Source organism: Bacillus sp. FSL K6-2841 (assembly GCF_037976435.1).
In the GTDB taxonomy this organism is placed as follows: Bacteria; Bacillota; Bacilli; order Bacillales; family Bacillaceae; genus Bacillus; species Bacillus pumilus.
Window position 1 is genome coordinate 228,512 of record NZ_CP150266.1, and the last position, 115,343, is coordinate 343,854.

Sequence of the window (115,343 nt, forward strand, 5' to 3'; positions counted from 1 at the left end):
CTATTTAGTATTCAATAATAGTGTATTGATATAAAAGTAAGGAGGTTAATAAGATAGTTTCCTTACTTTTAAAATGTTATGGGCGTTCTCATCTTTATTTCTTAATTAAGATGTATTGTTTGTGTTCCAATAGAAGATTTGAACTTTAAATGTTTCCCAAATTGTTGAGTATTGAAATTAATAACTAAATCCAAACTCTCATCCTTATCTTCATCCTCAAAACCGTCTAAACAGGAATATAATTAATATATCAGATAGCTGAGGTCCGTGATCAATTGTCTGTGAGGTATTCCTATCATGAAAAACAAGAGCTATAAACCCTTGTCATTTCATTATTTCACCTTTTTCACTACTTCAATCGTAATGTTTTAACAAGATGGCTGAATTATGTCCTCCAAAACCAAAAGAATTGGATAGCCCGTATTTCAAAGGAAGCTGTCTCGCTTCTAATACAACGTCTAAGTTGCAATCTGGATCTTGCTTCTCTACATTAATAGTGGGTGGAATCATTCCTCGTCTCAAACTTTCCACTAAAGCAATGGCTTCTACTCCACCGGCAGCACCAAACATATGCCCAGTCATTGACTTGTTCGCCGTTGTTGGAATTTCACGGGAACGTTCACCAAATAATGTCTTAATAGCTAGAACTTCTGAACGATCCCCTACTTGAGTACTTGTTGCATGAGCGCTAATAACATCGATTTCATCTGTTGATATATTTGCACTTCTCAATGCTTTTTTCATGGCTAAGTAGGCACCCTTACCTTCTGGGTGTGATGCTACCATATGGTGAGCATCTGAACTAGCTCCGTACCCCACAACTTCACATAGTATCGGCGCATCTCTAAGAATAGCGTTTTCTAATGATTCTAATACTAAGATACCTGCACCTTCACTCATAACAAATCCATCTCTATCTGTATCGAATGGACGGCTGGCTCGACTTGGATCTTGGTTTCTAGTAGATAGTGCATGTGCGTTTCCAAAACTAGCTAAAGATATCTGTGAGACGGCAGCTTCTGCTCCACCGGCAAATATAATATCTGCATCATCATTTCGGATCGCATTGAAAGCTTCACCGATAGAGGTGTTCCCAATAGAACAAGCAGTGACTGGTGACATTGATGGCCCTTGTGCCCCTAATTTTATGCTGATTTGGGCAGCAGCTGCATTTGAAATCATCATGGGTACAAGGCTGGGGCTTACTCTCGAGGGGCCTCGTTTATCTAATACATTCACGTTATCAACAAGCGATTGGATGCCCCCGATTCCTGAACCAACATATACGCCTAAACGTTCAAGATCTACTTGATCTAACTGTAATTGTGAATGTTCTAATGCTTGTTCGGCTGCTGCTAAGGCAAACTGACTAAAACGATCTAATCGTTTTGCTTCTTTTCTCCCCAATATTTCATCTGAATCGAAATCACGAACGATTCCAGCTATTTTTGTTTTATAATCAGTCGTATCAAAAGAATCAATGAGAGATATTCCCGATTGTCCTTTCACTAGTTGATTCCAAAAGCTATCTATATCATTTCCTAGTGGAGAAATAATTCCCATTCCAGTAATGACAACTCTTTTCATGATCATTCCCTCCTTGTTATTATTAACTTTAGCCATTATGTTATCCTATTACAAGTTGTTGTTTATCCTAGTATAATTAATAATATTTTAAAGGGAGATCTGAATGAAACCTGAAACAAGACTTCAAGCATTATCAGAATTTCTAAAAAATCAACGTTCGAAAATTACGCCCCATATGGTTGGTTTACCTGTAGGAACCCGAAGAAGAACACCAGGACTTAGAAGAGAAGAAGTAGCTCAACTAGCCGGTGTGAGTCTTACTTGGTATACATGGTTAGAACAAGGCAGAGATATAAAAGTATCTACTTCGGTATTAGATGCTATTTCTCGAGCATTACAATTAAATAACGATGAAAGAAGATATTTGTACGCTTTAGCGTTAGAGGAAGGAGTGAAACAATCCTTTATCATTGAGGATGAGAAGGAAATCAGTCCGGCTTTAGTGAAAATGTTGCAGGAACTTCGTTATTGCCCAACGATTATTTCTGATAGAAGAAGTCAGATTGTTGGGTGGAATCAAGCAGCAGCTAATGTCTTTTTGGACTTTGAACAGATCGTCCCGGCAGAAAGGAATATCATACGCTTACTATTCGCAAGAAAGGAATTTAAAAGTTTAGCCGTGAATTGGGAGCATTTTGTTAGAGGATATATCGCGATATTTAGAACGTATTATGGACAGTATGTTGCTGATGACTGGTATGAGCAATTTATAGAAGAAATGGAGCAGGCATATCCTGAGTTTCGTAAAATATGGAATGAAAATGAGATCAGCTATGCGCCTGAAGTATTAATTGAATTTCGTCATGCTAAGGTAGGGAAAATGTTGTTTAATCTCACTTCATTACAAGTGTATGGGGATACTGATTTAAGATGCAGTGTCTATACTCCAGTTGAGGATACTGAAACGGAGCTAAAGTTAAAACGTTTAATCGAAGGCTAGCTATTGTTTGGAGTGTATAATTGATTTGAGGGATACTTCATTAATTTTCTATATTTTAAATAAATTAAGTATTTATGGTAGAAATTATTTCGTGCTTTTTAAACTTAATCATGACATTTAGCTTCTTTGTGTATCGCTGATTGAGACATGCATCTATTCGCTTATCAGAAAAAGGAGAAGAAAAACGGTAATTGTGTTATTTCCGTTAGAGATAGATGGGAGAATTCAATAATTGAATTTGAAAAAAAGCAACATCATATCGATATAGTGGTTAATTACCGTAATGATAAGACAACGAAGTATTCAATACCAATAGAGATTTTTGAAAAAGTTTACGATGATCTGCAAAGAGGTAATTGAGGGGATGTTTGGGTTCCTTCAACTACCTCCGCGTTAAATGTATTTCACTTTTTTTGATCTTTGCTTAACCAATGTCCTTCAGCCATAAACTTCATAACGCTTCTAAAAACTTTAATAACACATCATTTTGAAGTTCCATGTCGACTATCCTCTACTTCTTCACCAACACATATTGTAAGTTTTCTAATTCAAACATATCAATCAGTTCATCGATCCCTTTAAAATTGATGTGTTTTCCAAACCGTTTTTTGCTTAGGTCAATTTCTACATCTAATTGATCATCCTTTTCTTTCGTTTCGAGTTCATTTAGACAAGAATAGATTTCGATGGTTTCTCCTGTTGACAGCTCTTTTTCAATGAATTGAAAAAGTGCACGAAGAGAATGAATGATTTCTAATTCATAAACAAAAGGATGCGTGAATTTGTTTCTTACCGCTTCATAGAAAGGATCTAGATAATCAATGTGATGCCTTCGAAATCCTCTTCTGTTTCAAATACTTCTATCAAAGGATCTTCTTTTTGATAGGTTTTGTGCTTTTTTTGTATTTTATCAAACAATTCGATATTGAGTTCAGAGAGTGGTTTATAGGTAGGATTTTGACCAATGGTACCAAGCGGCAGTTCTTTGCCTGATCCAATATAATGATGTAAAGTCATGGGTCGTCCTCTTTTCTTCAATGATTTCTTATTCGTTGATTATTTACTTTTTATCAATAAATGGTGGAATGTGCAATTCTTTTCACATTCGTTTTCTATAAAAGAAAAGGGCAAGTCGTTTGACTAAATACCTCTTAGGGTATACTATCTGTCATAGAAAGGAGTGCTTAAATTGGAATATAATCAGCAGATGAAGAATCGTCTTCGCCGGATTGAAGGGCAGATTAAAGGGGTTCTTGCGATGATGGAGCAAGGCAAGGATTGCCGCGAGGTGGTCACGCAGCTGTCTGCATCACGTAATGCCATTGATCGGGCAATGGGTGTGATTGTGAGTACAAACCTTGAGCAATGTGTTCGTGAAAGTCTTGAACAAGGCAAGGATACGGAAGGTCTTGTGAAAGAGGCAGTTGAGCTATTGGTGAAAAGCCGGTAAGAAATTCCTCAGCCTTTGGAGGTTGACGGATTTTTTTACTTGATGTAATATACCCTTACCGGTATATGTATATATTTCTGTATACCCCCATAGGTAATTGTTGAAGGAGGAGCAAAATGGAAGAACAGAAAAAACGCACGACGATTGTGTTATTCAGTGGAGATTATGATAAAGCGATGGCAGCTTACATTATTGCCAATGGTGCAGCAGCTTATGATCATGAGGTGACCATTTTCCATACGTTTTGGGGACTGAATGCCTTGCGTAAGGATGAGATGGTACCGATGAAAAAAGGATTTTTAGAAAAAATGTTCGGAAAGATGATGCCGCGCGGGGCTGATCGCATGGGGATTTCCAAGATGAATTTTGCGGGAATGGGGCCGAAAATGATCAAGCATGTGATTAAAAAGCACAATGCCATGACCTTGCCGCAGCTCATTGAGATGGCGAAGGAGCAGGATATTAACCTCGTTGCATGTACAATGACGATGGATCTTTTAGGATTACAGGAGAAAGAATTATTAGATGACATTCAATATGCTGGTGTAGCGGCATATTTAGCAGAGGCTGAAATCGGACGTGTGAATTTATTTATCTAGTGAGGTGAAGCAGGATGGTGCAGACGATTTTACTTATCATCGTAATTGGATTACTCGTGAGCCGCTTTCTGCCGGTACGAGGTGTGAAGCAAATAGATGCAGCTCATATGAAAAAGAAGCTGAAAAGCAAAGGTCAACAGCTCATTGATGTGCGATCTCCTAGTGAATTTCAAACAAATCATATCAAAGGCTTTCAAAACATCCCGTTGTCTCATTTGAAGAAACGAGCTTCTCAGCTTGAGAAAAATGAAGAGGTCTATGTGATATGTCAAAGCGGAATGAGAAGTATGCAGGCGGCTAAAATATTGAAGAAGCAGGGATTTACTCAGATTACAAACATCAAGGGTGGCATGAATGCTTGGCATTAAATGCGCAATAAAATATACCCCCATCCCTATTTGAAGGAGGAGAAGACATGCAGCAACCAACTGTCATTTTAGATGCAAAAGGACTGGCATGCCCGATGCCGATTGTAAAAACAAAAAAACAAATGAATGAGCTCTTGCCAGGAGACGTACTGGAAGTGCAAGCCACTGATAAAGGATCAGCAGCGGATCTAGCGGCATGGTCAAAAAGCGCAGGCCACGAATTTTTAGGAACAAAAGTAGAAGGCCAGGTGCTTCATCATTTGATTCGTAAGGGCGGAGAACAAGAGAAAGAAGGGAAGTCCATGATTTCGGAAATGTCTTTGGAGACTTTTCAACAGAAAGTAAAAGAAGATCCATCTTTGTTTATTTTAGATGTACGAGAGCTGGATGAATACGAGGCGGGGCATATTCCAGGAGCTGTTCATATTCCTCTTGGTGAGGTTGAACAACGTGCGGAGGAATTGAGCCGGGAGACGGACATTTACCTGATCTGTCATTCAGGCAGAAGAAGTGAATTAGCTGCGCAAAAGTTAAAAGAAAAAGGATTTCATCAATTGATGAATATCGTACCAGGCATGAATAGCTGGACAGGAGCGATTGAAAAATAGGAGCTGAATGAAACATGACGGTAAAAGCGATGACTGCAGAACAGTTAACAAAAAAGATCGTGAACAAGGAGCCGCTCTTTTTACTAGATGTGCGAAATCAAGCGGATGTGCAGGATTGGAAGATCGAAGGGGAAGCAATCGTTCATATGAATGTGCCTTATTTTGATCTCCTTGAAGGAGTAGAGGGCATTTTGCATGACATTCCTCATGATCGTGAAGTGTTGGTGGTTTGTGCCAAGGAAGGCTCCTCTATCATGGTCGCGGAGATGCTGTCAGAGGCGGGCAGAACGGTCCATTATTTAGAAGGCGGCATGAAGGCGTGGAGTGAGCATCTGGAGCCAGTGAAGATTGGTGATTTAAGCGGCGGTGGAGAGCTCTATCAATTTGTACGGATGGGCAAGGGATGCCTGTCTTATATGATCATGTCGAACGGAGAAGCCGCAATTGTAGATGCAGCTAGAATGACAGATGTTTATATCCGTTTTGCTAAAAAGCATGATGTCTCTATCACCGAAGTGTTGGACACTCATCTTCATGCAGATCATATTTCTGGCGGGAAGAAGCTGGCTGAACAGACTGGTGCTAGCTACTGGCTGCCGCCAAAAGATGCTGAAGAAGTGATCTTTGAATATAACCGTCTTGAAGAAGGACAGCGCATAACGATTGGAGCGGCTCCCATTGATATTCATCCTCTTTACTCACCGGGGCATACAATCGGTTCAACATCTTTTATCGTGGATGATCAATATCTTCTTTCAGGTGATATTTTGTTCGTGGATTCGATTGGAAGACCTGACCTTGCTGGAATGGCGGAGGACTGGGTAAGTGATTTGAGGGAAACACTTTATGAGCGATATGGAGCACTTTCGAAAGAATTGATTGTGTTGCCAGCGCATTTCATGATTATGGATGAAATCAATGAAGACGGAAGTGTTTGGAAGGAGCTAGGCGTTCTATTTGAAGAAAATCATGGACTGAACATAGAAGATGAAGCCGTATTTAGAGAAATGGTCACGAAGAATCTACCCGCACAGCCAAACGCTTATCAAGACATTCGTCAAACCAATATGGGGAAGCTGAGCCCAGACGAAGAAGCGCAGCGTGAAATGGAAATTGGTCCAAACCGTTGTGCGATTCGGTAATGTCCAATAAAATAAGAGGAGAGGAACAATCAAATGACATCAGATCAAATGTTAGACGTAACGGGGCTTGCATGCCCAATGCCGATTATTCGAACGAAGAAAAAAATGAATGACTTGACGGAGGGTCAAGTATTAGAAATACATGCAACAGATAAAGGGGCTAAAGCTGATTTAGCAGCATGGGCGAAGTCAAGCGGACATGAATTGATCACGCAGACGGAAGAAGGACATGTGCTGAAGTTCTGGGTGAGAAAAGGGTCCTAAAGGATGTAGGGGTATCTGCTGAAGATCCCCTTTTCCTTTTGCAAAGGAGGAGACCAGCGTGGATTTTGCGTTTTTGATTACACTTTTTATCATCGGATGTATTGGTTCCTTCTTATCAGGAATGGTGGGGATCGGGGGATCTGTGATTAACTACCCTATGCTGCTTTATATCCCGCCACTTGTCGGTGTGATGGCACTATCGGCACACGAGGTATCAGGAATTGGCGCCATTCAAGTGCTTTTTTCGACGCTCGGTGGGGTATTGGCCTATCGTAAAAGCGGATTTTTACATCGGTCGTTGATTGTATATATGGGGAGCAGTATATTGGCGGGCAGCTTACTAGGCAGTTATGTATCTCACTTTATGCCAGAGAATGGGATGAATCTCGTCTATGGATTGCTCGCGATTGTGGCTGTGATCCTCATGCTGATTCCAAAAAAGGGACAGCGTGCAGACGCAGAGGGAGAAGTCACTTTTCATAAAGGACTTGCGGCAGGTATTGCCTTTGTGATTGGTAGTGTTTCCGGTGTGCTAGGCGCGGGCGGAGCATTTATATTGGTACCGGTGATGCTGTCTATTTTAAAAATTCCTGTCCGGATGACGATTGCGTCCTCACTTGCAATTACGTTTTTATCTGCGATCGGTGCATCGACTGGAAAGGTATTGACGGGTCAAGTTATGCTTGTTCCTGCGGTTGTGCTGATGCTGGCAAGTTTAATCGCCGCTCCGATTGGTGCTAAGGTCGGTCAGAAAATCAACGCCGTCTACTTACAATGGGCACTTGCTGTGATGATTACGGCGACAGCGGTCAAAATTTGGCTTGATTTATTATAAAGAAAAGACCAACAAAGCAAACGTGTTGGTCTTTTTTATTTGATGTCATCGTGCTCGATATATGTTTCAAGGGCTGGGTGATACTCTTTTTGATAATGAAGGTTGGGGCATGTTTTCACGACTTTGCCTTGCAGGGCATTGGACTTAGAGACTTCTAATGCTGTTTTACATTTAGGGCAGCGTTCGGCAAACAGTGAGGGCCAGCGCTTCATATATCACCACTCCATTTAAAGTCTTAAAAACCGATTATATTAATATGAATTATAGGGGATCGTGCTGACGAGGTCAATGGGTGTTTGGGTCTTTTTAACAAAAAAGAAGCATCGTAAAGGATGCTTCTCTTTCGTTTCGATTCTCAATAAGCTTTTGCCCAAAAGACCATATCAGATGCAGGCTTTCCGCAGCAGACACATGTGTCTGAAACAGATTCCTGTTCAAATGGGATACAGCGTGAGGTCGCCCCTGTTCTTTCTTTGATGTCGTTCTCACAGGCTTCGTCACCACACCACATGGCTTTAATCAATCGGTTTTCTTCTGAAAGAATGTGCTCAATGTCTTCGATGGTGTGAGCTTCTGATGTTTTTTCATGTAATCGTTCTTTCGCCTTTTCGTACATTGTCCGCTGGATGTCTTCAAGCGTGGATGTGATGGTTTGTTCAAGTGCATCTAATGCGACAGCTTGCTTTTCACCATTGTCTCGTCTTGCGAGCATCACCTGACCTTTTTCAATGTCCTTTGGTCCTACTTCGACACGTAAAGGGATGCCCTGCATTTCACATTCGTTGAACTTCCACCCTGGCTGTTTATCGCTCGCATCGATGTCAGCACGTGCGATGTGTGTGAGTCGATCTTTCAATTCGTAGGCATGATCGAGCACACCTTCCTTGTGAGAGGCGATTGGCACGATTCGCACTTGGGTTGGTGCAATGTTTGGCGGAAGGACGAGTCCTCTGTCATCACCATGCACCATGATCATGGCACCGATGATTCTTGTGGTAAATCCCCAAGAGGTTTGCTGGACATGCTCTAGCTTTCCTTCACGGTTTAAGAATTCGATGCCAAATGCCTTGGCAAATCCGTTCCCGAAGAAGTGAGAAGTGGCCGTTTGCAGTGCTTTTCCATCATGCATTAAGCTTTCAACCGTATAGGTAAAGCGGGCACCAGCGAATTTTTCCTTCTCTGTTTTTCTGCCTTTAATGACAGGAATGGCAAGGAGCTCTTCGCAAAGAGAAGCGTAGATGTGAAGCATTCTTTCTGTCTCCTCAATCGCTTCTTGCTCTGTCTCATGACATGTGTGTCCTTCCTGCCATAGGAATTCAAGCGTTCTAAGGAATGGACGTGTGGTCTTTTCCCAGCGGACGACATTCGCCCATTGATTATAAAGCTTCGGTAGATCACGGTAGGAATGAATGATGTTTTTGTAATGCTCAGCGAACAGTACTTCAGAGGTTGGTCTGACGCAGAGCCTTTCCTGTAATTTGGATTCACCGCCATGTGTGACCCACGCCACTTCAGGAGCGAAGCCTTCGATATGGTCTTTTTCCTGCTGCAGCAGGCTCTCTGGAATAAAGAGCGGCATATACACATTCTCATGACCTGTTTCTTTGATTTGGCGGTCAAGTTCGTCGCGAATATTCTCCCAAATTTTAAAGCCGTATGGCTGAATGATCATACTGCCTCTGACGCTTGAATAATCGACGAGGCGTGCCTTCGTGACAACATCTGTATACCACTGGGCAAAGTCGTCTTCCATGCTTGTGATTTTTTCAACAAATTGTTTCTTTGACATTGCATATTCCTCCTTTTAAAAAAACAAAAAAGCTGTGCTTTAAGTTAGGGACCATTCCTGGTGGTACCACCCTAATTTAAAGCACAGCTTTACACTCGATCATGATAACGGTATGAACCGCTGTATGAAACAGAACTAAATCGGCAGGTTCACTTGAAGATGTCAGTAGGAACTTCTCAGCACCGTTCCCTCTCTGTTAAAGGTCAATTCAAGCTACTATTCCAGATCTACGTTGATGAATGTTCGTTGATTTTTCATCAGTTTACCTGTAAATGCATGAGAAAGCAAGTTGTACTGGGGTTTCTTTTCATGCTGTTCTAAGTGCTTTGTGTGATCGTGAATTTGCAGTCATTTCCTATTTTTACAGCTTGCCAGTTATGTAAGCATATGCTACTATATTTGAAGAAAAAAATAGACTTGTATAACCTCAATAATATGGTTTGAGGGTTTCTACCAGGATCCGATAAATCCTGATTACAAAAGCGTGCTTTCCTTTTTTGTAATCAGGGTTTTTTTGTTTGTCTTCACCCTGTATCAAAAGTGAAAGCGATGATATAGAGAAGGGATGTTAGACATGAACTGGAGAGTATATTTATTAGCCGTTTCTACTTTTGCAGTAGGATTAGTTGAGCTTGTGGTCGGAGGCATTTTGCCAAGCCTTGCAGAGGATTTGAATGTATCGCTTGCGACAGCTGGGCAGCTTATCACCGTATTTGCCATTGTATATGCCATTTCAGCACCTGTGCTGCTGACTGCCACAGCTAAAATTGAACGAAAGCGTCTTTATTTAATCGCGTTATTGGTGTTTACGATAGGGAATGTCTTCACATATTTTAGTTCGACCTTTGCTCTTGTCATGATCTCTAGGGTATTGATCGCGATGAGCACAGCGCTAGTGGTGGTGTTGTCACTGACGATCACTGCTAAATTGGTGGAACCAGCGCATCGTGCGAAGGCATTAGGGCTGATTTTTATTGGGATTAGTTCTTCACTTGTTCTCGGTGTACCGATCGGTATTTTTATTACAGAGAGCTTTGGCTGGAGAGTGATGTTTTTAGGAATCAGTATTTTATCAGCCATATCGATGGTGCTGATCTATTTCCTATTGGAGAAAATGCCTGTTGAAAAAGTGACGCCTCTTAGAGAGCAAATACGTTCTTTAGGGCATCCGAAAATTTTTAGTGCACACTTGATTAGTTTGTTTATGCTTGCAGGTCATTATATGCTTTATTCTTATTTCACTCCGTTTTTAATGGAAGTACTGCATATGACCCCGTTCTGGATTAGTATTTGTTATTTGGTCTTCGGGCTTGCTTCTATTGGCGGGAATGGATTTGGCGGCTGGCTTAGTGACAAGCTGGGTTCAGGGAAAGCCATTTTGCTCGTGACAATCGCGTTTGCAGTTGTGATGTTTATCATTCCTTATACATCGGGCGTGTTTGTCCTCTTTATGATCATGGTTGTCCTTTGGGGAGCGCTTAGCTGGGCATTAACGCCTGCCTTGCAGAGTTATTTGATTCAAACAGATCCTGTGACGTCTGATATTCAGCAAAGCTTAAATACATCGGCGTTGCAAATTGGTATCTCAATTGGATCAGCAGTTGGCGGTGTCCTGTTTACGATGACCGGTTCATCTGTTGATCTGGCGAAATTCGGTGCAGTGTTTGTGCTGATTGCCTTTAGCTGTGCGGTGATTTCGTTGAAGAGACCACCACTTTATATGGATCGTCAGCATCGTGCTGAATAGCTGCCTAATGATAGGCAGCTTCAGCGTGTAGACAAACCCTCGCATTCGTTGTCAGTCCTGCGTGCTGGTGCTCACGAATGTCAAATTCGCTCCGCGCCATTACTCGTCCTTCCTAGACTTCAAAGGTTTTCTATCACGCTGAAAAGAAGACAAAGGGCTAAAATAAAAATCATTTTAGCCCTTTGTCAACAATCTGTAGCTGCCTCATGATAGGCAGCTTTTTTATGTTCTACTTTATTCTATTCAAAAACAACCATTTCGCCGATTGGTTGGAAGCCTGCACGTTGGTAAATATTTTTGCCGTCAGCTGATGCTTGTAACAGGACGCACTTTTGTTTGTTGTCTGTCTGGGTCAGAAGATAATGAAACATGTCACTGCCAAGTCCCTTTCCGCGGTGCTCTGCCCTTGTGATGACATCATAAATTCCGTAGCTATCAGTTGCTTCGAGTAATAAGCCTGTTGTGACCGGTTTGTGGTCTGCATATCCGACGAACATGCGAACGCGTGATTGTATAGTATCAAGCGAAAAATGCTGGAAATAGTCCTCTAAGGCGATGGCCTCCGGTGACTCCTTGAATAGCTCGATAAAGATATTTTTGTAATCAAGCAGTGTCTGCTCATCAACTGCTTCTTTGATTGTAAGCGGTGAAGATGTAACTGGGTCAATGTCTTCTGTCTGCTCAAGCAACATGATCGTATTGCGTTCAACCTCTCTAAGCTGATATTCCTTTAGTAAATTGGCCCAATCAGGATGAAGCAAACGATGATCCACCCATGTACTGAATGATTGTTTCTGAGACTGCAAGTGTTCGATGGCCGTTTTCACTTTTTGCGGATCTTTGATGTGCGCTGATGTCGGTAATAGCAAATTGAATGTGTCTGTCGATATATGAGTATTGGATAGAACGAAGTCGTCCGTTGCGAGGAAGGTTCCGTTCACAGCTGAAGAAAACAGGTGTATCTTTTCTTCTAATTGTCGAATGGCGATTTGTTGTTCGATTTTCATTAATTAGCTCACCTTTTTCATCAAAAATTGGATGACATTCCCCATGAATTATAGCAAATAAAAGAAAGAGGAGCTGTGAAATCATATGTCATCTAGTAGAAAAGTATATACACCATTTTCAGGTCTGATGGCCTGTTCTTTTTATTACACTGACATTTCTTTTGACTCCTATCTTAATTATTAGTACCATTTTATTAACCAGTTAAGAGTGGAGGTTCAGATGGAGACAAAAGAGCAGATTGTTTTAAAAGCGATTCAAGATCTGATTATTCATAGGGAAAAGAGAAGGAATGACCCAACAGATCCACTGATTACCACGACTGATACACTCAAGCAAGATTGGACACTCACACAGCTGCATATTTTATCAATGATTCAAGCTAATCCAAACGAATCAAATAATACATTTCTTTCTCAACAACTGAAACTATCAAAGCCTGCTATTACAAAGGCTGTAAAAAAACTAATTGATAAAGGCATGGTGGACTATTGCCACCGGCAAGGGGATAAAAAATCTGTCTACTATTCATTGACAGAGAAAGGTACGCAATTGGCGGCGCTGCATGATGAACTGCATGAGAAAGCTGTCGCGTCCTACTTAGAATTTCTACAGCAGTTTCATGAAGATGAATTACAAGTCATTGAGCGCTTTTTGAAGGCATGGAAAGAAAAAATATAGATTTAAAAAACCGAAACCATCGTAGAAAAGGAGATGATTTCGGTTTTTTATATGGTAAAATTAACATATATTGACGCTATTCGTGATCATGTGGAAAGGGAGGGAGCTTCTTTGGGGAAAGAAATGATGGAAAATTTTAAGAAGTCAGCAACCATCATGCCGTTCGTTGGGTTGTTTGTCAGCTTGCTATTATTTGTTTACTTTTTTGGCATCACGGGAGTTGAAGAACCTGTTTGGGCGGCCGCTTTGTATTGTGCCCTGCCCTTTTTAGGGTACACGATCTTCTATCTGCCTGTATGTATTTATTTTAAAGTCAGTAAAAAAAGCTCAATCCATAAAAATGAGGAACAGGCGTGATTGTGGTCAGCGCTTGTCTTGCTGGGTTGAAGGTTCGGTATAATGGCAGCCATCGATTAGATCAGCGAATTGAAGAGCTTGTGCAGGAAGGAAAGGCTGTGACAGTTTGTCCTGAACTGCTTGGCGGCTTCTCTACGCCTAGACCTCCGGCAGAAATCATTGGCGGAGATGGATATGATGTTTTGCGGGGGCAGGCTGCTGTTGTCGATGTTCATGGAACTGACGTCACAGAGATGTATGTAAAAGGTGCAAAAGCCACGCTGGAGCAGATTCAGTCTCTGAAAGCAACAGCGGTTGTGCTAAAAGAGTACAGCCCTTCATGCGGGAGCCGGATGATTTACCAGGGAGAGTTTAATGGTAAGACAAAAGCGGGAGATGGTGTGACGTCCGCTTTGCTGAAACAGCACGGGATTCAAGTGTTCTCTGAGGAGGATGATTGGATTTCGTTGTAGTAGTTTTGATAGGAATTGGTATTTATTTTATGATCAATGCCAAAACGTACTCATTCGATGATGTGGTCTCGATTGATCAACATAAGGTGACTTCGATTCAAATTGAGCATGATCATAAACGTGTTGTTTTGGATAAAAAAGAGATTCAAAAGCTGTTGAAGGAACTTTCAGATATGACATTAAAGAAAGCCAATGAAGACACAAAAGCATCAAAAGAGTCTTATTGGATCAGGGTGTATGAGAATAAGAAGGAAACATGCGGTCTGACTTTCTATGATCAGGCATTTCTAACGACATATAATTTTTCTAAAAAGAAAGATCAAACAAACGAATACCAAATTGTTGACGCCAATCAAGTCGATATAGGACAATATATCAAATAACACCAGCGAACATTCATGCATGATCAATAGAAAATTCGGGTATAGTGCTTGGTAAGCAAAAATGAAGCGGAGGTTTGTTTGATGAGTGGATTAACAGATACAGTCACATTAGCAAACGGAGTAAAAATGCCGAAGCTAGGCTTCGGTGTATGGCAAGTAAAAGATGGGGATGAGGCTGTAAATGCAGTCACAGACGCTCTTGAAGCGGGCTACCGCAGCATTGATACAGCAGCAGCCTATCAAAATGAAGAAGGAGTAGGCAAAGCCATTCAGCAATCAGGTATCTCTCGCGATGATCTGTTTATTACGACAAAGGTGTGGAATCGTGATCAAGGCTATGAATCAACACTTGAAGCCTTTGAAACAAGTATGAACAAGCTTGGGCTAGATGTATTAGACCTTTATTTAATTCATTGGCCAGTTGAAGGCAAATATAAAGAAACTTGGAAAGCACTAGAGAAGCTGTATAAGGATGGACGCGTTCGAGCCATCGGTGCGTGTAACTTCCATCAGCACCATCTAGATGATCTATTAGAAGAAGCAGAAGTTGTGCCAATGGTCAATCAAATCGAGCTGCATCCAAAACTGACGCAGGAGCCTTTACGAGACTACTGCAAGGAGAAAGGGATTCATGTAGAAGCATGGTCACCATTAGGCAGCGGGAAGCTTCTGAACCATCCTGTTCTTCAGGATATTGCGAAAAAACATGACAAATCCGTGGCTCAAGTCATTCTTCGCTGGGACTTACAGCATGGCATTATCACCATTCCAAAATCTGTGACGAAGAGCCGAATCATCGAAAACACACAAGTCTTCGATTTCGAGCTGTCCGCACATGAGATGGGTGTCATTGATCAGCTTAATGAGGATGAGCGCACAGGTCCAGATCCAGATAATTTTGATTTTTAATCGAAAGAAAAGCACAGGTGGCATGCCTGTGCTTTTTTATTTAACGATTTTTTGCGGCTGATACGTTTTCAATGACTTGAATGGCGTCGACAATTTGCTCTATGGAATAGTCTCCAATCAAGCAAAAGGTTTCGTCTGAACGTGCAGCATGGCTTGCCACTGTTTTTGCGGCTTCTTCCAGCTGAGCTGTGATGCCAAGCTCACGCATATTTCTAGGTAATCCGAGTGTTTCATAAAGCTCAAGTAATTCTTCTACTTCGCTCATTCGATTTTCTGCGGCAAGCTGAACAAGAATGCCATAGGCCACTTTTTGACCATGTAACACGTGATGCGTTTCTTCAATAAATGTCAATCCGTTATGGATGGCGTGGGCTCCTGCCATTCTGCCGTAGCGTCCCCCGTACCCGCCGACCGTGCCGGCTAATGTAATAATGGTATCCGTTACATCTGCAAATGCTTGCGAAAGCTGACCCGTTTGCAAGCTGTGGACAGCTTCTTCACTATGGGAAACAAGAATATCTCTCACATATACCGCCTGTTTCAGCGCTGCATGCACCATGAGCGGCAAGGAATTCTTTGCATTTCGAATAATGGCTTCCGCTTCATACCATTTGGCCAGCGTGTCTCCAATCCCACTTTGAAGGTAGGAAAGAGGAGAAGAAAGCAAAAATGTATGATCAATGAGGGTGAGGTAGCTGGACCGTTTATGGTAATCGACTGTCATGAAATTCCCTTTGTCATCATAAATGACGCTAAGCGGTGTAGATGCAGCACATGTCCCAGGGATGGTTGGAACCATGATCACTTCAATTTGAAGAGCCTCTGCTACTGACTTGGCGGTGTCTAAAATCGTGCCGCCTCCGATCCCAATGATCACATCTGCCCCTTGCAGTTCTTCTGCAATTCGAGTAATTGCATTGGGTGAACTGTATCCTTTGTGCTGGACAACAGGCCAATGAGACGGAAGCTTTGTGTACTGTGAAAAAGCATGAAATGAATCATATCCCGTCACGACAGCGGGCGACTGGAAGGATGGAGAAACAAGTGAATCGAGTTCATGATAAATGCCTTTTTGAGAAATAAATTGGTTTGGACCGCTTCTGACGATATCTTCTGGCTGGATCATGGCGTTCTACTCCTTTACAACATCATATTTCATAAATCATCTCATTTTACAGAAAGTTCTGTCAAATATGAGAAGAAAGACCCTTCCGTTTTATGGAATTGAGCCGCTGTCATTGCCTTTAGGTATGTATTTCCTGTATGATAAAGAACGGTATGTTTTGATTAAATTTAAGAGGTGTTTATATATATGGAAAAACAATATCGCGTTTTACTTTACTATCAATATGTCCCCATCGAGGACCCAGAAACGTTTACAGCAGAGCATCTAGCATTCTGTAAGGAGCTTGGTTTGTTAGGTCGTATCCTTATCTCAGCAGAAGGCATAAACGGAACGGTTTCTGGTACCATTGAGCAAACGGACAAGTACATGCAAGCATTAAAAGAAGATCCGCGCTTTGCGTCTATGCCGATCAAAATTGACGAAGCAGACGGTCATGCGTTTAAAAAAATGCACGTCCGCCATCGGAATGAACTAGTGAATCTGAGCCTTGAAGATGATGTGAACCCGTTAGAATTAACAGGTAAGCATCTTAGCCCGGTTGAATTTTACGAGCAAATGCAATCACCTGATACCGTTGTGATTGATGCACGTAATGATTACGAGTTTGATGTTGGCCACTTTAGAGGGGCAGTTCGTCCTGATATTGAGACATTCCGCGAATTACCGGAATGGATTCGTGACAATAAAGAGATTCTTGAAGGAAAAAAAATCCTGACGTATTGCACTGGCGGCGTACGCTGTGAGAAATTTTCAGGCTGGTTAAAGCGTGAAGGCTTTGAAGATGTCTCTCAGCTTGACGGCGGAATAGTCACGTACGGAAAAGATCCAGAAGTTCAAGGAAAGCTTTGGGATGGTCAATGCTACGTGTTTGATACTCGCTTAACAGTGCCTGTGAATCAAACAGAGCATGTGGTTGTCGGAAAAGATTTCTTCACTGGTGAGCCTTGCGAGCGTTATGTGAACTGTGCAAACCCTGCATGTAACCGCAAAATGATTGCAACAGAAGAAAGCGAGCATAAATATATGCGTAGCTGCAGCCATGAATGTCGTACGAGTGAACGTAACCTATATGTGAAACAGCACAACCTGTCTGAAGAAGAAGTGCAAGAAAGACTAGCTGTGATTGAACAAGAACAAGCAATCTCACAAGGATAGAGGACTCCTCTATCCTTTTTTCTATACAGAAGAAAGAGGGATTCATTTCCTCTTTCTTTTTTGTTTTGTTTTTTTCAAAATAAGGGTAAAGGTAGTTATTCGGTCTAATAGATTGAATCATCGAAAAAGCGCTTTCTTGAGAAATAAGCATGTTCGACTATTTCAGAAAATGGAGAATTGAGAGATAATAAAACAGGCGAAAAAATGAACAAGGGTAAAGATTTAGTTGAAGAAATATTTGTCAATTGAATGAAAAGTGAGCTGCAATGTAAGAAAGGTGCTTACTTGGGCACATGCTTTGTAATTTAATCGAAAGGTGTTATGAACATGAATCATTTGCATCGTAGAATGGGAACTTTCGCTTTAATGATGGTAGGTCTTGGCTCAATCATTGGTTCAGGATGGCTATTCGGTGCTTGGCGTGCTGCTCAAATTGCCGGACCTGCTGCTATTTTATCCTGGTTGATTGGGATGGTTGTGATTTTATTTATCGCTTTGTCTTATAGTGAACTCGGATCGATGTTTCCAGAGGCAGGCGGAATGGTGAAATATACGCAATATTCACATGGCTCCTTTATCGGGTTTATTGCCGCTTGGGCAAACTGGATCGCTATTGTCTCCGTCATTCCGGTTGAGGCGGTGGCTTCTGTCCAGTATATGAGTTCATGGCCTTGGGAATGGGCTAAGTGGACAAGCCATTTGGTCACAAAAGGGGTGTTGACAACAGAAGGGCTCATGGTCGCCAGTGTGCTTCTTGTGATTTACTTTCTGCTCAATTATTGGACAGTAGGGTTATTTTCAAAAGCAAATACATTCATTACCGTGTTTAAAATTGTCATTCCAGGATTAACAATTGGCGCGCTCTTATTCGTAGGTTTTCATAGTGAGAATTTTACGTCTGGAACAAGTATTGCTCCTAACGGCTGGGCGAGTGTGCTGACAGCTGTTGCGACATCAGGAATTGTGTTTGCCTTCAATGGCTTCCAAAGCCCGATTAATATGGCGGGGGAGGCGAAAAATCCAGGGCGATCAATTCCGATTGCGATTGTTGGATCCATTTTGATTGCGACTGTGATTTATGTGTTTTTACAAATCGCTTTTATCGGTGCTGTCGATCCGTCCATGATTGTGAATGGATGGGGTCATTTGAATTTTAACTCGCCATTTGCTGATCTTGCCATTGCACTTGGGATTAACTGGCTGGTTCTGATTTTATATGCAGATGCGTTTGTATCACCTTCTGGTACAGGAATTACCTATACGGCGACGACGTCTCGCATGATTTATGGAATGGAAAAAAACAAATACATGCCAAGTGTACTTGGTCGTCTGCACCCTATTTATGGCGTGCCTCGTCCAGCGATGTTTTTTAACTTAGCCGTCTCGTTTATCTTTCTGTTTTTATTTAGAGGCTGGGGTGTACTTGCGGAAATCATTTCTGTTGCGACACTTATTTCTTACCTGACAGGTCCAGTAACTGTCATGACACTGAGAAAGACAGGGACAGATTTATATCGTCCCCTTCGAATAAAAGGACTCAGCATCATTGCTCCTCTCGGTTTTGTCTTTGCGTCATTGACGCTGTATTGGGCGAGATGGCCGTTAACAGGTCAGGTGCTATTCATTATCCTCATTGGTCTTCCGATCTATTTTTACTATCAAGCAAAAGCGAAGTGGAAAGGCTTTGGACGCAACTTCAAGGCGGGTGCTTGGATGGTCGTGTACTTACTTGTGATGATGACGATTTCCTGCCTTGGCAGTGACAAATTCGGCGGTTATAACGTCATTCATTATGGCTGGGATATGGCTCTTATTACAGTGGTTTCTTTGCTGTTTTATATGTGGGCACTCAAAAGTGGATTTGAAACAGAATTTCTAGAGGATGCGAAAAAAATCAATGATGAGCTGCGTACTTCTTCGCAAGAAGCCGCATCTTCTAAAGAATAAAGGAACGGCTGCCTGAATATGACGGGCAGCCATTTTATTTTGATAAATGATGCATCACATGCTGCCTCAGCCAAGTGGTGACACCGCGTAAAACGGCTGCTGTGACAAATGAGATGAGTACATACTTCCCAAGCTGATTCATACCTTGTCCACTAAGCCAAAACACGATTCCTAGAAAAACGAGTGTGAATAGAAGCATGAAAAGAAATGATGCAGACCAAAAAAAAGCCTTCACTGAAGGTCACCTCCTCGGAGTATTGTATGCAGGCAATTGAAGGATCAGACCAGCTATGACGGGGTAGAATGATGGTGAAATCTATTGCAAAAGTCAGATAAAAACACCAAGTGATTTGACAGTTATGTTAAGATGAGAGCATATTTTGAGTGAAGATTGTGGTTTATAGACGGAGGTGTTTGGGGTTGCAGATACAAAAAGTTCTAAACAATAATGTCATTAGTGTGATAGATGAACAAGGAAAAGAAATTGTCGTCATGGGGAGAGGCATTGCGTTCCAGCGGCGGCCCGGGGACCCGGTTGACGAATCGTTAATCGATAAAGTCTTCCGCCTGGAGGATCACTCCGTTCATGAGCGGATGAAAATGCTGCTTCTGGAGGTTCCGTATGATGTGGTCAAGGTGACCGAAGAAATGATTCAATATGCACTTACAAAACTGAACCGAAGATTAAACGAAAGTCTGCATGTATCACTCGCAGACCATATTCATTACGCCATCGAACGATTGAAGAAAAATCATCTCATTGAGAATTCGCTCATTTGGGAGATTAAACGGTTATACAAAGATGAATTTCTTGTGGCAAAGGACTGCCTTGATATGATTGAAGAGCGTCTTCATATTGAATTGCCTGAGGATGAAGCAGGCTTTATTGCCATGCATATCATTAATGCAGAGCTCAATGAGGACATGAATACAACGGTCAATATAACAAAAGAAGTAAACGCCATTCTCACCATTGTGAAATATCATCTCAATATGGAATTTGATGAAGACTCACTCAACTTTTATCGTTTTCTCACGCATTTACGCTTTTTCGTCCAGCGTCTGATTAACGAAACAATGCTTGTCAGTGAAGATCAGGACTTGTATCAGCTGATCAAGGTAAAATATCCGAAGGCATACGAATGTGCAAAGAAAATTGCAGAATACGTCTATCAAACCTATCACCGAGATCTCACATCAGAGGAGATGCTGTACCTATCCATTCATTTGAATCGATTGATCAAACGAGAAAAATAAAGGTAGTTTTTAAAAGAAAGCGTTGACATAAGAAAAGCTGAGTGGTACTATTTGCTCATAAACATAAAAGAATACGGTTTCACAATGATCGTCTTAGAGGATTGTGACTGTTCGGCAGGCAAAACCTAAACGTTCACTGAAAAAGCGCAACAGCAAGTTGTGACTATTTTTGGTGCCCGTTTAGGTTTTTATTTTGCCCAAAAACGTATTTTTTTGAAAAAAAGGGGGTTTTTGTATGAGTTTTCGTCAATTAGCAGAAGACATTATCAAACACATTGGCACAGAGAAAAACGTTCATTCACTGGTCCATTGCGCTACAAGACTTCGCTTCACATTAAATGACCGATCAAAAGCAGACAAAGCAGCCATTGAAAAATTAAATGGCGTTGTGACCGTTATGGAAAGCGGCGGTCAATTTCAAGTAGTCATTGGAAATACTGTACCAGAGGTTTATCGAGAGATTGGGGAGTTTACAAATCTATTAGAGGATTCCACTTCTTCATCTGCAAAATCAGGTGGGGAGAGCACGAGCCTTTTCGGAAAATTTGTCGACATTGTCTCTGGTATTTTTACACCACTTCTCGGTGTCATGGCAGGAGCTGGTATTTTAAAAGGTCTATTAGGTATCTGTATCAATGCAAAATGGTTATCACCTGAAGATACGTCGTATCAAATTTTATTTGCTGCGTCTGACAGCTTGTTCTACTTCCTACCATTACTGCTTGCATTCACTTCGGCGAGGAAGTTTAAAGCCAATCCATTTGTCGCTGTGACGATTGCTGGTGCACTCATTTACCCAACCATTCAAGAATTGTCAAAAGGCGGCGGAGATGTGACCTTCTTCGGTATTCCAGTCGTCTTAATGTCTTATACATCAACGGTTATTCCAATCATTTTGGCAGTGTTTGTCATGGGATATATCGAACGTTTCTTTAACAAAGTCATTCATGAAAGTGTCAAAAACTTTATTACTCCACTGATTTTACTTGTCACGGTTGTTCCGCTGACACTCATTGTATTCGGACCATTTGGTGTGTATGCAGGGGACGGCATTGCCGCTGTCTTGCTGAAAGTATTCTCCTTTAGTCCTACACTTGCAGGTGCTTTAATTGCGATGGCATGGCAGGTTCTTGTGATCTTCGGTATCCACTGGGGTCTAGTGCCAGTCATTTTAAATAATATTGCTGTCCATGGAAAAGATCATATCAAGCCGGCGACTGCGCCAGCTGTATTTTCACAAGCCGGTGCTTCCATCGGTGTTATGCTGAAAACAAAGAATAAAAAGCTGAAATCATTGGCTGGATCGACAGCGGTTTCTGCCGTGTTTGGGATCACAGAGCCAGCTGTATACGGGGTCACACTTCGTTTGAAAAAACCATTTATTGCAGCCGTTATCTCTGCCGGAGTCGGCGGTGCGATCATCGGTTATTCACAAAGTATTGCGATTGCGTCAGGACTTCCAAGTTTACTAACACTTCCGATTTTCTACGGACAAGGGTTTACAGGGTTCATCATCGGAATCTCGGTCTCGTTTGTTCTATCCATCGTCTTGACTTATTTGATTGGATTTAAGGATCCAGTAGATGAAGATGAAACGCCAGCACCGGCTGCGGCGCCAACAATGGAAAACGAACATGGGGTCAAAGCAGCTCATGTGAAAAGTCCTTTAAAGGGTGAGGTAATCAAGCTGGAGGAAGTACAGGATAAGGCATTCTCATCTGGTGCACTAGGAAAGGGCGCAGCCATCATTCCATCAGAAGGTAAGCTGTTTGCACCAGTATCAGGAGTCGTGACAACGGTGTTCCCAACAGGCCATGCGTACGGTCTTACTTCTGAAAGCGGAGCAGAAGTGCTCATTCACATTGGACTCGATACCGTACAATTAGGCGGTCAGCATTTTACCCCGAAGGTCGTACAGGGGCAAGCCATCACTGAGGGCGAATTGCTTGCGGAGTTTGATATTGAAGCCATCCAAGCTTCCGGCCTGTCCGTCACAACACCAGTGATTATTACCAATTCAGGTGAGTTTAGCGATATCATAGAAACAGAAGAAAAACAAACCACACCAGGACAATCATTTTTACATCTCGTTTAATGAAGAGGAGGAAGAAATTATGAGATATTCAACACTAGCACCATTTCCAAAGGACTTTTTCTGGGGCGGATCTACTTCCGCCTATCAAGTAGAAGGTGCGTGGAACGAGGATGGCAAAGGACCATCTGTCATTGATATGAGAGCAAGTTACCCTGAAGGGACAACAGATTTTAAAGTGGCAAGCGATCACTATCACCGCTATAAAGAGGATGTGAAGATGTTTGCAGAAATGGGTTTGAAGGCTTATCGTTTCTCTATTGCATGGACACGGATCATTCCAAATGGAGATGGGGAGATCAATCAAAAGGGAATTGAATTCTATCATTCTCTCATCGATGAATTGCGCCGCTATGATATTGAACCAATCGTGACGATGTATCATTTTGATCTGCCTCATGCACTTCAAGTAAAAGGCGGTTGGTCAAATCGTGCGACAGTAGATGCGTTTGAACGATATGCAGAGGTTCTATTTCAGGAGTATGGCGAGAAGGTGAAATATTGGCTGACCATTAATGAACAAAACATGATGATCTTACATGGATCAGCGCTCGGCACACTTGATCCAAATTTAGAAAATCCGAAAAAAGAATTGTATCAGCAGAACCATCATATGCTCGTCGCTCAGGCAAAAGCTATGACGCTTTGTCATCAAATGCTGCCTGAAGCGAAAATTGGACCAGCGCCAAACATTGCGCTCATTTATCCGGCTTCTCCAAAGCCTGAGGATGTGCTTGCTGCGGCGAATTACAATGCGATCCGCAACTGGCTGTATCTTGATATGGCTGTCTACGGCCGTTATAACAACCTTGCTTGGGCGTACATGAAAGAAAAAGACATTCTTCCTGTCATCGAAGAGGGAGATATGGATATTTTGAAAAGTGCGAAGCCAGACTTCATTGCCTTTAACTACTACACATCTCAAACGGTTGAAGCGAGTAAAGGAGATGGCAACGATGAATTTGCACGCGGTGGAGATCAGCATTTGAAATCTGGTGAAGATGGCGTATATAAAGGCGGCAATAACCCGTTCTTAAGTAAAAATGCGTTTGGCTGGGAGATTGACCCTGTCGGCTTCCGATCAACGATGCGTGAGATTTATGACCGTTATCAGCTGCCCCTTATTATCACGGAAAACGGATTGGGTGCTTTCGACAAATTAGAAGAAGATGGATCGATTCAAGATGATTATCGAATTGACTATTTAGAAAAGCATATCGAACAAATCAAATGGGCAATCACTGACGGTGTTGAGGTATTCGGGTACTGCCCGTGGTCAGCCATCGACTTAATCAGTACACATCAAGGCTGCTCAAAACGTTACGGTTTTATCTACGTCAACCGTGATGAATTTGACCTGAAAGACCTGAAGAGAATTCGGAAAAAGAGCTCTTATTGGTATGAAACATTAATCGAGCAAAATGGGGAGAACATCGGGAAGTAACAGGAAAAAGCCAGTCACCTTATTAGCGGGTGGCTGGCTTTTTTGTTCGTTCACTTTATCGGCTTGTGTCATTTGTCTACCACAGAAATTTTCAGCAAAATGAAGTTCTAAAAAATAAAAAAATGATTGCGGACACCGCAGCCAAAAAAGAAATTATCTTAAATCCATTGATACACTCATTTTGATTTGATAACCTTTATTTTGGAATTTAATACAAAAGGAGGAATATAAACAATATGTTCAAAAAAACACTTTTAACCCTAATTACCCTAGCTCTTGTCATATCAATATGGACTCCATTTTCATCAGAAGCATCAGCAGAAACACACTCTATCAATTCACAAGAATTAGAAGCGTTAGTAACACCAACAGTTCTACAAAATGAACAAGCTACCAAAGAATTAGATGAACTTGAAATGAAAATGGAGGAATACATAGAAAATCTTCCATTTACAGAAAAAGAATTCGAAAGCATGTCAGAGTCAGAACAAAATAAAGTGATCGATCAATATTTCAACAATGAAGAATTTTTAGCTTTAGAAAACCGAATGAAACAACTTGACTCCAAAAGTAGTCAGAGTGAAATCACAACACAAGCACTACCAGTATTCTTCATACCTATCGCAATGACCGTAGGAAGAGTTGCTTTAATTGCTATCAGATCAAAAGGCGCAAGAACTGCACTTAAATATCTAAAAAATCGGATAAAAGGATTTGGTAAAAATTACAAAATTAAATGGGATGTAAGAAATGATAAAGGACAACTTAGAAGTTTAGTTGTCGTCCTACACAAAGGAAAGAAAAGAACAACAAGAGTATTTGCTGTAGACAATGGAAAAATCCCTTTAATACCAAAAACCTCAACTTGGTATTGGCATTTCCATGTAGCTCCAAAAGATAAAATACACCATGCTCTCAGAGCATCAGTACCAAAGAAATACAAAGCAAGTCCAGGAGAAACAATATTACACTAAAAAACCCCTAATTTTTAGGGTTTTTTTTCTCTTCATGACTTGTAACTATATCAACAGGATGTATCAAGTTTTCATCATCATTATCCTCATCAATGTAAGGCATAATAAGTGAATCCAACTCTTCTTTATCATCAACTAAAGCAACGTAAGTTGTATAATCCTCTAAATCTGATGGAAACAATTCAGCTTGACCAATATTACTTTTCAATGCTTGGTCAATAGCACTCTTTAATTCTATTAAACCCTCACGATTACCAATAATATAAGAATCCATGTGCCAACTTTTTTGAGCATATATATGACAAATCTTATCTCTATCTTTCATCATCTCATTACACCCTTCCTGAAAAATTTAATTGATTATGTGCCAACACGCAACCAGCTATAACATCAAACGTCTCATTGGCTACTTTATCCTCATTTTCTTCAATCCTGATAAGATATCCTTCCTAGCATCAATAAACTATTTCCAAAACTGTCACCAACATTTTTTTGCCCTTTTTTCCTTCTGCTCCGTTGTCGCAATTAATTTTTTAGTTTCTTGTTTCTCTTATGGCTTCTAATAGCTTTTTATCTCTTTTAATAAGACTGCTTTGTATGTATTCTTGCTGTTTTTTAACTTTCTGGAGGTTACAAATCCCATCTTACTCTCTACTATCATTATACCCCGAATTCAATCTCATTTATAGACTGTTTTCCGCCCAGATCAGGCCGTATACTGTTATACGCAAGTCAAAAACGATAAGGGGTGTGGCTGTATGAACGAGAAGCAACAAGTTTTAGATCTTGGCCCATTTTTTCATGGGACGAAAGCAGAATTGAAGATTGGAGATCTGCTTGAACCGCAGTACTTATCGAATTATCAGGATCAAAAATCAAACCATATCTATTTCACCGGAACATTAAACGCAGCCAAATGGGGTGCTGAATTAGCAAGGTCTGATGCGAAAGAGAGAATTTATCTTGTAGAACCGTTAGGCGAGTTTGAACATGATCCGAATTTGACTGACAAAAAATTTCCGGGTAACCCAACACGTTCTTATCGGTCGAAATCCCCTTTGAAAATCGTCGCAGAATTAGGTTCATGGGAAAGACATTCCGATGAAGAAATCGATCATATGCTGAGCTCTTTAAAGAAATTAAGTGAAGAAGGAAAAAATGTCATATACGATTGATGATTCTCAATCAACAAAGGCCGCCTCATCAACAGCTGGGCGGCCTTTTGTTTGATCTTATTGAAACAACGCATCCATCAGCTCATCAAATGATTTTGATTGATTCAGGGAGTGAATGCGGTTTGGATTGTCCAGTAAATCGACGGCCTGTTCAAAGAATTGATTCATGCAGGCTGCGTCGTCTTTATGAATGGCTAATAAAAAGACAAGTGATACTTGGTTTCCCTGCCAGTCAATTGGCTGTTTTAATTGTGCGATGGCTACGCAGGATGTGCCTTCATTTGTGATGAGCGGGTGCGGCATGGCAATTCCTTTTCCAAGATAGGTAGACGACATTTGCTCCCGCTCAAGCACCGAGGACCGAAAAGATGACGATATTAGCTGATACGTTTCTAAACGGCTGCATAGGGTGTCTAATACCTCGTCCTTACTGGATAAATCAGCATTCATTAAGGTCAATCGTTCTTGAAAAAACGCCATCAGTTCTTTGGGCGGAGTCCTGTGTCCATTTAATAAATGAATAACCTCATTCACCCGCTGTACATCATGATGTTCAAAAAAGGCGCTGACCTGTATGACTGGTTTTCCCTTTGAAGCGAGCGGGACGGTTGTAATGATGACATCACAGGGCAGGGTGGTGCTCATGAGATAATCTTGGTAGGAATACAGCTCGACGATGTCCAGTTCGTGCTGAAAGGATGCCTTCAATTTAATTTCAAGCAGTCTTGCCGTCCCTAATCCAGACCCGCACACGATAATGGCTTTCTTTTTTTGCGAGGTATTAAGCTGACTTCTTTCAAATGAAGCAGCGATATGCAGGGCAACATATGCCGCCTCATCTTCATTTGGCGTTCGCACCAGCTGTAAGGCATTCAGCCCGCTGACAGCCAAATCAAACGGGTATGGATAGGACGCTTTGATTTCATGCAGCAGCGGATTTTGTAAGGATACGCCATATTGGATTCGATTTAATAATGGCTTCATATGAAGCATCAGGTCTTGCTGCAGGATGTTGTCATCTGCAAATCGATGTCCGCTCATTTTCTCAATGTGCTGTAGAAAGACGGTAACCGCCTGCTGAACTTCTACTGTCGTCTGATGCTGGGCGGTTTCTTTCCACGTTTGATTTGCCAATAGATGCATGACTAAGTAATCTGTTTCATCCTCTGATAAGGTGACGTAAAAGGTGTCACTCACCTGCTGTATAATTTTTTTGGCAATTCGCATTAAGTCGGGTGATCGTTGTGTACGAGTGGTATTCGCCGATATTCGCTGGTTTTTTCGTGTCTGTTGAATCGCAATCGCTAAGTGAATGACTAAGTTTTTTAAGGCAATGTCTTTAATGAGCAATGACTCTTGATGCAGATTCGTCAGGACAATCGATCGAATGGTTTCAAGAGAAATATCGGGAAAATGGAGCTGCTCCCGCTCGGTGATATGAGAAAGTGCAGGCTCTTCTTCAAGGAGTAAGTCTGCATAGCATGTTCTTTTTTGCAACTCGTCTCCTTCAATTTTTAAGCCAAACCCAGGCTTTGACACAAGGGTCATACCGTAACGGGCTAACAGCTCTCGCCCTTTTTTTAAATCACTGCTGACCGTCATGCGGCTGATAAACAGTTCTTCAGCCAGCTGGTCAATTTTTAAGTAATCCGCTTGAAGCAATAGCTTCCTCATGATAAATCGTACACGCTCTTCTGGCATGACGGGGACGAGAGAGTGGGCAGGAAGTTTCTGCTGATGAAGCCAGAGCAGGAAGGCATCTTGGTCACTCGTTAATAGGGTGTATCCCTTTCCGCGGATCGTTTTAATCTTGGCTCCAGCTTCCTTTAATTGCTCATTTGCTTCTTTGATTAAATGACGGATGGAGCGGTCTGATAAGTGAAAAGAGGCAGTGAGCTCCTCCAGCTTCACGAACCCCTTCGTTTCAAATAGCCGCTGAATCAGCTGATAGGTTCGAGGATCTGCCGTCATCATCATTGCGCAGCTCCTTGCGCCTGTAAGGCATCAGTACCAAGAGCGATGGCGCCCATTAAACCTGATAATCCATCAAAGGATGGCTTGGTGATAATTTCATGTAAAGGCTTTGGCAGCTGTAAATACCCATGAAGCCGCTTTTCTGTTTCCTCAAGAATGAGGGGCAGCATAGCGGGCTGTTTCATAACACCTCCACCGAGAATGATGCGTTCTGGCGAAAGGGTGAGTAATAAATTGGCGGTCATCTGCCCGAGATAGTAGGCATGAAGTGACCAGGCAGGATGATCCTCTGGCAGCATGGGTGCCAGTGTATGATAGCGCCCTTCTATGGCAGGTCCGGATGCCAGTCCCTCTAAACAATCATGATGTATAGGGCAGCATCCACCGTAGGAATCATGGGGGTGCCGCTGCACTGTGATATGACCCATTTCTGGATGCAGCAACCCGTGAATGAGGTGGTGTTCAATATAGGCACCGCCGCCTATCCCAGTTCCAACAGTGATATAGACCAAAGAAGCAGGTTTTTCTGCTTCAACCGAAAAGCGGGCTTCCCCGAGTGCTGCACAGTTCACATCGGTATCAAGCTTCATCGGGAGCCCAAGGGCTTGTTTTAAGGTAGAGAGGAAAGGGAATTGGCGCCAAGCTGTTTTGGGTGTTTCTAAAATCGTCCCATAACTTGGGCTGTGCTCTTTTACATCGACAGGCCCGAATGCCCCAATGCCAATGGCATCGACAGGATGCTTTGTAAAGTAATCGATCACTTGCCGGCATGTTTCAATTGGGTTTCCTGTTGCAAAGGAAGTCATGTGTTCAATCGTTCCGTCTGTTGTTCCGTAGCCGCAGACAAATTTTGTTCCGCCTGCTTCAATGCCTCCAATTCGCATGATCAATGCCCTCCGTTAAAGAGGGGCGGAATCCAAATGGACCCCGCCCCTACATGTTCATTTTTTCTTTACAATGTAGGTTTGTACCTGACAAGGTGTGAGCGGTTCAATGTGTAATGATCCATGTTGTGCTTTGAGTACATGTCCTTCAGGTGTTTCGCCTAAATTCGCTGTTTCTCCGTGTTGTAGAGATGAACTATTGATTGAAGCGGCTGTTTGACGCGTTAAATATGGATTGAAGAGACGGATGACAATGCCAGTCCCATGCTCTTCTTTTTTCAGAGCGCTTAGAATGGCTCCGTCTGTCTCAATGTCAAGCAGGCTATAAGTAGATTGTAAGTCTTCTTTTTCATCTCGGAAAGAGAAAATTAAACGACCGTTTAAAAAGTCTGCCCGTTCGTAGCATTGAACTGGGGTGGTATACCGCTTGGCAAGCTGCGCTAAGTGCCCCTCGCTGACAGCATCCTTGCTATAGTGCATGCCAAATGAAAACGACAGTGCCCCTTGCAGCTGAGCGTCAGGTGTCTCAACAATTTTTTCGCCAGATGCGCGTCCTGGACGGTAAAGAAGATTTTCTTTCCCCATTTTTCCGAAACAGCGGAAGAGCGTATACGCGATTGTTGTGTAGTCTTCTCCTGTGATCTGGTATTCTCTCACGCAGTCCGTCAACAGCGCGACACCGTATGCTTCATCACGAAGTGCAGTAAAGGATTGCATCGGTTCAATGGTGATCGGTTTTTCTTCCCAATGTTCATTGCTCCACCATTCAAGCTCTTGCGTGAGCTCAGTTGGGCGTTCGATGGTTCCAAACTGCTGATCGCTCAATGATACTTTTGATGCGATACCTGTATCAAAGAGGACACGCAGACGATGGTCTAACGCATGATTGTCGACATCGACATGAAAACGGATGACAGGCTCATCTTTGTTTAATGCCACCTTCGCTGTAATCGGGAGTGAAGTCGTGACTGCTTGCTGAGAGCGCTCTTCTAAGTCATATGGAACCGTGAGAGTAAGCTGGATGGTGAGCTCTTCTTGCAAGCCGCTTTTAGACACTGTGATGTCTGCTGAAGAAAGATCCTTGGATGACACATACAGATCCTCGCGCGGCGGGGAATAGTTGTAGGAATCCCCATCGTCTCCATTGTCTTCAAAGATCATTTGCTCAGAGAATGTCTGGCCAGTTTGTTTATCTGTGATGTCCAGCGATCCATTGTTGTTTGCCGTAATGCGGTAATACGTATTTTCAACCGCATGTCCTTCGGTTTGTTCCCATGCGGATTCGCTCGATTCACCGAAAACCATGCTGACTTGTGTATAACCAACGGATGGTAAGCTGGCGGCTTCGATCAGTAAAACGGCTTTCCATACCTGCTTTGGCATGTACACTTCTTTACTTGGGTTAAGAGAAATTTGCTGTGCCAGCACATAATCTGTGACAGCGGTTTTGCTTTTCACTGTGTACTGAAGTGTTCTCCCATGTGCATCCTTTAGTGTAAATGGACGTTCGGTGATAAAGGTTTCGACTTCAATGACTTCAGAACGTTTTGAAGGCAATGTATTAAATAACGTGAGTGTGATGTCTTGCTCCGTTTGCAGTCGAATCGCAATGAGACGCATGTGCAGGTCCACAAGGTTCTCGGCGATTTCCTTTGCCTGCTTGTAGCGGAAGAAGACGTCTTGATTCGTCGTATCACTATTACATCCGCCGATGCTGTCATGCGCTGCATTTTCAAACATGAGATACCAAATATCACGAACCGTGTCATGCGGATAGTCGTGCCCGAGTGAATAGCTGATCGTGAGGATAGGCTCCATTACATTGACGAGATAGTTTTCAATTTGATTGTTTAAGATTTTTAAATCAGCCCGTGTTGAAAAAATAGATTTGTGAATCCGCATATGCTTTGCATGGATGAGCTCACCTTCTAATGTTTCAAAAGATGTCCGTTCTTTTTTCACAGCTGCGATGTAATCTTCTAAACTGCTGATTTGATAGTGGTGCTCGTCCAGTTCATTGGCTTTTTCTAATAAGTCAGGCAGGTTTTTGCGGATTGGTGCCTGGTCAAAGCCATTTGGGAAATAGACATTCTTTGTGGTGGCCTTTGCTTGCAGCGCACCGATTTTTTCAGATAAAAAGGCTTGTAAGTCCTCATCCTTTTCAGGAATATTTCCACCGTAGTAGTAGCCAAATGGCAGGTTCACCGCAAAGACTTCACTGCCGTCAGCACCTTGCCAATTGAATTCGGTGTGATTCGTCATATGATCTGAAACGCCGCGCCAAAAAGCCGTATCGACAATGCCAAATCCGCGGTAAATTTGAGGCATTTGCGCGGATTGACCGAAGGAATCAGGAACATAGCCGACTTTCATCACATGACCGAACTGCTGACAGCGTTCAATTCCATATTGCAGGTTCCGTACAATGGATTCACCTGAAATGACGAGCTGATCGGTTTGGGTATACCATGGACCGATGATGAGACGTTTGGCTGTGACGAGCTTTTTGATTCGATTCTCATCCTCAGGGCGCCATTTCAAGTAATCATCCAATAAGGATGCTTGGGCATCGAGCATGAAATAATGGAACCTTTCATCTGTTTCAAGGGTGTCTAAAATGTCCATTACGCTTTTCATTAAGTAGATACGGGAGCGGGAGGTGGTGAAATACCATTCCCGGTCCCAGTGAGTATGTGGAATCACATGTACATTGACAGTCATTGATCAACGACACCTTTCTATGTGCAAATTATCCTTCTAGTACAAGGTCAAAATCGTCTTCTTCTTTCTGCTTCTGATCATGCTCCGGCGTTTTTGGTTCTTTTTTCTCAGAGAAATTGACAAGCAGGTTGGCACCAATACCGATGACGAGTGCGCCAGTGAGGGCTCCGATTAAATAGGCCCACCAGTTTCCGACTGAGAAGAAGCCGTATAGCCCGCCAATTGGCGGCATGATGTCATGAACACCTAATAATGCAGCAACCCCGCTTCCAGCAGCACATGCGACAACATTGAGCGGAATCAATTTTAATGGATTGACAAGGGTAAAAGGAATCGCCCCTTCTGTAATACCGATAATGCCCATGACAAGACCGCCACGTCCAGCTTCTCTAAAGGTTGGAGAGAAGTTGCGTTTTCGAATCAGTGTCGCAAGCCCGTATCCAAGCGGCGGAATGACAATCGCAATATTGACGAGAATGGCAGGAAGGTAGACGCCTGATAGGAAGAGCGCGTTACCGGCCATCCAAGCAGATTTATTCACTGGTCCTCCAAGGTCAAAGCCAATCATCGCACCTAAAATCAGAGCGAGTGCGAGTGTGCTTGTCCCGTCAGCGACCATACCTTTGATCCATTCAATTAAAGCCGTGTTCAAAGCGCCTAATGGCCCGCCCAGCAGAACGGACATGAGAAGTCCAGTTAAGCCAACGGTAATAAGCGGTAAGATGAGCAGAGGAACAAGTCCGGCTGCGGAGCCTTGAATTTGAATTTTTCGTTTTACAAAAAGAGCGACATATCCTGCGAAGAAGCCTGCAATAACGGCACCGATAAATCCAGCATTCGTTGAGCTGGCAAGGGCACCGCCGATGAAGCCGGCTGCAAGCCCTGATTTATCCGCAATCGAATAGGCGATAAATCCAGCGAGCAGAACGTTCATTAAGCCAATCCCTGTCCAGCCAACCTGCTCCATTAAATAGGCGCCGTGCAGTATGCCGCCAGCATCTTTATAGGCGTTTAAATCTGAAACACCAAACCCTAATCCGACTAGTTTTGCTAAACCCACGATAAGGGAGGCGCCGATGATGACAGGAAGAATATAAGAAATACCGGTCATGAGATGGCCTTCAATGACTTTTAATTTTGCTTTCATTTTGCTTTGCTCCTTTCTATATGGCATTGCTCACGTTTATTGAGATTCAGATTTTTTCTTTTCAACAAGTGCTACAGCTTTTGTGATGATTTGCTCGGCATTTTTTAAGGCGCGTCCAATCTCGACACGTACTGTGGGAATGCCTGAGAAACGTTCCGCATCGTTGATATGCTGATTGGAGGCAATGATGCAGAGGTCTGCCTGCTTTGCTTCCTCTGCTGTAATGCCATTTACCTGTCCCATAATCCCTTGCTGCTCGATTTTAATCTCGTGACCGAGCTGTTTACCCGCATTCTCAAGCGCCTTTGCTGCCATTGGTGTATGAGCTAACCCTGCTGGACATGAAGTGACACCGACAATTTTCATTGTGTAATCCCCTCTTTCAATTGTTGTTCAATGACTTCGTAATAATAGTCAGCGGCTTGACCTGGTTGTATCTTTTCGATGAAAGCCGGTTCCATGAGGCTTGTCGCAATCCCTGACAGTAATTTCAGGTGTGTGACATTTGCTTCTTCTAATGGAACGAGCAGTGTAAATAAATAGCTTGTGGGCAAATCGTCAAAGCTGCCCCATTCAATCGGTTGTGCTAGCTCTAAAAAAAGAAGTGAAGCCGATTGTACAGTGGAGCTTTTTGTATGAGGAATAGCGAAGCCTTGCTGAAGTCCTGTTGAGACTTCGTCTTCGCGAGTCAACAAATCTGATAATAACCCCGCCTGATCGTTTGTAATCTGAAGGTCTTCAGCTTTCTCGGCAATGTATTGTAAAATCTCATTCTTTGATCGTCCGTTTACTTGTGTGAAAACATGATCTTTTTGGAACAAGCTGATCCCTTCTCTCTTGTTTGTTAAGCGCTTACAAGTTGATTGTAATGTACTTTTCGGCATGGTTAAATAGCATCATTTTCCGTTTGAAATGGCAAAAAGTTTATGAAGCTATTCGTCTTGCAGTCTGTTATCTCAAATCCTAGCTTAAAACGAGTTTAATTATGTAATAAACAGATTCTATTAAATTCATTTCTGTGATATTCTTCCAAGGTGTTACAAAAGATAAGGGGGTCTTTTCATGTTCAAAAAGCAGGTCAAATCCTGTGTAATCGTACTCATGGCCATCATTCTCTGTATGGCGGCATTACCTGGATACGAGGCAGCAGCTGCCAGTAAAGGAACAAATGTCAATGAAGCCATTGGGTTAAAAAATGGTGAAGTCATCTCAGGGACATTACAGAATGAAATGGAAGAGTCATGGTACCAAATCACGCCATCTGCACAAGAGGTGGCAAAAGATACACATATGAAAGTTTCTGTCAAAAGTAAACAAGTGTTATCTGTATCGGTCTATCCAAGTAAAGACAGAGCGATGAAGGATGACACTTATTCGAGATATCGTGTGGACACTGCAAGTGGAGAGACAGAGATCGACTTCCCGCATGCATGGGCAGGTCCTTATTATGTTAAAGTGCTCTACTTAGGGTCGGAGGAAGACAGCCGTGATGAGGAAGAGGATGCAGCATATACAATCGGGTATAAAGGAGCTAACCTACCGCCTTCTGAACCCGTTTTCCCTGAAGACGATGAGCCTGACATCATTATTATAGAGAAAAAGTACGGGCGCGAAATTCTTCAGTCGATTCGTACAATTGAAGATAAACGTTTTAATGAAACACCAAATGGTCAGAAGCTGAGCCGTGTGCTCCAAAAAACAAAGCCATTTCTCAAATCAAAGCTCATCAAACAAAAAAATGAGCAGCAAAAGGTATACAATCATTTGCTGACATTAAAGTCACTGCTAAATGACGTAGAGAAAAATGGTGCATATAGCGGTCATATTGTGACAGAGAAAGAACAACAGGCGATCCGTTCCCTTTTTGATATGCTCAAAGGAGCAAGTCCTGCCTATTTAAAAAAGGAATTAGAAGCAGTGAGTCAACAGATTGGCATCGATCAGCTTGAAGGAAAGTCGATCGGTTATGTATTAGAAAAGCAAAAGCTTGTAAAAGAAGAGAAAGTGAAGACGAATAAAATCATTTTTAAACTAAAGGATGGGCAAACGCTTCAATCTGCGAAAAAGAAGATGAAAAGCTATGGAATCCAAGGAAACCGTGTGACATCGCAGTCAGTAAGTCCTTTGTTTAAAGGAATGTATGTCTATGATGTGCCAGCAGGGCAAGAATCAGCTGGAAAGACTTTAAAAGCAGGCAAAGCTGTGATTAAAAGCACTGCGAGAAAGCTGTCCAGCATGCCGAATGTTGAATTCGCAGAGCCTGTTCAAACGTATCGTGCACTGAGCAATGATGTGCAATATGGATACCAGTGGCCCCTGAAAAACAGTGCGCAAAACAGCGGGAAAAAAGGCGCTGATGTGAAGTTTGAACAAATGAACACACTGATTGGCACAAGCAAAATGAAGCAAACATTGATTGCTGTTGTGGATACAGGTGTAGACAGTCGTTTAACGGATCTGAGCGGGACTGTTCGTACGGACTTAGGTGCGAATCTCATTGGACGAAACAAAGATGCCATTGATGACAATGGACACGGTACGCATGTGGCGGGCATCATTGCTGCAAAGGCCGATAATCATTACTCGATGGCAGGTCTCAACCAACATACGGGCATCATTCCGGTGAAGGTGCTGGATGCCTATGGTTTTGGAGATACAGAGCATATTGCACTTGGAATCAAGCATGCAGTGGATAAAGGTGCAAAGGTCATCAACATGAGCCTTGGCGGCTACTACAGCCGCGTGATTGAATATGCAATGAACTACGCAGCTCAAAGAAATGTACTAGTGGTCGTGGCGAGTGGAAATGATGGCGTTCCAGAAATGGGCTATCCTGCGACATCAAAGTACGCAATGGCTATTGGTGCAAGCAACCGTATGGATATTGCCGCTGAATTCTCAAGCTATGGTAAAGGACTGAGCATGTCTGCACCAGGATCTGATATTCCAAGCTTAATGCCAGATGGGAATGTCTCATATCTGAGCGGGACATCAATGGCGACACCATATGTGGCAGCAGCAGCAGGATTACTGCTTTCTAAAAATCCAACCTTGAAGCCGAATCAAGTAAGGAATATCTTGCAAAGCACAGCCGATAATATCTCTTTTACATCTGTTGATGGAACAGATGACGTTTTCTATGATGAAAATGAAGAGCCTATTGTCGATCCAAAAATTCCAGGGATCGATTGGATGACAGGACATGGTAGACTGAATGCATTTGCTGCTTTAAGTGCTGTCGAACTAAATGCATCTGTCAGCAAAGTGGAGGATCAGCATCAAAAGGTGACAGGTAAGGCAAAGGCTGGCGCTGCTATTTCTGTGTATAGAGGCAAAACTCTGATTGGAAAAGGCACAGCGGGCAAAAATGGAACCTTTAGCGTGAAGATCAAGCATCAGAACAAAAACAAAGTCCTCCACATTAAGATTTCAAAGGGAAAGGCCGCAACGACGCTCAAAACAGTCGTCAAAAAAGGCAAAGCACCAGCTAAGCCGAAAGTGGGCAAAGTAACGGTCAAAAGTAAAACGATCAAAGGGACTGCGGGCGCAGGATTGACCATTAAAGTAAAAAACAAATCAAAAAAAGTCATCAAAACGGTAAAAACAAATAACAAGGGCGCATTTACTGCCCAAATAAAACCGCAAAAAGCCAAAACAGTCTTGTATGTGACCGCTTCAGATGTGAGAAAAAGAGAAAGCAAAGCGGTGAAGGTTGTTGTTGTGAAAAAGTAAGAGGAGAGCTTCCCTTTCTAAAAAAAGGGAAGTTTTTTTGTTTGTTACTGGAAAAATACCAATTAATGTCGATAGTAATATAGTAGGAAAAAAAAGGAGGATTTATCGATGAAAAAAATCATGTTTGCTTTCTTTCTATCATTGCTTCTCGTATTCCCAACATTTGCACATGCTGAGGAAACAGGAGCAGTACCAGCATCCGTACAAGTAACAAGTGTTACAGCAGCCGATAGTGGATTAGTGAATTACGGCTATGGCAGTAAATATCGCGTGGGTTCTTATTATCCAGCTACGTTTAAAGGAACACTAAAAGATACAAGTGGAAATCTTATGCCTAATCAGCCGATCCAGCTTTATTTTGAAGCAGCAATTAAATCATATGCTCAAACAGCGACAGGCACAACAGACGAGAATGGACAATTTTCACTGACGTTTCAAGTTCCTGCAGGTGCAGGCTACCAAACATACAATAATGCAGGCTGGTCTACACATTACTACGATATCGTTCCAGTGACGTTCACTTCAAAAGACATCAAGCTATCTTCAAATGTCACAAGTGTGTACCATTTGGCATATACAGTACGTAACTAATCTGCTGGGGGAGACGACCTGGCTGAAGCCTTGTCGTTTTTTTCATAGAAAAAAGGATGTCATCATGTGACATCCTTTTCTTTTTGTTAGCAAACCTGCTGGGCGGCAACCGAAAGAGTCGATAAACAAACACTCATGAGCCGTGACTCCCAGATTCGATCGAGCGTTTAACTTTTAATTCTGAGCTTTGATGGATAAGAACTTTCACACTTGAACGTTGATCCTTGAACCTTCAGCTTTGAGCTTTTATCAAGGATCATCCAGAGATGATCAGATGAGGAGGGAATGACCTTTCCCTCGGAGGTGTTTAGTTCTATCGATTTTCGGCTCACTAACAAAATTGATTAATCGATCTGTATTTTCGTTAGTGTATTGCTCTCTGACAAGGAAAAATCAACTTCCATTTGAAAATCCTCAATGTCGGTCGAAAGCTTTTCAATCTTCACTCGAAGATGAAGCGGATCGATGATTGTCGCCTCATTTTCAGCGAGGAACGACTTGACGATCTCTTGGTTGGCAGCCGCTTGTGTTTTTCCGTCTTTCCCAAACAAGGTTTCTAAATGCTGGTCGAGCCTCTTCTTTACCTCTTCATTGGTCTGTTCTGCTTTGTCTACTAGCTCTGTGTATACCTTTTTCAATTTCCGTAAATAACGAATATCATATTCTATCGATGTCTTCCGTTCAATCGCTTCTGCCACTGTCATGCTGACACCCGCTACATCAATCGTTGTCGTCGCATTCGACACAACGATGGCTGATTTAATAGCATTCCGGCGTTTGATTAATGCTTGAATCGATTGGTCATCAGCCTTCGCCTTCTTTTCGATTTCTTCTTGATGTTGAAACCCGTGCTGTATATGTTTCCCGATCATCAATCCACCAAGTACGGCTTCATCAACGGTTCGGTTGATTCTCTTATCTAACATTTTCAGTTCACTTAATGCTCTTGTAATGGTCATTTTCATATTAGTGACAACTCCCTTGGTTCATCCTGAAAATCATAGATTCCTATCATATACCAAAGTGTGCTTCTTTTACTAGTGATATCCTTTTTTGTAAGACTATTATCATAGAAAAAACCTGGCGTTATACACCAGGTTCTTCACGTTTTTTCTGTATCCAAGCTGTCACATAATAGGCAGCATAGCAGAGCGCGATGAAGGGAATGCCGCAGATAAGGGCAATCCGCTGATTTGGATCAAAGGCAATGCCGATCACAGAGGCAAGACACAGGAAGAAGGCAGCAATCGGAACCACTGGGTAGAAAGGGGTTCGAAAGGTAAGATCATGGAGCTGTCCGCCTTCCTGTAAAAAACGTTTCCGAAACATAAATTGTGAGGCAGCAATCCCCATCCACACGATCACAACGGCCAGTCCTGAGATCGAAACAAGGACAAGGTAAACCGTTTCTGGTGCGATGACACTTGATAACAAAGAAAGAATCCCGCCGATCATACTTAAAATCAGTGCATTCAAAGGGATTCCTTTTGATGTCAGCTTCGCCAGTTTCTTAGGCAGTGTCCGTTCCTCAGAAAGTGACCAGAGCATACGGGATGATGCGTATAGTCCAGAGTTTGCGGCAGATAAGATCGCTGTCAAAATGACAAAATTCATGAAATCTGCGGCATATGGAATCCCGATGCGATCAAACACCACAACAAATGGACTTTTGATCACCCCGGCTTCTTCCACTGGGATCAAGCCGGCTAAGACCACGATCGTTCCAACGAAAAACAAGACAAGCCGCAGTACGGTAGTGCGAATCGCTCTTGGAATGGTTTCGTCAGGATTGACACTTTCACCCGCAGCTATCCCAATTAACTCCGTACCTGAAAAAGCGAAATTGACGGCCAGCATCGTCATTAAAATCGGTAAAAAGCCGTTTGGGAAAAGACCGCCTTCCCCGGTGAAGTTAGAAAGGAACGGAGCGGCCTCACCGCCCTTTAATGGAATCAAGCCAAACATCGCAGCTCCGCCAAGGATAATAAAGAGAATAATAGCCATTACTTTAATGCTGGAAAACCAAAACTCTGATTCTGCAAAAAACTTAACTGTAAAAGCATTGAGTAAAAAGATGAGAAGAGCAAAGACGCCGCTCCACATCCAAACTGATGTGTCTGGGAACCAGCGCTGCATTAAAAGCCCTGCCGCTGTAAATTCCGATCCGAGTGCCACTGTCCATGTCAGCCAGTACAGCCAAGCAACTGTGTAGCCTGTGCCAGGTCCAATGTATTTTGTTGCATACGTATGAAAGGCCCCTGTAACCGGCATTGCGACAGACAGCTCGCCTAAACAGAGCATCACGAGGTACACAATTAATGCCCCGACAAGATAGGCAAGGATCGTTCCCGCGGGTCCTGCTTGATTGATGGTATACCCAGAGCTTAAAAAGAGCCCTGTTCCAATGACCCCGCCTAGAGAAAGCATGAACAGGTGGCGGCTCGTCATTTTTCGTTGATATTGTTGTGATTGATCTTTTGCTTGTTCCATGTCTTCCCGCCCTTTTGCTTAGAAGTATGTGTGATGATTCATGCTGCTATGATGTGGTAAGTCTTAAGATGTCCGTGATATCTTCTGGGGTCGTCCGGCAGCAGCCGCCGATGATATGCGCGCCGTCTTGATACCATTGATGCGCACATTCACCAAATGTATGCTGAGGCGTATCTCCGCTCCATACCTTTTCTTCGGGATCATATAACTCCCCTGAGTTTGGATACACGACAATCGGCTTGCTTGTCCCCTTTTTCATCTCTTGAATGAGAGAAGAGATAAATTGCGGCGGCGTACAGTTTACACCAACAGCAGCGATCTGTTCATAAGGTTCCAGTGCTTGTACACATTCTCTGAGCAAATCACCTTCACTAATATGAAGGTCGTCCCTCGCACTGAATGTAATCCAAGCAGATACATCACTGAATTCATCTTTCAGCAGCTTTGCAATGGCCGTTGCTTCAATGAGACAAGGGATCGTTTCACATGCAAGAATATCTGCACCAGCTTCTACTAATGCCTGAATCCTTGGTCTATGAAAATCAATGAGTGCCTGCTCTGTGAGTCCGTAATTTCCTTTATATTCTGAACCATCAGATAAATAAGCGCCGAATGGCCCCACAGATCCTGCAACAAATGGTTTTGTCCGTCCTTTACGACTGGCTTCATCCTGCCAAAAAAGGTCCCGTGCCTCTTTTGCTAAAGTGACAGATCGTTTCATTAGGTCAATGGCTTCTTCTTTTGAATAGCCTTTTTCAGCGAAGCCATCAATCGTCGTTTGGTAGCTCGCTGTTGTGGCACAGTCAGCTCCGGCTTGGAAGTAATCCAAATGTACTTGCTGAATCAATTCTGGCTGTTCAATTAGTATTTTGGCGGACCATAAACTGTCGTTTAAATTACAGCCCTTTCGTTCAAGCTCTGTTGCAAGTGCACCGTCTAAAATTAAAGGTGCGTGAGCCTGTAAGCGGCTTTGAATAGGATTCATCGAATGGAACACCCTCCTTTTTAGTCGGAAATGATGGATATGATATGAGGCAGTAGTTTAAATGACTAAAGTGTTTTTGTCAAGGAGAGGGAAAAGCATGTGATGGCTGAAAAACCCTGAAAACATGCGGGTTTCCATGCATAAACATGCAGTCAAAATAATAGAAAACCAAGTCATTGACAGCCTCTAAAAAGAGATATATATTATGAAAAGGTTCATATCAGAAAGCTTCATCAAAAGGCGCTGTCTTTTGATTTTTATTTTGTTCAACGACTGTCTTCTTTCGTGCAGAAAGAGGGTTTTTTATATGCTTAAAAAAGGAGGAAAGAAGAAATTGAAAAAATGTGTAAAAGATATCGCAATGATTCTAATTGGTTCGTTTTTATTTGCCGCCGCAGTGAACATGTTTGTCATTCCGCTTGAATTTGGTGAAGGCGGTGTAACGGGGCTGTCCATTATTTTCTATTATTTGTTTGAAATTGCACCATGGCTGACGAACCTAGTGTTTAATGCCATCCTGCTGCTTGTGGGGTATAAATATTTAGACAAGAAGACGACGATTTATACTGTGGTTGCCGTCGCAAGTAACTCCCTATTCTTACACCTGACCACAACATGGGTCGTGAATGTTCACGAATTGATCATTGGCGCCATTTTCGCAGGAATCATTATCGGGATTGGGATTGGTCTTGTGCTAAGAGCAGGCGGTACTACGGCGGGTTCTGCCATACTCGGAAGAATTGCCAACAAGTATTTAGACTGGAACGTGAGCTACGCCATCTTGTTCTTTGATCTGATCGTCGTATTTGCTTCCTACTTTATTATTGGTGCGGAAAAATTAATGTTCACGATTGTGATGCTGTACGTGGCAACAAAGGTGATGGACTTCGTGATAGAAGGACTTAACACGAAAAAGGCAGTGACGATCATTTCTTCATGCAAAGATGATATTGCCGAAGAAATCAATCACACCTTGGATCGAGGCGTGACGATTTTAAACGGCCGCGGTCATTATTCAAAGGAATCAAAGGAAATTCTTTATGCAGTCATTCAAAAACAGGAGCTTATGCGTCTAAAGAAAATCATTAAGAAAATTGACCGAGACGCATTCGTTGTTGTCCATGACGTGCGTGATGTGTTCGGAGAAGGATTTGTGAATATATAAAAACGGAAAGACCCCAAAAGGGTCTTTTTTTATTTTATGCTTTATACCTCTTGTCACATGATACTATGTAATGTATAGTATAAATGGTTAGGAGTTGTAATTATGAATGCACAATTAAAAAAGGGTTTACTTGAATTCTGTGTACTGGCGGTATTAAAGAAAGGCGATTCCTATGGTTATCAAATGATTAAAGATATGTCCCATTGTATTGAGATTTCAGAATCGACATTATATCCGATATTAAAGCGGTTAGAGCAAAACAATTATGTGGAGACCTATTCCCAGGAACATAATAGTCGATTAAGAAAATACTACCGGATGACACAAAGCGGCCGTGAGCATATGGGGCAGTTTTTAGCGGAATGGGATCAAGTGATGGCGATTTACGACTTTATTTCTGGAGGACAGGGCAATGAATAAAAAAGAATTTTTAGCTAGCCTAGAGAAGCACCTGCATCGTCTAGGCGAAAAAGAAAGTGATCGGTTCATCGAGTATTACGATGAAATGATCGAGGATTATCAGGAAGATGGCTACAGTGAACAGGAAGCGGTCGATCAAGTCGGGCAGCCTGCCATCATCGCTGAAGGAATTTTGAAGGAACAAGGAATTAAAACCGTTCAGGTGCCGACGTTTGGAGAAAAAGCTACAAGGCTTTCCATCCTCATTTTAGGTTTTCCATTATGGGGTAGTATTCTAGCCACAGTTTTCCTGCTAATTCTTTCTATGTATATGGTAATTTGGTGCATTCCACTCGTGACAGGTACAATGACGCTAGTTGGTCTGCTCGGCGGTTTTTGGAGCATCATTGGTTCTCCGTTTATCTTTCAGGACGGTTTGCATGTGGTGGTGACGCAGATTGGCGTTGGTATTTTTCTATTAGGTGTCGGATTATTATGCGGCATGGCTACGGTGTATTTGACAAAGCTATTTGTTCAAATGACTTTTCAAACCACTAAGGCATTCATGGGAATGTTTAAAAAGAAGGTTGTGAGAGTATGAACGTGAATGATTTAAAAAAACAATGCATCAAATGGGGGATCATCTTCACCGTTGCCGGAGGAATTGTCATGGCAATTGGTTTAGGACTATCAGGCTTTGACCTAGATGCATATGACAACAATGACCAGAACAATGTGTTCCGCACCATCAATTGGAGCAAGCCATAAATGAAAGACCCGCTTATGCGGGTCTTAGCGTGTAGACAAACCCTCGCATTCGGTGTCAGTCCTGCGCGTCGGTACTCACGAATGTCAAATTCGCTCCGTTCCGGTGCTCGTCCTTCCTAGACTGCAAAGGTTTTCTATCACGCTGAAAAGAAGACAAAGGGCTAAAATAAACATCATTTTAGCCCTTTGTCAACAATCTGAGACCCGCTTATGCGGGTCTTTTTTTCGCTCGAACCACAAAGAAGAAATAACAGCAAAGTGCACCTAGTTCACAAAGCATAATGATCAGGCCCATTGGAAAGGCTGTTTGGCTTCCGGCTAGTCCGACAAGAGGCGTCATGCAGGCGCCTAGCAGCATTTGTGCCACACCGATGAGTGCGGCTGCACTTCCTGCATGTGCGCCGTGATGCTGCATCGCAAGAGACGGGGCAGAGGTGCCGACAATTCCAACGCTTGATACCACAAAAAAGAGCGGAATGAGAATACCATACAATCCTGCATCAATGGAGATCATCAAAAATAAGGTGACGCCGCCTAAGGCAGCTGTCAGCAATCCAATGCGAAGAACCTTCTCTTCGCCGATTCTCGCAGCGACACGGGCAAATACTTGTCCAGCTGTGATGATCCCAAGACTATTCACCGCAAAGGCAGCACTGAATCCTTGTGGAGAAAGGTGAAAAAGCTCCTGAAGCACAAACGGTGAGCCAGAAATATAAGCAAACATCGCTGCGAATACAAGACCTTGCGAGAGGGCATATCCTACAAAGAGACGATCACTCGCTAAAATTTTCATGGCGCCAACAATCTGTTGAAAGCCTCCTGTTTGTCTGCGCTCCGCAGGTAAACTTTCCTGAAGTGAAAAAATAGATCTCAGCAGCATCAAAGCCCCGAGAATTCCTAATAGAACAAATACACCCTGCCATGTGGTAAAGCGTAACATCTGTCCGCCCACAATAGGTGCCGCTGCCGGAGCAACCCCGTTGACCAACATGAGCAGTGCAAAGAATTTCGTCATTTCTGAGCCTTCATAATGATCTCGCACAATGGCTCGTGCAATGACAATGCCTGCTGAACCAGCGAGTCCTTGAATCAATCTTAAGAGGATGAACATCCAAATCGACGAGACCACCGTGCATAAAAGAGAGGCGGCGATAAAAATGATTAAGCCGATCATCAGCGGTTTTCTTCTACCGATCGTATCACTAATAGGCCCTGCAATCAGTTGTCCAAGTGCCAGTCCAATAAGACAAGCCATCAGACTTAATTGGGACAAAGCAGTGCTTGCTTCAAAATCTCGCGCAATATGAGGCAATGCAGGTAAATACATATCCATTGCAAGCGGTGCAAGGGCGGTTAAAGAACCAAGCAATGCGGCAAGGAGAAATCGGTTTTTTTTCGATTCTTGGGGATAAGATAAAGAACTCATATGATCATTACACTCCTCGTATACTTCCTCAAAACAGCATAATGAATCAAGCGTTCTTTTTCAATGGAAATTTTCAAAGAGGATTGCGTGCAAAATGATTGATCTTTCGAATGAGACTCTTTACATTGAATGAGTAGAGAAAAGGACAAGGTCAACGACATGCAGTATTTGCAAGATACGTATATCTAGCATTAAACAACAGGAGGTGCTGACATGGAGCAGCAAGAGCTGATCATTCGTCAAGCAGTCAAAGAAGATCATGAAGCGATCAGACATGTACTAATCAAATCCTATTCACAGTATGAGCCTCAATTTACGGAGGAAGGCTGGCAAAATTATTCTGCTGCGCTTGCAGCAGCTGTAGATAATCCAAACATGGAGCTGATGCTTGTGGCGGAGCTTGAAGGCAAGGTCGTGGGGACGCTTCAAATGTTTCGGTCATCAGAGCAAGCGTATGACAAACCCGAAATGGGCATTACATCAGCCATCGTCCGGTTTTTAGGAGTAGATCCCGATGTCAGGGGAAAAGGAATTGCAGAGTCATTGTTACGTAAAAGTATTGAACTCACGCAATCATGGGGTGAAAATGTTCTGTACCTTCATACATCTGATAAAATGCAGGCTGCCATTCGTCTTTATGAAAGAATGGGCTTTGAGCGTGCACTAGATAAAGAATTTGTGAATCAAAATGGGACGCATGTCAAGAGCTATCAATATGTCATCCAGAAAGAACAGCCGGCAGGTTCATCACATCACGCGTAATAAAAGGAAGAGCACGTCCTCTATGGATAGCTCTTCCTTTTTCAATTTACGCCCACAGTATAAGCGCCCAATAGGATACTCCCCACGAGATTAAACCGAACATAACAAAGAATTTTAACATGCGCTCATAAGGAGAAAGCTTTCGTTCTCTCTTCGTTTTCACCAGCCACCAATAAAGGGCATAGCCGCAAAAAATGAGGATGATTTGTCCAAGCTGTGTAAGGTTTTCAAGAATCGTGATTCCGTTCATTTATTTCACCTCATCATAGGTCTTCCATATGTGAATGCAGCAACCCTTTATTTTTTCATAAAAAAACGGTGTATACTGGAAAGAGAGAAACTAGATGCAAGAGGGAGTTGTGACATGTTGTTTTCGCTACATGCGGATCGGTGGGATGAAGTAATCGAGAGAAAAATCAAATACGATCAGAAGGTTGTGGAACATACGTGTCAACTGTTAGATGCACAGGGACAGAAAATGGTGCTTTTTCACAAGATTGAAGAGACGTTTTCGATGAGTGCAGGCGATGATACGCTGACGATTCCAAAAGGGAGCTATACGACCGCCTACTATTGGAAGGATCGTCCTTACAATATGTATTTCTGGAGAGATGATCAAGGGAAGGAACTAGGTTCTTATTTTAATATTGTGGGGAATACATGGTTCAACGGTCAGCTGGTCATGTTTGAAGACCTCATTGTTGATCTTCTCGTTCTACCGAATGGTGATTTTTTTGTATTGGATGAAGATGAGTTGCCAGAGAGTTTAGCGGATTTTGAACAAGGTTCAGTGCGCCGTGCATTAGAGGGTGTGATGGCTTCGTTAGAAAGCATACTTGATCAAGTGAGGGCAGATACTGAAGGAAAATATCATCATAGCTTATTTTCGCCGCTGTTAAAATAGAAAAAAACGATTCCTTTCAGCGAGGAATCGTTTTTTCTGTTAAACCTTGATACGGTTTAATCGTTTTTGTAAGCTGGTTTTCGTTTTAGAAGCTTTTAGCTGTTTGACAGCGGTTTGCGCTGCTGCTTTTGTTTTCTTCGTTCGTTTGGATTCAGCTTTTTTCACCTTTTGTTTGGCGTCTGTCACTTTCTTTTGATAGGCAACCTGTTTTTTGACTTTGTCGAGCCGGTTTTGCAGGCTTGTTTTTTCTTTGCCTTTGTTTAGCTTTTTGATGGCCGTTTGAGCGCTTTTAATGGCGCCTTGTGTTTTGCTTTTTTCGGCTGTTTGAACCTTAGCACGTGCCAATCGGATATCAATGGTTCCTTGTACCTTTTTCACCCGTTCAGTGAGTGCTGTTTTTTGTTTACTTGCAGTGAGTCGGCCAATTCTTGTTTTGGCTTGATTGACATCTGCCTGCTTTTTAGAAGTTTCGGCTGTTTTAACAGCGCTGGTCGCAGCTTTTACAAAGGTGGACTGCGGTATATATTGCACGCGGCCATACCCGAATTGTGGATCTTTTCCTTTTGTGCCAAGATCCACTGTATAGCTGCGCAATAAGGTGCGAAGCTGTACATTTGTTTTCTTCGGATGAAGCTGTTTCAACAGTGCCAGCATGCCTGTGACATGCGGCGTGGCTTGTGATGTACCTGTTGCATACCAATATTCGTTTTTTAAATAAGTGCTGATGACGTTCTGGCCAGGGGCAGAAAATTCAATGCCTTTCCCTGTATTTGAGATAGACGCAAGTTTGTCTTTGTCCGTCGTTGCAGAAACGGCAATGACACTATCGTAAGCGGCAGGGTAGCTAATATTATTCTTCTTCCCATCATTCCCGCTTGCAGCGACCACAAGCAGACCTTTTTTATATGCTTCATCCACTGCTGAGCGCAAAATAGGGATATTGTCTTCAAAACCTAAACTTAAATTCATAATATCCATCTTGTTGCTAATGGCCCAATCGATTCCTCGAAGCAGGCTGTACAAGTCGCCTTCTCCCTTTTTATCTAACACTTTCACTGCATACAGCTTCGCGCCAGAAGCGACGCCGACTGTGCCGTAATCGTTATTGAGAGCACCAATCGTTCCTGCGACATGTGTGCCGTGTCCTTCATCATCTTTATAGGAGGAAGTGTAGTTCACGAATGATTTACCGCCGGATATCTTTAAATCCTCATGTGGAGAAATACCAGTATCTAAAATGGCGACTTTCACATTTTTCCCCGTGACGCCTTCTTTTATCGCTTGCTTTACATTCAGCTTTTGCAGGTTGTAAGATTTTTGAACCAATGCATCCTGATTCGTAGAGGCAGCGGTTTTTTTCATCGTAGAAGAAGCGAGTTTGACCTTTATGTTTTTTGAAACATACGCGATGTTGGGGTCTTTTTTGAGTGACGTGACCGCTTGTTCATCTGCTGTCACAGCGACAGCGGGAAGATGTATGTACTGTTCGTTCACTTTTTCACTTTCTTCAATCGCTGTTTGCTTTCCTTTTTGGTTTTTATAGACGATGATGACATCTGTTTCTTTTGGCGGTGCAGCTGCCTGCGAATGGTAAGGCAAGGCAGTTGACAGCGCGAGAAGAAACGCGATGACTACGACGATTTTCTTTTTCAAGGCGATAGCCCCTTGCATACGATGACCTCCGTCTTTTTTTTCTCTATTATATCGGAGAAATGAGAGGGATGGTTAGAAGAATCATATTGTTTGTCAGAAAGTTTTTTTACAAGTAACCTGAAATTGAAATTCATACAAATCTAGTAGACAATAGAGAGATCATAATAAGAGAAAGTAGGATATGCTGATGAACGTAAAAGAGTATATGACGTATGATGCGACAGGCTTGGCAGCACTTGTACAGAATAAGCAGGTAACGCCAGACGAGCTTGTACAGGCTGCATTTGCTAGATTGAATGAGGTCAATCCTGAACTAAATGCGTTGATTCAGACAAGACAAGATCAAGTATTAAAAGAAATCAAGACATTACATACGAATCAGCCGTTTGCAGGCGTTCCATTTGTACTGAAAAATATATCGCAAGGGCTGGAAAATGAACCGCTGACAGCAGGTGCTGCATTGTTAAAGGATGTAAAGGCAAAAACGGACTCCCACTTTGTCCAGCGATTGAAGCAGGCTGGATTTCTCATGATAGGTCATACAAACACACCAGAATTCGGATTAAGAAATGTAACAGAACCTGCTTTACATGGTCCAACGAGGAACCCTTGGCATCCTGATTATTCCCCTGGCGGTTCAAGCGGCGGGACGGCAGCAGCTGTTGCAAGCGGCATCGTGCCTGCTGGTGGAGCAAGTGATGGTGGAGGGTCGATTCGGATTCCAGCATCCTTTACAGGTTTGTTTGGTCTCAAGCCAACAAGAGGAAGAACGCCGGTAGGACCAGGCGCAGGAAGGCAGTGGCAAGGGGCATCCATTGACTTTACACTCACAAAAACAGTGAGGGACAGTGCAGCCCTTCTTGATCTGCTTCAAGTCATTCAGCCTGAAGCGGCTTTCCAAACGCCATTATACGACGGCAGCTATCAAGAAGATCTAGTGAAACGTACATCTTCTATGCGAATTGCTTACAGTGTACAATCTCCAGTTGGTACGAAGGTCAGTGAGGAAGCGAAGCAGGCAGTGCAGCAAACAGTGAAATGGCTAAGTGATCAAGGGCACCAAGTAGAAGAAGCAGGGCCGGCAATCGATGGGGTTCATCTGATGCAGCAATACTACGTCATGAACAGCGGAGAAATGTCTGCATTATTCACGTCCTTGGCTCGTTCATTAGGACGTCCAGTCAATCCGGAGGAAACAGACATCGTGGCATGGGTGTTGGCGGAGGCTGGCAAGAACGTAACCGCTGCTGCTTACACAGAAAGTCTTGATGCATGGGATATGGCGGCTGCACAAATGGCGTCATTTCATCAAACTTATGATCTCTTTGTGACACCAGCGACAGCCTATTCAGCTCCTAAGGTTGGTGAGTTGATGCATTCGAAGGAAGAAATCACTGAACTTTTACGTGTGTCATCTCTCTCAATGCAAGCGCAGCAGGATCTCATTTATGACATGTTCTTAAAAAGTCTGACCTACACACCATTTACACAGCTTGCCAACTTAACGGGTCAGCCTTCTATGAGCGTTCCTGTTCATCTCACTGAGGGGGGCATGCCTTTAGGTGTCCAGGTTACAGCACCTAAGGGGAAAGAGGATTGGCTGCTTCGGCTTGCAGTAGAAATAGAGTCATCCTCGATTTGGAGAGGAACAAATCAACTCATACGTTGAAACGACATTTGTCTATGGAGGGAAAGGAGTGTCACACGTGAGTACGAAGGATAGAATTATTCAAACGGCCGCACTTCTTTTACGCAAACAGGGGTATCATGCGACAGGATTGAATCAAATCATTAGAGAGAGCGGCACGCCTAAAGGATCTCTTTATTATTATTTTCCAAACGGAAAAGAAGAGCTAGCCATAGCAGCCGTTGAATATATTAGTCAAAAGGTCATCAATCAAATTGAAGAAAGCTTTGCCTATTCGGACGATCCTTATATCGCCATCGACCGTTTTATGACAAACATCATCCGGGGATTTACGGAGCAGGAAAATGAAAGAGGGATTCCGATTGTCTTGCTGGCGGCAGAATCCAAGCCAGAACATACGCAGCTTCATACTGCATGTAAACAAGAAATGATCCGCTGGCAAAAGCTTGTGAAAGAAAAGCTCATGAACAGTGGTTATGAAGAAAACAAAGCGGATGAGCTGGCTTCCCTCCTTCATTCAATGGTGATTGGGGGTCTATCGATGACCACAGCACTCAAACAAACGACCCCGTTAGAACATGTGAAATGTTACCTTAGACACTTATTTATGCGAGAAGAGTAAAATCTCTCGCATATTGTCTATCTATTATATCAATTGGTCTATATAATAAAGATAGTCAATTCGTCATGAGGAGTGATGGGATGTCGGAGCAACCGCAATCGATCAAGCAATCCGAAGGTACCTCTTTTTATACCTTGTCTGGTTCAGGGAAGCTGTATGGGCTGGAAAATCAGCTTGTTCATGTGCTGGCAGAAGCAACTCGAACGAATCAGCTGTTTGAGCTTGTCTTAATCACAGGTGGGAAAGGAGCTTATTTTCCACTTCACTGTCATGAGCACTTATTTGAAACCATTTTTGTGCTGGAAGGAAAGCTTGAAGTGATTTTGGATGGTAAAAAATATATGGTCACAGCCTTCGATTATATTCATATTCCGCCCAAAACGATCCATGGCTACAGAATGCATAGTCACAAAACAAGATTTATTTCATATACGTTGGGCGGACAAATGACAGATGTCTATCAGCAAATCGGGAAAAAGCTTCAGCTGAACGAATGGCCGATGACTGATCATGCTTTCGATGCAGCCAGCTTTGAACAAGCTGAAAAAGAAAGCGATCTCATTTTGATGCATGGTATCCGGCAGCTGTCAAATACAACAAAGCCCTCCGTTTTATTTCATAGTCAGCTTCCTCAGGCGGTGCAGCCCTATGTATTAGAGGCTGGTGAAGGGAAGCAATATATTGTGGATGGTCAGCTCCATGAGCTGATCGCAACAACAGAAACAACTGGAGGCGGGTTCAGTCATTTTGTGATTGAAGGCACGAAGGGAAAGTATTTTCCTCCGCATTATCATCAAGTACATACAGAAGCACTCTATTGTGTTGAGGGAAAAATGAATCTTCAATTGAACGGTGAGGATATATGCCTGATGCCGGGTGACTTTGCCTATATACCGCCGGATACAATTCACTCTTATGAATTCGTGTCTCATTCTAATAAATTTTTGCTATTGCTGCTCCCTGGAAAGATTGAGCAGTTGTATGAGCAGTTTGAAGAATCACAAAGTCCGAGTATATGTCCTTATTTTATTCAAGAAGGGAACTTGATGATCGATCGAGAGACTTCCTCTCAATATGATTTGGTCTTTATCGATAAAGGATAAATATGTAACGCGTTACACACATGATTGAATAAGCGCCTGTCGAACCGTTCGACAGGCTTTTTTGTTTTTTCATATTCATGATTTGATGCATGAACCATCCTCTCAAGGTGAAGCTATGTACAGATGATTTTCGCTAAAGGAGGAAATGCATGTGAGAGCTGTTACTTACCAAGGGAAAAATAGCATCGCAGTGAAGAAAGTAGATGCACCATCAATTCAAGATCGGGAAGATGTGATCATTCGAATTACATCAACAGCAATTTGTGGATCTGATTTACATTTGTATCAGGGGAATTTCCCGCTTCCAATCGGTTATGTGATTGGGCATGAGCCAATGGGGATTGTGGAGGAAGTTGGCCCAGATGTCACGGCAGTAAAAAAGGGAGACCGTGTCGTTATTCCATTTACCGTTGCATGTGGTCAATGCCAATATTGCCATCACCACTTAGAAAGCCAATGCGACAACTCAAACCCGCACTACGATTCGGGTGGACTTTTTGGATATAGTGAGAAATATGGGAACTACCCAGGAGGACAGGCAGAGTATTTACGCGTGCCTTTTGGCAATTACACCCCGTTTAAGATCCCTGATGATTGTGAGCTGGAGGATGAACAATTGCTGTTCTTATCTGATGTTCTCCCAACTGCTTATTGGAGTGTGGAGCACGCCGGTGTGAAAAAAGGTGATACGGTCATTGTGTTAGGCTGTGGACCTGTTGGGCTAATGGCGCAGCAATTTGCATGGCAAAAAGGAGCAGAACGTGTGATTGCGGTCGATTACATTGATTACCGTCTGCGACATGCAAAACGGATGAGCGGTGTAGAAGTATTTGATTTTACAGAAGATCCCGACATGGGAGAAACGTTAAAGGAGCTGACCAAGGGTGGTGCCGATGTTGTGATCGATTGTGTGGGGATGGACGGGAAGAAGTCGCCGCTTGAAAAAATTGAGCAGAAACTCAAGCTGCAAGGTGGAACGATCGGACCGATTCAAATTGCCACAAAAGCCGTCCGTAAATGTGGAACGGTGCAGATGACGGGTGTGTACGGCGGTCTATACAATATGTTCCCGTTAGGTGCCTTTTTCGCAAGAAACGTCACCCTTAAAATGGGTCAGGCTCCGGCTAGAGGCTACATGTCAAAGCTCTATCAAAAAGTGACAACTGGTGAAATTGATCCTAGGGCGATCATCACACATCAATTGCCGTTAGATGATGCCGCTCATGCGTATCACATATTCAATGATAAGAAGGATGATTGTATAAAGGTCATCTTAAAGCCGTAAAGAAGAAGGCTTAGGAATGTTCCTAAGCCTTTAATGTGTGCTCGTCCATCATTTTCTCAATTAATTCAAAAAATGTTTTTTTATCTTCTTCTGAAAGATGGTTGAACAGTTGATTAACAAGCAATTGGCGGTTGTCGATCATTTGTTTTGCAATTTGTTCACCAGATTCAGAGAGTTCAATCCATACAGTACGGCGGTCATTATTATTTCGAGAGCGGATAATCAGCCCTTCATCTTCTAAGTGATTGAGAGCGGTTGTTGTTGCAGAGGGAGATAATGAAACTTCCTGCAGAATATTTTTCACAGTACATGATTGATGACGATAAATGATGCGTAAAATAAACCCTTTCACATTCGTGACGTTTTTCGGGATGTTCTCTTCATCTATTTGTTTCGTCGCCTTTAAATACTTTGTCAGCGCATGGTCTAATAAACTTGCCTCTAGCTCGAAATGTTGCATTCTCCATACCTCTTTTCCTATTGCATTCGCATTTTCCGATCAATTACTAGGTCTATCTTATCATAATAGTTATCATCATTTAAACCAAAATGGAAGACGGATATAAAATTACCTATATTATCAATTAATATAAAGAACAATTCCAAATTGAAATGATTTTACTTTCAGCTGGTTTTATTTTAGAATGTGAATGAGATAAAATCTGCCAACCCATTCATTGGAAATTGGCTATTGTAAATCAAACGTTTGGAGATGAAGATATTGAATACACTACAGGCATTACTTAACGACAGAATGGAACGCTCATCACAAATTGAAGCGGTAACTGGCGGGGGTGTGTCTTATACATTTGAAGAATATGCAAAGCGCATTGACCAGCTCGCTCATTACTTACACCAAAAGGGGATTCGAAAAGGGGACCGTGTTTGCTTTATTAGTCAAAACCATCATCACTTCCCTACGATTATGCTGGCAGTCATCAAAGCAGGTGCAGTCGCAGTTCCGCTTAGCTGGCAGCTTACTTCCTTTGAGCTAGAAGGTATTTTGAAAAAAGCAGAGCCAAAGGCTTTATTTTTTGATCGTGAATTCCGTGACATCATTGCGGCAGTGAATGTGTCTTTAGAAGATTGCCTGATGGTGGAATCAGGTGTCAATGCGAAAACAACACAGCTGTTTGAAGACATTTTGGCTTCAAATGATGGAAGTAACCTTGCTGAAGAGGTATCAGAAGAGGATCTAGCGATGATTTTATTCACCTCTGGGACAACGGGCAATCCAAAAGGATGTATGGTCGGACACGGACGAATCTATCAATTTTTAAAAAGACGTGGGAATCGAGGATTTGATTTAAGAGGAAAACGGTATTTAGTGAGTCACCCTTTATATCATATGAGTTCGATTAACCATCTCATTGCAGCGGCGATTGAAGGGTATACGCTTGTCTTCTTACATGATGCAACACCGAAGCGCATTTTAGAAACGATTGAGAAAGAAAGAATTACGTTCATGATGGCTTTTCCATCAGCTTACACGTACATGCTAGAAGAAATGAAACGCGGTTCGTATGATCTTTCATCTTTTGAAATTGCGATTTCTGGCGGTACGAAGGTGCCCGTGCGCTTAATTAAAGATTACAAAGAAGTAGGCATTCAGATGATGCATGGCTACGGTAGTACGGAAGCATGGGTTGTGAGTGCGTGGCATCCAGCGATGGGCGAGGATAAAATGGGCTCTGCGGGTAAAGTGGACCCGGATGTAGAAGTGAAAATCGTGCATCCTGAGACAGACGAGACATTGCCAGCTGGAGAAATTGGCGAAGTCGTCATGAGAAGCCCATTTTATTTCTTAGGCTACTATCATCAGCCTGACGCTACAGAGAAGGTACTCAAAGATGGCTGGTTCCATATGGGAGATGCAGGCTATTTAGATGAAGACGGTTTTCTTTTCATCACAGGCAGATACAAAGATGTGATTCTGTACGGCGGGGATAATATCTATCCTGACCAAGTAGAAGAAGTCATTGATCAAATTCCAGGTGTGATTGAATCAGCTGTCATTGGGGTACCGGACGAATTATATGGTGAAGTGCCAAGTGCGTATATCGTAAAAGACGATTCCGTCGATTTTTGTGAAGAAGATGTGGTGAACTATTGCCAGGAACGTTTGGCAGATTACAAAGTACCCTCCATTCATTTCACACAGGAGCTGCCAAAAAATAAGCTTGGTAAAATCATGAAGAAGGATTTACGTGAATTGGTTGTGAATGCGTAGTACCTATTCTGCTATAATGAAATTTGAATGATTTTTTGTTTTTCTAACGTTTTGGAGGGAAAGGGTTTGCGACATATTCTTCGTAAGAAACACATTCACGATTTGTTAGAGCAGAGCAGGCAGCAAAAGGTACAGAAAACGCTGGGCGGGCTCGATCTCACGCTCCTTGGTATTGGGGCAGTGATCGGCACGGGGGTCATGGTGTTAACCGGAATTACAGCGGCTAAGGATGCAGGGCCAGCTGTCATTTTTTCCTTTGCCATTGCAGCGATTGTGTGCAGTTTGGCAGCACTTTGCTATGCAGAAATGGCTTCAGCGCTGCCTGTTTTCGGCAGTGCGTACATTTATTCATATACAACGATGGGTGAGCTTGTCGGTCATCTAATGGGATGGACGTTATTGTCCGTGTATATGCTGACTGCTTCAGCTGTCGCCAGTGGCTGGTCGAGCTATTTCAACAGCTTGCTTGAGGGGTTTGGAATTTCGATTCCCCATCAATTCTTAGCGGGGCCGGAACAAGGCGGATATATGAATCTGCCAGCCATTATCATTGCCTTACTAATTGCGTGGATCTTATCTAGAGGAACGAAGGAAAGTAAAAAATTCAATAATATCATGGTGTTTGTGAAGCTCGGTATTATTGTTCTTTTCATTGTAGTAGGCGGGTTTTATGTACAGCCAGCCAATTGGCAGCCATTCATGCCGTTTGGTGCAGAAGGTGTCATTGCCGGTGCTGCTGCTGTGTTTTTTGCCTTCTTAGGATTTGATGCGATTTCTGCTTCTGCGGAAGAGGTGAAAAATCCGCAGCGGAACCTGCCAATTGGCATTATTGGCTCATTACTCATTTGCACGATCATTTACATTGTCGTTTGTTTGATTATGACAGGTATGGTGCACTATACAAAACTGAATGTCACAGAGGCTATGTCCTATGTGCTGCAAAGTGTACATCAAAATAGCGTGGCCGGTATTATTTCTGTCGGTGCGGTCATTGGATTGATGGCTGTGATTTTCGCCAATAATTATGCAGCAACTCGAATTGCCTATGCGATGGGACGAGACGGTCTTTTGCCTAAAATGTTTTCGAAAACAAACAAAAGCGATACGCCTGTTGCAAGCATATGGATGATTGGCGGCATGACAGCTGTTATTTCAGGGTTTATTGATTTAAAGGACTTGTCCAATTTAGCGAATATCGGTGCTTTATTGACGTTTGCGATGGTGAGTTTATCTGTGCTTATTTTGAGAAAGACACATCAGCAGCTTGAGAGGGGATTCCGGGTTCCATTTGTGCCGGTATTACCGATTATCTCAATGGGCTGCTGCTTGTTCCTTATGCTCAACTTACCAGGCCGGACGTGGCTTTACTTTGGTGTTTGGCTGTTAATCGGTGTCGTCATGTACGCAGCGTATTCAAACAAACATAGTGAATTAGCGAAATCCTCATGAGAAAAAGGTGCAAATCCGTTGACGATTTGTGCCTTTTTTCATACGATTTGGGATAAGCTATAAAAGAGAAGATGGACGGAACAAGAGGAGGATGAGGGGTATGATTAGTGTTAGTCCTTATATTGTGGTAGACGATGTGAAGGAATCTCTTCAATATTATCAAGGGATTTTTGGCGGGGATATTCATATTTTAAATGAACATCAAGACCGTGTGCTGCATGCAGAACTGCACCTTGGAGAATCACTGCTCCACTTTTCAGATACGTTTGGCCGCACACCAAAGCCCGAACATCTCAGATTGATTATGCAGTTTGACAATGAAGAAGAACTAAAGGCTGTATATGAAGCGCTGGAAGCTGATGGAGATGTAATGGTCGAATTACAGGATACGTTCTTTGGCGCACTTCACGGACAAGTACAGGACCGCAAAAATGGGTTGATCTGGGTGCTGAATTATATGAAATAAACCGAGACCTTCACCTTCGTGAAGGTTCAGCGTGTAGACAAACCCTCGCATTCGTTGTCAGTCCTGCGTGCTGGTGCTCACGAATGACAAATTCGCTCCGCGCCAGTACTCGTCCTTTCTAGACTGCAAAGGTTTTCTATCACGCTGAAAAGAAGACAAAAGGCTAAAATCAAGATCATTTTAGCCTTTTGTCAACAATCTAGACCTTCACCTTCGTGAAGGTTTTTTTGGGAGTGCTTTTATTTTCTGAAAAATGGAAAATATGCTATGTTGGAAGAATAAAAGAACAAGGAGAAAGGTGGCAAAGGGATGGAGCAAATTGAATTTCAATCAATCCAAACAAATGGTGTAACACTTCACACAGCAATGGCTGGACCTGAAGATGGCCCGCTGCTTATACTGCTGCATGGATTTCCTGAGTTCTGGTACGGCTGGAAGAACCAAATTATGCCCCTAGCCGAGGCAGGATATCGTGTCGTCGTTCCTGATCAAAGAGGCTACCATCTAAGTGATAAGCCAGAAGGAATCGAATCCTATGTATTAGATCAACTGAGAGATGATATCGTAGGGTTGATTAAGACCCTTAGTCCGAATCAAAAGGCGATTGTGGGGGGGCATGATTGGGGCGGGGCAGTTGCTTGGCATTTGGCATCCACACGTTCTCAATATGTAGAGAAACTAATCATTGTCAACATGCCGCATCCGCGGGTGATGATGAAGGTTCTTCCGTTTTATCCGCCACAGTGGAAGAAGAGCTCCTATATTGCTTTCTTTCAGCTTCCGAATGTGCCAGAGGCAGCACTCCAAGAAAATCACTTTCAAAAGCTGGATGAAGCGATAGGACTAACTGCAAGACCACACTTGTTCTCAAAAGAAGATGTATTAAGCTATAAGCTGGCTTGGACGCAGCCAGGTGCCATGACCTCGATGCTTAATTGGTATCGCGCGATTAAAAAGGGCGGCTTTGAAAAGCCGATATCTAAACGTATTTTAGTACCTGTTCGCATGATCTGGGGGATGGAGGACAAGTATTTAAGCAGAAAGCTGGCGAAGGAAACGATGAAGATTTGCCCTAATGGTCAACTGATTTTTGTCGATGATGCTTCTCATTGGATCAATCATGAAAAACCAGAAGTAGTGAACAAACTCATACTCGAATTTTTGAACTAAAGAAAAAAGCTCTGGTCAGGGGACCAGAGCTTTTGTGATTTTACCCAATATGATTCTTTTTCAACGAAGCAGGTTCATCGTCCCAGCATTCAATGTTCTCATTGTTTGGAACGGCATTTTTATAAAAGACTGGATCTTTCCCCTCTTTTTTCTGCCGTGAATAATCCTTTAATGCTGCAAAGGCGACTTTGGACAGCATGGTAATGGCAATGAGGTTGACGATGACCATTAAGCCCATAAACAGATCGGCAAGATTCCAAACAAAAGGAACACTTGCTACAGCACCGAATAAAACCATAGCAATGACCGCAATACGGTATCCAATCAACCAGGCTTTGCTTGATTTAAGGAATTCAATGTTCGTTTCACCATAGTAATAATTCCCGATCAGCGTACTAAATGCAAATAAGAAAACCATAATAGCAAGAACACCAGAAGCCCAAGGACCGATGTGTTCACTCAAAGATGCTTGAGTAAGCTCAATACCTGTTAATTTTGTCGTTTTATATGCACTTGAGAAAAGAACGATAAAGGCAGTACTTGTACAAATAATCAGTGTATCAATTAAGACACCAAATGCTTGGATCAATCCTTGCTTTACAGGGTGGCTCGTCACGGCAGCTGCAGCAGCGTTTGGTGCGCTACCCATCCCAGCTTCGTTTGAGAATAGACCCCGTTTGATCCCTTCCATAATGACGGCACCCATGGTACCACCTGCAAACTGCTCAATACCGAATGCATGTGAAATAATCGTCTGGATCACACCAGGCAGTTCAGTAATGTTTGTAATCATGACAAAAAGAGCAATACCAATATAAGCGACAGCTAAGAAGACCACAATGTATTCAGCCATCTTGGCAATCGTCTTGACCCCGCCGAAAATGATGATACTAAATCCAATAGCCATAATGACGCCTACGATCAAACGATTTGTGCCAAATGAATTTTCAAAAGCAATAGTAATGGTGTTCGACTGTACAGCGTTAAAGACAATACCGAAAGAAATGGTGATTAATACAGCAAACAAAATCCCCATCCAGCGTTTCTTTAAGCCTTTTTCAATATAGTAGGCGGGACCACCGCGAAAGCCTGATGGATCTTTTACTTTATACACTTGGGCAAGCGTACTTTCAACAAAGCTTGACGCAGAACCAATAATGGCTAGAATCCACATCCAAAAAATAGCGCCAGGACCACCCATGGCAATTGCGATCGCAATCCCAGTAATGTTCCCAGTTCCAACCCGAGCCGCCATACTAATAGCAAAGGCCTGGAATGGTGATACGCCAGATTTTTGTTTATTTGTTCCTTCTTTCAGAACGATCACCATTTCCTTCAGCATACGCACTTGAAGGAAACGAGACCTGAATGTGAAATAAAGGCCGACAATAATTAATAGTGCAACAATAATATATGACCATAGAAAACCATTTGTTGTTGTTAATAAACCATTCATAACATCACCTCTTCTAATTCATCCTATTTCTTTAAAAAATACTGAGATCCCACTCTTTGGCGAGCTTTTTCAGCATCATGACACCGGTAATGCTATTACCACAATCATCAATGGCGGGACCATAAATACCGATTCCACAGCCTGTCTGAAAAGGGAATTCTCTTCTTGCGCTTGGCGGAACGCAAGCCATAATTCCTCCAGACACACCACTTTTGGCTGGTACGCCTACGAAAGCAGCAAAATTACCAGATGCATTATACATGCCGCATGTCAGCATCAATGCCTTAGTTAGTCTTGCGATATCTTTTGGGATGACTTGGACTTGTTTAAAGGGATGGTAGCCATCACTTGAAATAATGAGTCCAATCAAGGCGATGTCCTCAGTTGTGACCTCGATGGAACATTGCTTTAGGTACACTTCTAGTGTCTCTTCGACATCGGATTCTAAATAATTGGTTTCTTTTAAGTAATAAGCAAGAGCACGGTTGCGGTGCGCAGTTGCCCATTCTGATTGATAAACCTCTTCACTAACAGATGGACGCTTTCCTATTAAGTTTTCGATTAAATCGAAAATATATGCTAGCTTTTCTGTAGAAGTCTTTCCGGGAAGGATGGAGGATACGGTAATAGCTCCAGCATTAATCATTGGATTAAAGGGCTTCCCTGGTTTATGCATCTCAAGACGGTAGATGGAATTAAATGCATCACCAGTTGGCTCTACATCTACCCGGTCCAAGACGTAAGGAACGCCTCTTCCTAAACAGGCAGCTATAAAGCTGATGACTTTTGAGATACTTTGCAGGGTAAAGGGAACGTCCCAATCACCATATCGTACAGATGATCCATCTGGGCCTATCACGCTGATACCAAGTTGAGAGGAATTCACTTTTCCGAGTGCTGGAATGTAGCCAGCATTTTGTCCATTTTTGTAATACGGACGAATTTCTTCTGCCCATTGATCAACAGAAGACTGGCATGCGTGTTGTGTATTATTAGAAATTGCTGTTTTCATACGATTCCTCCAATCAAAAATCAAAAAGTACCCTATTGAATTGGCGGATGACAAAAAATGCGATCAAATAGGCACGAAAACATGTTACACATCTTCAAAGAACTTGTCATGCGCTGCTTGTACCACTCCTTTACACCTAAATATATGTTCAAATGAAGGCTTTGGCGGCGAAAAAACAAAAAGGGTTTTTAGTGAAAATTCAGAAAACGCTTACATATAGTTTCACTAAAATTGTTCATTCAATTTATCTTGGAAACTACACAATCTGACGAAAATCTACAGAAAAACTTACAAATAAAAATCAGTTTGTCGATCATTGTCTAAACAATTCCCATTATTGTAGACAATCACCAAAATGCTGAATAGCTGAAAGGTCACCATGCCATCTCGGTGAATAGTCATAAAAAAGGATTTTGGGGAAATAAGGTGCTGTGAAAATTATTTTTTTGTACATTGTGAAGAAAAGAGTCTCCTTGTATACTGTGGCTATGCAAAAAGGGGAAGGGATGTCAGTCATTTGAGTTTAAACCAGCTTGTTAAAAAAGACGCATTCATATTAATTTTTATGGTGGTGATTGTGCCGCTTGCAGGAGAACTGAAGTTTTATCCTGTGAATGAGACGTTCCGGATCAGCTTTGGCGCACCTGCGTTTTTCTTTTGTTTATTACTCTTAAGGAAATCTAGACCGTTCTTGCCCGGCTTTTTAACAGGCGCAGCCATTGTGCTTTTTCGAGTAGGCTTAGATTTAATTCAGCATCATGCTGGTTTCGCCGCATCATTTTATCAGCAATTCCCAAGTTTCTTTTTCTATTTTACATATGCATTCCTGTTCTTTGCCGTCCGTACGGGACGTTTTAAACAGCGCTCTATTTTTATTGGGATCATTGGTCTGATGATTGAATTAGTGGCTGATTTTGTTGAGTTGTTTGTGCAATATTTAGTATTTGATACAACGATGACGCTATCAAAGCTAAGTGATATGTTTCTCATTGCGTTTGCTCACAGCTTTGTGGTGATCAGCTTTTTTAATATGATGAAGCTGTATGAGGCACAATCTAGAGAGAAGCAGATCATGAAACAAAATGAACATATGATGCTGGTTATTTCTAATTTATATGAAGAAACGGTTCATTTAAAGAAAACGTTAAAACATACAGAGCATATTACGCAAGAATCATACAGGCTTTATCGTCTAATGCATGAACATGAAGCAGGCAAGGAAGTGAGTCAGGAACTGTTGAAGCTCGCAGGAGAAATCCATGAAGTGAAAAAGGACAATCAGCGTATTTATGCTGGGCTTTCGAAGCTGATTTCTAAGGAAAATATGCAAGACTATATGAATGCGGAAGAGCTCGTTCAAATTGTCCTCCGCATTCAAGAAAAATATGCGCTCTCTCTAGGGAAAAACATCTCCTTTACATCTGATATAAAAGGCATTCATTTGCATGATTACCATGTGTTCATTTTCTTATCGCTCATTAATAATTTAATGGCAAATGCGGTTGAAGCCATAAAGGATGACGGAATGATCTCACTCGTATTGAAAGGAAGTCATGATAAAATAGAGATTCGGATTGAAGATGATGGCCCGGGAATTCCAGAAAAAATGAGAGACATCGTATTTGATCCAGGCTATACTTCCAAATTTGATGCATATGGAACACCATCAACTGGGATTGGCTTATCCTATGTGAAAGAGCTGGTTAAAGAGCTTGGCGGTACAATTAAAATCGAACAAAGAGAAACAAAGGGAACAGCTTTTCAGCTAATCCTTCCTATACAAAATTTAATACAGAGAGGGTGAGTGTATGCGGTTTTTCATTGCAGATGATGATCGTGCAATACGCTCGATTTTAGGACAAATCATTGAGGATGAAGATTTGGGAGAGGTCGTGGATGAAGCTGATGATGGAGTTGGATTAGAAGCCCATTCATTGAACCTAAAAAAAATAGACATCCTTCTGATTGACCTTTTAATGCCTGTTAGAGATGGCATTCAAACCATACGTCATATTCACCCTGAATTCAAAGGCAAAATCATGATGATTTCTCAAGTAGAGGCGAAAGAAATGATGGCAGAGGCCTATGAATTAGGGATCGAATATTATATTCATAAACCTGTCAATCGAATTGAAATTGTCAGTGTGATTCGAAAAGTCATGGAGCGGATTAAGCTTGAGAAATCGATTTACGATATTCAAGCTTCCCTTCGCCATGTGCTGCCGTTAGAGCCAGTGATTTCTCATAATACAACGGGTGCTGGGTTAAAGAAAAGGACGATGAAAGAGGCGGGGGAATTTCTCTTATCCGAACTAGGAATTGTTGGAGAGAGCGGATCTAAGGATTTACTAGAGATCCTGATCTATTTACATGAAACACAGTCAGCCAATTCTCATGAGGTTAATTTCCCGCCGCTAAAACAGCTCTTTATCAAAACAGCGGAGAGGAAGCTGGATCATGGGGCAACCGATGTCGAAGTGATGAGGGAAGTGAAAGCGGCAGAGCAGCGGATTAGACGCGCTATTCATCATTCCTTGAATCATTTTGCTTCACTAGGATTAACAGATTTCTCGAATCCTAAGTTTGAGCACTATGCGTCGAAGTTTTTTGACTTTACCGATGTCAGCCAAAGAATGAAAGAAATGCAGAAGACCTCTTCATCCGCAGGATCAACTGGCAGAGTCAATACGAAGAAGTTTGTTCAAATCTTTTATTTTGAAGCAAAGCAGTTATTTGAGGGAATGAGCTGAAAAAAATCTATTGGAATGATTGGAGAAAATAAACAGAAAAAGACTGCTATTCCTATGATCTATCGAGATCTTCAAGTATCTTTATTATTTAACTGATCATTCTGATTTTTCTTTTTTCTTGAAAATAAAACTCTCCTGTGCAATCGTTTGTTAAAATAGTGAGGTTAGACTAGAATGTCGGAGGTTTTATTTTGGGAAAAATTAAACGAAATGCGCTCTGCCCTTGCGGAAGCGGAAAAAAATATAAACATTGCTGTGGTCAAAAGTCAGGCGGAGAACAAACGTCTGAGCTTGTGTTTAAGGAAGCTGTACAAGTTCAAAAGGATTTAATGAATTACGCATTCTCTAAACATCAGAGAGCCATCAATCAATTCATTAATGAGTTTTCTTTTCTTGCAGATATGGATAAAGAAACGCAACAAATCTCAGTCTTTCATTTGAGTGTATGGGGCATCTTTTTCCGTCCATTAACCGATCAGAAAGAAACCATCTTCCAAGAATTCCTGACAAAGAAAGCGGAAGATATTACCCGTCCGAAAACAAAACAAGTGGTTCAATCATGGACAGGTATGGAGCCATCTTTGCTTTTATTAAATGAAAAAACGGACGAGTCTCTTTACTTTGAGAATATGGTGACAGCCGAAAAGGTTGAAGTAGATGTAAAACCGGATCAAACAGTGCTGCCTGAAAAGGGAAGTCTCGTACTTGGATTCCCTGTTCAATTTGAAGAAAAAGCAGAGTTTTTCATTCAATATACGATGTTTGCGAAAGAGTTTACAGATACGCTTCTTCTTCAAGTTCGTCAGCTTGTTGAAGCATATGAGGCAAATGGAGGAACGCGCAGCACATTTATGAGAGAATCATTCCCTGATGTGTTGAAGTGTTTGTTTGCGAAGCAAGAAGTAGAAGAATTAGAAACATCTGCTCAAACAGAAGGCGATACAGGTCTAACAGCAGATCGCATGGACTGGGCAAGTGACGTTCAACTGGAAACAGCTAAGCTGATTGAAGACGGAATGAAGGAACACGGGGACCAAAGCCTGACTGATGGCGCTTTAACCGTGTGGAAGGCCTATTGTGATCAGAAATCACCTGTGATCCGTAAAGCAGCATCATTTGCTGCGGGAATCGAATATTACATTCATTCACTTGCAAGTGATGCCCCGCTTTCTCAAGCGCAAATAGCGAAAAAGTATGGCATTAGTGCGTCTACTGTATCGAGCCGTTTTAAAGATATTGAAAAAGCGGTGAAAGAAGAGCAAGAGGCGACGGTATAGCATAAGAAAAGACGCGGCACTTTCATTGTGCCAGCGTCTTTTTTTAGTTCAAGATTATCTTGTTTTAATAAAACCGCTCATGTACTGTGATGTATTATAATCGTTAAGGTCAATTTTCCACTGACCATCCCCATTACGTTTCATTTTCACTTCGTATTCAGCCGGGCTGGAGACTGGGGGGAGCTTCTCGAATTCAGATGCGTACAAGTTTAAGCTTTTCTTATACAATTCTTCTTTAGAGCGGATCTTGCCGTTGTAAAACTCATCTCTTTGCTTGTCTAGCTTGTCTTTTAAGTTAGAGGCATCAATACCTGTTACTTGAGCGACAACCTTCGCCTCGTCATTAGAGATGGTTTTTACACTTGTTTCTACTTTGGTTTTTTCCTTCATGGTGTCTTGAATCCGTTTGTACATCGACAGAATATCACGGTCACTTACTTCATTGCCGTACATGCCGGCGGTTCTTTTGAAGTCTTTTACGAACATGTCGTGGTATTTATTCACGACATCGGATTGGTTGTCACCTGTTAAATCTGCAAATTGATCGTTCTTTTTGTCAAATACAATGATATCCGTATAAGCGGATAGCGCTTTTGCAGGGTTATCCAGCTTTTTCGCTGTATCCAATATTTTGTTTCCATCTAGGTTGATTTCAATCGAATCACTGTTTTTCTTGATGCTGTCTTGGTACACGAACTGATATTTTTTCCCTTTGTCTACTAGGAAATAAAGAGCACCTGTTTGAGATTTTCCTTTGTTCAATGAACCGAGGTCAAGACGGTCTTTACTGCCGTAAAATTTCAAATCAGATACTTTGGCATCGTCCTGATAAAGGGAGAAGTCAGAGCTATATAATGATAGAGCTTTGTCACCTTTGTTTGTAATCGTCAGGTTGACTTTTAGCACCAATTCATTGTCTCTTAGCGTAGTTGTTGAGTCTTCTGGTAACGTATATTCGTAGCTATCGACTTTTACCTCTGCTGTTTTTGTTGATTTTTGATCAGCGTTACTTGATTTTGCTGAGCTCTGGCAAGCTGCAGAGATGATCATCACGAACGAAATCATGAGGAGTGCACTTATTTTTTTAAGATTCACAGTTGATGCTCCTTTGCTTTTCTTTCGTCATTTCATTCCCGCTATCTGACTATGAAAAAAGAAACAGATAGGATGGTATATTCGGGTGTTACAGGGGAAAATCTCCTTATGACGATTTGCACTTTTCATTCTATCGAAATTTAATCATGATGAGGAATAGGTTTTAGTCCCTATCTTTGAAAGAAATTTACACAAAAATCATTAATAAAAGGAAATTTGTAAGTCTAATATACCGGTTAATAAGAATTAACTTGTAGATTTATTATCAGTTTTAAATGTTTTTTAGGTAAAAATCTTGAAGTGAGGGTGTTGCTGCTTCAGAGAGCAGGATACTTGAATGTTGTAAAGGATTCATGGGAAAATAAGGATGATTAAGCAGATAAGGGAGATGAGCTTTTGAAAAAGGTAACGCTTGGACGAACTAATTTACAGGTGAATCCGATAGGGCTTGGTACGAATGCGGTAGGTGGACATAATTTGTTCCCGAACCTGAGTGAAGATGCCGGACGAGAGCTTGTGGAGACAGCTCTTGATCAAGGTGTCAATTTCTTAGATTCTGCTTTTATTTATGGGCTGGGCCGTTCAGAGGAATTGATCGGTGAGATTATTGCCAAAAGAGGCGGTAGAGAAAACCTTGTCCTTGCGACAAAGGGGGCTCATAAAGAAGTAAACGGACAAATTGAGCTGGATAACAGCCGGGACTTTTTAAGAGAGCAGGTCGAACATAGCCTGAAACGACTGCAAACAGATTATATTGATTTATACTATATGCATTTCCCGGACGGCCGGACGCCGCTGGAAGAAGTAGCAGGCACATTAAAGGAATTGAAGGATGAAGGGAAAATCAGGGCCATTGGTGCATCTAACCTTGATTTTGAACAGCTTCAAGCCTTTAATCGAGATGGCTACTTAGATGTGCTTCAGTCAGAGTATTCTTTGCTGAAACGTGAGGCAGAGCAGGATCTTCTCCCATACTGCGTCGAGCATCGTATTTCCTTTATTCCTTATTTCCCGTTGGCGTCAGGTTTGTTGACTGGTAAATTTACGAAGGATGCGACATTTGATGATATTCGAGCAAAAGATCCGCTTTTCCAAGGCGAGGCGTTCCTTCAAAACCTCGAAAAAGTAGACAAGCTAAAGGCAATTGCACAATCAAAGAACGCCGAAACGGCACACGTCGCACTCGCTTGGCTTTTAGCACAGGACGGCATCGACGCCATTATTCCAGGTGCAAAACGAGCTGAGCAAGTTCAGCAAAACCTAAAAACAAACGAAGTTCAATTAACAAAAGAGGAAATCAATCAAATTGACCACATTTTCTCTTAATCAAAAAAGGTGCTTAGCTGCACCTTTTTTTTATGACATCGTGAGGGGAATTTTGATGACGAGCCGCAAATGTGGAGAACGGTAAGTAAAATCAAGAGTACCGTCTGCCTTTTCAACAAGCTGATGAATGATATACGTCCCCATTCCTTGATGATCGCCGCCTTTTGTGGAGCGGCCAAAGTTTTTGAACAAATGGTCTAACACGTGTTTTTCCATTCCTTTTGTGCTGTTTTCACAATGGATTAAAAAGAGCCCACTCCGAATAGAGGTCGCAATCGAGATGCTGCCCTCTTTCCCGGCTTGCTTCGCTTCAATCGCTGCGTCTAGGGCATTATCAAGCAAGTTTCCAGTGAAACTAACCTGATCCGCCTTAGAAAAGGGAAGCGATGAAAAAGGTGCTTGAAGGTCTAGAGAAAGGGCAATGTCCTCTTTTTCAGCCCGTTGGAAAAAGGAATGCAGGGTTGAGGCCAAATAAGCATTTTCTCCTTTAATCCAAGGGAAATGTTTCACGTATTGCTGAATCAAATCCTTGATCTCATGCTCGTCGTTCGACGCGGAAAAGGCATTTAAATGTCTAGCTGTTTCATGATGTTTACTGCGCAGCTCAAGCAGCAATTCATTGGTTCTTGATTCTGCGTTGATCAGTTCTTGAAGCCGACCGTTTAATCGTCTCTCCGTCTGCATCATCTTCAATGCAAGGATATCTGTTGTGATGATGATCACAAAAGCCAAAAGAGGGCTCCATCCATTTCCTTGCGTCAGAAAAAGGGAAAGGCCTGCACAGGTAAAGAGCACAAAAGCACCCAACATCACATAACCACTCACATGAGGCAAAAACCTTTTGTATATGAAAAATATATAAAGACAAATCACACAAAAAGTGAGGAGCCACAGCACTCCTGATGATAGATGCAGAAAAGCTTCAGCTGCTGCATGAAACGCAAGACCTAGGCATATGAGAGCATACATGCGGAATCCAACATAGAAAGCGTTCACGTTCGTTCTCCTTAAAAATAGTATTTCTTAAAGTATTCTAATTGCTGCTTGGTCATCATGGCTTTTTTATCTGTACCTTCAAAAGACACGATAAATGAATTTTTGGCATACGCCGAGAAGTTCTTAATGTAATGAATATTGATGATAAACGATCGGTGAGAGCGGATAAAATCTTTTTCAGCTAGATCGCCCTTTAACTCGTTTAGTGTCTGATATGTCTGGATTTCTCCTGTTGTTGTGACAATGGTGGTTGACCTGCCTGTTCGCTCAACAAAAATGACATCCTTCTTTTGCAGCACGTGAATATCTGACTGCTGCTTAATGAGAAGCCGTCCATGAATGCTTTTCTCCTGCTTGGTGGACAAGTAGCGCTCTAAGGATTTGGCAATTCGATCGGCTTGGTAGGGCTTCATAATATAATCGTGAACATTTAAATCAAACGCATGGACCGCATATCCGCTGTTTCCTGTCACAAATACAACATCGACATTCAGTGCATGAGAGTGAATGAGATCCGCTAATTCATAACCGGACATTCCGGGCATTTCAATGTCTGCGAACAACAGATCAATATCTCCTTTTTTGACCTTCTCGTATGCATCCTCTGCTGACTGTGTGACAAAGACAATCTCCACAGCTTCCATTCTGCCTACAATGGCATGCAGCTTTTCTAAATCTACTCGGTAATCATCAACGAGACCTACTTTTATCATAAAAATCACCTATGACTCTTCTTATTATTTGTCTATTTTACCATTTGTTTTTTTAAAATAGATCATTTCAAGACAGAAAAAGGACGTTTCGCGACATTTTTATGTCAAGGAAGCGTCATTTTTTCTATCATAGACTTAGAAAGTTGAAAGGGGCGAACCACATGATTACTCTCAGCGATTGCAGCTGCTGGTTTAAAGATAAGAAAAAGGTCGTAAAAGCGATGAAGCATATGACGTTCTCCGTGAAGGAAGGGGAAGTTGTTGGCATCCTAGGAGAAAATGGTGCAGGGAAAACCACATTATTACGCGCCGTAGCCACATTATTAGAACCTACGCACGGAACAGTCACTGTCGCAGGCTTTGATACGGTGAAAGAATCAACAGAAGTGAAAAAGCGAATTGGTGTCTTGTTTGGCGGTGAGACGGGACTTTATGATCGTTTGACGGCACGAGAAAACCTTGAATACTTTGGCAAATTGTATGGCTTAGATCAGCATGAAATCAAAGCAAGAATAGAGGATTTGGCAAAGCGTTTTGGGATGAGACAATACATGGATCGCAAGGTGAAAGGATTCTCAAGAGGAATGAAACAAAAGGTGGCGATTGCCAGAACCTTGATTCATGATCCTGACATTATTTTATTTGATGAGCCGACAACAGGCTTGGATATCACATCAAGTAATATTTTCAGAGACTTTATTCATCAGCTCAAGCAGCAAAATAAAACCATCCTTTTTTCAAGCCACATCATGGAAGAAGTCAGCCAGCTTTGTGACAGTGTCATGATGATTCATCAAGGAGAGCTTGTGTATAAAGGGACACTTCCAGAATTATATACACAGGAACAAAGTGATGACTTGAACTATATCTTTATGTCGAAGCTCGCTAGGGGGATTTCATAATGTGGAAAACCGTATTTAAAAAAGAAATGACAGATGCGCTAAGAGACCGGAAAACGCTGCTCTTAACAGTGCTGATTCCTCTTTTGACGATGCTTGGATTGGTGTTCTTTTATGAAAGCATGATTGCAGATCCAGGAGATGAAACCTATACGGTCGCAGTGAATGAAAAGCTTCCAACTGAAATGAATCAAATGGTCAAAGAGGTCAAAAACCTCACACTTGAAACATTTGATGACCCGCAGCAAGCTGTCAAAGATGGAAAGGCGAATGCTTACCTGGAAATGCCGAAAGAGGCAGACGACATGCTTCAGCATCAACAATCATTTGCAATTAAAATTCATGGGTATACAACAGATGATGATTCGGTCATCACGGTTCAAATGCTGCAATCCTTACTGGAGCAGTATCAAAACCAAGTCGTAGAAAAGCGTTTAGCCGCTGATCAAATCAATACGTCTGTTGTTCACCCATTTCAGGTGCAGGCCGTTGATGTAGAAGAGGGCGAAGAAGGAGAAAATGGCATGACCTCTATGCTTTTGTCGATTCTTCTTCCAATGATTTTGGTGACCTCCGTTATCTCAGGTGCTTTGCCTGCTGCGCTTGATATTGTAGCGGGTGAAAAAGACCGAAAATCCATTGAAGCGTTGTTCCTGACACCTGCCAGCAGACTCCAAATTCTCATCGGAAAATGGCTGGCTGTCTCCATGTTCGGGATTTTAAGTGGGATTGTGGCGATCGGTATGCTGCTTTTATCCACGCTGCTCTTTACAGAAAAGCTAAAACAAGCACTGAACTTTGGTGATCAAATGTGGAGCATTATCGCCGTCATGTTTGCGGCGCTTATCATCTTCTCATTCATGGTATCGATGATTGAACTGCTACTCAGTGTCGTTTCAAGCTCAGTAAAAGAAGCACAATCGTACATGTCCATGATCATTACATTAGGTGTGATCCCAATGTTCTTTACCATGAGAGCAGGTGCTACGCAGCTAGATACGTATTACTTTGCTGTCCCATTCCTTAATATTCACGCGCTTTGTAAGCAATTGATGTTTGGCATCATCGATCCAATGTCAATCACTCTGACACTCGGCTCCTCAGCACTGGCAGTCGTCATCTTGTTTGTGATCGTGAGAAGCTTGTTTATGAAAGAAAAATGGATGCTTGCGAAATAAAGAAAGTAAAAACTTGTAGATTTTATCTGCAAGTTTTTTATATCCAGAGATTTATATAAAAGAGATTCACGATCGGGTGAAAGGAATGGCATAATGGAAGGTGGAACTTACATTATTATCCTAATTTTTTAAAAGAGGTGATTCGTGTATGTCTTATCAAACAGAAGACGATGATGTGCTAGAGCTATGTAATATATATGCTCAACAAACACACCATTTTGAAGCGTTTATTTTGGGGAACAGGAAAGGATTATTGGAATTAAGAAAAGCGATAGATGAGGCATTAGAAACGGGTAGTTCCGTTGCACATTTATATCCATCTGATTTTGAAGGATATGAAACGTATATTGCTTTAGTAGACGATGAGCAAAAGTTTGAGAAATTAATGGATCCTTATGTAGAGGAATACGCACAAGAGGAGGATGCGGTTGATCCGGTTGAGGTGATAAAAGAGTATGAAGCAGCAAAAGAAAATCCCTCGTAATAGACCGTATCTTACTTTCTTGGCTGTAATTATCAAACGAAAAACGATAAGAAAAAACCCCCGGCATCGGGGGTTTTTCATTAGTTCTTGATGAACTTTTCAACTAATGAGCTTGTTTTGTAATCGTTCAAATCAAGTTTCCATTGGTCGATGTCATTTTTCTTCATGTTGACTTCAACTGTTTCTTCAGAAGATGAAGGTCCTAATTTTTTGAACTCTTCTGGGTAGATCGAGAGTAAATATTTTTGTGCTTCATCATAAGACGCAGTACGGTTTTTGCTGTAGAACTCAGTCGCTTTTTCTTTTAGACGATCGACAAGCGGGCTTGCATCAATTGGTGTAAGAGTTACAGTCACAACGGCTTTATCACCACTGATGGCTTTTGTTTTTGTTGATACTTTTGATTTTTCAGCTAATGTTTCTTTTACAGCTTTTAAAAGCTTATCAAGGTTTTCGTCCTTCGCTGAGCTAGAAGAAATACCTGATGACGTGATGTAGCCTTGTTTGAATGATTTATCAAATTGGTTTACAACAGTTGATTTGTTATCACCTGTTAGTTTTTCGAACTCGTCGTTATTCTTACCAAAAATCATGACATCAATATAAGAAGAAAGAGCTTTTGCAGATGCTTGAAGTGTTTCTGCTTTTTTCATTAAGTCTTTACCTTTAATATCGAATTCTAGTGTTTTGTCATCTTTTTTAGAACCACTACCTGGCTCATTGTACACAAGCTGATAGTCTTTTTCTTTGTCAACAACAAAGAAAAGACCGCCTTTTGATACTTTTCCTGCATTTAGAGAGCTTGAAGATAATACTTCGTTGTAGTCATCTGGAGAGATCGTAGACACCTGTGAGTCATCTTGGTAAAGCGTGAAGTTGCTTTTATCAACATTTAGAGGCTCTTTGCTGATATTTTTTACAGATACGTTCACTTTTAGTACATACTGATCATCCTGTACAGATGTATCGTATTGAGGTGGTAATGTGTACTCAGCACTTTCTACCTTTACCTCTGCTGCATCAAGGGATTTTGTATCTTTTTCCTTTGCAGCTGACTTTTCTTTTCCACCACTACAAGCAGCAGCGATAACAGTGACACACAAGATCAGAAGAAACAGGGATAATTTCTTTTTAAACATGAGATGTTTTCCTCCTCGGGTTTTATGGTGAATTTCATTGGAAATCTTTAGTTCATATCGTTCTTTTTGCACAAAAAGAAAAATACTGTATGTTTTTTACTGTAGAATGAAGCGAAAGTACTGTCAATACTTCAGTGCGTTTCTTAGGTTGCACAGCTTCAAATAGTAAAAATGACACTAAGTTGAAAGGAGAAACTTGTAAATTATGATTTGATATCTCCTGTAAAAACTCAACATTTTATATTTTAAGGTTTTGAGTCGGATTGTTGAATAGGTTCAAATGACTGTTTTTGATAATGGTGTAGCAATTAGAAGGATTTTTATGACTTGTAAATGAGTCTATAGTAATGAATATTTTTTCCTGTTATGCGCATGATTACTTGGTTTGTGTGTTGTTGCCATAGAGACACATGTCCAGCAAAATATTGAGGTATTTAGACAGGCTCACGACACGGAATGTGTCTTTTTCCTTCAAAATGGCAGTCATCTACACAGAAACCCTACATAAAATAAAAGAGAAACGAATGGAGGTGGATGTATGGCAGTGGTAAGAGCGACAAGCTCTGATATTGATCTCATGGCCAGACTGCTGAGAGCGGAGGCAGAAGGTGAAGGGAAGCAAGGGATGCTGCTCGTAGGGAATGTGGGCATTAACCGATTGCGTGCCAACTGCTCTGACTTTAAAGGGCTGCGTACGATTCCACAAATGATTTATCAAGAGCATGCATTTGAAGCAGTCACACATGGTTATTTTTATCAACGAGCACGAGAAACGGAAAAAACACTTGCGCGTAGGAATATTAACGGAGAACGATTTTGGCCAGCAAAATTCAGCCTTTGGTATTTTAAACCGCCTGGTAATTGTCCACCGACATGGTACAATCAGCCGTTTGTGGCAAGGTATAAGTCGCATTGCTTTTATCAGCCAACCGCTGAAACATGTGAAAATGTTTATAACACCTTTTAGCTTGATGAACAGCACAATCCTCTTAGTCAACGATTGCAGAGGGTTGTGTTTTTCTTTTTTTCAAAATGGGTAACCATTGTGTATCAACTAGATGAAGCACGTGATAGGAGGAAATAAAGATGTATCAAGATTTAAAAGGAAAAACAGCCATTGTCACAGGTTCTTCAAAAGGAATCGGACAAGCCATCGCATTACGATTTGGACAAGAGCAGATGAATGTGGTTGTGAACTATAAAGGTGATGAAGAGGGTGCTGAAGAAACGGTACAAGCCATTCAGCAGAATGGAGGTAGGGCGGTGAAAGTACACGCGGATGTCTCCAAAGAGGAAGGAATTCAAGCGATCATGGATACAGCACTGGAGCATTTCGGTACAGTCGATGTGTTCGTCAATAATTCAGGCTTTAATGGTGAAGAAGCGATGCCGCATGAGATGACGCTCAAGCAATGGCAAAAAGTCATTGATGTCAATATCACAGGTGCCTTTTTAGGGTCAAAGGCTGCAATCGCCTATATGATGGAGCATGACATCAAAGGGTCTATTTTAAATATATCCAGTGTCCATCAGGAAATACCACGCCCGTTCAATGTTCACTATTCCACTTCCAAAGGCGGAATGAACATGATGACAAAAACGCTGGCCCTTGATTATGCGGAAGCAGGTATTCGGATCAATGCGATTGCACCAGGTACAATGGCGACCGAATCGAATGATGATTTGCAGGATGAACAGAAAAAACAAAAGCAGCTTGAAAAGATTCCAATGAGAGCATTTGGTGAACCTAAGGAGATTGGGTCCGCTGCTGCATTCCTCGTATCTAAGGAAGCTTCGTATATCACAGGCACCACTTTATTTGTAGATGGAGGAATGACGCTTTACCCTTCTCAAATCAATGATTAATCCAAAAAACATCCGCCCAATCAGCCGGCGGATGTTTTTTGTTCGTAGCGGTGTGCGGCTTTGGCTGGTTTGCCGAGCAGCATCGGGTACTTACTCAGGAAGGAGATACATGGCACCATAAGTAGCAATGTCCCAATCGTGTAAAAGAGAGTCCAAGAGAGCTGCGCTGTATCTGCAATATTGATACCAAGTCCATAATAAACAAATGCTTTCATGATATCGATGCCGGCAAACTGCAAGACAAGAATAACAATGGAATTTCGACCGAGATACGTCAAAATAGGGGACGTTTTGAATTTGAAACTTAAATAAATCACAGCAGCTGAACCGAGCAGTGCACATGCATAGAAAAGAAAAAGATCACCATAGTCATTCACGCGCATATCGATCCGCGAATTAAAGCTTTGCATGTAAGCCGTCAGTACAAGCAGACCTGTACAAAGAAGAAGGGTTGGGTCTGTTTTTAATTCCACAAACCATTGCTTTGCCAAAAATCCGATGGAATAAAACACAACAGCCGTCAAGGCGACATTGGCATTCCACGGCAGACTTTGGTTTAAAAGCAAGGTAGAGGCATATCCAGCACCTCCGCAAAGAAGGGTCAGTAAGCTCAAGACAGCAGGTTTCCCTTTTGTCAGACGGTGCATAAAGAAAAAGATTATTTCCACTAAAAAGAGCGTCGTTAAAAACCAGATGGCTGGGTTATGTGTGAGTCTAGCTTCATCTGCATTGGATATAAAAATACCTGTAAACGGAACGAAAGGGTCAATATCCGTTTGTCCCTTAAAGGCAAAAAAACGAGTAACGGTGAACCAGAAAACATACGTAATGATGGAGAAATAGAGATAGGGCAAGAGTAAGCTTTTGGCTTTCTTCTGAATAAATGACAGAGCAGGGCGTGAGGATGATCGAAACATCATGCCTGATAGTAAAAAGAAAAGCGGCATATGAAAAGAGTAAATGAATTGCTTGAGCGGATCTGGAATGGGCACATGCGCCATGACCACGAGAAGAATACCAATCCCTTTAGCCGCATCGACCCAGTCGAGTCTCTTATTCATAACCTGTCATCTCCTTCCTTCTAGCGTCGTAAACGGTTCTTTTATATGTACCTCTACTATATAAAAGGTACACCCCTTATGCGTTTACAGTTCGCTAACGATTAGAAGACACATTTGCGATTAGATGACAGGCGGAAGGATTTTGACATCTCTATGTTACATTTCCCATTTTTTATGACAATGTAAAAAAAGAAGCCAAGGGAATTGGCGGCTTCAAAATAATTCTGCGATTCGTTTGAAGGAGCGCTGTTTTTCTATCGGATCAAATGAATTGTTGAGAATCATGATGTCATCCGTTTGATAGCGGTCCATCAAGCTAAGTAATTGCTCTTTCACCGTTGCCTTTGAGCCGACGATCATCCGCTGGCGGTTTAGTAACACTTTTTTCATTTCCTGCGAGGTGTAGTGATAGGTACTGGCTTCTTCTATAGAAGGTACGCGGCTGTCCAGTCCTTTTTCAACACGCAGCAGCCATAAATCTGTACTGGTGGCGATCCGTTCGGCCTCTTCATCGGTTTCACCACAAATGACAAACACGGCAAACATTGCGTGCGGCTGTGTGGAAAAGACAGATGGAGAAAAGTGAGACCGATACGTCTCAAATGCTTGTTTGCCGCGTGCGGGGTGAATAAAGTGACCAAAAATATAGTTGATCCCAAGCTCCGCTGCTTGCATGGCACTATTTTCTCCTAAACCAAGCAGCCAAACCGGCGGATGAGTATCAATATGCGGAGAAGCTTTGACCCCAGCATGCGGGTGTCCAGAAGGCAGGCTGTCTGATAAGTAAAATAGAAGATCCTTCAGCTGGCGATCAAACTGAGATAGATCTTTATGCACGCCGTCTGTCAAAGCCAGTCTCGTCCTTTCAATCCCGCCCTGAGATTTGCCGACACCGATTTCAATTCGTCCAGGATACAGAGCCTCAAGCTGCCGCGTGACCTCTGCTACTTTAAAGGAGCTGTACTGCGGAAGTAAAATGCCTCCAGACCCGGTACGTAAGGTCGATGTATGAGCGGCAATATGTGCCATTAATATTTCAGGTGCTGTACTAGCGAGCCCTCTTGTGCTGTGGTGTTCAGCAAACCAATAACGCTCATACCCAAGAGCTTCTGCAAGCTGAGCCAGCTTCGTTGTGTGAATCAGTGTCTCTTGTGCTGTCTGACCTTTAGGAATAGCGACTTGATCTAATATGTGAAGTGATGGCATCATCAACATCCTTTCGGTAATACGTTGAATTTAAGTATAAAGAAATCCTTGAATAGAAGGAAACGAAAGGGTTTATCCTTTGATCTCATGCTTTAACTTTTCTATATCAACATATGAAACCACATCAATACGTTATTTATCAGCAAGAGCTGTGGACGGGAATTTTCGACAATGTTTCACATGAAACACTTCATTTACAACATAAACTATTTTCAACATGGATCTTTCGTTAAAAAAATATCATCTGTTTGAAACCTATCTTGAACGTAGATCGTATATACTAGTAAATAGAAAAAAGAGTAAGAGGCTCCAAGGTCATTTCATGAATTTTGTCGAATTTTCATGTATGATGATTTTAATAGAGTCCATCGCTTAATAAATAGATTTTTATTATGCTTGAGGAGTGATTGATTTGGCGATTACATTAGAAAAAGGTCAACGTATTGATTTAACAAAAGGCAAAGCAGGGCTGACGAATATTCTTGTTGGACTTGGCTGGGACCCTGTATCACAAGGCGGCGGATTTTTAGGTAAGCTGTTTGGCGGTGGAGGCGGCGCTGATATTGATTGTGATGCTTCAGTGCTCATGCTGAAAAATGATAAATTTACGGAAAATAAAGATTTGATTTATTTTGGCAACTTGAAAAGCAAATGCGGCAGTGTCGAGCATACAGGCGACAATCTGACTGGTGAAGGAGACGGAGATGATGAACAAGTCCTCGTCAACTTAAGCAAGGTGCCAGGCAATGTGAATAAATTGGTGTTTGTTGTGAACATCTATGATGCACTTAGAAGAAATCAACATTTTGGTATGATTCAAAATGCGTACATTCGCATTGTTGATCGTTCAAACAATCAAGAATTAGTGAAATATAATTTAAAAGATGAGTATGCAGGGAAAACATCATTAATCGTTGGAGAGCTTTATCGTCATGAAAATGATTGGAAGTTTGCGGCTGTTGGAAACGGTACAAATGATGCGAAGCTTGCCGATATTACGAGAAACTATATCTAATCAGAAGGGAGAGATTCCTAGTGGGAATTTCTTTAGCGAAAGGTCAAAAAATTGATTTAACAAAAACGAATCCAGGTTTAACAAAAGTGGTAGTAGGTCTTGGCTGGGATGTAAACAAGTATGATGGCGGACATGACTTTGATCTAGACGCAAGCGTATTCCTTTTAGATGCAGCAGGGAAAGCAAACTCTCCATCTGATTTTGTCTTTTACAATCAAACAACTGGCGGTGGCGGAAGTATCGTACATACAGGCGATAACCGTACAGGTGAAGGAGATGGAGATGATGAGCAGGTCAATGTTGATCTTTCAACTGTACCAGCGAGTATTGAGAAAATCTCCTTCGTGATTACAATCCATGATGCAGAAGCACGCAGCCAAAACTTTGGACAGGTTTCTAACGCTTACGTCCGTATTTTAAATGCGGCATCAAATGAAGAGCTCATTCGCTATGATTTGGCGGAAGACTTTTCAATTGAAACAGCGATTATTGTAGGTGAATTATACCGTCATGGCGGAGAATGGAAATTCTCGGCTGTTGGATCGGGCTATCAAGGCGGACTTGCCCGCATTGCAACAGACTTCGGTTTAGATATCGGGTAACGACCCGTTTTCATATTTTCAGGAGACAGGAGAGATACGAATATGGCAATTCAGCTTTCAAAAGGACAACGTGTCGATTTAACGAAAACCAATCCAGGGCTGACAAAGGTGATGATCGGACTTGGCTGGGATACGAATAAATATTCTGGTGGAGCCGAATTTGATTTGGACGCTTCGGCTTTCTTAGTGGATGCAAACAATCGTTGTCAGCAAGATACAGACTTTGTGTTCTATAATAACCTTCAGCATCCAAGCGGCAGTGTCACTCATACAGGTGATAACCGTACGGGTGAAGGAGATGGAGATGACGAGCAAATTCTCGTTGATTTCTCGAAAATTCCTGCTAACATTGATCGTATCGGAATTACAGTGACGATTCATGATGCAGAGACGCGCAGCCAGAATTTTGGACAAGTCTCAAATGCGTTTGTTCGTGTTGTAAATGAAGAGGGCGGGGAAGAATTGATTCGCTTTGATTTAGGGGAAGACTTCTCAATTGAAACAGCTGTTGTGGTATGTGAACTATACCGCCACGGAAGCGATTGGAAGTTTAACGCCATCGGAAGCGGATTCTCTGGCGGACTTGCAGCTCTTTGTCAAAATTATGGGTTAGAAGTATAAACGAGAGAAATCAATCGATTCAAGAGGCGCTGCCAATGACTCATATGAGGACCTTTTCCAAAGTGAGAAAGAAACAGCGATCAAGAATAACAGCAGGCGAAAGCCTGCTGATGCTTCTACACTTATAGGAGGAAAACCAGTTGGACATTTTGAAACATATGTTGGACACCTATGCCTCGTTTTTTGATTGGCATATGTGGGCAGAGGTATTAACAAACCCTGTCTCTTGGGGACTCATTGGGACCCTTGTTGTGCTTGAAGGATTGTTATCAGCAGATAACGCACTTGTATTAGCTGTCATGGTGAAACATTTACCAGAAAAGCAGCGTAAAAAGGCATTAACCTACGGATTAATTGGCGCTTATTTCTTCCGTTTTCTATTCATTGGCGTAGGGATGCTGCTTATTAAGTTCTGGTGGATTAAGGTTCTCGGAGCTGCATATTTAGCATGGCTTGTCATTAAGCACTTCTGGTTAGGTGACGGCGATGACGAAGCGAAGGAATTGAAAAAAGAAGGCTGGATGATTCGTGTATTTGGCGTGTTCTGGGCAACCGTTATTTCTGTGGAAATTATGGACCTTGCCTTCTCGGTGGACAGTATTCTTGCGGCATTCGCAGTATCTGAGGAAGTATGGATTCTGCTATTAGGGGGAATGCTTGGCATTCTCATGATGCGTACAGTGGCACAGTTATTCCTGGTCCTTATTGACCGTATTCCAGAGCTTGAGAATACCGCGTTTATTCTCATCGGGATTATTGCCATCAAAATGGGCTTAAGTGCTGCACATATTGAAATCCCGCATCTTGCATTCTTTGCGATTATTATTCTAGCGTTTATCGGGACGTTTATTGTTCATAAAATCAATAAGAAGAAACATCAAGATGTGACAAACGAAGCTGCGGCTTCAAAAGAAGAATAGGATGATCAAAAAGGAATGGAGTTGACTACAGGCTCCATCCTTTTTTGAATCATCAGGTTATTGATTTTCTCTAAACAACAGGAGGTGGCACAGCATGCGGTATTTTCGATTTTTATCAGAGGCGAGGCAGCAAGATCTTTTTTTCAAGCGGCCGGGGGCGATGCATTCACAGACACCGAGGCATGTACTTGCGCATGCATTAGGTGCTACTTTGTATATGCCTGCGACACGACAAGATATAGCAGATATGCTGCTGTCGCAGAAATATGAAGCGCTTTGCTCTGTTGTATTTTGCTTGGAGGATGCCATCGGTGATCAAGAAGTGGACATGGCTGAACAGAATCTAGTGGCACAACTGGCCAGTCTCAAAGAGAAAGTCACGCAAGCTCCTGAAACGGCTGCACATTTGCCTCTTATATTTATTCGCGTTCGTTCACCGAAACAGCTGCTTAAAATGGCAGACTTGCTCGGTTCCTCTCTTCAATTACTTACCGGTTTTGTGTTCCCAAAGTGCTCGGTCCATAATGCGAAGGATTATTTGGACAGTCTGAAACAGGCATCGTCCCAAACGCAGACAGCACTTTATGGGCTGCCCATTTTGGAAACACCCGATTTACTAGAAAAAGAAACGAGATATACGGTGTTGTCAGAATTAAAGCAGATCTTTTTGAATGACGAGGAATATATTTTGAATATTCGCATTGGGGCAACGGATCTTTGCGGTTTGTACGGGATTCGCCGTGATCGTGATACGACCATCTATGAGATCAATTTGATTGCTGATTTGATCACAGATATCATCAATTATTTTGGCCGTTCCTTTGTGGTATCAGGTGCTGTGTGGGAGCATTTTGGCCCTGCACGAAAGGAACAAAAGCCATTCATACGGGCACTTTCTCATAAGAGTGGTGAATCGTCTTCATCTGAATTTGATGACGTACAAGGTTTACTCAAGGAGACAAAACTCGATGTGGCTAACGGCATTCATGGAAAGACGGTCATTCATCCAACACATCTCAAGCCGGTTCAAAGCATGTATGTTGTAACGAAGGAAGAGTATATGGATGCATTAAGCATTCTTGAACATGCAGACGGCACAGTTGGCGTAATGAAGAGTACCTTCTCTAATAAAATGAATGAAACGAAGCCCCATTACAGGTGGGCAGAGCACATTTTAATGAAGTCAGATATTTACGGGGTGTTTCATGAAAATAGAAGCTATATCGACATACTCACAGAAGCAGAAGCCGCATACGCTGAGCATCTTGGAACATATGGAAGTTGAGCTTGATCTCAAAGAAGGTGCGCTTCAGCTAGAAAAAGAGCATCTTTTTGACATGGCTGCAAGGGTGAACAAAAAAAGAGCCTTTTTATTCGTTAGTAAGGTGCTTGGTAAGCACATTCCTGTTCATCCAGTAAAACCGCTCCTTGTCTCGGGCCTTTTAGCCATGGCGTATGCCAAAGAGCAAACAGGCAAGACGTCTCCACATCAAGACCTTTTGGCAGAAGCACTCAAGACAGATGACCACACGGTATTAACTAAAGCCTATGAAGCGCTCAAAAAGGAGAAGCTCTCAGTAGGAAAACAGCCGATCGTGATCGGCTTTGCAGAAACAGCCACAGCTCTTGGGCACGGTGTGTATGACGTATTAGAAGGTGCATCTTACATTCATACAACACGTGAACAGCTGCTGGATCTTGATCCTTCATTGGTATTTGAAGAAGAGCATTCGCATGCAACGGATCAGCTTTGTTATGCAGACGAAGCATTACTTCGCACAGACCGTCCCATCGTGCTAGTTGATGATGAAGTCACGACAGGCCGTACGAATATCAATATCATTCGGGATCTTCATGCAAAGCACCCGCGGCATTCTTACACGATTCTGTCTATTTTAGACTGGCGGACAGAGGAGCACGAGAAAGCCATGTGTGAGCTTGAAAAGGAACTTGGTATTCACATCACTTCATTGTCTTTATTAAAAGGGCAAATGGTCTTTCGGGGCAAAACGCTGGATGAACCAGCTTATTCGTATGAGATTGCTGAGCAAAAGGATCTGCCAAATCTCTCTTTTCACTCTCTTCAATCTTTCTTTCAGCAAGTGCCGTATGCACGTTCTCATGCAACCAATTCGGCTGGTCATTCGCCATATATACATGAAACGGGCCGTTTTGGTTTAAACGCAGCAGATACAGCAGCCATCGACCAAGCAGCTGCAGAGGCTGGACTGAAAATGAAGAAGGAACGCAAAGGAAAGCAGACACTTTGTTTAGGAACAGGTGAGCTGATGTATGTACCGATGAGACTGGCTGCATATATGGGAGAGGGCGTTCTCTTTCATTCAACGACGAGAAGCCCAATTCATCCCGTTGAAAAGGATGGTTACGCTGTTCAAAATGGGTTCACCTTTGTAAGTCCAGAGGATGCCCGAATTCAGCACTACGTGTACAACATACCAAAAGGTCAATATGATGATGTATTTCTCTTCTTTGAGAAAAAGGTCTCTCAGGAGGCATTGCTTCCGCTTGTTCATTTATTTGCTGAGCGGCATGTGAAGCATGTGCATATTGTGACTTTATCAGACGAGGTGAAGGTGAATGGCTAATGTGTATACAAAGATGGGAAGCTATCCAGAGCAGGATGTAACCTTTTTACTCAAAGATTTATCATCCATTGAGATGGAGAAAAGTACAGAAGAGCGGGAGCGTTCCATTCAGAGTGGTGCGCATTATTCAGAAATGCTGCCGATTGAATATAAACCAACGAAATCTTATATGGATTTATTCTATGAATCTCTGAAAGAAAGTAAGGAAAAGGTAGCAGAAGCAGTAGCTGTAGTAGCCGAACAGATTGTGAAAAAGCGAGGCTTCCAAACGGTACTTTGCAGTTTGGCTAGAGCGGGAACGCCGATTGGGGTGCTCATCAAACGATATATTCGAAAGACATATGGTCTTGAACTGCCTCATTACAGCATTTCTATCATTCGTGATCGAGGAATAGATGAGAATGCGCTGCATTATATGCTCAAGGAACATCCGGGCTATGAGATTGCCTTTATTGATGGATGGACCGGAAAAGGTGCGATTTCGAGAGAGCTCCAAAAAGCGGTGCTTGATTTTGAAAGAAAGTACGGGATTCGCCTTTCTAGTGAACTGGCTGTACTCGCTGATCCTGGCTATTGTACACATGTCTACGGAACGAGAGAGGACTTTCTCATTCCTAGTGCTTGCCTGAATTCGACTGTATCTGGACTTGTTAGTCGGACGGTACTAAACAACCGCTGGATCAATGCCGATGATTTCCATGGGGCAAAATATTATGAAGAGCTGCTTGATGAGGATGTGTCCAATCTGTATGTGGATACAATTGAAGAAGCCTTTTCTAGCCTCGAACCAAATATAGAAGAGAAAGCAGAGACCATCCTCACGCAAGGAATGCCTGCGGATTGGCGGGGGATGGCGTCCATTGAAGCGATCGGTCAGGAGTTTCAAATTGAAAACACCCATTTGATTAAGCCCGGTGTTGGTGAGACGACCCGTGTGCTGCTGAGAAGAATCCCTTGGAAAATCTTGATACAGCCTGGATCTCAGGAGAAGCTAAAGCATATTTTGCTTCTGGCAGAGGACAGAGGCGTTCCTGTCATTGAATATGAAAATATGTCCTATACGTGCTGTGGACTCATTCGTCCGCTGGAGCAGATGTCATGAAGACAAGTGCGTTTGCCAGTGATTTAGACAGGACACTGATTTACTCACATCGAGTGCTGGATCAATATGAGTATGAAGGAGATTATGAATTAGTTGAGATGCTAGATGAACGTCCGCTTTCCTATATGTCGGTTGAAACGAAGAAGTCCTTACAGACGATTCATCAATTGGGCTGGTTCATTCCAGTGACGACAAGAACGACCGCTCAGTATGAACGGATCACCTTCTTTCAGCAAGAGATCAAACCGGAGTATGCCGTCACGACAAATGGGGGCTGTATCCTTCATCACGGCAAGCCGCTTGAGGATTGGCAGGTCATTGTTGATGAGAGGCTCAAAGCGTGTATGTCAGTCAGAGAGATGCTAAGAGCCATCTCCGAACTGCCAGTTGCGGCATGGGTGAAGCGTACCCGGACAGCTGAGGGAAGATTTCTTTATTTGATTATGAAGGATGAGTATCTGTCTCGCATTCCACTTGCTGAATTGAAGCAGTGGGGCGAGGAGAGAGGCTGGCAGGTGTCTCTACAAGGGCGAAAGCTTTATTTTATTCCGGCACCGCTCAATAAGTGGGATGCTGTTGCTTTTCTAAAGGAACGTCTGGCGCTTGAATATGTATATGGTGCGGGTGATTCTCTCTTAGATGCAGGACTCATTCGACAGGCAGATATGGGCTTTGCCCCAAGGCATGGAGAAGTGCTCGACTTTGATCCATTGCTTGAGCCGACAGCAGCATCTGGCATGGCAGCAGCAGATGAAATCACCGCTTGTGTCATGAAGCAGATGACAACCGCAAAAAAGCCTTCGATTCGATAGCAGAAATAGAAGGGTGAATGATATGATAGTAGTAGCTTTCAAGAAAATATAGGAGAAAGGAAGGAGCGGCGTGAGTTATAAAGAAATCAATATTAACCAAACACGGGCGGAGCAGGAAGCCTGGAAAAACGTGCTGAAAAAGCCGCTCCCTGAAAGAGACGGTTATGTGAAGGACGAGCATACATTGTCCTTGCCGCGTCTCGCCGCCCGGGTCCTTGGAACTCCGCATGATGCAACCGATTATTTTATTTATTTACATGAATTATATGAAACAGATGGCATTCATATTTTAAGTGAAACGCTCAATCGTCATATTGAGCCGGAGCATTTTCAAGCGCTTCAACGTATTCATTTGATTAACCAAGAAGAAAAAGGATTGTCCGTGAATCGCTTTGTGGCTTTCTTAGATGGTGAACAGCTGATTGTACGCCATCCAAATCCTGTGATGAACCGGCATATCCGCCTTTCATTGATTAAGGTGTTTGAGCATTTCAAACAGCTGCATGAAGGGGGATTTCAGCATCCCGATTTTCGCCGGGTTTTGCTGGATGTCGTAAAGTTCTCAAATAATCATCTAGGTCCATGGCTGAAGGAAGTCAATATAGAAGAAAAAATGCCGGCTGTCATTTGGTATGGAGAGGCGAATAAAAGTCAGCTTTATTTTCTTTACTATGTCATGCTGATTGGCTGTGATGTTGTGCTATTTCATCCAGAGGGCGAGGATTCATTCCGCGAACTAGATCCAGAAGAAAAGCTGACTTTTATTGATCAGTATCCGGGGACTTCAAAGCTGGAACCGTTCCCTACTGAAAAGCCTGAGAGGAAATCAACGGTGGCGTACCGCTCGACTAGAGAGCTTGAAGAGGTGCTCCATACGGAAGATTCAATGCTGTATAAGCCGTGGCAATTCAGAGATCATACCCCTCATTCTATTACGCTGAAGACAACATATGATGAGCTGTTTTTAATTGCAAAGGAACGCTCCTTTATCCGCCCTAATTTTCAAGCAGACCGTGATACGATACAGATTCCGAATCTCTTTGCGAAAATGATGGGGGTTACACGAGACAAGCGTGAATACTGGGATCGTATCCACACGTTAATGGAATGGAAAGAAACGAAGACCATTCGCCATTTTCCTTTTACGAAAGAAGTGTCTTCGAATTATCAATTTCATTATCAGCATGCCCTTTCGTCTGCTGGAGAGATTGATCCTGAATTATTAATGAAAAGCAATGTGTGGCAGTTTTCTCATCTATATGAGGGGACGCAGCGTGCGATAGCAGAGGCGGTATCTCGAATCTGTCAGCATCCGAAGCTATTAAAAGAAGGCAATGAGACTGAATCAGATGTCCGTATTTATTTATTCAAACAGGTACTGCATATCGGCCAGGAGCTCATTGAACTCATTCAAACTTTTGATTATGCACAAACCGTACCGAAAGTGATTTTATATCATACGGAATATAATGGTGAGCTGACTCGTTCTGATGCGGCTGCCCTCATTTTTCTAAATGAAATGGGTGTGGATCTCTTCGTGTATCATCCGGCGGGATACCAGTGTATCGAGCGGTATATAGATGACCAATTATTTGATACCCATTGGCTTGATGAGATGGTCATGAACCAGGAGTTTAAAGAGCCATCCATCGTCAGAAAATTATTTCAATCCATTAAAAACCGATAAGGAGATCAAAGCTTATGACAAATACAAATGGAAATGACATCATTTCAATTGATAAAGAGGAAATCTCCATTGAGAAAGCAGACGATATTCGCGTTCAGCTTCGAAATGAACCAGAAGTGCAAAATATTGCAAGACAGATCGATGCGAAAAATCAACTGGAGCTGCTTGAATACGGAAAACAGCCAGCCGTTGAAATCTCTAAGTTCTCTGATCGTATTCTTTCGATGATGCGCTCAACTAGTGTCACTGACTCAGGAACGATGCTGACGCAGCTTGGGAAAATTATGGATCGTTTTGATAAAAATGATTTTGACGAGCCAAAGGGTGGTCTACTGTCAAAAATCTTTAAGCGCGGCGGCAGCATGATTGAAAAGATTTTCAGTAAATACCAAACGCTCGGTGCAGAGATTGAAAAAATTAATGTAGAAATCAGTAAATATAAAGACGAAATGACCAAATCGACTGTGACGCTTGAAGAAATGTATGAGCATAACATTCAATACTATATGGAGCTTGAAAAGTATGTCGTGGCAGGTCAAATGAAAATCGAGGAATTAAAGCAATTGGTTCCTTCTTATGAAGAAAAAGCAGCTAGTGGAAACCAGCTGGCACAAATGGAGCTTGATACACTTCGTAACGGCATTCAAGCGTTGGAAGAGCGTGTATATGACCTTGATATGGCACGGATGGTGGCTCTTCAAACGGCACCGCAAATTCGCCTGCTGCAACGTGGTAATACGAAACTAATCGGTAAAATCAACTCAGCGTTCATCATCACGATTCCGATCTTTAAAAATGGCATCATTCAAGCTGTGACAGCGAAGAGACAAAAGCTTGTGGCTGATTCAATGAGTGAACTGGATAGAAGAACAAATGAAATGCTGAAACGAAATGCTGAAAACATCTCAAGCCAAAGTGTGGAGATTGCCAAATTGTCTGGACGTCCAAGTATCGACATTGAAACGATCGAATCTTCCTTTAATACGATTGTACAAGGAATGAAAGAGACGAAACAGATCGAAGAAGAAAACAAACGATTACGCGAAGATGGAACAAAGCGTATGCTTGAATTGCAAGATAATATTAAGCGAGCTGCACTAGAGTCCTAAAAAATAAGCTGTCTGTAACTAAAGTTGCAGGCAGTTTTTTAATATTTTAATTAAAATTTGAATGAAAAAGGTTTCTATGTGACCATTTTCGGGTAAATCCTGTTCAGGGGAACGGTTCACCCATGTTTAAAAAAGTCCGCTATGGTGAGGATTCGAGTTATTTTTTAGCACAATTAGGAATTTCAAGTAAAATATTGTCTGATGAGAGGAAATACCCCGTAAAATATGTTGTTTATGAAGCATTCTATAGGATTTACGAGTAATACGGCGTATAAACTCTAATCACCAGACCTCTTATATGGAATTCATACATATTGTGCGGAAATAAGCGAATTCTAAAGATTGTTCGCATCATAACGCTTATGTTACGGTTATTAAGATGCTAATTTGGAGGGAAAATATGAATTCTGAAGAGAGAACTATCAAAATCAAGATAAATAATGTATCTAAAATTTTCGGTAAAAATGCTAAAAAAGCATCTCAAATGCTTGAAAAAGGGAAAACAAAAAGAGAGATCCTAAAAGAGACCGGCGCAACAGTTGGTGTCAATCGAGCAAATTTTGATGTGTATGACGGCGAGATATTTGTCATCATGGGGCTATCAGGGAGCGGAAAGTCCACACTTGTGCGGCTGCTAAATAGGTTAATCGAACCAACCTCCGGAGAAATATATATTGATGGGGATATGATAACGAATATGTCAAAGGATCAATTGCGTGAAGTTAGACGTAAAAAGATCAGCATGGTCTTCCAAAACTTCGCATTGTTCCCGCACCGCACCATTCTTGAGAACACAGAGTATGGTCTTGAATTACAAGGTGTAGACAAAGAAGAGCGCCACTCAAAAGCGCTTGAATCTTTAAAGCTTGTTGGACTTGAAGGCTTTGAAGAGCAATATCCAAACCAATTAAGTGGTGGGATGCAGCAGCGTGTTGGATTGGCACGTGCATTAGCAAATGATCCTGACATTTTATTAATGGATGAAGCATTCAGCGCACTCGATCCATTAATTCGTAAAGACATGCAGGATGAATTGCTTGAGCTTCATACATCTGTAGGGAAAACGATCATTTTCATTACCCATGATCTAGATGAGGCGCTTCGGATTGGCGACCGCATTGTGCTCATGAAGGACGGAAATATCGTTCAAATCGGAACACCAGAAGAAATTTTGATGAACCCATCGAATGAATATGTTGAACGTTTCGTTGAAGATGTTGACCTTTCTAAAGTATTAACCGCTGGTCATATTATGAAACGTGCAGAAACAGTTCAGATCGACAAAGGGGCACGTGTTGCACTTACGCTCATGAAAAACCTTGGAATTTCGTCAATCTATGCAGTCGATAAGAAAAAGCATTTATTAGGTGTTATTTCTGCACAAGCGGCGAAAAAGGCGGCAGAAACGAATACGTCGCTCGAAACTGTTCTTGATAAAGAATTTACAACTGTATTGGAGTCTACGTATTTAACAGAAATCTTTGATGCAGTGTCTGATGCGGCAAATATTCCAATTGCCGTTGTTGATGAGAAAAACAGAATGAAGGGTATTGTGGTCAGAGGTGCATTAATTGGTGCGTTATCAGGTAATGATGAGTATATCAACATGTCTTCTAACAAGCTTGAGGAAATTAAAACACAAGAGCCTTCTGCACAGGAGGTAGAATAAGATGTTTAGTATGAGTGATTTACCTAGAATTCCGTTCGCGGATTACATCGATCAATTTGTTGACTGGTTAACATTAACGTTTGGTGGTTTCTTTGATGGCATCACAAATGGATTAGCAGGCACAGTAAATGGAATTGTGGCAGCACTTGGTGTGATTCCATCCATTATTTTAACCCTTATTTTTGCCGGCATTGCTTGGTGGATCAGTACAAGAGGAGTTGCTCTTTTCACACTTATTGGATTTTTGCTGATCGACTATTTAGGCTACTGGCAGCCAATGCTTCAAACACTTGCGCTCGTTTTAACAGCTGTGGTCATTTCTATCGTGATTGGGGTTCCGATCGGTATTTGGGCATCACAGAAGGAAACTGTGCGTAAAATTGTGACACCTATCTTAGATTTAATGCAGACCATGCCTGCATTCGTTTATCTATTACCAGCAATCTTCTTCTTTAACATTGGCGTTGTACCTGGAGTTGTGGCATCCGTTATTTTCTCCATGCCGCCAACGATTCGTATGACGATTCTCGGTATTAAACAAGTACCATCTGATTTAATTGAAGCAACAGAAGCCTTTGGTTCAACGACATTCCAGCGTTTGTTCAAAGTTCAGCTTCCACTTGCAACAAAAACCATCTTAGCTGGTATTAACCAAAGTATCATGCTTGCTCTATCAATGGTCGTCATCGCGGCAATGGTAGGTGCACCAGGACTTGGTTCAGAAGTATATAGTGCGGTAACGCAGCTAAAAACAGGAATTGGTTTTGAAGCGGGTATTGCCATTGTTATTGTGGCAATTACACTTGACCGTATTACACAAAACATTAAAACGAAAAAAACCAGGGGGAATGCTTAATGTGGAAAAAGTCTCTCAACATTGGGATGACCGCCCTGCTTGTCTTTTTACTAGCCGCTTGTGGTGCAAAGTCAGATTCAAATGCGAGTGCAGCACAGCAGGTGAATAAAACCATTATCGGCATTGATCCGGGTTCAGGGATTATGGCGCTCACGGATCAAGCGAAAAAGGATTACGGCTTAGAGGATTGGACGGTTGTGTCTGCATCAAGTGCAGCCATGACTGCAACGCTCAAAAAATCTTACGACCGTAAAAAGCCAATCATCATTACTGGCTGGAATCCACACTGGATGTTTTCTCGTTATGATTTAAAATATTTAGATGATCCAAAGAAATCTTACGGTGAAGCGGAAGAGATTCATACGATTTCACGTAAAGGGTTTGCAAAGGATCAGCCGGATGCAGCCAAAATGCTTGGTCAGTTTAAATGGTCTCAAGATGACATGGGCGAAGTCATGATGGATATCCAAGATGGTATCAATCCAAAGGATGCCGCCGTTAAATATGTGAAAAAACATAAAGACCAAGTAGCGAAATGGACAAAAGGCGTGAAAAAGTCGAATGGTGAAAAAGTCAATCTTGCCTACGTTGCGTGGGATAGTGAGATTGCAAGTACCAATGTTGCTGCAGAAGTACTGCGTGAGCTCGGATTTAAAGTGACCTTGACTCAGGTGGAAGCAGGTCCAATGTGGACAGCAATTGCAACTGGAAGTGCGGATGCCTCGTTATCTGCTTGGCTGCCAAATACGCATAAAACGTATGCAGCGAAGTTTAAAGGGAAATATGATGATCTAGGCACAAGTATGAAAGGTCTTCGCATGGGTCTAGTTGTTCCGACATATATGAAGAACGTCAACTCGATTGAGGATTTGAAAAAATAGCCAATTATGATGAAGTTCCCTTATAATAGGAGGGAGCATATGAAAAAGCAGTCTGCTCAAGAAGCGGCTGCTTTTTTCTTATATATAAGGAAGGTGGACGAGTTGTCGATGATGGTTAAGCCAATCATGATTTTTCTGCATGGCGGAGGAGTAAGCAGCTGGATGTGGCAGGAACAGATAAAAACATTCAAGGAAGCGTATGAATGCTATACGCCTGATCTCATTGGTCACGGGACAAGAGCAGATGAACAGTCATATTCCATGCGAGAAAGTGCTCTCGAAGTCATCTCGTGGATCAAGGAGCATACGCATGGACGTAAAGTGATACTTATTGGCTTCTCCCTAGGTGCACAGGTTGCCGTTGAGGTGTTATCAAAAGAGCCTGACATCGTAGATATAGCCGTCATCAACAGCGCACTTGTGATGCCGCTGCCATGGCTTTACTTGATGGTGAGACCTCTTTTACCTCTTACGTATCCATTATTAAAGAAAGATTGGTTTATCGAGCTCCAAGCTGAAAAGATGGGGCTTCCAAACGATGTACTCAATCACTATGTGGCTGATTCGAAAAGTTTACAGAAGAAAACCCTTCTGACGATGTTTCAAGAAAATCTCCATTACAAGCTCCCAGACACGTTTCAACAAGCGAAGGCACGAATTCTTGTCACAGTGGGAGAAAAGGAAAAAGGTATTATGAAACGGTCAGCAAAGAAAATAACGAATTCACATCCGCAGGCAGCAGGTGTCATCGTTCCGGCTATCGGACATACATTTACGTTTGAAAAGAAGGAACTGTTTATGGATATGGTTCAATGCTTTATAGAGGAACGTGCGTTACCAGTGGAGTTAAAGGAAATCAAGTAACCGAAAGTAAAGACAGGCATAAAAGAGGCAGCCAGATCTTATAACCGATATGATAGAGGTATAAAACGCTTACAGATGAGCTGCTGTCTGACTGAAAGCTCATGAGACGTAGAAGGAGGAGCTATGAGTAAAAACTATATCATATTCGGTGCAAGTCAAGGATTAGGGGATGCTTTTGTGAAAGGTCTTCCTTCAAGCGGAGATACAGTTTGGATTGTGTCTCGAAGTGAACCTAGCAGTTTGAAATTAGATGACGGTGTACATAGAATTTGGCTGAAAATTGATTTATCAAGCCAATCTCATATTCCACACATGATCGAAGCATTGGGGAACAAAACCATTGATGTCCTCATCTACAACGTCGGTTTATGGGAAAAACGAGGCTTTGAAGATGATTATTCATTTGATCACGATCAGCCAGAGGATATCGCTCATTTAATCAATGTGAATGTCACCTCAACCATTACATACATCCAAGCACTGCTTCCGCATGTCAGGAAATCGGAGAATGGAAAAATCATCTTGATTGGTTCAACGTCGGGACTCGATCATACAAACCTGCCGCAAGTTTCTTTTGTCGCATCTAAGTTCGGCCTGCGCGGAATTGTGAATGCACTAAGAGAGCATGTGAGAAAAGATAAAATATCCGTCACCTGTATCAATCCAGGAGAATTGGCGGCAGAGGTTCCATATGAAGATGGAGCCGAAAAAGCCATCGCTCTATATGATGAAACAAGAATTCCTGTGCAGGATATAGTAGAGCTTGCGAGATGTGTGATTCATTTATCAAGGGTATCCTGTGTAAAAGAAATCAACGTCCCAGCCATGACAGATTTGAATGCATAATATCAAGTAGACCACCCGCTAAAAAACGGGTGGTTTCACGTGTAGACAAACCCTCGCATTCGTTGTCAGTCCTGCGTGCTGGTGCTCACGAATGTCAAATTCGCTCCGCGCCAGTACTCGTCCTTCCTAGACTTCAAAGGTTTTCTATCACGCTGAAAAGGAGACAAAGGACTAAAATAAAGATCATTTTAGCCCTTTGTCAACAATCTGAGACCACCCTCTAAAAAAACGGGTGGTTTTTTTATTTTATGATGAATGCTGCTGAAGAGTCTGATAAACAGCTTCAGTCAAAATCTCAATGCCGGTAAAAATAGCAGAGCGGTCGAATGTCATATATGGATGATGTAGACCGGGCTTTAGATCACAGCCTAAACCAAGCATCGTGGATTTGATATGCGGAACCTTTGCTGCATAAAAGTGAAAATCCTCTCCGCCTGTCGTTACGAGCGGAGGATCAAGCTGCTCTTTACCTAAAACCTTTTCAATGGCATGAGACATCATCTGGACGGCTTCCTCATTCAAGGTAGCGGCAGGCAGACGATGATCAGTTGAAAGGGTAATGGAAGCGCCAAAGGCATCCGCTACAGAATGTACGGCTCTTTCAATTTCTTTTTCTAGTTTATCCATCACTTCATTTGTTTGTGCTCTGACATCTAGTGTAAAAGAAGCTTTGCCAGGGATGATGTTTGAACTGCCTCCGCCAGCATGTAGGTTGGTCATTTTCACAGAATGTGCAACTCTTGGGTCGACATGGATATGTGCGAGTCTTTGCACGAGGGTAGAAGCCACTTCAATGACGTTGACCCCTAGATGCGGGCGTGCACCGTGGGCTTCCTCACCAATAATTGTGCCGATGTAATGATTACTCGATCCATGCAAGATCGCAGGTGCGCAGCGTCCGTTTAATGTTTCTTGAATTGGGCGAACATGTACTCCGTATAAGTAATCAACGTCTGCTAGCACACCTTTTTCAATCATTTTCAGCGCACCGCCGCCTTTTTCCTCAGCAGGCTGAAAAATGAAGCGGATGGTGCCGTTTGGGAGCTCCTTTTCTTTTAATGCCATGAAGGTGCCGAGAGCCATTGTCATGTGTGCATCGTGACCACATGAATGATTGGCTTGAAATTCCCCATCTACTTCCTGCCAAAGTGCATCAATGTCTGCTCTCACCGCGACCACTGGTGAACCTTCTCCAATTTCACCGATCACTCCTGTACAGTCGTCAAATGTTCGGGTCTGACAACCTATTTTCTTTAATAAGTCCTCAAGATAAGCCGTCGTATTCGTTTCTTCCCAGCTGATTTCTGGGTGAGCGTGCAGGTGATCAAAGATGTCTTTCACCGTTTGCTGCATGTCGTTTGTCAAAGTTGTCATGAATAGCCTCCTTGCTGACAGAAAATCTGTCAAAATATTCTTTTAGTGAAATAATATTGATCTTAAATATCATCAGTGTTTATAATATAACACATCATTTGATTATTCAGAAAATTAAGTGAAATTCCGATCGGGACAAAGGGGTTTTGACACATGAAAACAGCAGCAGTATCACCACCAGAGAAACAAAAAAGAAAACTTCAAATGCCAGATGCGTATGTTCTCTTATTTATCATTGCGCTCATTTGTACCATTGCAACATATTTTGTACCCGCGGGTGAGTTTGACCGAAAGACATCGGGGGAAATCACAACAGCTGTTCCTGGCAGCTATCACCGCATTGATCAATCACCCGTAAGTCCAGTGGGCTTTTTTACAGCCATTCAGGAAGGGATGGTAGGGTCTTCTTCTATTATTTTTCTCATTCTATTTACTGGCGGAACCATTGCCATTTTGGAGAAAACAGGTGCCATTAACGGAATGATTCACCATGTCATCAGCAGATTTCAAACAAAGCAATTATTGTTTATTTGTATTGTTGGAGGATTATTTTCAGTGCTTGGAACGACCGGGATTGTCGTGAACTCCGTTATAGGATTTATTCCAATCGGGATTATTGTGGCAAGATCCTTGAAATGGGATGCTGTGGCAGGAGCTGCGGTCATTTATATTGGCTGTTATGCCGGGTTTAACGCGACCATTTTGTCTCCATCTCCACTGGGGTTATCTCAGACAATTGCAGAACTGCCGATTTTTTCTGGCATTGGTCTTCGTGTCATTATTTATCTTTGTTTTCTTATATCTAGTATTGTGTACATCTATTTATATACAAGACGCTTAAAGAATAAAGAAAAGGGAAGTCTTCTTGGAGATGAATGGTTTCCTGCGAAGGGACTTGGCGGATCTGATGCAGAATCTGTGGACAAGCCTGAATTTACGAGCAGACATAAGCTGATTTTAGCAGTGTGTGGATTGTCTCTTGGGGGCTTCTTATATGGCGCGCTTCAGCTTGGCTGGACCGATAAGGAAATGGCAGGAGTCTTCATTTTTATGGCCATTGCTGCTGGATTACTTGGCGGATTAGCAGCCAATGATATTGCAAAAACGTTTATCGTCGGCTGTCAAAGCCTTGTTTACGGCGCACTCATTGTTGGGATGGCACGCTGCATTTCTGTCATTTTGGAAAACGGTAAGCTGCTTGATACCGTGGTCAATGGCTTGGCGAGTATGTTGACAGGATTTAGCCCAATTGCTGGTGCGATCGGGATGTATATTGCGAGTGCACTTCTTCACTTTTTGATTTCATCAGGATCAGGAGAAGCGGTTGTCTTTATTCCAATTCTTGCGCCGCTGGCTGATTTAATGGGCATCACAAGACAGGTCGCTGTAGAAGCGGTTATGCTTGGCGAAGGGGTGGTTAACTGTATCAATCCGACATCAGGTGTGTTGATGGCTGTGCTCGCTGCAAGTGGTATTCCTTATGTGAAGTGGCTTCGTTTTATGGTGCCGCTTGCGCTCATTTGGTTTGTCATTGGACTTGTCTTTATTTGTATCGGCGTGATGATCAACTGGGGACCTTATTAACATGTATAAAGCTGCTGACAATCGTTTGGCAGCTTTTTTCTTGTGGAAATATGCATGGAGACAGCGCTTTGAAAGCACAATAAGTGTGTTCACAAATTCGCTACATATTTTTTTGAGCAACCCCCTTGCAAAAGTTTGTGAAGTATTGCACAATAAGAATGTGAAATACTTCACATACAAAAAACAACCTAGTTTTACTCAGGAGGATGAGATAAATGACAAACGAAAAAGTAAACAAAGTAGCACTTATTGGAGCAGGTTTTGTAGGTAGCAGTTATGCCTTTACATTAATAAATCAAGTGATCACAGATGAATTGGTTGTCATCGATTTGAATCAAGATAAAGCAATGGGTGACGTCATGGATTTAAACCACGGGAAAGCATTTGCTCCGCACCCAGTGAACACATGGTATGGAGATTATGAGGATTGTAAGGATGCAGACATTGTATGTATCTGTGCTGGAGCGAATCAAAAGCCAGGTGAAACGAGACTTGACCTTGTTGAGAAAAATTTAAATATATTTAAAGGCATTGTAGACAATGTGATGAAAAGTGGATTCGATGGTATTTTCTTAGTCGCCACAAACCCTGTTGATATTTTAACATATGCGACTTGGAAATTCAGTGGACTGCCAAAAGAACGAGTGATTGGCAGTGGAACTACACTTGATACTGCAAGATTTAGATACATGCTCAGTGAGTACTTTGACGCAGCGGCACACAATGTGCATGCGTACATCATTGGAGAGCATGGCGATACAGAGCTTGCTGTTTGGAGTCATGCGAATATCGGAAGTGTACCGATTACAGAATTAATGAAGAAAAATGATCAATACAAACAAGAAGATTTAGATGAGATGATGGAAAATGTCCGTCATGCCGCTTATCAAATCATTGAGAAAAAAGGCGCTACTTACTACGGCGTAGCGATGAGTTTGGCCCGCATAACAAGAGCGATTCTGCACAATGAAAACAGTATTTTGACTGTCAGCACTTACTTAGATGGAGAGTACGGAGCAGAAGATGTCTACATTGGTGTACCTGCCCTTGTGAATCGAAATGGCGCAACAGAAGTGATAGAGCTTGCACTGAATGATACAGAAAAAGAACAATTCGCGCACAGTGTGAATGTGTTAAAAGAGATCTTGGCTCCTCATTTTTAATCGAAAGCAATCTATCTGAGCAGAAAAGGATGAATCACTATGTGGCAGCAAATATATAATCCGTTTGGTAATGAGTTCGTGAGTGCATTGGTAGCAATGCTTCCAATTTTGTTTTTCCTACTTGCATTAACCGTATTTAAGTTAAAAGGTGTTTTAGCCGCTTGTTTTACCTTAATCGTCAGTTTTGTAACAGCGGTTTTCTTCTTTCATATGCCAATTGAAAAAGCATTGTCTGCTGTGCTGCTCGGTATATCTAATGGGCTGTGGCCGATTGGATATATCGTCATCATGGCGGTGTGGCTCTATAAAATAGCTGTGAAATCTGGTAAATTCGATGTTATTCGTTCTAGTATTGCAGGAATTTCTCAAGATCAACGTCTTCAGCTCTTATTAATTGGTTTTAGTTTTAACGCATTTTTAGAGGGAGCCGCTGGGTTTGGTGTACCGATTGCGATTAGTGCCGCTCTCTTAACAGAGCTTGGGTTTAAACCGCTGAAAGCTGCGATGCTCTGCTTAATTGCCAATGCTGCGTCTGGCGCATTTGGTGCGGTGGGGATCCCAGTCATTACAGGGGCGCAAATGGGCAATATGACGCCGCTTGCATTATCTCAAACCCTTGTGTTTACGATTCCGTTTATTTCATTCTGTATTCCGTTCCTACTCATTCTCATTGTGGACGGATTCAAAGGGATTAAAGAAACGCTCCCTGCCTTGCTTGTTGTGAGTGGAAGCTATGCCATTTTACAAGCTGTCACAATGGTGACAATGGGTCCTGAGCTTGCCAATATTATTTCAGCATTAGCAAGTATGGGGATTTTGGCTTTATTTCTTCGAAAATGGCAACCGAAACACATTTATCGTGAAGAAGGAGCACCAGCCATTGAACAGAAACAAACGTATCGCGGCGTTGAAGTGCTGAAAGCATGGTCTCCGTTTTATATTTTAACCGCCGTGATTACGGTATGGAGTCTGCCAGCATTTAAAGCATTGTTTGCTGTAGGAGGCCCGCTCAACTGGACAACCATTTTAGTGAAAATGCCATTTTTGCATCAGCAAATTGTGAAATTACCACCAATTGCACAAACAGCAACACCTATTGATGCGATCTTTAAAATTGATGTGATCAGTGCAACGGGTACTGCCATTCTGATTGCAGTGATGCTGACTGGTTTGTTTAGCAGACATATTACATTAACAGAAGGCGCTGCCTGCTTAAAAGCATCAGTGAAAGAGCTTTGGGTACCAGTTCTCACCATTTGTTTTGTCATGGGCTTTGCCAACTTGGCGAACTTCGCTGGTCTAAGTTCAGCCATTGGGCTTGCACTTGCCAAAACAGGCGATTTGTTCCCGCTTGTCAGCCCAGTGCTTGGCTGGATCGGGGTGTTTATTACAGGATCTGTCGTGAGTAACAACGCCTTATTCGGCAACCTTCAAGCGGTCACTGCTTCTCAAATCGGCTCACAGGCAGGTTTGTTAATTGGAGCAAATACAACGGGCGGGGTCATGGCGAAATTAATCTCTCCACAATCTATTGCCATTGCTACAGCAGCAGTTGGAGAAACAGGTAAAGAGTCTGAGCTCTTCCAAAAGACTGTGAAGTACAGCTTCATCCTGCTCGGCATAGTGTGTATATGGACATTCATTCTGGCTCAATTTGTATAGGTTTAAAAAAAGACTGAGACAGCTCTCAGTCTTTTTTTGTTTATGTCGATTCCCTTGTCACGAGCCGGGTAGGCAGCTGGATATGTTGACGCTGTAATGGTTTTTGGTCTTGCAGGAGCTCAATCAGTTGCTGCACAGACCGGTGGCCAAGCTCTACGATCGGGATGTCAATTGTGGTGATCGTTGGAGCTGTCACCTCGCAAATGTCTTGATTGTCATAGCCGATCACCGCTAGATCCTTAGGAATGTGATAACCATATGAAATGGCCTGTTTAATGAACCCTGCTGCGACTTGATCATTACCGGTGAAAATGGCATCAGGTGCATTCTTCATGTCATGGATGACATCCATTAAGCGAAAACCGTCTTCAATGGTGAAGGCCTCCCCGAACAGCCAATCGTCATGAAGCGGCAAGCCGTGGGCAGAAAGAGCATCAAGATAGCCCTGTTTCCTTTGTTTCTGTGCTTCACTGCTTTCTGTATCAAAGCAAAACCCGATCTTTTTCCGCCCCGACTGAATCAAGTAGTCAACTGCTGTATAGGCAGCTTCTCGCTCATCGTATCCAATAATCGGAATGTCTGCTGTTTGATGATATTCATTCGCCATGACAATAGGGCCGTTCGTTAAAAATGGCTCGATCTTTTCCCACGGATTTTCTAATGCCCCTAAAATGACCCCATCTACTTCTCTTCTTTTTAATAATTGAAGACCTTCAAGCTCTAACGACTCCTGATAAAACGTCTGAAGCACGATCGCTTTATAGCCTTGATCCAGTGCTTCTTTTGAAATGCCTTTAATCAATTGTGCAAAAAAAGGATGGTCCACAGCCGGGACAGACACAGCAATGGTTTTTGTCTGATGTGAACGTAGAGTACGAGCTGCTGAACTCGGTGTATATTCCATTTCCTTCATCACCTGTAAAATGAGCTGGCGCTTTTCCTCGGACACATATGGATGATGATTCAGCACTCTGGAAACGGTGGTGGTTGAAACCCCGCAGCGTTTGGCAATTTCATAAATTGTACACATATTAACAAATCCTTTACACAAAGTTATTGTTCTGAAATCGATAACATCATTTACAATGTGAAACAAGTTAAATATTAACAAATGGAATTGATTAATTGGAGGGAATGGAATGCAAATATTGACGAAGATATCAGGTAAAAGCAAGGATTATCTCCCTTTGCTGGATATGATCAATCAAGGTGTTCAAGTAAAGTCTGATTCAGTTGAGAAGCACCTAGCAAATGAAAAGCTGGTGACGTTCCTCGAGCAAGATATAAGACGCACTGGCTTGGAAAAAATTCTCTTCCATTATAAACAAAATAAGGAAAAAAAGATACCGTTTCTGCCAGTCGATAAACTGATTTCAGAGGAAGAGATCGATGACATTATGCAGGTGCTGAAAGAAGTATTGAGTTCTGGCCGTTTTACTTCAGGGCCATATATTCCGGCGTTTGAAAAGCAGCTCGCTGAGTACTTAGGGAAGAAATATGTCATTGCCACGTCAAGTGGAACAGATGCCCTAATGATCAGTCTCATATCAGCAGGCGTCCATCCAGGAGATGAGGTCATTTTGCCAGCAAATAGCTTTGCTGCAACAGAAAATGCAGTGCTTGCGATTGGGGCTGTTCCGGTCTACGCCGATATTGATCCAGATACTTACTGCTTGGCACCGAGTGAAATAGAGAAGCATATCACAGATCAAACGGCATGCATTCTTCCGGTTCATTTATATGGAAAACAAGCGGATATGAAGGCCATTTCGGCGATTGCGAAAAAGCATGGGCTGAAAATCATTGAAGATGGCTGTCAGGCAATCGGGAGCACTGGCCTCGGAGCATATGGAGATGGGCTTGTTCTCAGCTTTAATCCATACAAAAATCTTGGTGTCTGCGGTAAGGCAGGAGCCATTGCAACAAATGATGAAGCCCTAGCGGAGAAATGCATGGAGATCAGCTATCACGGCTTTGAAGTAGGAAAGAAAAATGTCAAACGCAGTGACTATGGCTTTAATTCGAAAATTGATAATTTGCAGGCAGCGATCGGACTCGAACGTATGAAGTATTTAGGATTACAAAACTTTAAACGTTTCTACTTAGCAAAGCGCTACATTGACCAGCTGCAAACGCTAGAGGATGAAGGATACTTGAAGCTTCCGAAGCTGACGGATGATCATGTCTGGCATCTGTTCCCGATCAGGGTGCTGAAGGGAGAACGAGATGAGCTTGCAGCGAAATTGCTGGAAATGGGCATAGAGACAGATGTTTATTACCCAATCCTATCGCATCAGCATCAAACAGATCTTGTTTCTCAAAAGTATAAACGTACATCACTTCCACATACGGAAAAAGCAGCACAGCAATTACTTCACTTGCCGCTGTATCCAGGCATGCCGCTGCAAGATCAGGAGAAGGTCATCGAGGGGGTTCAACATGTTATCAAGTCTTCCATTCAATAAAAAACTACTGAATCAGCCGAAAAATCCGAAGTGGATCGTCTTCTGTGATTTTGATGAAACCTATTATTCTCACGAAATGACAGAGGAGCAGCGAGAGGATGTCAAGCGGCTGGAGGCCTTTGTGGCAGAAAAGAGCGAAGCAGGAGAGCTTATGCTTGGCTGGGTGACGGGAAGCAGCCTTGATTCTGTGACAAGCAAAATGGAAAAAGGCGGTTTTCATCAATTCCCGCATTTCATTGCATCGAACTTAGGGACTGAGATTGTGTATACATCAGATGCTCATTTTGGACAGCCAGATGCGGAGTGGATGAAGCGTCTGGATGCACAGGGCTTTTCAGATGAAAAAATTGAAGACATCCTCGAAACCATACGTGAAAAGGGAATTCATCTCAGACCGCAAACGCAGCTGGGCAGCTCAGGGTATAAGAAGAATTTCTATTATCAGGAGCAGGATGAGCGGACAGATCTTCATCATCTATCATTCATCCAAACACTTGCCAAAGAGCGCGGGGTGACGGTCAACATCAACAAATGCAATCCGCTCGCAGGAGACCCTGCGGATTGCTATGATGTCGATTTTTTACCAGTCGGCACAGGGAAGGATGAAATTGTCCGCTTTATGCTGAAGCAATATGATTTATCGAAAGGTCAAGGCTTTGCCTTTGGAGATAGTGGGAACGATTTGCGGATGCTTCAATCCGTCACGCACGGTTTCCTCGTCCAAAATGCGACGGCCGAAGCCAAGCGGCACCATCATCAAATTTGTCATCATGGGTATGCAAAAGGAATCTATGAAACACTGAAAACAGTGATGTATAAACATGAGGAGGCACATTCATGAAGAAAATTGGAATTGTTGGAGCAGGGAATATTGCAAAAGCACATGCAAGAGCATTATCAACGATCAAAGGTGCAGAGTTATCAGGTGTTTATGATTTACACGAGTCAGTTGCACAGGGATTCATTAAACAGTATGGCGGACGTGTGTATTCAAGTATCGAAACTTTAGCAGATGCATCTGATGGGTTGATCATTGCTTCCCCGAATTTTTGTCACAAAGACCATGCCCTTCAAGCACTAAGAGCAGGACAGCCCATTTTATGTGAAAAGCCGATGGCTGTGTCGCTGAAGGAAGCGAAGGAAATGGTGGAGACAGCCAAACAGTTCCAGGTTCAAGCCAGTATGGGCTTTAACTATCGTTACTTATCCTTTGTGAATATTTTGAAGAACTTGATTGCCAATGGTGAATTAGGCCGGATTTTAACTGTCAGGACTCATTTTAAGAAAAACAGTGCCCTCAGAAGAAAGACATTTTCATGGAGAGACAGCGGGGAGAGTCTGCGTACGAGCGGTGCATTAGGAGATCTTGGCATTCATTTAATTGATATGCTTTGGTACTTATTTGGCAGTGACATGAAGAAAGACTCCTTAAATACCAAGATGCTGACGCATGTAAAGGAAAAGGAAGAGAAAAAGGTACAGGTGGATGATCATACCGAAATTTTCGGTCAGATGGAGAATCAAGTGTTCTTTCATTTGGTCACATCCAAAAGCACGCAGCCGGAGGAATGCGGATTTAGTGTAGAAGTCGTTGGTCATGACAAGGTATTCAAATACCATACGAACATGAAAAACGAATATGAGATCAGCGATGGCTTGTGTGTGGAGCGTCATCAAATGCCGCAAACCCTGCTGACAGATCCGCCAAATGAATTTTACGGATGGTCTGATACGTTCCGTGATCAGCTGATGCACTGGGTGAATACAGATCCATATCCATCTCATATGAAAGTTGCTGATTTTGTAGACGGGTATCGCGCACAGGCTGCGCTTAATACATGCTTCGAGAGGGAAGAGGCTGTCGAGTCTGCTCGGGCATATTAAAGAGGTGGAGCGGAGGATGTCAAAACTCCGCTCCTTTTTAGAGGAAGTGAAAAGATGAAAAAAGTATTTTATTTTGGCTGTGTCTTTTATTTTTTTATTGGGACCATTCATGTGTTTTTTGGCAGTTTAACTCCTTATTTACTGTCTAGTTACGATAAGGGTCCAGGGGAATTATCATCTTTAATTTTTTTTCAGTTTATTGGTTTTTTGACAGGGGTTCTGTTATCCCCCATCCTTGTGAGGAAAAAAGGCTATGGCGCTGTTCTGACTATGGGTCTTTTGCTGATGATTGGGTCACTTCTGCTTGGGCTTTTGGTGCCGGGCTGGTCAACACTTGTGCTTGCAGGTTTTTTTCTTGGGAGTGGTGCAGGCAGTCTTGAGACAACGGCCGGAGCGTATGTGATTTCGATGGCAAACAGTGCAAAGCGAATCAGCATCATGGAGGTCTTCTTTGGGTTAGGAGCGCTGTTATTTCCACTTGTGATTTTACTGACTGTCAATGAACAGACGTGGCACTATGTGTTTTTATTTCAAGTCGGTGCACTGACTTTCTTCCTTATGCTCTGGCTTGCCTTTATGAACAAATTGCCTCGTGGACAGATGACTTCTCCTTCCAATGGGGGGAGAAAACCGTCCTTACTTGTTGATCGAAACAATCGAATCATTGTGGTAATCATGATTTGCTTTGCCTTTTTCTACGCAGGGATTGAAACGAACTTTGCGAACTTTTTGCCGTCGATCATGCTGGAGAAGGGGGGAGACAATTGGGGTCTCTTTGCAGTTTCCACTTTCTGGACAGCCATTGTCATCGGCAGAACCGTGATTGCGAGAAAAGCAGACCAGCTGCACCCGCTGCGTTTTTTAAAGCTAAGCGCAGCACTCATGATTCTGCTGCTCGTGACCTTTGCGCTGACAACGCACATCACCGCCCAGCTGCTTCTCATCTTTTTCATTGGCTTGTGCGCAGCTGGTATGTTCCCAATCGCACTGACTGCATCTGCATTAATGATTGAAAATGCCATCGACGAGGCCACGAGTTACTTTATTGCAGCCGCAAGTTTAGGCGGAGCCTGCTTGTCCTTCTTGATCGGCTTTAGTATTGAATGGGCAGGAGCAGCAAGTGCCACCTTTGTTTTCGCCTTCTTAGCTGTTCTTCTATTTGCAGCTGCGATTCAAATGAATCGTATGAAGAAAAAAGAAACCGTTCTCCCGCAGCAGTCGGCACTGAAAGCGGATCGATAAGCGATATCAATGCCCTTGAGTCCGCCTGGAAAGATGACAAAGGACTTGTACTAAACCATAGAACGTTTGAATAATATGTACAAGTCAGCATCAAAAGGAGGACGTCTATGTGGCGGTGTTTTTTGGGTATATCTTTTTAGGGTTGTCACTTTCAGCGCCTGTTGGGCCAGTGAATGCTGCCCAAATTGATAGAGGGATTAAAAGTGGCTTTTGGCATGCGTGGATTTTTGGTGTGGGGGCAATGGCTGCGGATATTGTCTACATGCTCCTCATCTATTTTGGTGTCGCCCAGCTTTTGACTGCACCTCTTGTGAAAACCTTTTTGTGGCTGTTCGGTTTTTTCGTTCTAACCTATACCGGAATTGAAAGCCTTCGTAAAATCAACTTGCAGGAAAGTCCAAAGAAGGATGGAGGAAACACGTCGATCGGGCATTCGTTCATGACGGGATTTTTCATTTCTCTTTCCAATCCGCTCAGTATTTTATTTTGGCTTGGGATCTACGGCAGTATTTTGGCCAATACGATCGAAAAGTATGGGGCATCTCAAATGCTGATGTACAGCATAGCTATTTTTATCGGCATGTTGATCTGGGATTTCAGCATGGCGCTGCTGGCTAGTTCGTTTAGGCGCTATTTAAGTGAACGTGTCTTACATGGCTTATCCGTTCTTGCAGGCTTATCTTTACTTGGTTTCGGCGTCTATTTTGGGTATCAAGGGATCATGGCGTTGATCGGGTAGAAAAGCAGACTGACATGTCAGTCTGCTTTTTTTGTAAGGATTGACAGACATAACACATTCTTGAATAATGGTGAGATATAAAATGGATTCAAGGAGCTTTGCCATGCGTATTTTTCTTCCAGTCTTCAACTATTTGTGCATGCTGATCTTATCAGTCATCACAGCAACATTCGTATATACCCTGCTATTTATCCCGCCTGAAGCAGGCTTTGGTTATGTGGAGATGACAAGTCTGCTCATTTTGATTGCTTATGTAGTGTTTGCTGCACCGATTCAGCTTGTCTTACACAGGCATCCTAGAAAGTTTCGAGGCCGTGACTTACTTGTTTATTTTCTTGCGGCGTGGGTGATTTGCTCTGCGTTAGCGTTATGGATTGATTATGGACTGGTTGTGTTCATTAGCTACAAAGTCTATCTGTTTTGCTTTTGCTCAGCCCTCATTTATTGGGTGCTCGATTCTGTCTTTTTAATGAAGAACCAATCATAGGGTTGATACAAAAGTGCTCTATGAAAAGAAGCAGCATGGCGTGAAAGACACACATACATGCTCAATTTGAACGAGAACATCCACCTCTTGAATGCGCAATGAAAGTCGCTTAGGGACAGTCACCACAGCCTTTTTTTCTCATAGGCTATGGAGAAGACGCTAAAACGAGGTGGAAGGAAATGGCCCAGTTGTATGCAAAAAGTTGCCTTGATCAAAATCTACGATCACTAGAAGAATGGAAGCAGGATGCTTTTACGCTATTTGGAGAGATGGTAGGAGATGAGGCAGATACATTCCCTTGTGTCCCCGGAAGACAGGGATTTTTTCTCGATCATTTACGCTATGGGTTTGTGGGTGATCCGAGGGAAGAGGAGGCTGTTGAGGAATTAGCGCAGCTGCTGAGAGAATATCAAAGCTGTGCGAAAGAAACGGGTCAATATGCTTCATTTATTTGTTTTTTTGAAACACCGCAGGATTTAAAGGAAAGTGCGCTTGAAGAGTTTGAGCAGCAGTTTTGGTCATTACTTCAACGACTGCACCAGAAAGATGAAGTGCCATGGCCTGAGGAGATTCCACTAGATGCTCATCATCATGAGTGGGAGTATTGCTTTCACGGGGAAGCATATTTTATTTTATGCTCCACACCGGCTCATAAGCTCAGAAAAAGCCGCCACTTCCCTTATGTCTTAATGGCATTTCAGCCTAGATGGGTGTTTGAGAAATTGAATGGATCGACCAAGTTTGGTCAAAAAATGAGCCAGCTCGTTCGCAAGCGGCTCAAAGCATATGATGAGGTCAGCATTCATCCATCATTAAAATGGTACGGTGATCCGACCAATCATGAATGGAAGCAATACTTTCTCTCAGATGATGAGGCGGAGAAACCAGCCTCCGCCAAATGTCCTTTTACTGCATTAAGAAACATGATGAAATTATGATGCGGTCTGATCTTGCTGCTTCCACTTTCTTCTCATAAATAGCACCATAATGGCAATCACTGCAATAATCCCAAGGCTGATAAAAAAGCCCGGTCGTCCGCTTGCCTCTGTTAAAGTGCCTGAAATGGCGGCTCCAATCAAGAGAAGCGCAAGAAGCATTTCGCACGTTTGGCGAGTGGATGGCTTTGATAGTTTTTTACTTGAGAACAGAATGAAGACCCATGTGTACAGAAGGGTAAGACCGGCTGCTGTTGTGAGATGCTCGTAGATGTGTTTGGACAAAAAGAGTGCAAGCAAAATCGAGACAATTAATCCAGCAGCAGTTAAAATAATCGAAGGCCATCCGACATGAGAAGGGTCTTTTTGTTTAAAACAAGCAGGTGCATCTTGATGCTCTGACATCGTGCCAAGCAGCGTCGTGACTGCATAGAGTGAGGCAACCAATGTCGAAAAGCCGGCAATAATGAAAATGCCATTAAAGATATGAAGAAAGATCGATAAATGAAAAGGTTCTAATGATGTAATAAATGGACTGCTGTTCTCATTAAAGGCGGTCACCGGGACAAGCAGTAGAGCAAGACCAATTGAGACGATATAGATAACCGCTAGAATCATCAGCATGACCCGTCCAGACTTTGCTGCATCCTTCGGGTCTTTTAAATGAACCGCCATCAGCCCCATGACCTCAATTCCCCCAAATGCATAAAATGCGTAAATCAATCCATTCCAAAGACCAAGTGCACCGAGCGGCATCCATTCGTGATCTTTGTTTGGCAGATGCAGGGTCGGTTTATGATCTGTCAGAATGCCGAATAACACCAGCACTGCCAGGATCATAAATAGAAAAATCGCCGCTGTCTTCAGTACTGCTAGGACATTTTCTGTCTTTTGAAAAGAAGAGAGCCCTATGATTATCACGAGCAGGGCAAGAGCGGAATAAATGGCAGAAAACACCCAGAGCGGCACAGATGGAAACCAGTGGCGGGTAAAAAGAGAAATCGCTGTTAACTGACTTCCTGTAATCAGCATTTCTGCAAACCAATACACCCAGCCATTGCTAAACCCTGCCCAGCGTCCATATGCTTTACGAGCATAGGAGCAAAACGACCCTTTATCAGGGTTATCAGCTGTCATCGCAGCCAAATGTTTAAAGACGAGATAGGTTCCAACCGCAGCAAGTAAAAAAGAAATGCAGACGGAAAAACCGGACTTTGTAATGGCAATGCTGGAACCAAGGAAGAAACCAGTGCCAATCGTACAGCCGACTCCGATGAGAGAAAGCTGCCACCAAGATAAAGTTTGTTCTTCTTTCAATGCATGCGCAACACCTTTCTGTTTCAATGACATTAGCTTGTGACCGCCTCTTTTTTTTATACATGATCAAGAAAGAGGACGTTTTGGGCATACTGTCAAGGAAAGGAGTGCATGTGATGAACGGAGAACATGTCATTTTACCAAAGGGCGGACTCGGCTTTCGTTTAGGAAAAGGCCAATGTATGCGGGTGGTTGATGTTGAAGGCCAGCAAGTAGCAGATGTGATGGCTTATCACGAAAAGGATTTTTATGAAAAATTTGACCAAGGCGCGACAATGGACAGCCTATTTTCATCAAAAGTGAAAAAAGGCGATAAACTCTATTCTAACTTATACAAACCGATGTTTACGATCATTGAAGACACTGTCGAATGCCATGATTTATACATGCCCGCCTGCCGGCAAGAAATGTATCAGCTTTTATATGGACGGACGCATTTAGAGGTCATGCATACATGCTACGATAATTTGCGGAATGCCTTTGAACCATTTGGGATTCCGAAGGAGGATATGTACTACCCTTTTAATGCCTTTATGAATACAGTCATTGATGAAAAAGGAAAGCTGTCTGTGGAGCTGCCAAAATCTCTTCCCGGTGATTATATTCGTCTGCGAGCCGAAATGGATCTCATTGTGGCCGTATCCGCATGTCCTGCTGATATTGGGAAGTGTAATGGTGCAAACTGTACATCGATACGGGTAGAAATTGATTGAAAAAGAAAAGGGCCAGTCCATATAGACATGGTCTTTTTCATTTATGAATGTTTGATCATGAATGAAATAGGGGAACGTCTAACAAAATGTTCTTCCTGAAAACATGGTATAATGAAGATTCAAAAAACGTTGTCAAATCAATGAATTCAGAGTAAAACCTGTTCTCTTCATGTAGAGGATGCTTAGGAGGAAAAGTGTATGAGTTTGCAAAAAAAGATCAGCCAAGAGTTGCATGTGCAGCCCTCAATTGACCCAAAGCAGGAGATTGAAAAACGGGTTGGATTTCTAAAGGACTACTTGAAAAAAACCGGTGCGAAAGGATTCGTTCTCGGCATTAGCGGCGGACAGGATTCAACGCTCGCTGGCCGTCTTGCACAGCTCGCTGCATCTGAACTGCGTCAAGAAGGAAAAGAAGACGCAGTCTTTATTGCGGTGCGTCTCCCGCATGGTGTGCAGCAGGATGAAGATGATGCACAGCTCGCTTTATCATTTATTCAGCCGGACAAGTCGTGGAAATATGATATTGCGCCTGCTGTGAAGGCATTCAGTGAACAATATCAAAAAGACATGGGCGGACCGTTGTCTGACTTTAATAAAGGGAATGTTAAAGCTCGCATGAGAATGATCGCACAGTATGCTGTCGGAGGAGAAGAAGGGTTACTTGTCATTGGTACAGATCATGCAGCCGAAGCAGTCACTGGATTCTTCACGAAGTATGGTGACGGCGGTGCAGACGTTCTCCCGCTCACAGGTCTGACGAAACGTCAAGGCCGGCTGCTGCTAGAAGCGCTGCAAGCACCAGAGCGCCTATACTTAAAGAAACCAACAGCCGATCTGCTTGATGATAAACCTCAGCAAACGGATGAAACAGAACTAGGCATTACGTACAATGAAATTGATGATTACTTAGAAGGTAAGCCCGTGTCAGAACAAGCAGCAGAAGCGATTGAAAAGCGCTATGTTCAATCAGAGCATAAACGCCAAGTACCCGCTTCCATGTTTGATGACTGGTGGAAATAAAAAAGAGGCCTCTCCAGAAGATGGAGAGGTCTTTTTATGTCGAATTTCAAATGGGTTTGACAAAATAACCAAAAATTCATTAAATTAGTAGAACGATATACTTAAGTCTAATTCACTAAATATAGATTTATTTGAAATGGAGATGCATTTATTATTAGTTCGATTCACTTAATTTCACTGCCATTGACAGTATTTTCAGAAAAAACGATTGACGAAGAAATAGAATGCGCTTACAATGAAACCACATTCCGAAAAGTGAAATTAGATTCCACTGTATGGAATAAAGGGGTGATTCACTCCAAATAAGAAGCTAAAGGAATGATTGACACAATGAAAAATCGAAGTGCACTGGAAATTTACAAAGAAGGGGGCGCTTGGTGGGAAACTGAGATTAGTCATATTCAAAAAAACTCAATTGAACTTCGAGGATATCCGATTGAAGAACTGATTGGTGAACTGTCGTATCCACAAATGCTTTATTTACTGCTTGTTGGTGAATTATTGGATGATTCAAAAGCAGCTCTTTTTGAAAGTGTTCTTGTCGCAGGTGCGGACCATGGACCAAGAGCGCCATCTATTGCAGCAGCCAGAATGGCGGTGACTTGCGGCATTTCGTTTAATTCATCTGTTGCAACAGGGGTGAATCTATTAGGTGATATTCATGGGGGAGCCGGTGAGAAGGCCATGCGTATGTTATACGAAGCCAAAGCGATCTACGATGATCAAAAAGATATACAGTCTGCGGCCAAGCAAGTATGTCACACATGGTTAACTCGCAAGGAAAAAATTCCGGGGATCGGCCATCAGCTTCATGATGATGATCCGAGGGTGAGACGTCTATATGAGTTGAGTCACACATATGTCCAGCAAGGTCTTATCAGTGGGATATATTTACGGTTAGCCGAAGCGATTAGACATGAGCTTGAACACCTGAAAGGGAAGAAAATCACGATGAATATAGACGGTGTATCTGCTGCCATCCAATGTGAATTAAACATTCCAGCAGAAGCAGCAAAAGGCATTTTTTCCTTATCCAGAGGAATGGGCATCGTGGCGCATGCATATGAGGAACTGACAAAGGGAGCCCTCGTGAAGGGACCTTGTCCGAACGAAGAAAGATTGGTTCGTTATGCAGGACATGGAACGCGGCACTTGAAGGAGGGAGAGAAAATTTGAGCCATTTGAAAGCGTTATCATATATAAACGGCGAGTGGATGGATACCGGTCGTGTGAAAACAGATATCACAAATCCTTACTCAGGAGAAAGGATCGGTACATCATATCTCGCCTCACCAGAAGACATAGAACAGGCACTTTCTATTGCGCAGCAGGCTAAAAAACAAATAGCGGGAATATCGGCAATTGAACGCTCAAAGATTCTAACAAAAGCAGCCGCCTTGCTTGAAGTACAAAAAGACCATTTCGCAAAACTGATTTCGTTAGAATTAGGCAAACCGCTTAAAAATACAAGAGATGAAGTCTCACGATCAATTGAGACGCTGGCGCAATCGGCGGAAGAAGCGAATCGATTAATAGGTGAGACCATTCCTGGCAATGTATCATCGCGTGGACAGGGAGCAATGGCCATGACATTTAAAGTACCAGTCGGAGTTGTGCTGGCGATTACTCCTTTTAATGCACCGCTCAATTTAATTTGTCACAAAGTTGGCCCGGCTTTTGCGGGAGGGAATGTCATTATTTTGAAGCCTGCACCGCAAACTTCAGCTGTTGCTACAGCGTTTGTGAAACTCCTTCTCGAAGCAGGGTTTCCTGAGGCAAGTTTGCAGCTTGTGATTGGCGGAGTCGACGCTGGGAAACAGTTAGTTATTGATGAAAGAACAAATCTCATCTCTTTTACCGGCGGGGCTGCCGGAGGAGAACATATTACAACTACTGCGGGATTAAAAAAAGTATTGCTCGAACTCGGAGGGAATGGCGCTACGATTGTTCATCACGATGCTGATATTGAACAAGCCGCATCCCTTTGTGCCAAGACAGGCTTTAGTAATTCTGGTCAAAGCTGTATTTCTGTCCAAAGAATTTATGTCCACCAGGAAATTATGCCGTCGTTTACTGAGGTATTAAAACAAAAAGTAGAGCAGCTTGTCGTTGGAGATCCGTTGTCCAGTGAGAGTGATATCGGCTGTATGGTCGATGTACAGGCCGCGCAGCGAGTTGAAGCATGGATACAAGAGGCAGAGAGTATGGGGGCAAAGCTTTTATGTGGAGGAAAAAGAAATGGAGCGAGCATCACACCGGCTATTTTGCTAAACCCTCCGAAACAGGCCAAGGTCGTCTGTGAGGAAGTGTTCGGCCCAGTTGTCAGCATTCTCCCTTATGAGGAACTGGAGGAGGCAATTAAAAAAGCAAATGATAGTCGATATGGTTTGCAGGCAGGGATCTTTACGAATCAGCTGGATGTGGCATTACACGCAGCAAAAGAGCTTGAAACTGGCGGGGTTGTCATCAATGGGACATCGAATTTTAGACTGGATCATTGGCCTTATGGTGGGATTAAGCGAAGTGGCCTTGGAAGAGAAGGTCCGCGTTTCGCCATCGAGGAGATGACCGAAACCAAAATGGTCGTGCTTCCACAGGGTCTGTGAAAGGGGCGGATGGATGTGAATGCATTTCAGCAAAAGATAAAAAGTGTGCAGACAGGCGCTCAGCCAATGATTTGTACGCCGCTCATCGGACAAACAAAGGAAGAATTGTTTCATGAGGTCGAGGTGTTAACTGAGAAAAAGCCAACTGAGAAAAAGCCAGATGTGATAGAGTGGCGGGCGGATTTTTTTCATCACCTTCATGACAAGGAACAAGTGATAGAAACCCTTAAGGGAATGGTAGAAAGGGCAAAGGGCATCCCATTTTTATTCACCATTCGTTCTGAAAAGGAGGGCGGCGAAAGTATATCACTCTCGGAATCTGAGAAGGTTTCTTTGCTTGCCGAGCTTTGTTCCACTCAGCTTGTGGACGCCGTTGATTATGAATTGATGCATGATGTGACACATATACAGCAAGTCAGTCAGGCGGCTAAAAGAAATGGGGTTACCTTGATTGTGTCGTATCATGATTTCCAGCGTACCCCTGAGGTAGATCGTCTCATGCAGCTATTCGTCAATGCAGAATCAGCCGGCGCCGACATCGCAAAGATCGCAGTGATGCCGCATTCCTATGACGATGCATTAACACTGCTCTCAGCGATCAGCCATGCGAAAAAGCAGCTGTCAATTCCCGTTATTTCGATGGCAATGGGGGAATACGGGGCTTTTACAAGAATGATTGGCGGACTTTTTGGATCTGTCATGACCTTTGCTGTAGGGAAAGAAAGCTCAGCTCCCGGGCAAGTGGCGATACAGGATTTGAACACCGTTCTATCTATTGTGTTTTCAAAGAATAAGTGAGTAGCAGATTCATAGCTGCACCGTGAGAGGAGAGAAACATGAAGAAGAATATTTCTACACAGGTTATTCAGTACTTAGAAAATCGGGGAGTCGAGCATATTTTTGGTCTCTGCGGTCATACGAATATTGCCTTTTTATCAGCGCTTGAAAAAAGCTCGATTCAATTTGTAAATGTCAGGCATGAACAGATAGCGGCACATGCAGCAGATGGTTATGCGCGAGCAAAGAAACAGACGGCTGTTGTGCTCAGTCATCTAGGTCCTGGACTCACCAATGCGGCAACAGGGGTAGCGAATGCAGCACTTGATTCCATTCCAATGGTTGTTATTGCAGGAGATGTCCCGAGTCATTACTACGGAAAGCACCCACACCAAGAGATCAATCTTCATTCTGATGCCTCTCAATACGAAATTTACCGGCCGTTTGTTAAAAGAGCATGGCGAGTCGATATTCCAGCATTATTTCCAGAGATTTTATCAAAAGCATTTCAGTTAGCTGAAAGCGGCCGTCCTGGCCCAGTGCTGATATCTGTTCCAATGGATGTGTTCTCAAAAGACCTAGATGTGTCCTTGTTTGAACAAATCAACCATCATACACAGACCATTGAAAAACCTTCAATTGATGATCAAACAGCCAATCGGATATTAGATCGATTGCTGCAGGCAGAAAGACCGCTCTTATATGTAGGTGGAGGCATTTTACTAGCTGATGCAGCTGAAGAATTAAAGGCATTTTCTGACCATCTAAGTATCCCTGTCGCCCATTCTTTGATGGGGAAAGGAGCCATGCCGGATGATCACCCAATGACTCTTGGAATGACAGGATTTTGGGGGACAAAATTTATCAATGATCAGTGCAAAGCGGCAGATTATATATTGGCTTTAGGCACCCGTTTTGCTGAAGCTGATGCGAGTTCGTGGGAATCAGATTATACGTTCCGTTTCCCGTCAACCAAGCTCATTCATATTGACATTGATCCGAATGAAATTGGACGTAACTATCCTGTTGACATTGGAGCAGTAGCCGATCTTAAGCAGGCCTTGACTGTACTCAATCGAGTGGCGAGAGAAAGATTGCCAGAAGGGCTGAATCGACCTGAATTGAAAAAGGAAATTGCGGCATATCGTAAGGATTTTCAGGCGGGCAACCTGACGAACATTCAAGATGAATCTTTCCCAATGAAGCCGCAGCGTATTTTGCAGGAAGTGCGGGAAGTATTGCCGCCAGATGCCTTTATTACAACGGATGTTGGCTGGAATAAAAATGGCGTAGGACAGCAATTTCCTGTGCTCACGCCAGGGACCATTCTAACTCCGGGAGGCTTTGCAACGATGGGATTTGGAGCCCCTGCTGCGCTTGGGGCAAAGATTGCCCAGCCTGACCGTGTCGTTGTGTCACTCGTTGGGGACGGCGGATTCGGTCAAAATCCATCTGTTCTCGCAACAGCCGTTGAAGAGAACATTCCTGTTGTGTGGATTGTAATGAACAACAGTGCATTTGGAACAATAGCCGGTTTGCAAATGGCGCACTATGAAACGACGTACGGTACTGTTTTCAGAAAAGGTGGAGAAAGCTATTCTCCGGATTTTGCTGCCATTGCAAGAGGTTATGGGATGAAGGGGATTAAAATCACCTCTGCTTCTGAATTCAAAGAAGCTTTAGCTGAAGCCATTGCATCTCAAGAGCCTTGCGTCATCGATGTAGCAATGAAAAATGATCCTGTCCCTACCGATGGACATTGGAATATTAATGATATTTATTCACCAAATTCAAAGCGCTCACATGTCAGCGTGAATTAAACATAACGAGGAGGAATGAACAATGAAAATTAAAGTATTAAATCCGTTTCAAGATGGGAACCCATTATGGTTAGGTTTAGATCATCCAGAGGAGCAAATGATTCGAAAGGTATTTCAAACCATTACACCAGATACTGTTGGGTCAGAGCATATGATGGCGGGTCTCACCATTTTTGAACCGGGAGAAGCAAGTTCAGTGCACAATCACCCGGGTTCAGAGGAATTTGATTATGTGATTAAAGGATCTGGTGAAGTCATTTGTGATGGAGAAAGGCAGTCCTTTAAACAAAATGATTTCATGTTCATTCCAGATGGTGTCTCGCATCAGCATGTAAATACAGGAGATGAACCTTTATGGCTCATTTGGCTTTACACACCGCAAGGGCAGCTTCCGAAGGATTAAAAAAACTGCACCGGTAAGCCCTCCTTTTGAACTATCAGGGCCTTCCGAGTCAATCAGAAAGATGAAAAGGGCTAAAATAGAAAGTTATTTAGCCCTTCATCATTTGAATGAAAGGGAGTCAAGCAATGAATATGAATACACCGCTCGAAGGAATGAAAATATTAGACGTCTCTACGATGATCGCTGCACCCTATGGCGCGGTGCTTCTAGGGGATTTTGGTGCAGAGGTCATCAAAGTCGAGATTCCTGGTAAAGGCGATACGCTGCGGCATGTTGGCCCTTTTGCAGAAGGCGAACCACTTAGATGGTCAGGTCTCTCACGGAATAAGAAATCTCTCACACTCGATCTGCATAAAGACGAAGCAAAAGATATTTTTAAAAAGCTTGCAGGTCAGGTCGATGTGTTGATTGAAAATTTTCGCCCTGGAACACTCGAAAAATGGGGCGTAGGGTACGATGTATTAAAAGAAATCAACCCTCAATTAATTATGATTCGTGTTTCGGGTTATGGACAAACGGGCCCGTTTAAGGACAAGGCCGGATTTGGAACACCTGCGACGGCGTTTAGCGGCTTTACATATATTCAAGGGTTTCCAGACCGGCATCCAGTCAGTCCTTCCTTTTCTTTAACTGATTATATTGCAGGCATATATGTGGCATTTGCTACCGTGACAGCGATGTATTACAGAGATACACATCCAGAAGGAACTGGGCAAATGGTGGATTTGGCCCTCTATGAATCTGTGTTTCGTATGTTAGAATTTTTGGTTGCAGAATATGACAAGCTTGGGAAGGTGCGTGAGCGTTCACCGGGGCTAAGCGGTCATTCAAGCCCTGCCGGCACCTATGAGACAAAGGATGGGCACTATTTGGTTCTTGTGACGAGTACCGATTCGACCTTCAATCGATTGGCAGAGGCGATGAATCGATTAGATTTATTAGAGAATGAAAAATTCGCGGTCAATGCATCTAGGCTGAAGCATAACAAAGAGATGGATGCGATCGTCTCTCAATGGATCGCGTCGAAAACAAGGGATGACCTATTAGAAATTCTAGATACTCATGGCGTTCCTGTGAGCCCAATTTTAAGTATTCAGGATATTTTTGAGCATCCGCAATTTAAAGCACGAGAGAATATCGTCGAGGTACATCACCCTCGTCTTGGGAAAGTAAAGGTGCCTGGGATCATTCCGAAGTTTGAAAAAACACCCGGAAGTATCCGTCACATTGCACCTGATTTAGGC

Annotated in this window: 111 protein-coding genes, 1 pseudogene and 1 riboswitch (1 of these 113 cut by a window edge); of the genes and pseudogenes, 80 read left to right on the plus strand and 32 right to left on the minus strand. The window is 42.6% G+C overall.

The window, feature by feature from the left end; all coding sequences use genetic code 11:
• Positions 1-354: 354 nt before the first annotated feature.
• Positions 355-1,587 (minus strand): beta-ketoacyl-ACP synthase II, encoded by a 1,233-nt coding sequence (fabF, locus tag MHH68_RS01310; protein ID WP_339164777.1) that lies wholly within the window; start codon positions 1,585-1,587, stop codon positions 355-357.
• Between the two features lie 103 nt (positions 1,588-1,690).
• Here fabF and MHH68_RS01315 point away from each other — a divergent pair, with 103 nt between their 5' ends.
• On the plus strand, positions 1,691-2,527 hold the full coding sequence (locus MHH68_RS01315) for a helix-turn-helix transcriptional regulator (protein ID WP_144463194.1): 837 nt from the start codon (positions 1,691-1,693) through the stop codon (positions 2,525-2,527).
• Between the two features lie 147 nt (positions 2,528-2,674).
• Positions 2,675-2,887 (plus strand): hypothetical protein, encoded by a 213-nt coding sequence (locus tag MHH68_RS01320; protein WP_058015180.1) that lies wholly within the window; start codon positions 2,675-2,677, stop codon positions 2,885-2,887.
• A gap of 151 nt (positions 2,888-3,038) precedes the next feature.
• Here the strand turns inward: MHH68_RS01320 and MHH68_RS01325 are convergent.
• A pseudogene (locus tag MHH68_RS01325) lies at positions 3,039-3,544 on the minus strand (hypothetical protein).
• Between the two features lie 172 nt (positions 3,545-3,716).
• Between MHH68_RS01325 and MHH68_RS01330 the strand changes: the two are divergent.
• The 7 genes from MHH68_RS01330 to MHH68_RS01360 all read left to right on the plus strand — a co-directional run bounded on the left by MHH68_RS01330 (position 3,717) and on the right by MHH68_RS01360 (position 7,793).
• Positions 3,717-3,977, plus strand: a complete 261-nt coding sequence (locus MHH68_RS01330; RefSeq protein WP_003217059.1) for a metal-sensitive transcriptional regulator — start codon at positions 3,717-3,719, stop codon at positions 3,975-3,977.
• Between the two features lie 116 nt (positions 3,978-4,093).
• A complete protein-coding gene (locus MHH68_RS01335; RefSeq protein ID WP_012008766.1) occupies positions 4,094-4,576 on the plus strand; it encodes a DsrE/DsrF/DrsH-like family protein in 483 nt (160 codons plus the stop codon).
• A gap of 14 nt (positions 4,577-4,590) precedes the next feature.
• Entirely contained in the window at positions 4,591-4,944 is a 354-nt protein-coding gene (locus tag MHH68_RS01340) for a rhodanese-like domain-containing protein (RefSeq protein WP_119124344.1), read from the plus strand.
• Between the two features lie 47 nt (positions 4,945-4,991).
• A complete protein-coding gene (locus MHH68_RS01345) occupies positions 4,992-5,552 on the plus strand; it encodes a sulfurtransferase TusA family protein (RefSeq protein ID WP_058015183.1) in 561 nt (186 codons plus the stop codon).
• A gap of 14 nt (positions 5,553-5,566) precedes the next feature.
• The gene (locus MHH68_RS01350; RefSeq protein WP_058015184.1) at positions 5,567-6,694 is read left to right on the plus strand and encodes an MBL fold metallo-hydrolase; all 1,128 of its coding nucleotides are present in this window, start codon (positions 5,567-5,569) and stop codon (positions 6,692-6,694) included.
• Positions 6,695-6,727: 33 nt separating this feature from the next.
• Positions 6,728-6,958, plus strand: a complete 231-nt coding sequence (locus MHH68_RS01355; protein WP_058015185.1) for a sulfurtransferase TusA family protein — start codon at positions 6,728-6,730, stop codon at positions 6,956-6,958.
• Positions 6,959-7,016: 58 nt separating this feature from the next.
• Positions 7,017-7,793 carry a sulfite exporter TauE/SafE family protein gene (locus tag MHH68_RS01360; RefSeq protein ID WP_058015186.1) on the plus strand — a complete coding sequence of 259 codons (777 nt, stop codon included), beginning with the start codon at positions 7,017-7,019 and terminating at the stop codon, positions 7,791-7,793.
• 35 nt (positions 7,794-7,828) lie between these two features.
• On the opposite strand, the gene MHH68_RS01365 is transcribed toward MHH68_RS01360, so the two are convergent.
• Together MHH68_RS01365 and proS are read right to left on the minus strand one after the other, a co-directional pair.
• A complete protein-coding gene (locus MHH68_RS01365; protein WP_012008772.1) occupies positions 7,829-8,005 on the minus strand; it encodes a hypothetical protein in 177 nt (58 codons plus the stop codon).
• Positions 8,006-8,148: 143 nt separating this feature from the next.
• Positions 8,149-9,582 carry a proline--tRNA ligase gene (gene proS / locus MHH68_RS01370; RefSeq protein ID WP_339164781.1) on the minus strand — a complete coding sequence of 478 codons (1,434 nt, stop codon included), beginning with the start codon at positions 9,580-9,582 and terminating at the stop codon, positions 8,149-8,151.
• Between the two features lie 397 nt (positions 9,583-9,979).
• Positions 9,980-10,079: riboswitch (purine riboswitch) on the plus strand.
• 77 nt (positions 10,080-10,156) lie between these two features.
• Between proS and MHH68_RS01375 the strand changes: the two genes are divergently transcribed.
• Positions 10,157-11,329, plus strand: coding sequence for an MFS transporter (locus MHH68_RS01375; protein ID WP_061406605.1), 1,173 nt, complete (start codon positions 10,157-10,159; stop codon positions 11,327-11,329).
• A gap of 239 nt (positions 11,330-11,568) precedes the next feature.
• Here the strand turns inward: MHH68_RS01375 and MHH68_RS01380 are convergent, their stop codons facing one another.
• Complete coding sequence (locus tag MHH68_RS01380) at positions 11,569-12,336, minus strand: GNAT family N-acetyltransferase (RefSeq protein WP_058015297.1); 768 nt, start codon at positions 12,334-12,336, stop codon at positions 11,569-11,571.
• A 220-nt stretch (positions 12,337-12,556) separates the two neighbouring features.
• Here MHH68_RS01380 and MHH68_RS01385 point away from each other — a divergent pair, with 220 nt between their 5' ends.
• The 5 genes from MHH68_RS01385 to MHH68_RS01405 all read left to right on the plus strand — a co-directional run bounded on the left by MHH68_RS01385 (position 12,557) and on the right by MHH68_RS01405 (position 15,116).
• Positions 12,557-13,015, plus strand: coding sequence for a MarR family transcriptional regulator (locus MHH68_RS01385; protein ID WP_003216997.1), 459 nt, complete (start codon positions 12,557-12,559; stop codon positions 13,013-13,015).
• A gap of 111 nt (positions 13,016-13,126) precedes the next feature.
• Positions 13,127-13,372, plus strand: coding sequence for a hypothetical protein (locus tag MHH68_RS01390; protein WP_339164783.1), 246 nt, complete (start codon positions 13,127-13,129; stop codon positions 13,370-13,372).
• Positions 13,369-13,824 (plus strand): DUF523 domain-containing protein, encoded by a 456-nt coding sequence (locus MHH68_RS01395; RefSeq protein WP_339164784.1) that lies wholly within the window; start codon positions 13,369-13,371, stop codon positions 13,822-13,824. The genes MHH68_RS01390 and MHH68_RS01395 overlap by 4 nt, the downstream gene beginning before the upstream one ends.
• The gene (locus MHH68_RS01400) at positions 13,809-14,207 is read left to right on the plus strand and encodes a DUF5301 domain-containing protein (RefSeq protein ID WP_339164786.1); all 399 of its coding nucleotides are present in this window, start codon (positions 13,809-13,811) and stop codon (positions 14,205-14,207) included. Before MHH68_RS01395 ends, MHH68_RS01400 begins: the two co-directional genes overlap by 16 nt.
• An 81-nt stretch (positions 14,208-14,288) precedes the next feature.
• A complete protein-coding gene (locus tag MHH68_RS01405) occupies positions 14,289-15,116 on the plus strand; it encodes an aldo/keto reductase (RefSeq protein WP_339164788.1) in 828 nt (275 codons plus the stop codon).
• A 40-nt stretch (positions 15,117-15,156) separates the two neighbouring features.
• Here MHH68_RS01405 and MHH68_RS01410 read toward each other — a convergent pair whose 3' ends face one another.
• Positions 15,157-16,239, minus strand: coding sequence for an iron-containing alcohol dehydrogenase family protein (locus MHH68_RS01410; protein ID WP_144463232.1), 1,083 nt, complete (start codon positions 16,237-16,239; stop codon positions 15,157-15,159).
• Between the two features lie 189 nt (positions 16,240-16,428).
• Between MHH68_RS01410 and MHH68_RS01415 the strand changes: the two genes are divergently transcribed.
• Positions 16,429-17,397 (plus strand): rhodanese-related sulfurtransferase, encoded by a 969-nt coding sequence (locus MHH68_RS01415; RefSeq protein ID WP_003217237.1) that lies wholly within the window; start codon positions 16,429-16,431, stop codon positions 17,395-17,397.
• 327 nt (positions 17,398-17,724) lie between these two features.
• On the plus strand, positions 17,725-19,344 hold the full coding sequence (locus MHH68_RS01420; protein WP_058015192.1) for an APC family permease: 1,620 nt from the start codon (positions 17,725-17,727) through the stop codon (positions 19,342-19,344).
• A gap of 34 nt (positions 19,345-19,378) precedes the next feature.
• Here the strand turns inward: MHH68_RS01420 and MHH68_RS01425 are convergent, their stop codons facing one another.
• Entirely contained in the window at positions 19,379-19,579 is a 201-nt protein-coding gene (locus MHH68_RS01425; protein WP_061406614.1) for a hypothetical protein, read from the minus strand.
• A gap of 185 nt (positions 19,580-19,764) precedes the next feature.
• Between MHH68_RS01425 and MHH68_RS01430 the strand changes: the two genes are divergently transcribed.
• The 4 genes from MHH68_RS01430 (at position 19,765) to MHH68_RS01445 (ending at position 25,111) form a co-directional block, all read left to right on the plus strand.
• On the plus strand, positions 19,765-20,601 hold the full coding sequence (locus MHH68_RS01430; protein ID WP_339164790.1) for a PRD domain-containing protein: 837 nt from the start codon (positions 19,765-19,767) through the stop codon (positions 20,599-20,601).
• Positions 20,602-20,836: 235 nt separating this feature from the next.
• Positions 20,837-22,696: a beta-glucoside-specific PTS transporter subunit IIABC gene (locus MHH68_RS01435; RefSeq protein ID WP_339164791.1), complete on the plus strand. Its 1,860-nt coding sequence runs from the start codon at positions 20,837-20,839 to the stop codon at positions 22,694-22,696.
• A 19-nt stretch (positions 22,697-22,715) separates the two neighbouring features.
• On the plus strand, positions 22,716-24,137 hold the full coding sequence (locus MHH68_RS01440; RefSeq protein WP_339164793.1) for a glycoside hydrolase family 1 protein: 1,422 nt from the start codon (positions 22,716-22,718) through the stop codon (positions 24,135-24,137).
• 236 nt (positions 24,138-24,373) lie between these two features.
• Complete coding sequence (locus tag MHH68_RS01445) at positions 24,374-25,111, plus strand: hypothetical protein (protein WP_339164794.1); 738 nt, start codon at positions 24,374-24,376, stop codon at positions 25,109-25,111.
• A 7-nt stretch (positions 25,112-25,118) separates the two neighbouring features.
• Here the strand turns inward: MHH68_RS01445 and MHH68_RS01450 are convergent, their stop codons facing one another.
• Positions 25,119-25,439, minus strand: a complete 321-nt coding sequence (locus MHH68_RS01450; RefSeq protein WP_339164796.1) for a hypothetical protein — start codon at positions 25,437-25,439, stop codon at positions 25,119-25,121.
• Between the two features lie 430 nt (positions 25,440-25,869).
• Between MHH68_RS01450 and arr the strand changes: the two genes are divergently transcribed.
• Positions 25,870-26,286 (plus strand): NAD(+)--rifampin ADP-ribosyltransferase, encoded by a 417-nt coding sequence (gene arr, locus MHH68_RS01455; protein WP_058015199.1) that lies wholly within the window; start codon positions 25,870-25,872, stop codon positions 26,284-26,286.
• Positions 26,287-26,343: 57 nt separating this feature from the next.
• Here the strand turns inward: arr and MHH68_RS01460 are convergent, their stop codons facing one another.
• From MHH68_RS01460 to MHH68_RS01485, 6 genes are read right to left on the minus strand one after another with little or no spacing between them, the layout of a single operon-like run.
• Positions 26,344-28,263, minus strand: coding sequence for a BglG family transcription antiterminator (locus MHH68_RS01460; RefSeq protein ID WP_339164797.1), 1,920 nt, complete (start codon positions 28,261-28,263; stop codon positions 26,344-26,346).
• Positions 28,260-29,144 (minus strand): ROK family protein, encoded by an 885-nt coding sequence (locus MHH68_RS01465; protein ID WP_339164798.1) that lies wholly within the window; start codon positions 29,142-29,144, stop codon positions 28,260-28,262. Before MHH68_RS01465 ends, MHH68_RS01460 begins: the two co-directional genes overlap by 4 nt.
• Before the next feature lie 57 nt (positions 29,145-29,201).
• Positions 29,202-31,865, minus strand: a complete 2,664-nt coding sequence (gene mngB, locus MHH68_RS01470; protein ID WP_339164799.1) for a mannosylglycerate hydrolase — start codon at positions 31,863-31,865, stop codon at positions 29,202-29,204.
• Positions 31,866-31,893: 28 nt separating this feature from the next.
• Entirely contained in the window at positions 31,894-33,012 is a 1,119-nt protein-coding gene (locus MHH68_RS01475) for a PTS fructose transporter subunit IIC (protein WP_034664325.1), read from the minus strand.
• A 36-nt stretch (positions 33,013-33,048) separates the two neighbouring features.
• Positions 33,049-33,378: a fructose PTS transporter subunit IIB gene (locus tag MHH68_RS01480; protein ID WP_007498438.1), complete on the minus strand. Its 330-nt coding sequence runs from the start codon at positions 33,376-33,378 to the stop codon at positions 33,049-33,051.
• Positions 33,375-33,896 (minus strand): PTS sugar transporter subunit IIA, encoded by a 522-nt coding sequence (locus tag MHH68_RS01485; RefSeq protein WP_339164802.1) that lies wholly within the window; start codon positions 33,894-33,896, stop codon positions 33,375-33,377. Before MHH68_RS01485 ends, MHH68_RS01480 begins: the two co-directional genes overlap by 4 nt.
• Positions 33,897-34,074: 178 nt before the next feature.
• Here MHH68_RS01485 and MHH68_RS01490 point away from each other — a divergent pair, with 178 nt between their 5' ends.
• Positions 34,075-36,744 (plus strand): S8 family serine peptidase, encoded by a 2,670-nt coding sequence (locus MHH68_RS01490; protein ID WP_339164804.1) that lies wholly within the window; start codon positions 34,075-34,077, stop codon positions 36,742-36,744.
• Positions 36,745-36,852: 108 nt separating this feature from the next.
• The gene (locus tag MHH68_RS01495) at positions 36,853-37,335 is read left to right on the plus strand and encodes a hypothetical protein (RefSeq protein WP_058015204.1); all 483 of its coding nucleotides are present in this window, start codon (positions 36,853-36,855) and stop codon (positions 37,333-37,335) included.
• A gap of 344 nt (positions 37,336-37,679) precedes the next feature.
• On the opposite strand, the gene MHH68_RS01500 is transcribed toward MHH68_RS01495, so the two are convergent.
• The 3 genes from MHH68_RS01500 to mmuM form a co-directional block, all read right to left on the minus strand.
• The gene (locus MHH68_RS01500) at positions 37,680-38,300 is read right to left on the minus strand and encodes a hypothetical protein (RefSeq protein ID WP_339164805.1); all 621 of its coding nucleotides are present in this window, start codon (positions 38,298-38,300) and stop codon (positions 37,680-37,682) included.
• 121 nt (positions 38,301-38,421) lie between these two features.
• Positions 38,422-39,825: an S-methylmethionine permease gene (gene mmuP / locus MHH68_RS01505; protein ID WP_339164806.1), complete on the minus strand. Its 1,404-nt coding sequence runs from the start codon at positions 39,823-39,825 to the stop codon at positions 38,422-38,424.
• A 46-nt stretch (positions 39,826-39,871) separates the two neighbouring features.
• Positions 39,872-40,810: a homocysteine S-methyltransferase gene (gene mmuM / locus MHH68_RS01510; protein WP_339164807.1), complete on the minus strand. Its 939-nt coding sequence runs from the start codon at positions 40,808-40,810 to the stop codon at positions 39,872-39,874.
• A 334-nt stretch (positions 40,811-41,144) separates the two neighbouring features.
• On the opposite strand from mmuM, the gene MHH68_RS01515 reads away from it, so the two are divergent.
• The 4 genes from MHH68_RS01515 to MHH68_RS01530 all read left to right on the plus strand — a co-directional run bounded on the left by MHH68_RS01515 (position 41,145) and on the right by MHH68_RS01530 (position 43,142).
• Complete coding sequence (locus MHH68_RS01515; RefSeq protein ID WP_034320763.1) at positions 41,145-41,975, plus strand: YitT family protein; 831 nt, start codon at positions 41,145-41,147, stop codon at positions 41,973-41,975.
• A 102-nt stretch (positions 41,976-42,077) separates the two neighbouring features.
• Positions 42,078-42,395: a PadR family transcriptional regulator gene (locus MHH68_RS01520; protein ID WP_339164809.1), complete on the plus strand. Its 318-nt coding sequence runs from the start codon at positions 42,078-42,080 to the stop codon at positions 42,393-42,395.
• A complete protein-coding gene (locus tag MHH68_RS01525; protein ID WP_058015208.1) occupies positions 42,388-42,975 on the plus strand; it encodes a DUF1700 domain-containing protein in 588 nt (195 codons plus the stop codon). Before MHH68_RS01520 ends, MHH68_RS01525 begins: the two co-directional genes overlap by 8 nt.
• Positions 42,972-43,142 (plus strand): hypothetical protein, encoded by a 171-nt coding sequence (locus tag MHH68_RS01530; RefSeq protein ID WP_167550604.1) that lies wholly within the window; start codon positions 42,972-42,974, stop codon positions 43,140-43,142. Before MHH68_RS01525 ends, MHH68_RS01530 begins: the two co-directional genes overlap by 4 nt.
• Positions 43,143-43,350: 208 nt before the next feature.
• Here the strand turns inward: MHH68_RS01530 and MHH68_RS01535 are convergent, their stop codons facing one another.
• Entirely contained in the window at positions 43,351-44,568 is a 1,218-nt protein-coding gene (locus tag MHH68_RS01535; protein WP_058015209.1) for a multidrug effflux MFS transporter, read from the minus strand.
• Positions 44,569-44,781: 213 nt separating this feature from the next.
• Here MHH68_RS01535 and MHH68_RS01540 point away from each other — a divergent pair, with 213 nt between their 5' ends.
• Positions 44,782-45,330, plus strand: a complete 549-nt coding sequence (locus MHH68_RS01540) for a GNAT family N-acetyltransferase (protein WP_058015210.1) — start codon at positions 44,782-44,784, stop codon at positions 45,328-45,330.
• A 46-nt stretch (positions 45,331-45,376) separates the two neighbouring features.
• Here MHH68_RS01540 and MHH68_RS01545 read toward each other — a convergent pair whose 3' ends face one another.
• A complete protein-coding gene (locus MHH68_RS01545; RefSeq protein WP_339164811.1) occupies positions 45,377-45,580 on the minus strand; it encodes a hypothetical protein in 204 nt (67 codons plus the stop codon).
• A 114-nt stretch (positions 45,581-45,694) separates the two neighbouring features.
• Here MHH68_RS01545 and MHH68_RS01550 point away from each other — a divergent pair, with 114 nt between their 5' ends.
• The gene (locus tag MHH68_RS01550) at positions 45,695-46,234 is read left to right on the plus strand and encodes a DUF402 domain-containing protein (protein ID WP_339164812.1); all 540 of its coding nucleotides are present in this window, start codon (positions 45,695-45,697) and stop codon (positions 46,232-46,234) included.
• A 39-nt stretch (positions 46,235-46,273) separates the two neighbouring features.
• Here MHH68_RS01550 and MHH68_RS01555 read toward each other — a convergent pair whose 3' ends face one another.
• Positions 46,274-47,887, minus strand: coding sequence for a S8 family serine peptidase (locus MHH68_RS01555; RefSeq protein WP_339164814.1), 1,614 nt, complete (start codon positions 47,885-47,887; stop codon positions 46,274-46,276).
• A gap of 187 nt (positions 47,888-48,074) precedes the next feature.
• Here MHH68_RS01555 and MHH68_RS01560 point away from each other — a divergent pair, with 187 nt between their 5' ends.
• The 4 genes from MHH68_RS01560 to MHH68_RS01575 all read left to right on the plus strand — a co-directional run bounded on the left by MHH68_RS01560 (position 48,075) and on the right by MHH68_RS01575 (position 52,545).
• Positions 48,075-49,556, plus strand: coding sequence for an amidase (locus MHH68_RS01560; protein WP_339164816.1), 1,482 nt, complete (start codon positions 48,075-48,077; stop codon positions 49,554-49,556).
• A 37-nt stretch (positions 49,557-49,593) separates the two neighbouring features.
• On the plus strand, positions 49,594-50,157 hold the full coding sequence (locus MHH68_RS01565) for a TetR/AcrR family transcriptional regulator (protein WP_058015214.1): 564 nt from the start codon (positions 49,594-49,596) through the stop codon (positions 50,155-50,157).
• Between the two features lie 80 nt (positions 50,158-50,237).
• The gene (locus MHH68_RS01570) at positions 50,238-51,260 is read left to right on the plus strand and encodes a quercetin 2,3-dioxygenase (RefSeq protein WP_339164818.1); all 1,023 of its coding nucleotides are present in this window, start codon (positions 50,238-50,240) and stop codon (positions 51,258-51,260) included.
• A 151-nt stretch (positions 51,261-51,411) separates the two neighbouring features.
• Complete coding sequence (locus MHH68_RS01575; RefSeq protein WP_058015216.1) at positions 51,412-52,545, plus strand: zinc-dependent alcohol dehydrogenase; 1,134 nt, start codon at positions 51,412-51,414, stop codon at positions 52,543-52,545.
• Positions 52,546-52,567: 22 nt separating this feature from the next.
• Here the strand turns inward: MHH68_RS01575 and MHH68_RS01580 are convergent, their stop codons facing one another.
• Positions 52,568-53,005 (minus strand): MarR family transcriptional regulator, encoded by a 438-nt coding sequence (locus tag MHH68_RS01580; protein WP_012008812.1) that lies wholly within the window; start codon positions 53,003-53,005, stop codon positions 52,568-52,570.
• A gap of 261 nt (positions 53,006-53,266) precedes the next feature.
• On the opposite strand from MHH68_RS01580, the gene MHH68_RS01585 reads away from it, so the two are divergent.
• From MHH68_RS01585 to MHH68_RS01600, 4 genes are all read left to right on the plus strand, one after another.
• Entirely contained in the window at positions 53,267-54,775 is a 1,509-nt protein-coding gene (locus MHH68_RS01585) for an AMP-binding protein (RefSeq protein ID WP_339164819.1), read from the plus strand.
• A gap of 66 nt (positions 54,776-54,841) precedes the next feature.
• The gene (locus MHH68_RS01590) at positions 54,842-56,224 is read left to right on the plus strand and encodes an amino acid permease (RefSeq protein ID WP_058015218.1); all 1,383 of its coding nucleotides are present in this window, start codon (positions 54,842-54,844) and stop codon (positions 56,222-56,224) included.
• Between the two features lie 100 nt (positions 56,225-56,324).
• Positions 56,325-56,690 (plus strand): VOC family protein, encoded by a 366-nt coding sequence (locus tag MHH68_RS01595; protein WP_169057456.1) that lies wholly within the window; start codon positions 56,325-56,327, stop codon positions 56,688-56,690.
• Between the two features lie 309 nt (positions 56,691-56,999).
• Positions 57,000-57,860, plus strand: coding sequence for an alpha/beta hydrolase (locus tag MHH68_RS01600; RefSeq protein ID WP_169057455.1), 861 nt, complete (start codon positions 57,000-57,002; stop codon positions 57,858-57,860).
• Positions 57,861-57,900: 40 nt separating this feature from the next.
• Here the strand turns inward: MHH68_RS01600 and MHH68_RS01605 are convergent, their stop codons facing one another.
• Together MHH68_RS01605 and MHH68_RS01610 are read right to left on the minus strand one after the other, a co-directional pair.
• A complete protein-coding gene (locus tag MHH68_RS01605; protein ID WP_058015221.1) occupies positions 57,901-59,316 on the minus strand; it encodes an alanine/glycine:cation symporter family protein in 1,416 nt (471 codons plus the stop codon).
• Positions 59,317-59,347: 31 nt separating this feature from the next.
• Positions 59,348-60,328, minus strand: a complete 981-nt coding sequence (locus MHH68_RS01610; protein ID WP_339164821.1) for a glutaminase — start codon at positions 60,326-60,328, stop codon at positions 59,348-59,350.
• A 517-nt stretch (positions 60,329-60,845) separates the two neighbouring features.
• On the opposite strand from MHH68_RS01610, the gene MHH68_RS01615 reads away from it, so the two are divergent.
• The 3 genes from MHH68_RS01615 to MHH68_RS01625 all read left to right on the plus strand — a co-directional run bounded on the left by MHH68_RS01615 (position 60,846) and on the right by MHH68_RS01625 (position 64,355).
• The gene (locus MHH68_RS01615; protein WP_144463152.1) at positions 60,846-62,132 is read left to right on the plus strand and encodes a sensor histidine kinase; all 1,287 of its coding nucleotides are present in this window, start codon (positions 60,846-60,848) and stop codon (positions 62,130-62,132) included.
• Between the two features lie 4 nt (positions 62,133-62,136).
• On the plus strand, positions 62,137-63,078 hold the full coding sequence (locus tag MHH68_RS01620) for a response regulator (RefSeq protein WP_058015223.1): 942 nt from the start codon (positions 62,137-62,139) through the stop codon (positions 63,076-63,078).
• A 191-nt stretch (positions 63,079-63,269) separates the two neighbouring features.
• Entirely contained in the window at positions 63,270-64,355 is a 1,086-nt protein-coding gene (locus MHH68_RS01625; RefSeq protein ID WP_058015224.1) for an SEC-C metal-binding domain-containing protein, read from the plus strand.
• A gap of 54 nt (positions 64,356-64,409) precedes the next feature.
• Here the strand turns inward: MHH68_RS01625 and MHH68_RS01630 are convergent, their stop codons facing one another.
• Positions 64,410-65,450, minus strand: a complete 1,041-nt coding sequence (locus tag MHH68_RS01630) for a DUF4352 domain-containing protein (protein ID WP_169057451.1) — start codon at positions 65,448-65,450, stop codon at positions 64,410-64,412.
• Positions 65,451-65,846: 396 nt separating this feature from the next.
• On the opposite strand from MHH68_RS01630, the gene MHH68_RS01635 reads away from it, so the two are divergent.
• Positions 65,847-66,776, plus strand: coding sequence for an aldo/keto reductase (locus MHH68_RS01635; protein WP_044139230.1), 930 nt, complete (start codon positions 65,847-65,849; stop codon positions 66,774-66,776).
• Between the two features lie 30 nt (positions 66,777-66,806).
• Here the strand turns inward: MHH68_RS01635 and MHH68_RS01640 are convergent, their stop codons facing one another.
• Together MHH68_RS01640 and MHH68_RS01645 are read right to left on the minus strand one after the other, a co-directional pair.
• Positions 66,807-67,499 carry a GHKL domain-containing protein gene (locus MHH68_RS01640; RefSeq protein WP_235567071.1) on the minus strand — a complete coding sequence of 231 codons (693 nt, stop codon included), beginning with the start codon at positions 67,497-67,499 and terminating at the stop codon, positions 66,807-66,809.
• A 284-nt stretch (positions 67,500-67,783) separates the two neighbouring features.
• Positions 67,784-68,485 carry a LytTR family DNA-binding domain-containing protein gene (locus tag MHH68_RS01645; RefSeq protein ID WP_058015227.1) on the minus strand — a complete coding sequence of 234 codons (702 nt, stop codon included), beginning with the start codon at positions 68,483-68,485 and terminating at the stop codon, positions 67,784-67,786.
• Positions 68,486-68,646: 161 nt separating this feature from the next.
• On the opposite strand from MHH68_RS01645, the gene MHH68_RS01650 reads away from it, so the two are divergent.
• From MHH68_RS01650 to MHH68_RS01660, 3 genes are all read left to right on the plus strand, one after another.
• A complete protein-coding gene (locus MHH68_RS01650) occupies positions 68,647-69,387 on the plus strand; it encodes an ATP-binding cassette domain-containing protein (RefSeq protein ID WP_044139233.1) in 741 nt (246 codons plus the stop codon).
• Positions 69,387-70,562, plus strand: a complete 1,176-nt coding sequence (locus MHH68_RS01655; protein WP_058015228.1) for an ABC transporter permease — start codon at positions 69,387-69,389, stop codon at positions 70,560-70,562. Before MHH68_RS01650 ends, MHH68_RS01655 begins: the two co-directional genes overlap by 1 nt.
• 148 nt (positions 70,563-70,710) lie before the next feature.
• On the plus strand, positions 70,711-71,046 hold the full coding sequence (locus tag MHH68_RS01660) for a hypothetical protein (protein ID WP_144463146.1): 336 nt from the start codon (positions 70,711-70,713) through the stop codon (positions 71,044-71,046).
• An 80-nt stretch (positions 71,047-71,126) separates the two neighbouring features.
• Here MHH68_RS01660 and MHH68_RS01665 read toward each other — a convergent pair whose 3' ends face one another.
• Complete coding sequence (locus MHH68_RS01665) at positions 71,127-72,185, minus strand: DUF4352 domain-containing protein (protein WP_339164827.1); 1,059 nt, start codon at positions 72,183-72,185, stop codon at positions 71,127-71,129.
• A 538-nt stretch (positions 72,186-72,723) separates the two neighbouring features.
• Between MHH68_RS01665 and MHH68_RS01670 the strand changes: the two genes are divergently transcribed.
• Positions 72,724-73,152, plus strand: a complete 429-nt coding sequence (locus tag MHH68_RS01670; protein WP_003217242.1) for a cell wall hydrolase — start codon at positions 72,724-72,726, stop codon at positions 73,150-73,152.
• 119 nt (positions 73,153-73,271) lie between these two features.
• A complete protein-coding gene (locus tag MHH68_RS01675) occupies positions 73,272-74,051 on the plus strand; it encodes a glucose 1-dehydrogenase (RefSeq protein ID WP_339164829.1) in 780 nt (259 codons plus the stop codon).
• Positions 74,052-74,071: 20 nt separating this feature from the next.
• Here the strand turns inward: MHH68_RS01675 and MHH68_RS01680 are convergent, their stop codons facing one another.
• Positions 74,072-75,112 carry an acyltransferase family protein gene (locus tag MHH68_RS01680; protein WP_058015232.1) on the minus strand — a complete coding sequence of 347 codons (1,041 nt, stop codon included), beginning with the start codon at positions 75,110-75,112 and terminating at the stop codon, positions 74,072-74,074.
• A gap of 213 nt (positions 75,113-75,325) precedes the next feature.
• On the minus strand, positions 75,326-76,318 hold the full coding sequence (locus tag MHH68_RS01685) for an LLM class flavin-dependent oxidoreductase (RefSeq protein WP_339164831.1): 993 nt from the start codon (positions 76,316-76,318) through the stop codon (positions 75,326-75,328).
• A 412-nt stretch (positions 76,319-76,730) separates the two neighbouring features.
• Between MHH68_RS01685 and MHH68_RS01690 the strand changes: the two genes are divergently transcribed.
• The 15 genes from MHH68_RS01690 to MHH68_RS01760 all read left to right on the plus strand — a co-directional run bounded on the left by MHH68_RS01690 (position 76,731) and on the right by MHH68_RS01760 (position 91,908).
• Entirely contained in the window at positions 76,731-77,333 is a 603-nt protein-coding gene (locus MHH68_RS01690; RefSeq protein WP_058015234.1) for a TerD family protein, read from the plus strand.
• Positions 77,334-77,353: 20 nt separating this feature from the next.
• Positions 77,354-77,935, plus strand: coding sequence for a TerD family protein (locus tag MHH68_RS01695; protein WP_008342133.1), 582 nt, complete (start codon positions 77,354-77,356; stop codon positions 77,933-77,935).
• 42 nt (positions 77,936-77,977) lie between these two features.
• Positions 77,978-78,556 carry a TerD family protein gene (locus tag MHH68_RS01700; RefSeq protein WP_034664245.1) on the plus strand — a complete coding sequence of 193 codons (579 nt, stop codon included), beginning with the start codon at positions 77,978-77,980 and terminating at the stop codon, positions 78,554-78,556.
• Between the two features lie 140 nt (positions 78,557-78,696).
• Positions 78,697-79,476: a TerC family protein gene (locus MHH68_RS01705; protein ID WP_012008834.1), complete on the plus strand. Its 780-nt coding sequence runs from the start codon at positions 78,697-78,699 to the stop codon at positions 79,474-79,476.
• A gap of 94 nt (positions 79,477-79,570) precedes the next feature.
• Positions 79,571-80,761, plus strand: coding sequence for an HpcH/HpaI aldolase/citrate lyase family protein (locus tag MHH68_RS01710; protein ID WP_339164834.1), 1,191 nt, complete (start codon positions 79,571-79,573; stop codon positions 80,759-80,761).
• Positions 80,751-82,082 carry a phosphoribosyltransferase family protein gene (locus tag MHH68_RS01715; RefSeq protein ID WP_339165777.1) on the plus strand — a complete coding sequence of 444 codons (1,332 nt, stop codon included), beginning with the start codon at positions 80,751-80,753 and terminating at the stop codon, positions 82,080-82,082. Before MHH68_RS01710 ends, MHH68_RS01715 begins: the two co-directional genes overlap by 11 nt.
• A complete protein-coding gene (locus MHH68_RS01720; RefSeq protein ID WP_268496647.1) occupies positions 82,075-83,184 on the plus strand; it encodes a cysteine protease StiP family protein in 1,110 nt (369 codons plus the stop codon). Before MHH68_RS01715 ends, MHH68_RS01720 begins: the two co-directional genes overlap by 8 nt.
• On the plus strand, positions 83,181-83,996 hold the full coding sequence (locus tag MHH68_RS01725; RefSeq protein WP_268496646.1) for an HAD family hydrolase: 816 nt from the start codon (positions 83,181-83,183) through the stop codon (positions 83,994-83,996). The genes MHH68_RS01720 and MHH68_RS01725 overlap by 4 nt, the downstream gene beginning before the upstream one ends.
• Before the next feature lie 70 nt (positions 83,997-84,066).
• A complete protein-coding gene (locus tag MHH68_RS01730; protein WP_169057440.1) occupies positions 84,067-85,683 on the plus strand; it encodes a YceG family protein in 1,617 nt (538 codons plus the stop codon).
• Between the two features lie 14 nt (positions 85,684-85,697).
• Positions 85,698-86,792, plus strand: a complete 1,095-nt coding sequence (locus MHH68_RS01735; protein WP_003217200.1) for a toxic anion resistance protein — start codon at positions 85,698-85,700, stop codon at positions 86,790-86,792.
• A gap of 400 nt (positions 86,793-87,192) precedes the next feature.
• The gene (opuAA, locus tag MHH68_RS01740; protein ID WP_169057439.1) at positions 87,193-88,461 is read left to right on the plus strand and encodes a glycine/proline betaine ABC transporter ATP-binding protein OpuAA; all 1,269 of its coding nucleotides are present in this window, start codon (positions 87,193-87,195) and stop codon (positions 88,459-88,461) included.
• 10 nt (positions 88,462-88,471) lie between these two features.
• Positions 88,472-89,317, plus strand: a complete 846-nt coding sequence (opuAB, locus tag MHH68_RS01745) for a glycine/proline betaine ABC transporter permease subunit OpuAB (protein WP_024718999.1) — start codon at positions 88,472-88,474, stop codon at positions 89,315-89,317.
• The gene (locus tag MHH68_RS01750) at positions 89,317-90,198 is read left to right on the plus strand and encodes a glycine betaine ABC transporter substrate-binding protein (RefSeq protein ID WP_339164838.1); all 882 of its coding nucleotides are present in this window, start codon (positions 89,317-89,319) and stop codon (positions 90,196-90,198) included. The genes opuAB and MHH68_RS01750 overlap by 1 nt, the downstream gene beginning before the upstream one ends.
• A gap of 39 nt (positions 90,199-90,237) precedes the next feature.
• On the plus strand, positions 90,238-91,062 hold the full coding sequence (locus MHH68_RS01755) for an alpha/beta hydrolase (RefSeq protein ID WP_268496644.1): 825 nt from the start codon (positions 90,238-90,240) through the stop codon (positions 91,060-91,062).
• 123 nt (positions 91,063-91,185) lie between these two features.
• On the plus strand, positions 91,186-91,908 hold the full coding sequence (locus MHH68_RS01760) for an SDR family oxidoreductase (protein WP_339164840.1): 723 nt from the start codon (positions 91,186-91,188) through the stop codon (positions 91,906-91,908).
• Between the two features lie 246 nt (positions 91,909-92,154).
• On the opposite strand, the gene MHH68_RS01765 is transcribed toward MHH68_RS01760, so the two are convergent.
• Positions 92,155-93,282, minus strand: coding sequence for a M20 peptidase aminoacylase family protein (locus tag MHH68_RS01765; protein WP_058015245.1), 1,128 nt, complete (start codon positions 93,280-93,282; stop codon positions 92,155-92,157).
• Positions 93,283-93,435: 153 nt separating this feature from the next.
• Here MHH68_RS01765 and MHH68_RS01770 point away from each other — a divergent pair, with 153 nt between their 5' ends.
• The 3 genes from MHH68_RS01770 to MHH68_RS01780 all read left to right on the plus strand — a co-directional run bounded on the left by MHH68_RS01770 (position 93,436) and on the right by MHH68_RS01780 (position 97,691).
• Positions 93,436-94,866: a YfcC family protein gene (locus MHH68_RS01770; protein ID WP_061406663.1), complete on the plus strand. Its 1,431-nt coding sequence runs from the start codon at positions 93,436-93,438 to the stop codon at positions 94,864-94,866.
• 215 nt (positions 94,867-95,081) lie between these two features.
• Positions 95,082-96,029 carry an L-lactate dehydrogenase gene (locus MHH68_RS01775; RefSeq protein ID WP_003217251.1) on the plus strand — a complete coding sequence of 316 codons (948 nt, stop codon included), beginning with the start codon at positions 95,082-95,084 and terminating at the stop codon, positions 96,027-96,029.
• Between the two features lie 39 nt (positions 96,030-96,068).
• Entirely contained in the window at positions 96,069-97,691 is a 1,623-nt protein-coding gene (locus MHH68_RS01780; RefSeq protein ID WP_058015247.1) for an L-lactate permease, read from the plus strand.
• Positions 97,692-97,731: 40 nt separating this feature from the next.
• On the opposite strand, the gene MHH68_RS01785 is transcribed toward MHH68_RS01780, so the two are convergent.
• On the minus strand, positions 97,732-98,721 hold the full coding sequence (locus MHH68_RS01785; RefSeq protein WP_339164844.1) for a LacI family DNA-binding transcriptional regulator: 990 nt from the start codon (positions 98,719-98,721) through the stop codon (positions 97,732-97,734).
• A 109-nt stretch (positions 98,722-98,830) separates the two neighbouring features.
• On the opposite strand from MHH68_RS01785, the gene MHH68_RS01790 reads away from it, so the two are divergent.
• The 7 genes from MHH68_RS01790 (at position 98,831) to MHH68_RS01820 (ending at position 105,446) form a co-directional block, all read left to right on the plus strand.
• A complete protein-coding gene (locus MHH68_RS01790) occupies positions 98,831-100,156 on the plus strand; it encodes a DegT/DnrJ/EryC1/StrS family aminotransferase (protein ID WP_339164846.1) in 1,326 nt (441 codons plus the stop codon).
• Positions 100,131-100,997: an HAD-IIB family hydrolase gene (locus MHH68_RS01795; protein ID WP_339164848.1), complete on the plus strand. Its 867-nt coding sequence runs from the start codon at positions 100,131-100,133 to the stop codon at positions 100,995-100,997. Before MHH68_RS01790 ends, MHH68_RS01795 begins: the two co-directional genes overlap by 26 nt.
• Positions 100,994-102,040 carry a Gfo/Idh/MocA family oxidoreductase gene (locus tag MHH68_RS01800; RefSeq protein WP_058015251.1) on the plus strand — a complete coding sequence of 349 codons (1,047 nt, stop codon included), beginning with the start codon at positions 100,994-100,996 and terminating at the stop codon, positions 102,038-102,040. The genes MHH68_RS01795 and MHH68_RS01800 overlap by 4 nt, the downstream gene beginning before the upstream one ends.
• 54 nt (positions 102,041-102,094) lie before the next feature.
• Complete coding sequence (locus MHH68_RS01805; RefSeq protein ID WP_339164850.1) at positions 102,095-103,282, plus strand: MFS transporter; 1,188 nt, start codon at positions 102,095-102,097, stop codon at positions 103,280-103,282.
• Between the two features lie 109 nt (positions 103,283-103,391).
• The gene (locus tag MHH68_RS01810) at positions 103,392-104,021 is read left to right on the plus strand and encodes a LysE family translocator (RefSeq protein ID WP_058015253.1); all 630 of its coding nucleotides are present in this window, start codon (positions 103,392-103,394) and stop codon (positions 104,019-104,021) included.
• A gap of 103 nt (positions 104,022-104,124) precedes the next feature.
• On the plus strand, positions 104,125-104,508 hold the full coding sequence (locus tag MHH68_RS01815; protein ID WP_339164853.1) for a UPF0715 family protein: 384 nt from the start codon (positions 104,125-104,127) through the stop codon (positions 104,506-104,508).
• Between the two features lie 179 nt (positions 104,509-104,687).
• Positions 104,688-105,446, plus strand: a complete 759-nt coding sequence (locus tag MHH68_RS01820) for a YqcI/YcgG family protein (RefSeq protein WP_339164855.1) — start codon at positions 104,688-104,690, stop codon at positions 105,444-105,446.
• On the opposite strand, the gene MHH68_RS01825 is transcribed toward MHH68_RS01820, so the two are convergent.
• Positions 105,441-106,793, minus strand: coding sequence for an amino acid permease (locus MHH68_RS01825; RefSeq protein WP_339164857.1), 1,353 nt, complete (start codon positions 106,791-106,793; stop codon positions 105,441-105,443). The two genes, MHH68_RS01820 and MHH68_RS01825, sit on opposite strands and share 6 nt — an antisense overlap.
• 83 nt (positions 106,794-106,876) lie before the next feature.
• Between MHH68_RS01825 and MHH68_RS01830 the strand changes: the two genes are divergently transcribed.
• The 8 genes from MHH68_RS01830 to MHH68_RS01865 form a co-directional block, all read left to right on the plus strand.
• The gene (locus tag MHH68_RS01830) at positions 106,877-107,473 is read left to right on the plus strand and encodes an urea carboxylase-associated family protein (RefSeq protein WP_339164859.1); all 597 of its coding nucleotides are present in this window, start codon (positions 106,877-106,879) and stop codon (positions 107,471-107,473) included.
• A 198-nt stretch (positions 107,474-107,671) separates the two neighbouring features.
• Entirely contained in the window at positions 107,672-108,493 is an 822-nt protein-coding gene (gene nadE, locus MHH68_RS01835; RefSeq protein ID WP_061406684.1) for an ammonia-dependent NAD(+) synthetase, read from the plus strand.
• A 318-nt stretch (positions 108,494-108,811) separates the two neighbouring features.
• The gene (locus MHH68_RS01840; protein WP_080772930.1) at positions 108,812-109,669 is read left to right on the plus strand and encodes a citryl-CoA lyase; all 858 of its coding nucleotides are present in this window, start codon (positions 108,812-108,814) and stop codon (positions 109,667-109,669) included.
• Positions 109,666-111,099 (plus strand): aldehyde dehydrogenase family protein, encoded by a 1,434-nt coding sequence (locus tag MHH68_RS01845; protein ID WP_339164861.1) that lies wholly within the window; start codon positions 109,666-109,668, stop codon positions 111,097-111,099. The genes MHH68_RS01840 and MHH68_RS01845 overlap by 4 nt, the downstream gene beginning before the upstream one ends.
• Before the next feature lie 9 nt (positions 111,100-111,108).
• Positions 111,109-111,897 (plus strand): type I 3-dehydroquinate dehydratase, encoded by a 789-nt coding sequence (gene aroD, locus MHH68_RS01850; RefSeq protein WP_339164863.1) that lies wholly within the window; start codon positions 111,109-111,111, stop codon positions 111,895-111,897.
• 38 nt (positions 111,898-111,935) lie between these two features.
• Positions 111,936-113,696, plus strand: a complete 1,761-nt coding sequence (locus tag MHH68_RS01855; RefSeq protein WP_339164865.1) for a thiamine pyrophosphate-binding protein — start codon at positions 111,936-111,938, stop codon at positions 113,694-113,696.
• 22 nt (positions 113,697-113,718) lie between these two features.
• Positions 113,719-114,099 carry a cupin domain-containing protein gene (locus tag MHH68_RS01860; protein WP_003216877.1) on the plus strand — a complete coding sequence of 127 codons (381 nt, stop codon included), beginning with the start codon at positions 113,719-113,721 and terminating at the stop codon, positions 114,097-114,099.
• Between the two features lie 125 nt (positions 114,100-114,224).
• Positions 114,225-115,343 carry the 5' portion of a CoA transferase gene (locus MHH68_RS01865; protein WP_180309617.1) on the plus strand. It continues 84 nt past the right edge of the window, so 1,119 of the gene's 1,203 nt are visible here — the first part of the coding sequence; its start codon is at positions 114,225-114,227; the stop codon falls past the right edge of the window.

Bases quoted from the DNA above. Each gene is read 5' to 3' on its own strand.
- fabF (WP_339164777.1), bottom strand. From the start codon at position 1,587: ATGAAAAGAGTTGTCATTACTGGAATGGGAATTATTTCTCCACTAGGA.
- MHH68_RS01315 (WP_144463194.1), top strand. From the start codon at position 1,691: ATGAAACCTGAAACAAGACTTCAAGCATTATCAGAATTTCTAAAAAAT.
- MHH68_RS01320 (WP_058015180.1), top strand. From the start codon at position 2,675: ATGCATCTATTCGCTTATCAGAAAAAGGAGAAGAAAAACGGTAATTGT.
- MHH68_RS01335 (WP_012008766.1), top strand. From the start codon at position 4,094: ATGGAAGAACAGAAAAAACGCACGACGATTGTGTTATTCAGTGGAGAT.
- MHH68_RS01340 (WP_119124344.1), top strand. From the start codon at position 4,591: ATGGTGCAGACGATTTTACTTATCATCGTAATTGGATTACTCGTGAGC.
- MHH68_RS01345 (WP_058015183.1), top strand. From the start codon at position 4,992: ATGCAGCAACCAACTGTCATTTTAGATGCAAAAGGACTGGCATGCCCG.
- MHH68_RS01350 (WP_058015184.1), top strand. From the start codon at position 5,567: ATGACGGTAAAAGCGATGACTGCAGAACAGTTAACAAAAAAGATCGTG.
- MHH68_RS01355 (WP_058015185.1), top strand. From the start codon at position 6,728: ATGACATCAGATCAAATGTTAGACGTAACGGGGCTTGCATGCCCAATG.
- MHH68_RS01365 (WP_012008772.1), bottom strand. From the start codon at position 8,005: ATGAAGCGCTGGCCCTCACTGTTTGCCGAACGCTGCCCTAAATGTAAA.
- proS (WP_339164781.1), bottom strand. From the start codon at position 9,582: ATGTCAAAGAAACAATTTGTTGAAAAAATCACAAGCATGGAAGACGAC.
- MHH68_RS01375 (WP_061406605.1), top strand. From the start codon at position 10,157: ATGAACTGGAGAGTATATTTATTAGCCGTTTCTACTTTTGCAGTAGGA.
- MHH68_RS01380 (WP_058015297.1), bottom strand. From the start codon at position 12,336: ATGAAAATCGAACAACAAATCGCCATTCGACAATTAGAAGAAAAGATA.
- MHH68_RS01385 (WP_003216997.1), top strand. From the start codon at position 12,557: ATGGAGACAAAAGAGCAGATTGTTTTAAAAGCGATTCAAGATCTGATT.
- MHH68_RS01405 (WP_339164788.1), top strand. From the start codon at position 14,289: ATGAGTGGATTAACAGATACAGTCACATTAGCAAACGGAGTAAAAATG.
- MHH68_RS01415 (WP_003217237.1), top strand. From the start codon at position 16,429: ATGGAAAAACAATATCGCGTTTTACTTTACTATCAATATGTCCCCATC.
- MHH68_RS01420 (WP_058015192.1), top strand. From the start codon at position 17,725: ATGAATCATTTGCATCGTAGAATGGGAACTTTCGCTTTAATGATGGTA.
- MHH68_RS01435 (WP_339164791.1), top strand. From the start codon at position 20,837: ATGAGTTTTCGTCAATTAGCAGAAGACATTATCAAACACATTGGCACA.
- MHH68_RS01440 (WP_339164793.1), top strand. From the start codon at position 22,716: ATGAGATATTCAACACTAGCACCATTTCCAAAGGACTTTTTCTGGGGC.
- MHH68_RS01445 (WP_339164794.1), top strand. From the start codon at position 24,374: ATGTTCAAAAAAACACTTTTAACCCTAATTACCCTAGCTCTTGTCATA.
- MHH68_RS01450 (WP_339164796.1), bottom strand. From the start codon at position 25,439: ATGATGAAAGATAGAGATAAGATTTGTCATATATATGCTCAAAAAAGT.
- arr (WP_058015199.1), top strand. From the start codon at position 25,870: ATGAACGAGAAGCAACAAGTTTTAGATCTTGGCCCATTTTTTCATGGG.
- MHH68_RS01460 (WP_339164797.1), bottom strand. From the start codon at position 28,263: ATGATGATGACGGCAGATCCTCGAACCTATCAGCTGATTCAGCGGCTA.
- MHH68_RS01465 (WP_339164798.1), bottom strand. From the start codon at position 29,144: ATGCGAATTGGAGGCATTGAAGCAGGCGGAACAAAATTTGTCTGCGGC.
- mngB (WP_339164799.1), bottom strand. From the start codon at position 31,865: ATGACTGTCAATGTACATGTGATTCCACATACTCACTGGGACCGGGAA.
- MHH68_RS01475 (WP_034664325.1), bottom strand. From the start codon at position 33,012: ATGAAAGCAAAATTAAAAGTCATTGAAGGCCATCTCATGACCGGTATT.
- MHH68_RS01480 (WP_007498438.1), bottom strand. From the start codon at position 33,378: ATGAAAATTGTCGGTGTCACTTCATGTCCAGCAGGGTTAGCTCATACA.
- MHH68_RS01485 (WP_339164802.1), bottom strand. From the start codon at position 33,896: ATGCCGAAAAGTACATTACAATCAACTTGTAAGCGCTTAACAAACAAG.
- MHH68_RS01490 (WP_339164804.1), top strand. From the start codon at position 34,075: ATGTTCAAAAAGCAGGTCAAATCCTGTGTAATCGTACTCATGGCCATC.
- MHH68_RS01495 (WP_058015204.1), top strand. From the start codon at position 36,853: ATGAAAAAAATCATGTTTGCTTTCTTTCTATCATTGCTTCTCGTATTC.
- MHH68_RS01500 (WP_339164805.1), bottom strand. From the start codon at position 38,300: ATGAAAATGACCATTACAAGAGCATTAAGTGAACTGAAAATGTTAGAT.
- mmuP (WP_339164806.1), bottom strand. From the start codon at position 39,825: ATGGAACAAGCAAAAGATCAATCACAACAATATCAACGAAAAATGACG.
- mmuM (WP_339164807.1), bottom strand. From the start codon at position 40,810: ATGAATCCTATTCAAAGCCGCTTACAGGCTCACGCACCTTTAATTTTA.
- MHH68_RS01520 (WP_339164809.1), top strand. From the start codon at position 42,078: ATGAATGCACAATTAAAAAAGGGTTTACTTGAATTCTGTGTACTGGCG.
- MHH68_RS01525 (WP_058015208.1), top strand. From the start codon at position 42,388: ATGAATAAAAAAGAATTTTTAGCTAGCCTAGAGAAGCACCTGCATCGT.
- MHH68_RS01530 (WP_167550604.1), top strand. From the start codon at position 42,972: ATGAACGTGAATGATTTAAAAAAACAATGCATCAAATGGGGGATCATC.
- MHH68_RS01535 (WP_058015209.1), bottom strand. From the start codon at position 44,568: ATGAGTTCTTTATCTTATCCCCAAGAATCGAAAAAAAACCGATTTCTC.
- MHH68_RS01540 (WP_058015210.1), top strand. From the start codon at position 44,782: ATGGAGCAGCAAGAGCTGATCATTCGTCAAGCAGTCAAAGAAGATCAT.
- MHH68_RS01545 (WP_339164811.1), bottom strand. From the start codon at position 45,580: ATGAACGGAATCACGATTCTTGAAAACCTTACACAGCTTGGACAAATC.
- MHH68_RS01550 (WP_339164812.1), top strand. From the start codon at position 45,695: ATGTTGTTTTCGCTACATGCGGATCGGTGGGATGAAGTAATCGAGAGA.
- MHH68_RS01560 (WP_339164816.1), top strand. From the start codon at position 48,075: ATGAACGTAAAAGAGTATATGACGTATGATGCGACAGGCTTGGCAGCA.
- MHH68_RS01570 (WP_339164818.1), top strand. From the start codon at position 50,238: ATGTCGGAGCAACCGCAATCGATCAAGCAATCCGAAGGTACCTCTTTT.
- MHH68_RS01580 (WP_012008812.1), bottom strand. From the start codon at position 53,005: ATGCAACATTTCGAGCTAGAGGCAAGTTTATTAGACCATGCGCTGACA.
- MHH68_RS01595 (WP_169057456.1), top strand. From the start codon at position 56,325: ATGATTAGTGTTAGTCCTTATATTGTGGTAGACGATGTGAAGGAATCT.
- MHH68_RS01600 (WP_169057455.1), top strand. From the start codon at position 57,000: ATGGAGCAAATTGAATTTCAATCAATCCAAACAAATGGTGTAACACTT.
- MHH68_RS01605 (WP_058015221.1), bottom strand. From the start codon at position 59,316: ATGAATGGTTTATTAACAACAACAAATGGTTTTCTATGGTCATATATT.
- MHH68_RS01610 (WP_339164821.1), bottom strand. From the start codon at position 60,328: ATGAAAACAGCAATTTCTAATAATACACAACACGCATGCCAGTCTTCT.
- MHH68_RS01620 (WP_058015223.1), top strand. From the start codon at position 62,137: ATGCGGTTTTTCATTGCAGATGATGATCGTGCAATACGCTCGATTTTA.
- MHH68_RS01645 (WP_058015227.1), bottom strand. From the start codon at position 68,485: ATGATAAAAGTAGGTCTCGTTGATGATTACCGAGTAGATTTAGAAAAG.
- MHH68_RS01650 (WP_044139233.1), top strand. From the start codon at position 68,647: ATGATTACTCTCAGCGATTGCAGCTGCTGGTTTAAAGATAAGAAAAAG.
- MHH68_RS01655 (WP_058015228.1), top strand. From the start codon at position 69,387: ATGTGGAAAACCGTATTTAAAAAAGAAATGACAGATGCGCTAAGAGAC.
- MHH68_RS01660 (WP_144463146.1), top strand. From the start codon at position 70,711: ATGTCTTATCAAACAGAAGACGATGATGTGCTAGAGCTATGTAATATA.
- MHH68_RS01665 (WP_339164827.1), bottom strand. From the start codon at position 72,185: ATGTTTAAAAAGAAATTATCCCTGTTTCTTCTGATCTTGTGTGTCACT.
- MHH68_RS01670 (WP_003217242.1), top strand. From the start codon at position 72,724: ATGGCAGTGGTAAGAGCGACAAGCTCTGATATTGATCTCATGGCCAGA.
- MHH68_RS01675 (WP_339164829.1), top strand. From the start codon at position 73,272: ATGTATCAAGATTTAAAAGGAAAAACAGCCATTGTCACAGGTTCTTCA.
- MHH68_RS01680 (WP_058015232.1), bottom strand. From the start codon at position 75,112: ATGAATAAGAGACTCGACTGGGTCGATGCGGCTAAAGGGATTGGTATT.
- MHH68_RS01685 (WP_339164831.1), bottom strand. From the start codon at position 76,318: ATGCCATCACTTCACATATTAGATCAAGTCGCTATTCCTAAAGGTCAG.
- MHH68_RS01700 (WP_034664245.1), top strand. From the start codon at position 77,978: ATGGCAATTCAGCTTTCAAAAGGACAACGTGTCGATTTAACGAAAACC.
- MHH68_RS01710 (WP_339164834.1), top strand. From the start codon at position 79,571: ATGCGGTATTTTCGATTTTTATCAGAGGCGAGGCAGCAAGATCTTTTT.
- MHH68_RS01715 (WP_339165777.1), top strand. From the start codon at position 80,751: ATGGAAGTTGAGCTTGATCTCAAAGAAGGTGCGCTTCAGCTAGAAAAA.
- MHH68_RS01720 (WP_268496647.1), top strand. From the start codon at position 82,075: ATGGCTAATGTGTATACAAAGATGGGAAGCTATCCAGAGCAGGATGTA.
- MHH68_RS01725 (WP_268496646.1), top strand. From the start codon at position 83,181: ATGAAGACAAGTGCGTTTGCCAGTGATTTAGACAGGACACTGATTTAC.
- MHH68_RS01735 (WP_003217200.1), top strand. From the start codon at position 85,698: ATGACAAATACAAATGGAAATGACATCATTTCAATTGATAAAGAGGAA.
- opuAA (WP_169057439.1), top strand. From the start codon at position 87,193: ATGAATTCTGAAGAGAGAACTATCAAAATCAAGATAAATAATGTATCT.
- opuAB (WP_024718999.1), top strand. From the start codon at position 88,472: ATGAGTGATTTACCTAGAATTCCGTTCGCGGATTACATCGATCAATTT.
- MHH68_RS01750 (WP_339164838.1), top strand. From the start codon at position 89,317: ATGTGGAAAAAGTCTCTCAACATTGGGATGACCGCCCTGCTTGTCTTT.
- MHH68_RS01755 (WP_268496644.1), top strand. From the start codon at position 90,238: ATGAAAAAGCAGTCTGCTCAAGAAGCGGCTGCTTTTTTCTTATATATA.
- MHH68_RS01760 (WP_339164840.1), top strand. From the start codon at position 91,186: ATGAGTAAAAACTATATCATATTCGGTGCAAGTCAAGGATTAGGGGAT.
- MHH68_RS01765 (WP_058015245.1), bottom strand. From the start codon at position 93,282: ATGACAACTTTGACAAACGACATGCAGCAAACGGTGAAAGACATCTTT.
- MHH68_RS01770 (WP_061406663.1), top strand. From the start codon at position 93,436: ATGAAAACAGCAGCAGTATCACCACCAGAGAAACAAAAAAGAAAACTT.
- MHH68_RS01775 (WP_003217251.1), top strand. From the start codon at position 95,082: ATGACAAACGAAAAAGTAAACAAAGTAGCACTTATTGGAGCAGGTTTT.
- MHH68_RS01780 (WP_058015247.1), top strand. From the start codon at position 96,069: ATGTGGCAGCAAATATATAATCCGTTTGGTAATGAGTTCGTGAGTGCA.
- MHH68_RS01785 (WP_339164844.1), bottom strand. From the start codon at position 98,721: ATGTGTACAATTTATGAAATTGCCAAACGCTGCGGGGTTTCAACCACC.
- MHH68_RS01790 (WP_339164846.1), top strand. From the start codon at position 98,831: ATGCAAATATTGACGAAGATATCAGGTAAAAGCAAGGATTATCTCCCT.
- MHH68_RS01795 (WP_339164848.1), top strand. From the start codon at position 100,131: ATGTTATCAAGTCTTCCATTCAATAAAAAACTACTGAATCAGCCGAAA.
- MHH68_RS01800 (WP_058015251.1), top strand. From the start codon at position 100,994: ATGAAGAAAATTGGAATTGTTGGAGCAGGGAATATTGCAAAAGCACAT.
- MHH68_RS01805 (WP_339164850.1), top strand. From the start codon at position 102,095: ATGAAAAAAGTATTTTATTTTGGCTGTGTCTTTTATTTTTTTATTGGG.
- MHH68_RS01815 (WP_339164853.1), top strand. From the start codon at position 104,125: ATGCGTATTTTTCTTCCAGTCTTCAACTATTTGTGCATGCTGATCTTA.
- MHH68_RS01820 (WP_339164855.1), top strand. From the start codon at position 104,688: ATGGCCCAGTTGTATGCAAAAAGTTGCCTTGATCAAAATCTACGATCA.
- MHH68_RS01825 (WP_339164857.1), bottom strand. From the start codon at position 106,793: ATGTCATTGAAACAGAAAGGTGTTGCGCATGCATTGAAAGAAGAACAA.
- MHH68_RS01830 (WP_339164859.1), top strand. From the start codon at position 106,877: ATGAACGGAGAACATGTCATTTTACCAAAGGGCGGACTCGGCTTTCGT.
- nadE (WP_061406684.1), top strand. From the start codon at position 107,672: ATGAGTTTGCAAAAAAAGATCAGCCAAGAGTTGCATGTGCAGCCCTCA.
- MHH68_RS01840 (WP_080772930.1), top strand. From the start codon at position 108,812: ATGATTGACACAATGAAAAATCGAAGTGCACTGGAAATTTACAAAGAA.
- aroD (WP_339164863.1), top strand. From the start codon at position 111,109: ATGGATGTGAATGCATTTCAGCAAAAGATAAAAAGTGTGCAGACAGGC.
- MHH68_RS01855 (WP_339164865.1), top strand. From the start codon at position 111,936: ATGAAGAAGAATATTTCTACACAGGTTATTCAGTACTTAGAAAATCGG.
- MHH68_RS01860 (WP_003216877.1), top strand. From the start codon at position 113,719: ATGAAAATTAAAGTATTAAATCCGTTTCAAGATGGGAACCCATTATGG.